The 111,007-nt window shown below is 70.1% G+C and carries 105 protein-coding genes and 1 tRNA gene (2 of these 106 only partly in view); 55 read left to right on the top strand and 51 right to left on the bottom strand.

Features of this window, described 5'->3' with window-relative positions; all coding sequences use genetic code 11:
- Positions 1-195 carry the 5' portion of a peptidase domain-containing ABC transporter gene (locus tag ACYVO7_RS14025; RefSeq protein WP_460450442.1) on the bottom strand. The gene continues 1,956 nt to the left of window position 1, outside the view, so 195 of the gene's 2,151 nt are visible here — the first part of the coding sequence; it begins with the start codon at positions 193-195; the stop codon falls past the left edge of the window.
- A gap of 211 nt (positions 196-406) precedes the next feature.
- Positions 407-1,141 (bottom strand): helix-turn-helix transcriptional regulator, encoded by a 735-nt coding sequence (locus ACYVO7_RS14020; protein ID WP_460450441.1) that lies wholly within the window; start codon positions 1,139-1,141, stop codon positions 407-409.
- Between the two features lie 440 nt (positions 1,142-1,581).
- Between ACYVO7_RS14020 and ACYVO7_RS14015 the strand changes: the two genes are divergently transcribed.
- Complete coding sequence (locus ACYVO7_RS14015; RefSeq protein WP_460450440.1) at positions 1,582-2,208, top strand: acyl-homoserine-lactone synthase; 627 nt, start codon at positions 1,582-1,584, stop codon at positions 2,206-2,208.
- Between the two features lie 2 nt (positions 2,209-2,210).
- Entirely contained in the window at positions 2,211-2,582 is a 372-nt protein-coding gene (locus ACYVO7_RS14010; protein ID WP_460450439.1) for a hypothetical protein, read from the top strand.
- A gap of 257 nt (positions 2,583-2,839) precedes the next feature.
- Here the strand turns inward: ACYVO7_RS14010 and guaA are convergent, their stop codons facing one another.
- From guaA to infA, 10 genes are all read right to left on the bottom strand, one after another.
- Positions 2,840-4,429 (bottom strand): glutamine-hydrolyzing GMP synthase, encoded by a 1,590-nt coding sequence (gene guaA / locus ACYVO7_RS14005; protein ID WP_460450438.1) that lies wholly within the window; start codon positions 4,427-4,429, stop codon positions 2,840-2,842.
- A gap of 38 nt (positions 4,430-4,467) precedes the next feature.
- A complete protein-coding gene (locus ACYVO7_RS14000; RefSeq protein ID WP_460450437.1) occupies positions 4,468-5,769 on the bottom strand; it encodes an RsmB/NOP family class I SAM-dependent RNA methyltransferase in 1,302 nt (433 codons plus the stop codon).
- A 13-nt stretch (positions 5,770-5,782) separates the two neighbouring features.
- On the bottom strand, positions 5,783-6,193 hold the full coding sequence (locus ACYVO7_RS13995) for an MAPEG family protein (protein WP_460450436.1): 411 nt from the start codon (positions 6,191-6,193) through the stop codon (positions 5,783-5,785).
- A gap of 4 nt (positions 6,194-6,197) precedes the next feature.
- Positions 6,198-7,676, bottom strand: coding sequence for an IMP dehydrogenase (gene guaB / locus ACYVO7_RS13990; protein WP_460450435.1), 1,479 nt, complete (start codon positions 7,674-7,676; stop codon positions 6,198-6,200).
- Positions 7,677-7,844: 168 nt separating this feature from the next.
- Positions 7,845-8,645 carry an RlmE family RNA methyltransferase gene (locus ACYVO7_RS13985; RefSeq protein WP_460450434.1) on the bottom strand — a complete coding sequence of 267 codons (801 nt, stop codon included), beginning with the start codon at positions 8,643-8,645 and terminating at the stop codon, positions 7,845-7,847.
- Positions 8,642-9,769 (bottom strand): Ppx/GppA phosphatase family protein, encoded by a 1,128-nt coding sequence (locus ACYVO7_RS13980; protein WP_460450433.1) that lies wholly within the window; start codon positions 9,767-9,769, stop codon positions 8,642-8,644. The genes ACYVO7_RS13985 and ACYVO7_RS13980 overlap by 4 nt, the downstream gene beginning before the upstream one ends.
- Before the next feature lie 209 nt (positions 9,770-9,978).
- Entirely contained in the window at positions 9,979-10,395 is a 417-nt protein-coding gene (locus ACYVO7_RS13975) for a response regulator (protein ID WP_460450432.1), read from the bottom strand.
- Between the two features lie 170 nt (positions 10,396-10,565).
- Positions 10,566-10,994 carry an alternative ribosome rescue aminoacyl-tRNA hydrolase ArfB gene (gene arfB, locus ACYVO7_RS13970; RefSeq protein ID WP_460450431.1) on the bottom strand — a complete coding sequence of 143 codons (429 nt, stop codon included), beginning with the start codon at positions 10,992-10,994 and terminating at the stop codon, positions 10,566-10,568.
- 69 nt (positions 10,995-11,063) lie between these two features.
- Positions 11,064-12,536 carry a DHA2 family efflux MFS transporter permease subunit gene (locus ACYVO7_RS13965; protein WP_460450430.1) on the bottom strand — a complete coding sequence of 491 codons (1,473 nt, stop codon included), beginning with the start codon at positions 12,534-12,536 and terminating at the stop codon, positions 11,064-11,066.
- 135 nt (positions 12,537-12,671) lie between these two features.
- Positions 12,672-12,950 carry a translation initiation factor IF-1 gene (gene infA, locus ACYVO7_RS13960; protein ID WP_460450429.1) on the bottom strand — a complete coding sequence of 93 codons (279 nt, stop codon included), beginning with the start codon at positions 12,948-12,950 and terminating at the stop codon, positions 12,672-12,674.
- A gap of 223 nt (positions 12,951-13,173) precedes the next feature.
- Between infA and ACYVO7_RS13955 the strand changes: the two genes are divergently transcribed.
- Entirely contained in the window at positions 13,174-13,347 is a 174-nt protein-coding gene (locus tag ACYVO7_RS13955) for a DUF1328 domain-containing protein (RefSeq protein WP_406858201.1), read from the top strand.
- A gap of 3 nt (positions 13,348-13,350) precedes the next feature.
- On the opposite strand, the gene ACYVO7_RS13950 is transcribed toward ACYVO7_RS13955, so the two are convergent.
- From ACYVO7_RS13950 to ACYVO7_RS13930, 5 genes are all read right to left on the bottom strand, one after another.
- On the bottom strand, positions 13,351-13,962 hold the full coding sequence (locus ACYVO7_RS13950; protein ID WP_460450428.1) for an MOSC domain-containing protein: 612 nt from the start codon (positions 13,960-13,962) through the stop codon (positions 13,351-13,353).
- Between the two features lie 70 nt (positions 13,963-14,032).
- Entirely contained in the window at positions 14,033-15,175 is a 1,143-nt protein-coding gene (locus tag ACYVO7_RS13945) for a L,D-transpeptidase family protein (RefSeq protein ID WP_460450427.1), read from the bottom strand.
- Positions 15,176-15,258: 83 nt separating this feature from the next.
- A complete protein-coding gene (locus ACYVO7_RS13940; RefSeq protein WP_460450426.1) occupies positions 15,259-16,155 on the bottom strand; it encodes an extensin-like domain-containing protein in 897 nt (298 codons plus the stop codon).
- Between the two features lie 78 nt (positions 16,156-16,233).
- A complete protein-coding gene (locus ACYVO7_RS13935; RefSeq protein WP_460450425.1) occupies positions 16,234-17,367 on the bottom strand; it encodes a transglycosylase SLT domain-containing protein in 1,134 nt (377 codons plus the stop codon).
- A 319-nt stretch (positions 17,368-17,686) separates the two neighbouring features.
- Positions 17,687-18,118: a DUF6496 domain-containing protein gene (locus ACYVO7_RS13930; protein WP_460450424.1), complete on the bottom strand. Its 432-nt coding sequence runs from the start codon at positions 18,116-18,118 to the stop codon at positions 17,687-17,689.
- A gap of 157 nt (positions 18,119-18,275) precedes the next feature.
- Between ACYVO7_RS13930 and gnd the strand changes: the two genes are divergently transcribed.
- Both gnd and ACYVO7_RS13920 read left to right on the top strand, forming a co-directional pair.
- Positions 18,276-19,325 carry a phosphogluconate dehydrogenase (NAD(+)-dependent, decarboxylating) gene (gene gnd / locus ACYVO7_RS13925; RefSeq protein WP_460450423.1) on the top strand — a complete coding sequence of 350 codons (1,050 nt, stop codon included), beginning with the start codon at positions 18,276-18,278 and terminating at the stop codon, positions 19,323-19,325.
- Positions 19,322-19,858 carry a gluconokinase gene (locus ACYVO7_RS13920; protein WP_460450422.1) on the top strand — a complete coding sequence of 179 codons (537 nt, stop codon included), beginning with the start codon at positions 19,322-19,324 and terminating at the stop codon, positions 19,856-19,858. Before gnd ends, ACYVO7_RS13920 begins: the two co-directional genes overlap by 4 nt.
- A 791-nt stretch (positions 19,859-20,649) precedes the next feature.
- Here ACYVO7_RS13920 and ACYVO7_RS13915 read toward each other — a convergent pair.
- The 3 genes from ACYVO7_RS13915 to ACYVO7_RS13905 are packed head-to-tail and all read right to left on the bottom strand — an operon-like array spanning position 20,650 to position 23,068.
- Positions 20,650-21,069: a hypothetical protein gene (locus ACYVO7_RS13915; protein WP_460450421.1), complete on the bottom strand. Its 420-nt coding sequence runs from the start codon at positions 21,067-21,069 to the stop codon at positions 20,650-20,652.
- Positions 21,066-21,533, bottom strand: a complete 468-nt coding sequence (locus tag ACYVO7_RS13910; RefSeq protein WP_460450519.1) for a DNA polymerase III subunit chi — start codon at positions 21,531-21,533, stop codon at positions 21,066-21,068. The genes ACYVO7_RS13915 and ACYVO7_RS13910 overlap by 4 nt, the downstream gene beginning before the upstream one ends.
- A gap of 2 nt (positions 21,534-21,535) precedes the next feature.
- A complete protein-coding gene (locus ACYVO7_RS13905) occupies positions 21,536-23,068 on the bottom strand; it encodes a leucyl aminopeptidase (RefSeq protein ID WP_460450420.1) in 1,533 nt (510 codons plus the stop codon).
- Positions 23,069-23,332: 264 nt separating this feature from the next.
- Here ACYVO7_RS13905 and lptF point away from each other — a divergent pair, with 264 nt between their 5' ends.
- The 6 genes from lptF (at position 23,333) to ACYVO7_RS13875 (ending at position 32,381) form a co-directional block, all read left to right on the top strand.
- Positions 23,333-24,484 carry an LPS export ABC transporter permease LptF gene (gene lptF / locus ACYVO7_RS13900; protein ID WP_460450419.1) on the top strand — a complete coding sequence of 384 codons (1,152 nt, stop codon included), beginning with the start codon at positions 23,333-23,335 and terminating at the stop codon, positions 24,482-24,484.
- Between the two features lie 11 nt (positions 24,485-24,495).
- The gene (gene lptG, locus ACYVO7_RS13895; protein ID WP_460450418.1) at positions 24,496-25,581 is read left to right on the top strand and encodes an LPS export ABC transporter permease LptG; all 1,086 of its coding nucleotides are present in this window, start codon (positions 24,496-24,498) and stop codon (positions 25,579-25,581) included.
- On the top strand, positions 25,581-28,172 hold the full coding sequence (locus tag ACYVO7_RS13890; RefSeq protein ID WP_460450417.1) for an LPS-assembly protein LptD: 2,592 nt from the start codon (positions 25,581-25,583) through the stop codon (positions 28,170-28,172). The genes lptG and ACYVO7_RS13890 overlap by 1 nt, the downstream gene beginning before the upstream one ends.
- 76 nt (positions 28,173-28,248) lie before the next feature.
- Complete coding sequence (gene pdxA, locus ACYVO7_RS13885) at positions 28,249-29,265, top strand: 4-hydroxythreonine-4-phosphate dehydrogenase PdxA (RefSeq protein WP_460450416.1); 1,017 nt, start codon at positions 28,249-28,251, stop codon at positions 29,263-29,265.
- Entirely contained in the window at positions 29,262-30,128 is an 867-nt protein-coding gene (gene rsmA, locus ACYVO7_RS13880; RefSeq protein WP_460450415.1) for a 16S rRNA (adenine(1518)-N(6)/adenine(1519)-N(6))-dimethyltransferase RsmA, read from the top strand. Before pdxA ends, rsmA begins: the two co-directional genes overlap by 4 nt.
- Before the next feature lie 180 nt (positions 30,129-30,308).
- Positions 30,309-32,381, top strand: coding sequence for a methyl-accepting chemotaxis protein (locus ACYVO7_RS13875; protein ID WP_460450414.1), 2,073 nt, complete (start codon positions 30,309-30,311; stop codon positions 32,379-32,381).
- A 31-nt stretch (positions 32,382-32,412) separates the two neighbouring features.
- Here the strand turns inward: ACYVO7_RS13875 and gmk are convergent, their stop codons facing one another.
- The 8 genes from gmk to ACYVO7_RS13835 form a co-directional block, all read right to left on the bottom strand.
- Positions 32,413-33,063 carry a guanylate kinase gene (gene gmk / locus ACYVO7_RS13870; RefSeq protein ID WP_460450413.1) on the bottom strand — a complete coding sequence of 217 codons (651 nt, stop codon included), beginning with the start codon at positions 33,061-33,063 and terminating at the stop codon, positions 32,413-32,415.
- Positions 33,064-33,067: 4 nt separating this feature from the next.
- Positions 33,068-33,955: a YicC/YloC family endoribonuclease gene (locus tag ACYVO7_RS13865; RefSeq protein WP_460450412.1), complete on the bottom strand. Its 888-nt coding sequence runs from the start codon at positions 33,953-33,955 to the stop codon at positions 33,068-33,070.
- A 95-nt stretch (positions 33,956-34,050) separates the two neighbouring features.
- Complete coding sequence (mltG, locus tag ACYVO7_RS13860) at positions 34,051-35,421, bottom strand: endolytic transglycosylase MltG (protein WP_460450411.1); 1,371 nt, start codon at positions 35,419-35,421, stop codon at positions 34,051-34,053.
- Between the two features lie 200 nt (positions 35,422-35,621).
- Positions 35,622-36,887 (bottom strand): beta-ketoacyl-ACP synthase II, encoded by a 1,266-nt coding sequence (gene fabF / locus ACYVO7_RS13855; RefSeq protein ID WP_460450410.1) that lies wholly within the window; start codon positions 36,885-36,887, stop codon positions 35,622-35,624.
- A gap of 35 nt (positions 36,888-36,922) precedes the next feature.
- On the bottom strand, positions 36,923-37,162 hold the full coding sequence (locus ACYVO7_RS13850; protein ID WP_406858221.1) for an acyl carrier protein: 240 nt from the start codon (positions 37,160-37,162) through the stop codon (positions 36,923-36,925).
- Positions 37,163-37,431: 269 nt separating this feature from the next.
- Positions 37,432-38,169 (bottom strand): 3-oxoacyl-[acyl-carrier-protein] reductase, encoded by a 738-nt coding sequence (gene fabG / locus ACYVO7_RS13845; protein ID WP_460450409.1) that lies wholly within the window; start codon positions 38,167-38,169, stop codon positions 37,432-37,434.
- A gap of 50 nt (positions 38,170-38,219) precedes the next feature.
- A complete protein-coding gene (gene fabD, locus ACYVO7_RS13840; RefSeq protein ID WP_460450408.1) occupies positions 38,220-39,167 on the bottom strand; it encodes an ACP S-malonyltransferase in 948 nt (315 codons plus the stop codon).
- 121 nt (positions 39,168-39,288) lie between these two features.
- A complete protein-coding gene (locus tag ACYVO7_RS13835) occupies positions 39,289-39,681 on the bottom strand; it encodes a VOC family protein (protein WP_460450407.1) in 393 nt (130 codons plus the stop codon).
- Between the two features lie 263 nt (positions 39,682-39,944).
- Here ACYVO7_RS13835 and rpsF point away from each other — a divergent pair, with 263 nt between their 5' ends.
- The 10 genes from rpsF to ACYVO7_RS13785 all read left to right on the top strand — a co-directional run bounded on the left by rpsF (position 39,945) and on the right by ACYVO7_RS13785 (position 49,920).
- Positions 39,945-40,436 carry a 30S ribosomal protein S6 gene (gene rpsF, locus ACYVO7_RS13830; RefSeq protein WP_406858597.1) on the top strand — a complete coding sequence of 164 codons (492 nt, stop codon included), beginning with the start codon at positions 39,945-39,947 and terminating at the stop codon, positions 40,434-40,436.
- Positions 40,436-40,675, top strand: coding sequence for a 30S ribosomal protein S18 (rpsR, locus tag ACYVO7_RS13825; RefSeq protein ID WP_406858225.1), 240 nt, complete (start codon positions 40,436-40,438; stop codon positions 40,673-40,675). The genes rpsF and rpsR overlap by 1 nt, the downstream gene beginning before the upstream one ends.
- A gap of 168 nt (positions 40,676-40,843) precedes the next feature.
- Positions 40,844-41,812: a DUF2232 domain-containing protein gene (locus ACYVO7_RS13820; protein ID WP_460450406.1), complete on the top strand. Its 969-nt coding sequence runs from the start codon at positions 40,844-40,846 to the stop codon at positions 41,810-41,812.
- A 31-nt stretch (positions 41,813-41,843) separates the two neighbouring features.
- Complete coding sequence (gene rplI, locus ACYVO7_RS13815; RefSeq protein ID WP_460450405.1) at positions 41,844-42,407, top strand: 50S ribosomal protein L9; 564 nt, start codon at positions 41,844-41,846, stop codon at positions 42,405-42,407.
- A 258-nt stretch (positions 42,408-42,665) separates the two neighbouring features.
- Complete coding sequence (locus tag ACYVO7_RS13810) at positions 42,666-44,159, top strand: replicative DNA helicase (RefSeq protein WP_460450404.1); 1,494 nt, start codon at positions 42,666-42,668, stop codon at positions 44,157-44,159.
- Complete coding sequence (gene alr, locus ACYVO7_RS13805; RefSeq protein ID WP_460450403.1) at positions 44,156-45,286, top strand: alanine racemase; 1,131 nt, start codon at positions 44,156-44,158, stop codon at positions 45,284-45,286. Before ACYVO7_RS13810 ends, alr begins: the two co-directional genes overlap by 4 nt.
- 11 nt (positions 45,287-45,297) lie before the next feature.
- Positions 45,298-46,728, top strand: coding sequence for a DNA repair protein RadA (gene radA, locus ACYVO7_RS13800; RefSeq protein WP_460450402.1), 1,431 nt, complete (start codon positions 45,298-45,300; stop codon positions 46,726-46,728).
- Positions 46,729-46,801: 73 nt separating this feature from the next.
- A complete protein-coding gene (locus tag ACYVO7_RS13795) occupies positions 46,802-47,515 on the top strand; it encodes a CvpA family protein (protein ID WP_460450518.1) in 714 nt (237 codons plus the stop codon).
- 170 nt (positions 47,516-47,685) lie between these two features.
- Positions 47,686-49,173: an amidophosphoribosyltransferase gene (purF, locus tag ACYVO7_RS13790; protein WP_460450401.1), complete on the top strand. Its 1,488-nt coding sequence runs from the start codon at positions 47,686-47,688 to the stop codon at positions 49,171-49,173.
- Between the two features lie 6 nt (positions 49,174-49,179).
- Complete coding sequence (locus tag ACYVO7_RS13785; RefSeq protein ID WP_460450400.1) at positions 49,180-49,920, top strand: SDR family NAD(P)-dependent oxidoreductase; 741 nt, start codon at positions 49,180-49,182, stop codon at positions 49,918-49,920.
- Positions 49,921-49,931: 11 nt separating this feature from the next.
- Here the strand turns inward: ACYVO7_RS13785 and ACYVO7_RS13780 are convergent, their stop codons facing one another.
- Complete coding sequence (locus tag ACYVO7_RS13780) at positions 49,932-50,801, bottom strand: VOC family protein (protein WP_460450399.1); 870 nt, start codon at positions 50,799-50,801, stop codon at positions 49,932-49,934.
- Positions 50,802-50,885: 84 nt separating this feature from the next.
- Between ACYVO7_RS13780 and ACYVO7_RS13775 the strand changes: the two genes are divergently transcribed.
- The 3 genes from ACYVO7_RS13775 to ACYVO7_RS13765 all read left to right on the top strand — a co-directional run bounded on the left by ACYVO7_RS13775 (position 50,886) and on the right by ACYVO7_RS13765 (position 52,466).
- Positions 50,886-51,575 carry a helix-turn-helix transcriptional regulator gene (locus ACYVO7_RS13775; protein ID WP_460450398.1) on the top strand — a complete coding sequence of 230 codons (690 nt, stop codon included), beginning with the start codon at positions 50,886-50,888 and terminating at the stop codon, positions 51,573-51,575.
- 61 nt (positions 51,576-51,636) lie between these two features.
- Complete coding sequence (locus tag ACYVO7_RS13770; RefSeq protein ID WP_460450397.1) at positions 51,637-52,011, top strand: VOC family protein; 375 nt, start codon at positions 51,637-51,639, stop codon at positions 52,009-52,011.
- A complete protein-coding gene (locus ACYVO7_RS13765) occupies positions 52,008-52,466 on the top strand; it encodes an EVE domain-containing protein (protein ID WP_460450396.1) in 459 nt (152 codons plus the stop codon). Before ACYVO7_RS13770 ends, ACYVO7_RS13765 begins: the two co-directional genes overlap by 4 nt.
- Here ACYVO7_RS13765 and ACYVO7_RS13760 read toward each other — a convergent pair.
- From ACYVO7_RS13760 to tpiA, 3 genes are all read right to left on the bottom strand, one after another.
- Positions 52,429-54,057 (bottom strand): CTP synthase, encoded by a 1,629-nt coding sequence (locus ACYVO7_RS13760; protein WP_406858242.1) that lies wholly within the window; start codon positions 54,055-54,057, stop codon positions 52,429-52,431. The genes ACYVO7_RS13765 and ACYVO7_RS13760 overlap by 38 nt on opposite strands.
- A gap of 173 nt (positions 54,058-54,230) precedes the next feature.
- On the bottom strand, positions 54,231-54,638 hold the full coding sequence (gene secG / locus ACYVO7_RS13755) for a preprotein translocase subunit SecG (RefSeq protein ID WP_460450395.1): 408 nt from the start codon (positions 54,636-54,638) through the stop codon (positions 54,231-54,233).
- 194 nt (positions 54,639-54,832) lie between these two features.
- Complete coding sequence (gene tpiA, locus ACYVO7_RS13750) at positions 54,833-55,600, bottom strand: triose-phosphate isomerase (protein WP_460450394.1); 768 nt, start codon at positions 55,598-55,600, stop codon at positions 54,833-54,835.
- Between the two features lie 186 nt (positions 55,601-55,786).
- Between tpiA and ACYVO7_RS13745 the strand changes: the two genes are divergently transcribed.
- The 8 genes from ACYVO7_RS13745 to lexA all read left to right on the top strand — a co-directional run bounded on the left by ACYVO7_RS13745 (position 55,787) and on the right by lexA (position 64,448).
- A complete protein-coding gene (locus ACYVO7_RS13745; RefSeq protein ID WP_460450393.1) occupies positions 55,787-57,685 on the top strand; it encodes a SurA N-terminal domain-containing protein in 1,899 nt (632 codons plus the stop codon).
- A gap of 23 nt (positions 57,686-57,708) precedes the next feature.
- Positions 57,709-59,229 (top strand): anthranilate synthase component I, encoded by a 1,521-nt coding sequence (gene trpE, locus ACYVO7_RS13740; RefSeq protein WP_460450392.1) that lies wholly within the window; start codon positions 57,709-57,711, stop codon positions 59,227-59,229.
- 82 nt (positions 59,230-59,311) lie between these two features.
- Positions 59,312-59,923, top strand: coding sequence for an anthranilate synthase component II (locus ACYVO7_RS13735; protein WP_460450391.1), 612 nt, complete (start codon positions 59,312-59,314; stop codon positions 59,921-59,923).
- A 19-nt stretch (positions 59,924-59,942) separates the two neighbouring features.
- A complete protein-coding gene (trpD, locus tag ACYVO7_RS13730) occupies positions 59,943-60,956 on the top strand; it encodes an anthranilate phosphoribosyltransferase (RefSeq protein ID WP_460450390.1) in 1,014 nt (337 codons plus the stop codon).
- A 5-nt stretch (positions 60,957-60,961) separates the two neighbouring features.
- Positions 60,962-61,777 (top strand): indole-3-glycerol phosphate synthase TrpC, encoded by an 816-nt coding sequence (trpC, locus tag ACYVO7_RS13725; protein ID WP_460450389.1) that lies wholly within the window; start codon positions 60,962-60,964, stop codon positions 61,775-61,777.
- Complete coding sequence (gene moaC / locus ACYVO7_RS13720; RefSeq protein ID WP_460450388.1) at positions 61,774-62,271, top strand: cyclic pyranopterin monophosphate synthase MoaC; 498 nt, start codon at positions 61,774-61,776, stop codon at positions 62,269-62,271. The genes trpC and moaC overlap by 4 nt, the downstream gene beginning before the upstream one ends.
- 31 nt (positions 62,272-62,302) lie before the next feature.
- Positions 62,303-63,523 carry a molybdopterin molybdotransferase MoeA gene (locus ACYVO7_RS13715; protein ID WP_460450387.1) on the top strand — a complete coding sequence of 407 codons (1,221 nt, stop codon included), beginning with the start codon at positions 62,303-62,305 and terminating at the stop codon, positions 63,521-63,523.
- Between the two features lie 226 nt (positions 63,524-63,749).
- Positions 63,750-64,448 (top strand): transcriptional repressor LexA, encoded by a 699-nt coding sequence (gene lexA / locus ACYVO7_RS13710; protein ID WP_460450386.1) that lies wholly within the window; start codon positions 63,750-63,752, stop codon positions 64,446-64,448.
- Between the two features lie 26 nt (positions 64,449-64,474).
- On the opposite strand, the gene ACYVO7_RS13705 is transcribed toward lexA, so the two are convergent.
- A complete protein-coding gene (locus ACYVO7_RS13705) occupies positions 64,475-67,288 on the bottom strand; it encodes a ComEC/Rec2 family competence protein (RefSeq protein ID WP_460450385.1) in 2,814 nt (937 codons plus the stop codon).
- Between the two features lie 126 nt (positions 67,289-67,414).
- Here ACYVO7_RS13705 and gltX point away from each other — a divergent pair, with 126 nt between their 5' ends.
- Together gltX and gltA are read left to right on the top strand one after the other, a co-directional pair.
- Positions 67,415-68,848, top strand: a complete 1,434-nt coding sequence (gene gltX / locus ACYVO7_RS13700; RefSeq protein ID WP_460450384.1) for a glutamate--tRNA ligase — start codon at positions 67,415-67,417, stop codon at positions 68,846-68,848.
- Between the two features lie 238 nt (positions 68,849-69,086).
- On the top strand, positions 69,087-70,373 hold the full coding sequence (gltA, locus tag ACYVO7_RS13695; protein ID WP_460450383.1) for a citrate synthase: 1,287 nt from the start codon (positions 69,087-69,089) through the stop codon (positions 70,371-70,373).
- A gap of 159 nt (positions 70,374-70,532) precedes the next feature.
- Here gltA and ACYVO7_RS13690 read toward each other — a convergent pair whose 3' ends face one another.
- Positions 70,533-70,799 carry a DUF3297 family protein gene (locus tag ACYVO7_RS13690; RefSeq protein WP_406858257.1) on the bottom strand — a complete coding sequence of 89 codons (267 nt, stop codon included), beginning with the start codon at positions 70,797-70,799 and terminating at the stop codon, positions 70,533-70,535.
- Between the two features lie 170 nt (positions 70,800-70,969).
- Here ACYVO7_RS13690 and ACYVO7_RS13685 point away from each other — a divergent pair, with 170 nt between their 5' ends.
- From ACYVO7_RS13685 to ACYVO7_RS13675, 3 genes are all read left to right on the top strand, one after another.
- Positions 70,970-71,293 carry a hypothetical protein gene (locus ACYVO7_RS13685; protein ID WP_460450382.1) on the top strand — a complete coding sequence of 108 codons (324 nt, stop codon included), beginning with the start codon at positions 70,970-70,972 and terminating at the stop codon, positions 71,291-71,293.
- A gap of 37 nt (positions 71,294-71,330) precedes the next feature.
- On the top strand, positions 71,331-72,392 hold the full coding sequence (locus ACYVO7_RS13680; protein ID WP_460450381.1) for an ROK family protein: 1,062 nt from the start codon (positions 71,331-71,333) through the stop codon (positions 72,390-72,392).
- Positions 72,393-72,497: 105 nt separating this feature from the next.
- Entirely contained in the window at positions 72,498-73,028 is a 531-nt protein-coding gene (locus tag ACYVO7_RS13675; protein ID WP_460450380.1) for a GAF domain-containing protein, read from the top strand.
- A gap of 100 nt (positions 73,029-73,128) precedes the next feature.
- Here ACYVO7_RS13675 and ACYVO7_RS13670 read toward each other — a convergent pair whose 3' ends face one another.
- The gene (locus ACYVO7_RS13670; protein ID WP_460450379.1) at positions 73,129-73,383 is read right to left on the bottom strand and encodes a hypothetical protein; all 255 of its coding nucleotides are present in this window, start codon (positions 73,381-73,383) and stop codon (positions 73,129-73,131) included.
- Between the two features lie 180 nt (positions 73,384-73,563).
- On the opposite strand from ACYVO7_RS13670, the gene ACYVO7_RS13665 reads away from it, so the two are divergent.
- Positions 73,564-74,763: an ABC transporter substrate-binding protein gene (locus ACYVO7_RS13665; protein ID WP_460450517.1), complete on the top strand. Its 1,200-nt coding sequence runs from the start codon at positions 73,564-73,566 to the stop codon at positions 74,761-74,763.
- Positions 74,764-74,840: 77 nt separating this feature from the next.
- Here the strand turns inward: ACYVO7_RS13665 and ACYVO7_RS13660 are convergent, their stop codons facing one another.
- Complete coding sequence (locus ACYVO7_RS13660) at positions 74,841-75,605, bottom strand: hypothetical protein (RefSeq protein WP_460450378.1); 765 nt, start codon at positions 75,603-75,605, stop codon at positions 74,841-74,843.
- Positions 75,606-75,618: 13 nt separating this feature from the next.
- Positions 75,619-76,833 (bottom strand): TAXI family TRAP transporter solute-binding subunit, encoded by a 1,215-nt coding sequence (locus ACYVO7_RS13655; RefSeq protein WP_460450377.1) that lies wholly within the window; start codon positions 76,831-76,833, stop codon positions 75,619-75,621.
- Positions 76,834-77,210: 377 nt separating this feature from the next.
- Between ACYVO7_RS13655 and ACYVO7_RS13650 the strand changes: the two genes are divergently transcribed.
- A complete protein-coding gene (locus ACYVO7_RS13650) occupies positions 77,211-77,723 on the top strand; it encodes a DUF4142 domain-containing protein (RefSeq protein ID WP_460450376.1) in 513 nt (170 codons plus the stop codon).
- A gap of 63 nt (positions 77,724-77,786) precedes the next feature.
- On the opposite strand, the gene ACYVO7_RS13645 is transcribed toward ACYVO7_RS13650, so the two are convergent.
- Positions 77,787-78,401 (bottom strand): cysteine hydrolase family protein, encoded by a 615-nt coding sequence (locus ACYVO7_RS13645; RefSeq protein ID WP_460450375.1) that lies wholly within the window; start codon positions 78,399-78,401, stop codon positions 77,787-77,789.
- 6 nt (positions 78,402-78,407) lie between these two features.
- Complete coding sequence (locus ACYVO7_RS13640; RefSeq protein WP_460450374.1) at positions 78,408-80,450, bottom strand: NAD(+) synthase; 2,043 nt, start codon at positions 80,448-80,450, stop codon at positions 78,408-78,410.
- A gap of 230 nt (positions 80,451-80,680) precedes the next feature.
- On the opposite strand from ACYVO7_RS13640, the gene ACYVO7_RS13635 reads away from it, so the two are divergent.
- From ACYVO7_RS13635 to ACYVO7_RS13610, 6 genes are all read left to right on the top strand, one after another.
- Positions 80,681-81,631: an aldo/keto reductase gene (locus ACYVO7_RS13635; RefSeq protein ID WP_460450373.1), complete on the top strand. Its 951-nt coding sequence runs from the start codon at positions 80,681-80,683 to the stop codon at positions 81,629-81,631.
- Positions 81,632-81,656: 25 nt separating this feature from the next.
- A complete protein-coding gene (locus tag ACYVO7_RS13630; RefSeq protein ID WP_460450372.1) occupies positions 81,657-82,220 on the top strand; it encodes a hypothetical protein in 564 nt (187 codons plus the stop codon).
- A gap of 76 nt (positions 82,221-82,296) precedes the next feature.
- Entirely contained in the window at positions 82,297-82,524 is a 228-nt protein-coding gene (locus ACYVO7_RS13625; protein ID WP_460450371.1) for a hypothetical protein, read from the top strand.
- A gap of 69 nt (positions 82,525-82,593) precedes the next feature.
- Positions 82,594-83,829, top strand: a complete 1,236-nt coding sequence (locus tag ACYVO7_RS13620; protein ID WP_460450370.1) for an ABC transporter substrate-binding protein — start codon at positions 82,594-82,596, stop codon at positions 83,827-83,829.
- Between the two features lie 81 nt (positions 83,830-83,910).
- The gene (locus tag ACYVO7_RS13615) at positions 83,911-85,863 is read left to right on the top strand and encodes a heparinase II/III family protein (protein ID WP_460450369.1); all 1,953 of its coding nucleotides are present in this window, start codon (positions 83,911-83,913) and stop codon (positions 85,861-85,863) included.
- Between the two features lie 76 nt (positions 85,864-85,939).
- The gene (locus tag ACYVO7_RS13610; RefSeq protein WP_460450368.1) at positions 85,940-87,238 is read left to right on the top strand and encodes a phenylacetate--CoA ligase family protein; all 1,299 of its coding nucleotides are present in this window, start codon (positions 85,940-85,942) and stop codon (positions 87,236-87,238) included.
- Here the strand turns inward: ACYVO7_RS13610 and ACYVO7_RS13605 are convergent.
- Positions 87,235-87,561 (bottom strand): hypothetical protein, encoded by a 327-nt coding sequence (locus ACYVO7_RS13605; protein ID WP_460450367.1) that lies wholly within the window; start codon positions 87,559-87,561, stop codon positions 87,235-87,237. The genes ACYVO7_RS13610 and ACYVO7_RS13605 overlap by 4 nt on opposite strands.
- Positions 87,562-87,723: 162 nt before the next feature.
- Here ACYVO7_RS13605 and ACYVO7_RS13600 point away from each other — a divergent pair, with 162 nt between their 5' ends.
- Genes ACYVO7_RS13600 through ACYVO7_RS13585 form a run of 4 tightly spaced genes read left to right on the top strand, consistent with a single transcriptional unit; the run spans position 87,724 to position 91,056 of the window.
- A complete protein-coding gene (locus ACYVO7_RS13600) occupies positions 87,724-88,611 on the top strand; it encodes a branched-chain amino acid ABC transporter permease (protein ID WP_460450366.1) in 888 nt (295 codons plus the stop codon).
- On the top strand, positions 88,608-89,612 hold the full coding sequence (locus tag ACYVO7_RS13595) for a branched-chain amino acid ABC transporter permease (protein ID WP_460450365.1): 1,005 nt from the start codon (positions 88,608-88,610) through the stop codon (positions 89,610-89,612). Before ACYVO7_RS13600 ends, ACYVO7_RS13595 begins: the two co-directional genes overlap by 4 nt.
- The gene (locus tag ACYVO7_RS13590; protein WP_460450364.1) at positions 89,609-90,352 is read left to right on the top strand and encodes an ABC transporter ATP-binding protein; all 744 of its coding nucleotides are present in this window, start codon (positions 89,609-89,611) and stop codon (positions 90,350-90,352) included. The genes ACYVO7_RS13595 and ACYVO7_RS13590 overlap by 4 nt, the downstream gene beginning before the upstream one ends.
- Entirely contained in the window at positions 90,352-91,056 is a 705-nt protein-coding gene (locus ACYVO7_RS13585) for an ABC transporter ATP-binding protein (protein ID WP_460450363.1), read from the top strand. Before ACYVO7_RS13590 ends, ACYVO7_RS13585 begins: the two co-directional genes overlap by 1 nt.
- 3 nt (positions 91,057-91,059) lie before the next feature.
- Here the strand turns inward: ACYVO7_RS13585 and minC are convergent, their stop codons facing one another.
- The 6 genes from minC to ACYVO7_RS13555 form a co-directional block, all read right to left on the bottom strand.
- On the bottom strand, positions 91,060-91,821 hold the full coding sequence (gene minC / locus ACYVO7_RS13580; RefSeq protein WP_460450362.1) for a septum site-determining protein MinC: 762 nt from the start codon (positions 91,819-91,821) through the stop codon (positions 91,060-91,062).
- A 102-nt stretch (positions 91,822-91,923) separates the two neighbouring features.
- Complete coding sequence (locus ACYVO7_RS13575) at positions 91,924-92,838, bottom strand: DMT family transporter (RefSeq protein WP_460450361.1); 915 nt, start codon at positions 92,836-92,838, stop codon at positions 91,924-91,926.
- Between the two features lie 167 nt (positions 92,839-93,005).
- Positions 93,006-93,308 (bottom strand): hypothetical protein, encoded by a 303-nt coding sequence (locus tag ACYVO7_RS13570; RefSeq protein WP_460450360.1) that lies wholly within the window; start codon positions 93,306-93,308, stop codon positions 93,006-93,008.
- A gap of 111 nt (positions 93,309-93,419) precedes the next feature.
- Complete coding sequence (locus ACYVO7_RS13565) at positions 93,420-93,815, bottom strand: hypothetical protein (protein WP_460450359.1); 396 nt, start codon at positions 93,813-93,815, stop codon at positions 93,420-93,422.
- Between the two features lie 90 nt (positions 93,816-93,905).
- A tRNA-Asp gene (locus tag ACYVO7_RS13560) sits at positions 93,906-93,982 on the bottom strand.
- 158 nt (positions 93,983-94,140) lie between these two features.
- Positions 94,141-95,970, bottom strand: a complete 1,830-nt coding sequence (locus ACYVO7_RS13555; protein WP_460450358.1) for a heavy metal translocating P-type ATPase — start codon at positions 95,968-95,970, stop codon at positions 94,141-94,143.
- Between the two features lie 222 nt (positions 95,971-96,192).
- Between ACYVO7_RS13555 and ACYVO7_RS13550 the strand changes: the two genes are divergently transcribed.
- The 4 genes from ACYVO7_RS13550 to ACYVO7_RS13535 all read left to right on the top strand — a co-directional run bounded on the left by ACYVO7_RS13550 (position 96,193) and on the right by ACYVO7_RS13535 (position 100,224).
- Positions 96,193-97,197, top strand: a complete 1,005-nt coding sequence (locus ACYVO7_RS13550; RefSeq protein WP_460450357.1) for a hypothetical protein — start codon at positions 96,193-96,195, stop codon at positions 97,195-97,197.
- A gap of 207 nt (positions 97,198-97,404) precedes the next feature.
- Positions 97,405-98,643: a DUF4399 domain-containing protein gene (locus tag ACYVO7_RS13545; protein ID WP_460450356.1), complete on the top strand. Its 1,239-nt coding sequence runs from the start codon at positions 97,405-97,407 to the stop codon at positions 98,641-98,643.
- 29 nt (positions 98,644-98,672) lie between these two features.
- Positions 98,673-99,113 (top strand): DUF4399 domain-containing protein, encoded by a 441-nt coding sequence (locus ACYVO7_RS13540; RefSeq protein WP_460450355.1) that lies wholly within the window; start codon positions 98,673-98,675, stop codon positions 99,111-99,113.
- Between the two features lie 58 nt (positions 99,114-99,171).
- Entirely contained in the window at positions 99,172-100,224 is a 1,053-nt protein-coding gene (locus tag ACYVO7_RS13535) for a formylglycine-generating enzyme family protein (RefSeq protein ID WP_460450354.1), read from the top strand.
- A 2-nt stretch (positions 100,225-100,226) separates the two neighbouring features.
- Here ACYVO7_RS13535 and ACYVO7_RS13530 read toward each other — a convergent pair whose 3' ends face one another.
- The gene (locus tag ACYVO7_RS13530) at positions 100,227-101,981 is read right to left on the bottom strand and encodes a caspase family protein (protein ID WP_460450353.1); all 1,755 of its coding nucleotides are present in this window, start codon (positions 101,979-101,981) and stop codon (positions 100,227-100,229) included.
- A gap of 270 nt (positions 101,982-102,251) precedes the next feature.
- Here ACYVO7_RS13530 and ACYVO7_RS13525 point away from each other — a divergent pair, with 270 nt between their 5' ends.
- Together ACYVO7_RS13525 and ACYVO7_RS13520 are read left to right on the top strand one after the other, a co-directional pair.
- The gene (locus tag ACYVO7_RS13525) at positions 102,252-102,686 is read left to right on the top strand and encodes a FecR family protein (RefSeq protein WP_460450352.1); all 435 of its coding nucleotides are present in this window, start codon (positions 102,252-102,254) and stop codon (positions 102,684-102,686) included.
- 19 nt (positions 102,687-102,705) lie between these two features.
- Entirely contained in the window at positions 102,706-104,715 is a 2,010-nt protein-coding gene (locus ACYVO7_RS13520; RefSeq protein WP_460450351.1) for an adenylate/guanylate cyclase domain-containing protein, read from the top strand.
- Positions 104,716-104,741: 26 nt separating this feature from the next.
- Here ACYVO7_RS13520 and ACYVO7_RS13515 read toward each other — a convergent pair whose 3' ends face one another.
- The 4 genes from ACYVO7_RS13515 to tssF all read right to left on the bottom strand — a co-directional run.
- Positions 104,742-106,415: a hypothetical protein gene (locus ACYVO7_RS13515; RefSeq protein WP_460450350.1), complete on the bottom strand. Its 1,674-nt coding sequence runs from the start codon at positions 106,413-106,415 to the stop codon at positions 104,742-104,744.
- A 132-nt stretch (positions 106,416-106,547) separates the two neighbouring features.
- The gene (gene tssH / locus ACYVO7_RS13510; RefSeq protein WP_460450349.1) at positions 106,548-109,193 is read right to left on the bottom strand and encodes a type VI secretion system ATPase TssH; all 2,646 of its coding nucleotides are present in this window, start codon (positions 109,191-109,193) and stop codon (positions 106,548-106,550) included.
- Between the two features lie 7 nt (positions 109,194-109,200).
- Entirely contained in the window at positions 109,201-110,319 is a 1,119-nt protein-coding gene (gene tssG / locus ACYVO7_RS13505; RefSeq protein WP_460450348.1) for a type VI secretion system baseplate subunit TssG, read from the bottom strand.
- On the bottom strand, positions 110,316-111,007 hold the final stretch of the coding sequence (tssF, locus tag ACYVO7_RS13500) for a type VI secretion system baseplate subunit TssF (RefSeq protein WP_460450347.1). The gene runs 1,270 nt beyond the window's last position; 692 of the gene's 1,962 nt are visible here — the last part of the coding sequence; its start codon lies beyond the right edge, outside the window; the stop codon is at positions 110,316-110,318. Before tssF ends, tssG begins: the two co-directional genes overlap by 4 nt.

Genomic DNA, 111,007 nt, shown 5'->3' with positions numbered 1-111,007 from the left:
GGCGTCGCGGACGATGCGGGCCTTGAGGCCCAGCAGGCCCGCCGCCCGCACGATGTCCGCGGCCTCGGCCGGGCGTTCGCCCAGGGCGAGCTCGCGCGCCAGATGCGCCGGATCCGCCGGGATGCGGAAATAGGCCGCGATCCCCGCCAGGCCCTGCAGGCCGGAGTCGGGCTGCGGCGGAGCTTCGGCAGCCATGCGCAATCCACGTGTGACAACTATCAAGAACCGCCTGATGCAATGCGCCGCACGGCTGAGAAAATCAAGATCAAGCGCCGCGCCTGGCGTCGTGCGCCGGGACGCTCGACAGGGCGGCGGTCATCATGGCCCTGGCCGCGAAGGCGATCGGCGTTCCTAGGCGCGCTTCGCTGACGCCCGCCGGCCGGCGGTGTCAGACGGCCTAGCTTCGCTAGATCGAGATCAGATGCAGTCTCACGGCCCGCGCGACGGCATGCGTGGTGTTCAGGGCGTTCAGCTTCAGTCGGCAGGTCGCCAGATGCGCGCGCACGACGCGCTCGGAAATCTTCATCTCCTCTGCGACTGCGTCCGAGCTCAAGCCTCGAGACGTCAATTCCAGCGCCTCGGTTTCCCGCGGCGAGAGCTTGGCCAACCCTCCATAGATTTTCGAACCGGAGATTTCGAAAAGCCGGCGGTGCAGATAGTAGCCGAGCTCCTGCCAGTGGCTGATCCAACCGGATTTCAGATCGCGCCAGGCTTCGTCGTCGAGATCGGACGTGACGTTGAACAGGGCGAAGTCCCCATAAGGTCCCCGGATGGGGAATGCGACGCCCTGGTGGCCGATCCCGTAGCCCTGCGCCTCCTCCATGATTTTCTGGCTCTGCGGGTGCGCATGCCTCAGATCACGCCAATCGACGGGGAGGATTTCTTTCATGGTGGTCTGGATCACGGGATCGGTGCGGAAATAGTCCTCGTTGGTGTAGTGCCGAACCCAGCTGTCCGGATAGGTGACGAGCACGATCCAGTTCCCGGTGTCGTTCTCCTCCAGCGGAGGCACGCCGCAATAAGCGGCGTGCTTGATGTGCAGGTAGGGGAGAAAATCGACGAGAGCGATTTTGAGCTGGCGCACCGATTTGGCGGCGTCGATGCGTTCGAGTAGCACGTGCGACTGCACTGCGACGGTCATCCGACGTCCTCGAAATTCATCAATTGAATGATGTGAATTTGAGGGCTCTCCGGGTCGATGTCAAACTCCCCAAGACGGCCGTGGCCTGCAGCTGTTTCAAGAGTCTGTGAAGGTCCCGTGCGGCGCTGGGGAACCCCCGTGTGTCGAGCTCGGCCGCGCAAAAGAGCAAGCAGCCGATGACGTGCTGAAATTGGCGTCGTTCGTCGTAGAGGCGATCTGTGGCGGGGCATCCCATGGCTGGCGTACTCCTACAATCAGGCCGAGGCGGCCACCCATTCCTGGCTTAAGCGTGAGCGCAGCGGAATCGTCCGTTGCGCCGTGGCTGTTTGCCCCCGGAGCCTTCGCCGCGTCGCGTTCACCCCGGCGGATCCGCCGATGCACAAGGGTTCGTTTTTCGGTCTCAATCGCCTCCATCGCCGCTGAAGACGAAGGAGCGACACATGATCGTCACCGTTTATGGAAGCCAGCAGTCGTCCTATCCGGAGCTGTTCGAGGAGATGTTCCGGATGCGCGCCCGGGTCTTCAAAGACCGCCTCAATTGGGACGTGGCGGTCGAGAACGGCCGTGAGCGCGACTCTTACGACGACCTGAACCCGGCCTATGTGGTCTCCATCGACGAACCGACGGGCCGTGTCCGCGGCTCGGTCCGGATCCTGCCGACAACCGGCCGGCACATGATGCGGGACATTTTCAACAGTCTGTTCGACGAGCCGCTCGAGATCCAGAGCCCGGTGATCTGGGAATGCACCCGGTTCTGCATCCATCCGGATTTCGACCGGCACGTGACGCCGACCGGCTTGAACGTCGCGACCTGCGAAATCCTGCAGGGCATCTGCGACACGGCTTTACGGGCCGGGGTCAAGCAAATCCTGGGCGTGTCCGAGATCGGAATGCTGCGGATCTATCGGCGGTCGGGCTGGAGCCCCGAAATCGTCGGTCGCGCCGTTCCGCCCTTCACGGCTCCGATTTTCGCGGGACTGTGGGACGTGTCGACCGAAGTCTCTCGCACGATCGCCGCCCGCGCCGGACTGGCCGATCGCGCTCATGTCGAGCCGCTGGCGGCCTGACGATGTCCGCTCCCCACAAGGCAACCCGCGAAAGCCTCTCGGAGCTCGTCGCGAGCGCAGAGGCGCCTTCGCCCTCGCTGTTCTGGCGCGTGGCCCATGTCTGCGCGCGCCTGGACGGCCGGGCTGTCGAACGCCTGTCGGGCTGGGTCGAGCATTGCGCCTGGGTCGAGGCGTCCCACGCGCTCCTGCTTTCGGCCGTGCGTGCGCAGGGCTACATGGCGGGGGTCTTGCCGGATGGTTCGGCGCACGTCCGGGTGATGACGCGGAACAAGGCCGGTTTGATGCAGCCGATCGACGCGTTCCGAGATGACGGGGACCTCTGCCTGGCGACGCTGGAAGCGCTCGCGACGGCGTTCGAGCCTCACTCCCCCTAGCCGCGGGCCAGCGCAGAGGAGCCGGATCGTCGGCTTCCAGCGCTTTCATCCCACGATGCCGCATCCAGGGGCGCCGTGGCGGCCCATGCTCGCGCACGCGCCAGAAAATTCGGCGCACCGGGCGTCCGCGTCAACGGATCGGGTCGCCCGTGTTCATGCCGCGCGCGCTCAACAGGGTCGAGCGGCGCGATGGTTAAGACTTCAGGGAGCTTCGCCGCGCTCTGGCGCAATGTCGGACGCCCCCGGGAGGGCGACGTTCACTCCCACTCGATCGTGCCGGGCGGCTTCGAGGTCACGTCGTAGACGACGCGGTTGATGCCGCGGACTTCGTTGATGATGCGGGTGGCGGCGCGGCCCAGGAAGGTCATGTCGAAGGGGTAGAAGTCGGCCGTCATGCCGTCGACGGAGGTCACGGCGCGCAGCGCGCAGACGCTGTCATAGGTGCGGCCGTCGCCCATCACGCCGACTGTGCGCACCGGCAACAGGACTGCGAAAGCCTGCCAGATGTCGTCGTAGAGGCCGGCGCGGCGGATCTCCTCGAGGTAGATCTCGTCGGCGAGCCGCAGGATGTCGCACTTCTCCTTCGTGACCTCGCCCGGGATGCGGATGGCGAGGCCCGGCCCCGGGAAGGGATGCCGGCCGACGAAGCCCTCGGGCAGGCCGAGCTCGCGGCCGAGCGCCCGCACCTCGTCCTTGAAGAGCTCGCGCAGCGGCTCCACGAGCTTCATGTTCATGCGTTCGGGCAGGCCGCCCACATTGTGGTGCGACTTGATGGTGACGGACGGGCCGCCCGTGAAGGAGACGCTCTCGATGACGTCGGGATAGAGCGTGCCCTGGGCCAGGAAGTCCGCCCCGCCGATCTTTTTGGCCTCGGCCTCGAACGTCTCGATGAAGAGGCGCCCGATGGTCTTGCGCTTGGCCTCCGGGTCGGTGGTCCCGGCGAGCGCGCCCAGGAACGCGTCCTCGGCGTCCACATGCACCAGCGGGATGTTGTAGCTGTCGCGGAACAGGGCGACGACCTTCTCGGCCTCGGCGAGGCGCAGCAGGCCATGGTCGACGAAGACGCAGGTCAGCTGGTCGCCGATCGCCTCGTGGATCAGCACCGCCGCGACGGCGGAATCGACGCCGCCCGACAGGCCGCAGATCACCCGCCCCTGCCCGACCTGGGCGCGGATGCGGGCGATGGCCTCCTCGCGGAACGCCTTCATCGACCAGTCGCCGTCGCAGCCGGCGATCCGGCGGACGAAGTTGCGGATCAGCGCCGCCCCATGCGGGGTGTGGATCACCTCCGGATGGAACATCAGGCCGTAATAGCCGCGCGCGGCGTCGCCGATGACCGCATAGGGCGCGTTCGGCGAGACGCCGAAGCGGGTGAAGCCCGGCGGCAGGCGCGTGATGCGGTCGCCGTGGCTCATCCAGACCGGGTAGCGCTCGCCCTTGCGCCAGACGTCCTGGAACAGCGGCGCCTCGTCCAGCACCTCGACTTCGGCGCGGCCGAATTCGCGGTGATGGCCGCCCTCGACCTCGCCGCCGAGCTGCGCCGCCATGGTCATCTGCCCGTAGCAGATCCCCAGCACCGGCACGCCGCTGTCGAAGATCGCCTGCGGCGCGCGCGGGCTTCCTTCCTCATGCACCGATTCAGGCCCGCCCGACAGGATCACGGCCCTCGGCTTCATGCGCCGGAAGGCCTCCTCGGCCGACTGGAAGGGCACGATCTCCGAATAGACCCCCTCCTCCCGGACCCGGCGCGCGATGAGCTGGGTCACCTGGCTGCCGAAGTCCACGATGAGGATCTTGTCGTGCTGGTTCTCGGTGGCGAGGGGTCCGGATGCTGGGGCTTGGGTCATGGCGCTCGGGTCGGTTCGGGGCTATCGGATGAGGGCGGTCAGTCGCGGCGTCGCAACAGGGAGACGTAGAAGCCGTCCGTGCCGGTGCGCAGCGGGCTCATCTGCACGCCGTGGCCGCCGGCGCTGACGACATCGGCCAGGGGCGCCAGGCCGGCGTCCGCCGCCGCGCGCGCGGGGTCGATGACCTCGAAACGGCCGCTGCGGACCAGGAAGGTCTCCACCGCGCCGTCATTCTCGGCCGGCAGCACCGAGCACGTGACATAGGCGATGCGTCCGCCCGGCTTCACCATGGCGGCGGCGCGGTCGAGCACGGCGGCCTGTTCGGCGATGCGGGTCTCCAGGCTGGTGGGGCGCACACGCCACTTGGCGTCCGGGTTGCGGCGCCAGGTGCCGACGCCCGTGCAGGGCGCGTCGACCATCACGAGGTCGGCGTGGCCGCGCACGTCGGAGAGCGGCTCGAGGTCGTCGCGCCCCTTCTGGGCCTTGACCTGGACGTTGCGCACGCCGGCCCGGGTGAGCCGGTCGAAAATGGGCGCGAGGCGCCGCTTGTCGCTGTCGGTCGCGAAGATCTGCCCGCGATTGTCCATCTGCGCCGCCAAGGCCAGCGTCTTGCCGCCGCCGCCGGCGCACAGGTCGACGACCTGCATGCCGGGATCGGCGGCCGCCATCAGGGCGGCGAGCTGCGATCCTTCGTCCTGGATCTCGATCCAGCCCTTCTGGAAGGCGGGCTCGGCCTGCACGGCCGGGGCGCGCGCATCCTCGCCGAGCGTGATGCGCAGCCCGATCGGCGACAGCGGCGTCGGCTCGGCCCCGAAATGCGCCAGCTCGGCCAAAGCCTTCTCGCGGTCGACCTTGAGCGTGTTGACCCGCATGTCGACGGGCGCCCGGGCGGCCAGGGCCGCCATCTCGGCGGCGCGGCGCTCCCCGAAGGCGTCGGCCAGCGGCCGGTCCAGCCATTCGGGATAGTCGCCCGCCACCCAGGCGGGCGCGCCCTCCAGCGTCCGCGTCTCGAGCGCGGCGCGCTCGTGCTCGGTCAGCGGCTCGGGGGCGAAGCGGTCGCCCGAGCAGAGGGCGGCGATCCGCTCGACGTCCCAGCCGCGCGACAGCTTCAACGCGCCCAAGAGCACGGCGCGCGGCGTCTCCGATTCGACCAGCCAGGCGGACGAAGCCTTCCGGCGCAGCGCGTCATAGACGAGGCTGCCGATGGCGGAGCGGTCGCCCGAGCCGGCGAAGCGGTGAGACAGGCCCCAATCCTTCAGGGCGTCCCCGGCCGGCCGTCGGCGGGCGTCGATGTCGGCCAGGACTTCGATGGCGGCGGAGAGGCGTGCGGCGGGGGTCATGGAACGAACCGGGTCATGGAAACAGCAGCCTCAGGACGATCAACGCCCACATGATGATCAGCACCGCGACGCCGGCCAGGAAGATGCGGAAGCGGGTCGGCACGTCGTTGCCGCCCGTATGCACGACGGCGTGGAGCACGCGCGTGACCACGAACAGCCAGGCCAGCGTCACCATGACGATGTCGGTCGCCCGGATGAAGATGGCGACGCCCGCCAGCGCGTAGAAGAGCACCGGCGTCTCGAACTGGTTCGCGTAGTTGTTGCTGAACTTGCGCACGTCCTCCGGCCACGCCTCGGACGAGACCGCGATCTGCGACATCCGCACCCGCTTGCTCTTGAGGGCCTTGAACCGCGCGCCGCCCGTGGCGAAGAGCATCACGAAGGTGAGGAGGATCTGGGCGAGGACCGGATAGACCAGGGCCATGGGCTCAGGCCCTGCCCGGATAGTTCGGGCTCTCGCGGGTGATCGTCACGTCGTGGACGTGGCTCTCGCGCAGCCCCGCCGAAGTGATGCGCACGAACTGGGCCCGCTCGCGCAGCTGGGCGAGGGACGCCGCGCCCACATAGCCCATGGCGGCGCGCAGGCCGCCGGCGAGCTGGTGCAGCACGCCGCCGACCGGCCCCTTATAGGCGACCTGGCCCTCGATGCCCTCGGGCACCAGCTTCAGGGCGTCCTTGATGTCCTGCTGGAAGTAGCGGTCGGCGGAGCCGCGCGCCATGGCGCCCACCGATCCCATGCCGCGATAGGCCTTGTAGGACCGGCCCTGGTAGAGGAACACCTCGCCGGGGCTCTCGTCCGTGCCGGCCAGCAGCGATCCCACCATGGCGCATTCGGCCCCGGCGGCGAGCGCCTTGGCGAGGTCGCCCGAGAACTTGATGCCGCCGTCGGCGATGATCGGGATGTCGGCCTTCAGGCCGACCTCGCAGGCGTCCATGATGGCGGTGAGCTGCGGCACGCCGACGCCGGCCACGATGCGGGTGGTGCAGATGGAGCCGGGCCCGATGCCGATCTTCACGGCGTCCGCGCCGGCGTCGATCAGGGCCCGCGTCCCGTCGGCGGTGGCGACGTTTCCGGCCATCACCTGCACGGAGTTCGACAGCTTCTTGATCCGGGTCACCGATTCCAGCACGCGCTGGGAATGGCCGTGCGCGGTGTCGACCACGATCACGTCGCAGCCCGCGTCGATGAGCATCTCGGCGCGCAGGAAGCCCGTTTCGCCGACAGTGGTCGCCGCCGCCACCCGCAGGCGCCCGGCCTCGTCCTTGGAGGCGTTCGGGTGCGTGACCTGCTTCTCCATGTCCTTGACGGTGATCAGCCCGATGCAGCGATAGTGGTCGTCCACCACCAGCAGCTTCTCGATGCGGAACTGATGCAGGAGCCGCTTGGCCTCGTCCTGGCCCACGCCCTCGCGCACGGTGATGAGCCGGTCCTTGGTCATCAGCTCGGAGACGGGCTGCTCGGGGCTGGTGGCGAAGCGCACGTCGCGGTTGGTCAGGATGCCGACCAGCATGCCGGGCTTGCCGGCCGGCCCGCGCTCCACGACCGGGATGCCGGAGATGGTGTGGCGGCGCATCAGGTCGAGCGCGTCGGAGAGCGTCTCGTCCGGGTGGATGGTGACGGGGTTCACCACCATGCCGCTCTCGAACTTCTTGACCTTGCGCACTTCGGCGGCCTGCGCGTCGGGATCGAAATTGCGGTGCAGGACGCCCAGGCCGCCCGCCTGCGCCATCGCGATGGCCATGGGGGCCTCGCTCACGGTGTCCATGGCCGAGGAGATGATGGGCAGCGAAAGCCGGATCGTGCGGGTCAGGCGGGTGGAGACGTCCACCTCGCCGGGCATGACTTCGGAGTGTCCGGGCTGCAGGAGCACGTCATCGAATGTGAGCGCTTCGCGGATGATCGCCATGGCCAACTCCTCTGCCCCATCGGATATACGAAAATAGCGCTGCGGGAAGGGGCCCGGCGCTTCTGAACGAGTTGGCGCGTGCAGTTAGCACGCCCCGGCGAGAGTCGAAAGGATTTTGCAGCGCAGCAGAGGCATGACAGGCCTGCGAAGGACCGCGCGGGCCCTCCGCTAGGCCTTGGTCTCGGGCGGCCTCGGCGCCCCGGGATTCCACCCCGTCTCCTCCGGCGTCTCGTCAAAGCCGCGGACGCGCGGGTCGCGATCCGGTCCCGCGGCTCGCCCGCGAAAGCCGGTGGCCAGCACGTAGAGCTCGGCCGAGCCGGCGCGGCTCGCCGCGGGCTTCACGTGCCGGACCGTGGCGAAGTCACGCTTCAGGTTGGCCAGGAGCGTGCTTTCGGTCCCGCCCTGCAGGACCTTCGCCACGAAGGCGCCGCCGGGGGCCAGGATCTCGCGGGCGAACTCGATGGCGAGCTCGGCCAGCGCCACGATCTTCAGATGGTCGGTCTTCTTGTGGCCGGTGGCGTTGGCGGCCATGTCGGACATGACCACGTCGGCCGGGCCGCCCAGCATCGCTTTCAGCCGCTCGGGGGCGTCCGCGTCGAGGAAGTCCATCACGGTGAACTCGACGCCCGGGATGGGATCGATGTCGAGGAGGTCGATGCCGATCACCCTCCCCTTCCCGCCGACGGAGCCCACCTTGCGGGCCGCGATCTGCGACCAGCCGCCGGGCGCCGCGCCGAGGTCGACGACCTTCTGGCCCGGCTTCAGCAGGTGGAACTTCTCGTCCATCTCGATGAGCTTGTAGGCGGCGCGGGAGCGGTAGCCCTCGCGCTTGGCCTGCGCCACATAGGGATCGTTCAGCTGCCGCTCCAGCCACCGCGTCTGCGAGACGGTGCGCTTCTTGGCGGTCTTGACCCTCTGCTTCAGCGACCGGCCGCCCTCGCGGCCCGATCCGGAACCGGGGGCGCTCACGCGTTCGGCCTCCGGCCGGGTCCCCACACGCCGTCCTCGTCCATCAGCTGCATCAGAATTCCTTCGCGCAAGCCGCGATCGGCGATGCGAAGCCGCCGGGACGGAAAGGTCCGGCGGATCGCTTCGAGGATGGCGCAGCCGGCGAGAACGAGGTCGGCGCGCTCGTTGCCGATGCACGGGTTGGCAGCCCTATCCTCGAACGACATGCCGAGCAACTGCTCGATGACGGCCGAGACGTCGTCGTCCTGCATCCAGACGCCGTCCACCTGCCGCCGGTCATAGCGTTTCAGGCCGAGATGCACGCCCGCGATGGTGGTGACCGTGCCCGACGTCCCGAGGAGATGGAACCGGTCGCAACGGCGCGCCGTCGTGAGCTCCGCGGCGAAGCCCGCCATGAGGCCCCTCACTTCGGCGACCATCGCCTCGAATCCCGGCCGGTCCACGACGATGCCGCCATGGCGCTCGGCCAGCGTGACGACCCCGACCGGCAGCGACGTCCAGGCCTTGACCCGCTGGCGCAGGCTTCGCCTGTCCCGGGCGGAGCCGCTCAGCCAGGCGAGTTCGGAAGACCCGCCGCCGATGTCGAACAGCATCGCGCCCTCGGCGTGCGGATCCGCCAGGGCGGCGCATCCGGCGACGGCGAGATGCGCCTCCGTCTCGCGGTCGACGACCTCGAGGTCGAGCAGGGTCTCCTCGCGCACCCGGGCGATGAAATCGGCGCCGTTCTCGGCCGCCCGGCACGCCTCCGTGGCGATCAGGCGGGCGCGCGTGACGCCGCGGGCCTCCATTTTGGTCCGGCAGACATGGAGCGCGTCGATGGTCCGGTCGATCGCGGTCTCGCGCAGGCGGCTGGAGCCGCCGAGCCCCTCCCCGAGCCGGACGATGCGCGAGAAGGCGTCCACGACCCGGAACCCGTCCCCGGAGGGTCGCGCCACCAGCAGCCGGCAATTGTTGGTTCCGAGGTCCAGCGCCGCATAGGTGCGGTGGTCGCGGGCGCGCCCATGGCCGGCGTAACCCTGGGCGGATCTCCCCGGCCCGGGATACGGGTTCGCGATCGGCGCGCCGCCGATCAGGGCGGACGGTCCGACGGTCGATCGGCCCACGGCGACAGGGGGCTGCCGCAAGCCGGCGCTCGCCGCTGCGGAACCCGGATCTGTCTCTGCGAACGCTGCGGCTCCTCCATCTTCGACCGGCGACACCGTCGGCACCTCTCAATCCACTTGGAATCGAGCTTAGCAACGGCGCAGGCTCCATCACAAGGAGCACGGAGACGCAGAGGGCGACCGCAGTCGTTTTCTTTCTTCAGACCGACGAAATCACGGCGCGCGATCGGTCAGCGCCGGCGCGTGAGCTCTTTCATCAGAGGCTCTTCGCTGCGCGACATGTTGATGCGGCCCGATTTGATGATCGACTCCACCCGGCTCCAGATGGCGCTGTGGGTCAGCGGCTTGGAGACGATGTCGCGGATGCCGACGTCGAGCGCGTTGTCGATGAGTTCGGGCGACGGCTGCGACGTCATCAGGAGGACGGGAGACTGGAAATTCGGCACCCGCCGCAGGGCGCGGGCCACGTCGATGCCCCCCACATGGGGGAGCTCGTCCGAGACGATCAGGAGATCGGGATTGGACCGGAGCGTCGTCTTGATCGCGTTGGACCCGTCGGACGCATCCAGGAACCGCTTCACGCCGGAGATGCGCAAGGTGTCGCGCACGATGCGCCGCGTGAATTCGCTGGAGTCGGCGACAAGCACCAAAATGTCCGGAAACCGGGGATTGCCAATCATTGTTCTCGTTCCTTCAACACGGGAACAGCATGGCAGAGAAGTCTTTCGAGACGCTGAATCGCGCAGGTCCAAATGAATTTGAGTCCAACAATCGTAATGATTGTGTCTTGTTCTATTAAACGTGGAAGTTGTAATTCCTAATCTTCGGACGGGCGTCCCGTCCGCATCTTCTTGACCCCGGCCCGTTTCGACTTGGAATCGAGGCGGCGCGTCTTGGAGGCCAGCGTCGGACGGGTCGGCCGGCGCACTTTCGGGGCCACGGCCGCCCGCCTGATCAGTTCGATCAGGCGATCCAGCGCGTCCTGCCGGTTTCGCTCCTGCGTCCGGAAGCGCTGGGCGTTGATGATGAGGATCCCGTCATTGGTCAGCCTGCCGCCTGCGAGCCGGGACAGGCGGGCCCGGACGGGGTCCGGCAGCGACGGCGAGCCCGCCACGTCGAAGCGCAGCTGCACCGCGGTTTCGACCTTGTTGACGTTCTGGCCGCCCGGCCCGGAGGCGCGCACGAAGGTCTCCTGGACCTCGCTCTCGTCCAGCGTGATGTGCGGCGTGATCGGAATGGAGGCCATCGGTCTCGGCTTGGGTCGGAATCATCCCGCCAGGGGAAAGCCGCATCCTAGCCGAATTCCGGCGAGGCTTCAGGGCTTGTCCGCCGGCCCCATCTTGGCGGCGAGCGGCGCGCCGCCGCCGACCGGCCTCGCCACGAGCGACGCGCCGGCGCCGAGCGGCAGCGAGCGCCAGAAGATCGCCGCCGACGACATGGAGATGAGCCCGATCAGGCCGAACACCCAGGGAAAGTGGCTGGGCGAGAGCACGTCGCCGCCCGCCACGCGGCTGACCGCCTCCAGCCCCAGGGCCGCGATCGAGACCCCGATCGAGCCCGAGAGCTCCTGCAGCACCGCCGCGAAGGTCGTCGCCCGCGACAGCTTCGAGGCCGGCATGTCGGCGTAGGCGACCGCGTTGATCGAGGTGAACTGCAGCGAGCGCAGGAAGCCGCCCGTCACCAGCACGGCGAGCATCAGGAGGACCGGCGTGGACGCCCCGAAGGCCGCCGGCGCGGCGACCAGCGCCGAGGACAGCACGGCGTTGACCACCAGCACGCGCCGGAAGCCGAAGCGGCGCAGGATGGGCGAGGCCACGATCTTCATCACAAGCGAACCGACGCCCGCCGCGAAGGTGGTGAGGCCCGAGCGGAACGCGTCATAGCCGAAGCCCGCCTGAAGCAGCAGCGGCAGCAGGAACGGCGTGGCGCCCACGCCCACCCGAAACAGGAACCCGCCGGTCAGGCTCGCCCGGAAGGTCGGAAGCGACAGGAGCCGCAGGTCGATGATGGGCGATTCGGCCCTGAGCGCATGGCGCACATAGAGCGCCAGCAGCAGCGCGCCGCCCGCCACGAGGCCCGCCACCGCCGAACCGGGCAGCAGGTCCAGCCCCGCCAGGGTCGCGCCCGTCAGGAAGGCGGCGAGGCCAGGCCCGACCAGGAGGAAGCCCAGCGTGTCGAACTTCGTCCGCACGTCCTCGCGGATGTCGGGGATGTGGATGGTCGCCAGCACGACGCCCAGCGCCGCGATCGGGATGTTGATCCAGAAGATCCAGCGCCAGTTGAAATAGGTCGTGATGAAGCCGCCGACCGGCGGCCCCAGGATCGGCCCCAGCAGCGCCGGGATGGTCAGCCAGGCGAGCGCGTCGACGATTTGGGATCGATCGATCGTGCGCAGCACGACGAGCCGGCCCACCGGCACCATCATGGCGCCGCCCATGCCCTGGACGACCCTGGCGGCCACCAGCGCGCCGATGTCGGAGGAGAAGCCGCATGCGACGGAGCCCGCGGCGAACACCACCATGGCGAGGCGGAAGATCACCCGCGCCCCGAACCGGTCGGCGAGCCAGCCCGACGCCGGAATGAAGATCGCCAGCGCCAGCAGGTAGGAGGTCAGCGCGAGCTTGAGATGGATCGGGTTGGCCCCGAGATCCGTCGCGATGGCCGGCAGCGAGGTGGCCAGCACCGTCGAATCCAGGTTCTCCATGAACAGCGCCGTCGCGACGATCAGCGGCACCAGCCGCTCGGGCGGCAGCGGAAAACGGGATCGCGGGGCGACGGCGTTCGGCATCGGGCGACGGCTCCGGGCGGGGGGCGAGAGGCCGGACTGGCCCCAATGCCACGATCCCGGGCGCCGTTCCAGCCTCGGCGCCGCCAAAAGCGACAGGGCATGTCTGCCCTGCAGCGCAGTCGGCTTCAGCCCGCGTCAGCGGCGCCGGAACTGGCCTCGCGCCGGCGGCCTGACGCCCGGAGGGCCGGCCCGCTCGTCCTTGTGGCGGAAGATCAGCCGCCCCTTCTCCAGGTCGTAGGGCGACATCTCCACCGTCACCCGGTCGCCGGTCAGCGTCTTGATCCGGTGCTTCTTCATCTTGCCGGCCGTGTAGGCCACGATCTCGTGGCCGCCGTCGAGTTGAACCCGAAAGCGGGCGTCCGGAAGGATCTCGGTGACGAGACCCTCAAACTCCATCAGTTCTTCCTTCGCCATGGCGCGTCCTGCGATGGTGACGACTCGCCGCGGCTCGCAACGGCGCGTCAGATTCCCGTTTTTCGAAGCTCATATGAGATGGACGCGGCCCGATGCAAGCCGCTTTGCGCGCCAGCGGGGCGGCCGTCGGCGGCTTTGGCCGGGCAGGAACCTTCCTGCGTCGCTCGCGGTTAGCGCCGGGACATCCTCACCGGTCGCGCAAGACCCCTTCGGGAGACGAACGATGCTGAAATGGGCCCTCATTTTCCTGGTGATCTCGATCATCGCGGGCGCGCTGGGGTTCACGGGCCTGTCTTCAGCGGCCGGCAGGCTCGCCAAGATCCTCTTCGTGGTGGCGCTGGTGATCTTCGTCGTCCTGCTGGCCCTGGCCATGATGGCGGGCGAGGCGATCTTCTGACGCCTAGGCGTAGATCCATTGCTCGGGGATGCGGACCTCCACCGCGTCTCCGACGCGGATGAGGCCGGGACGCTCCACCCAGGCCACCAAGCCGCGCCGCCGACGCGCGGCCCGCACGAAGGCGAAGGGCGTCCTGGCGTCGCCCCCGCCGCGCCTTGCGACGGCGTGGCCCGACTTGCGGCAGGGCGCGTTCTGCTCCTCCACCGCCAGCGTCGCCGCCTGCGGAAAGACCAGCCGCGAGCCGCGCGGCAGCATGGACAGCGCCGGAACGCCTTCGATGACGAGGTTCGCGCCCAGCCAGCTGGGCTCGATCGCAGAAAGGCCGAGTTCGGCCGCCACGGCGTCGAGCTCGTCCTGGCTGACCAGGGAGAGATGACGGGAATTGCGGATCGGCGTCCCGCGCGGAAACCACGGAACCCGGGCGTCGGCCGGACGGGCGAGGCCGCGGTGGCGCTCGCCCCGCAAGCCGTCGAGCACGACGCCTTCGAAGTCGACCGTGACCTGGTCGACGGGTCGGGTTTCGAACCCCTCCCCGTCCGCCGCCAGGACGGCCGCCGCCCGGGCCCGGATGACGCGGGCCGGATGGATCGCCGTGTCTTCGCGCGCCTGCGACATGGGCCCCCGCTGAATCGCGGGGACCATAGTCAGGCCCGGGCGATCGCGCCAGCTCCGGCCTTCACGCCCGCTATTTGGCGGCCTTCTTGGCCGGGGCCTTCGCGGCGGCCTCGGGCGCAGGCTTGACGTCGGCCGGCGGCGTTGCGGCGATCGCGCCCGTCGTCACATTGGCCGGGCTCGCATCGTCGAACACCACGTCCACGCCCTTCTTCACCATCCCGGCGAGGTCCAGCGCGTCCCAATTCGTCAGGCGAACGCAGCCATGCGAGAAGCTGCGGCCGATGCGGCTCGGCTCCGGGGCGCCGTGAATGCCGTAGGTCGGCTCCGACAGGTCGATCCACACCGCCCCGACCGGGTTGTTGGGGCCCGCCGCGACCGTGAACTTCTCCTTGGTCTTGACGCCCTTGAACGCGAATTTCGGGTCGTAGTGATAGACCGGGTTCTTCGCCACGGCGGTGATCTTGAAGGATCCCGAGGGCGCCGGCTTGTCCTCGCTGCCGATCGACGCCGGGTAGGCGGCCATCAGGGCGCCGCCCTGGTCGAAGGCGCGCAGCAGCCGGGCCTCCTTGTCGATCTCGACCCGGCTCACCTTGGCGTCCGAGCGCGGGCGCTCGACGTCGGGCACGAGGATCTCGTCGCCCGGCTTCTTGAAGGACTCCTTCGGGTTGAGCCGCGCCAGGAAGTCCTCGTCGACATGGAATTTCTCGGCGAACATTTCGCGCGGCGTCTTGTAGCCGAGCTTGTCCAGCTCGGCCTGCTTCTCCAGCTGGGCCGGAATCTTCTTGACGAACGGACCTTTGAGGTCCGCCGCCTTGATCTCGTAGCGCATCATGGCCGGCTTCTGGTCGGCGTTCAGGGCATCCCAGGTGGCCTGGTCGAGATTGCCGGTGACAGGCAGGTTGCGGGCCTGCTGGAAGGCGCTGAGAGCCTTGCGGAAGTTGTCGCCGTCCTTGCCGTCGATGGCGCCCGGCGAGAAACGCTGCCGGTCCAGGAGGACCTGGGCCTTCAGATATCCGGGAACGACCTTCGCCGGCTTCTTGCGGGCGTCGTCCGGCTTGGGCGCGGGCGCCTCGGGCGGCATGGCGGCCGCGTTGATCGTGTCGAGATCGAGCTTCACGGGAGCGGACCTGGCGGCCTTGGCCTCCGCCGCTCCGGTGAGCGCGGCGCCCGCCGCGCCGCTCAGCAAAAGCGCCCAGACAATCTTGTTCATCATTCTCATCCCCGGCCCCGCTGGCGTCGTCCTTCAACAATGCCATGGCAGCGCTTGCGTTCCCGGACGCCGCCCCGCCGACGGTTCTATTCGCAGATGCGATAGCCGCGGTTGCGGGCCCGCAGGTCGAGATGCAGATGGTCGGCGTGCTCGGCGTTGGCGCCGGGACCCAGCACGGTCGTGAAATACCGGCACGCGCCGCTGCGCACCGCGGCCGAGAAGCGCCCCTCCGGGGTGTCCGGCCCGGCCTGGCCGACCGTGACGCTGGCCCGTTTCTCGAAATCGAAGCCCGCCACGTCGACGCCGTTGGCGAAGGCGTGCTCGCTCAGCTTGGCGCCGGTCTGGTGGTTCTGGGAGCGGCACTCGTAGGACGTGCCGATGGCGATGCGCTTGGCCGGGGCGTTGAGTTCGCGCTCGGCCGCGACGCTGACCACGTCGCGCGACCATGTGGCGAGCGCTTCGGCCGCCGGGCATGTGAGGGTGACGGGCGGCGACAGCGCCACCCCGTCGGGAAGCCCGCTGACCTCGTAGGGCCGGGGGGCGCCGCAGGCCCCGTTCTCGATTGGGGGGAGCGGCTTGGCCACGACGCCCAGCCTGGCGAGCCGGTCCGCGCAGCCCTCGTCGTCGGGCCCGGGCGGCGTCTCGTCCTCCTTCGCCACGGGCCGGTTCTGCACCGGGGGCGGAAGGTTCTCCAGATCGCGCGGGCGTTCGGGGGGCAGCGGGGCGACGACGGCCTGGTCGCCGGCCTTGTCGTCGACGGCTGCGCCGGGCGGGGAGCCCGGCCTGGACCTGGCCTGGGGCTGCGCCCCGAACTCGGCGGGCCTGTTGGGCGGCAGCGGCGCGGCGCCTTCGCCGGCCAAACCGGGCGGCGGAGTCTCCGCCGCGATCGAGGGATGCTGCGCCGCGCTGAAGCCGACAGCGGCCAAAGCCGCCGCGGCGAGGAGCGTGGATCGGATCGCGGAAGGGAGGGCTGTTTTGCTCACCCTCCCCCAACGCTCACGCTGCGCGCGGGTTCGTCTGCATTCGCACGCCCGGCGCGACCGCGCCGCGGCGGACCGTCCTCAGTCGTCGGTCCGGACGTCCGCGGCGGACGCGTAGACCGGGGCGCTGAAGCTGCCCACGCTGGTGTAGCGCTCCAGGCGAACCGAGATCATGTCTTCGATGCGGCCATAGACCTCGCCGACGCTGAGCGGCTTGAGGCGCCGGCCCTTGCTGGCGAAGAAGATCGACTTGTTGGCCCGCGCCGCCGACGGGAATTCCTTCGAGGCGGCCTTCTCCGGCTTGGAGCGCTGCAGCTCGAGCAGCGTGGCGGCGTCCTGCGGGCCGAGGAAGTGCGTCAGATAGAGCTCGGCCGGCTTCAGGTCGCGGCCGATGCGGAACGCCACCTGGGCGCGGTCGCGCTTCATCAGCTCGCTCGCCATCACGGCGGCGATGTAGGGGTCGCGGCGCAGGTCGAGGATGCGCTCGCGGTCCGACGGGGACTTCACCATCGGCTTCTCGCCCGAGGTGTCGATCAGCGAAGCCTCCCAGGCGAGGCCATGGCGCGACCCGTAGTCGTGCACGATCTCCAGCCAGGTCGACTCGATGAACTGGAACAGCCCCTGCGCCGAGGAGGTGGACGCCTTCACCTCGGGGCGGAAGCTCGACTCCTTGTCGGCGAGCGCCATGAGATAGACCGGGTCCACCTCGGCCTGCTCGGCCGCGCGCAGCATGGTCATCACCATCTTGCGCGGGATGCCGAGCGAGCCGAAGCGCAGCTTCTCGTCGGGATCGGGCTGCATGACGCCGGCGGCCTTGGGCTGTCCGTCAGCGTCGGCGTCGGCGTCGGCGTCCGTGTCGGCTTCGCCGGGCAGCGAGAACATGCGGCCCTGGATGGCGCGCTCCGCGAATCCGGGAACGCTGTGGGCGATGGCCAGCGCGATGGCCGGCAGCCGGTCCCGATCGAACTCGCGGGCGGGGACGAAGGTCATGGAGGGCGCCGTCGCGACGGCCGGCACGATGCCCGACAGGACGGTCCCGGCCACGATGGCGAAGCACCACCGCATCGCCTTCGCGGCCACCCCGGAACGGACTTTGTGGCTTTCCGGGAACACCGGGCGGGATTCTGCGTTATCGGCGTGATGAATGCCCGATACCGCGTCCCGTGAAGGCGCCGGATGCCGCTCGGCCTGCTGGACGGCTTGCGTTTTCAGCATGATGTCTCCACGTGCGCCGTCGCCACGGGGGCGACAACTCGTTGTTAACCGTCCTTGAAGGTCGGATGTGGCCGGATTGCGGCAGGCCATCACGCGTCCGTGAGACTACAGACGCTTAAACAGGCAATTCCGGCCCTCGTGGGCGGTCAATCACGCAAAGAGCAAGCTTAACCATGCGGTCCAACCGCATGTTGCTATGACGCCGGCCAAGCACAAACGGAACCGTTCAGCACGCGCCGTCAAAAGTGCTGGCGAGGATCGTCGGAAGCGCAACAGGGCTACTTACGTCGCGCCCCGACTCTTGGTCGAGACGTGCGCCTCAGGGCTTCAGCGCACGCTCCAGCTGCTGCTTGCTCATGCGCGACCGGCCCGGCACGTCGCGTCGGCGCGCCTCGGCGTAGAGGTCCGCCTTGGTCCGCCCCTCGCCCGACGGGGCGTTCTTGGGGGCCGACGTCTTGCCCCGGGCGGATGCGCCTGCCGCCTTGGCCATCGTCCGGTCCTGGGCGGCCTTGCCTTCCTTCTCGGCGAGCGCGGTCTCGCCGCGCTTCTCCTTCGCCTTGGTCCGGCGCAGGGCCGCGCGGTTCCTGGCGGGGCTATCGCGGTTGCTTTCGCCGGCCTCGCGCAACGCGATGGCGATCGCCTGCTTGGGGTTCTTCACCTTGCGCCCGCCGGCCTGCTCCAGCTCGCCATGCTTGAACTCGTGCATGACGCGCTCCACGGTCTTCTTCTGCTCGTCCGATGGCCTGGGCATCGCGGACCTCCCATCAATGTCTTGCCTTCCAACGCATTTTCGCGTTTCGGGTTCGATGCGCGCCGCGTCCGGCCTCGGGGGCCGTTGACACCGGGGCGCTTTTCCCTTTCGTGGCGGGTCCGCCAGCGGCGGTTGCAACAACGGTCGGAGAGGGACGATGCAACTCGGAATGATCGGCCTGGGGCGCATGGGCGCCAACATCGTTCGCCGCCTGATGCGCAACGGACATTCCTGCGTCGTCTATGACCGCAACCCTGAGCCGGGGCGCCAGCTGGCCGCGGATGGCGCGACCGCCGTCGCCGACCTCGCCGGCATGGTGGCGGCCCTGCAGGCGCCGCGCCGCATCTGGCTGATGCTGCCCGCCGGCCCCGTCACGGAGGCCACCCTGGGCGAGCTCGCCGCCCTGCTCTCGCCCGGCGACGTGCTCATCGACGGCGGCAACGCCTTCTGGAAGGACGACATCCGCCGCGCCGGCGAACTGAAGGCCAAGGGGATCCACTATCTCGACGTCGGCACCAGCGGCGGCGTCTGGGGCCTTGAGCGCGGCTACTGCCTCATGATCGGCGGCCCCAAGGAGGTCGTCGACGCCATGGACCCGATCTTCGCCGCGCTGGCGCCGGGACTGGGCGACATCCCCCGCACGCCGGGCCGGACGGGCGATCCCCGCGTCGAGCAGGGCTACCTGCACGCCGGGCCGAGCGGCGCCGGGCATTTCGTCAAGATGATCCACAACGGCGTCGAATACGGGATGATGCAGGCCATCGCCGAGGGCTTCGACATCCTGCGCCACGCCGACAGCCCCGAGCTTCCGGCCGAGCATCGCCTGACCCTCGACGTCGCCGAGATCGCCGAAGTCTGGCGCCGGGGCAGCGTGATCACCTCCTGGCTGCTCGACCTCACCTCCTCGGCCCTGGCGTCGGATGGCGACCTGGCCGGCTATTCCGGCTTCGTCTCCGATTCAGGCGAGGGGCGCTGGACCGTGCAGGCCGCCGTCGAGGAGGCCGTGCCGGCCGAGGTGCTGACCGCCGCCCTCTACGCCCGCTTCCGCTCCCGGCAGGAGCACACCTTCGCCGAGAAGGTGCTGTCGGCCATGCGGATGGGCTTCGGCGGCCATGTCGAGCCGCCCGTGGCCAAGTCGGCCCCCGAGGCGACCGGGACCAAGGACGTCGAGATCAAGGGGCCGATCAGCAAGGGACCGGCGGCGTGACGCGTTCCGTTCCGCCGGCCGCTCCGGTCGGCGTCGTCATCATGGGCGTGGCCGGTTCGGGCAAGACCACGACCGCGCGCAATCTCTCCCGGGCGCTGGGCTGGGCCTATCGCGACGCCGACGAGTTCCATCCGCCGGAGAACATCGCCAAGATGAGCCGCGGCGAGCCGCTCACGGACGAGGACCGCTGGCCCTGGCTGCGCGCCATCGCGGCCTGGCTGACGGAGCGCCTCGCCGCGGGCGAGAGCGTCATCGTCACCTGCTCGGCCCTCAAGCGCGCCTACCGGGACATCCTCGCCGGCGGCCGCCCGGACGTGCGCCTCGTGCTGCTGGTCGGCGACCGGGACCTGATCGGCGCCCGCATGAAGGCGCGCAAGCACCACTTCATGCCGACGAGCCTGCTGGACAGCCAGTTCGCCGCGCTCGAGCCGCCCGCGCCGGACGAAGGCGTCGTGACGGTGTCGGTGGTCCAGAGCCCCCGCGCCGTCGTCCGCGACATCGTCGCCCGCCTCGGGCTGGCGCCGACCGCCTGAGGCCGCGCCCACGCCGCGACCCTCCGGAGCGGTTTCACGCGCGCTCCCCCTCATCCTGAGGAGCATCGCCCCTGGGCGATGCGTCTCGAAGGACGAGGGGGGTTGTGGGCTGAACCGTTGGGAAGCGCCGCGGCCGGCCCCCTCGCCCCGGAACGGGGAGAGGGCTGGGGTGAGGGGCGGCGCCTATCCCCTCATCCGGCCTCGCTGCGCTCGGCCACCTTCTCCCCGTGCCGGGGAGAAGGGCGGCTCCGTCATCCGCTTCCTGCGCCTGCGGCGCGCCGGGGATGACGGGGTGGGGGCTGAACCGTTGGGAAGCGCCACAGCCGGCCCCCTCGCCCCGGAACGGGGAGAGGGTTGGGGTGAGGGGTGGTGGGGCTTGCCGCGCATCCCCTCATCCGGCCCTTCGGGCCACCTTCTCCCCGTGCCGGGGAGAAGGGGAAGCGGCGATAACTCCGCGGCTTTTCGGCCCGGAGGTGGAGGGCGGCGCGGAGCGGCGTCGCTGGTTGCCCCACGGCGTGTGGGGTAGTGGGAAAAAGAGCCGGGAGGCCGCCAGGCCCCGCCGCTCCGAGCGCGGCGTTGGAGGATGAAAGGAAGATCCCGGGGCGCTTTCAGCCCCTTCGCGCTTCGCTGGTCGGACCTTGTCTTCCGTCCGCCGCCTCGAACCGGGTGGTGAGCCCGGCCTTCGACGGCCGCCGCCCCTGGTCCACGTCCTCACGCTGCAGACGTCCCTCCGTGGACCAGAGCGTCGCCAACATAGGAATATTTTCTGGATCTGTCAAGCCGCCCCCGCGTCAGCGCACGACCTTGACCAGGCGGTTGTCGGCGAAGAGGTAGAGCGCCTTGCCGGTCGGCTCCATGTAGAGAATCGTGGTCTCGCGCCGGGCGCGCGGGCTGGAGCCCGTCTGGACGCTGAGCGGCTCGCCCTTGACGGCCACCAGCTCGCACTCGGTGAGGCCGATCAGCCCCTCCCCGTCCCGGCCCCGGAACTTCGACGGATCGATCGACAGGTCCGCCGTGCAGCGCCCATCTTCGGCCACGACCGCCTCGGTGGTGGCGACGCGCGCCGTGGCGCTCTTGTCGTTGGCGAAGCCGCTGACCTCGACCGCGCAGCCGCCGAGCGCGGCCGCAAGGGCGGCGACCGCCCCGGCGCGGAGCGCCAGCGCGCCGGCGGTCTCTACGGCGGACCCGATGGCCCGCGCCGCGTGCTTCATGCTTTTCTCTCCCAACGACCCGTGTCGTTTTGCTGCCAGTAGCTCAGTTCGACGGCGGGCGCCGACGGATCGCGTCCCTTGAGGGTCTTCCATGCGACCCTCGCCGCCGCCACCGCCTCGTCGTCCCGGCCGTCGAAGATCAGGACCAGGCGCTGATAAGCGTCCGCGTCGGGCGGAATTGGGGCGCCGTCCACCAGGAAGCGCACCTGCGCCTGGTTCGGGTTGGCCAGTTCGGTGGTGATCACGATGGGCTCGCCGGCCGCGCCCGGATCCCTGTCGGACGCGTGCGGCAGGAAGCTCTCCTCCGAGAAGGTCCAGAGATGGTCGTCCAGCGCCGCGACCCGCTCCGGCGAAGGCGCGTGCACGACGGCGCGCCAGCCGCGGGCGACGCTGCGCTCCAGCAGCTGCGGGAGCACGGCCTCCATGTCCTGCCGGAGCAGGTGGTAGAACAGGATCTCGGCCAGGATCAGCCCTCGTAGTGATCCGCCACCAGGCGATCGAGCAGGCGCACGCCCCAGCCCGACGCCCAGCCGCGGTTGGTGTCGCTCTGCGGCGAGCCCATGCCGGTGCCGGCGATGTCGAGATGCGCCCAGGGCGTGTCGTTGACGAACCGCTTCAGGAACTGCGCCGCCGTGATCGAGCCGGCGTGGCGGCCGCCCGAATTCTTCACGTCGGCGAACTTGCTGTCGATGATCTTGTCATAGGCGGCCGAGAGCGGCAGGCGCCACACCCCCTCCTTCGTCGCCTTGGAGGCGGCCGACAGCTTCTCGCACAAGGCGTCGTCGTTGGAGAACAGCCCGGCGTTCTCCTGGCCGAGCGCGACCAGGACCGCGCCCGTCAGGGTGGCGAGGTCGATCATGAAGGCCGGCTTGAAGCGGTCCTGCACGTACCAGAGCACGTCGGCCAGCACGAGGCGGCCTTCCGCGTCGGTGTTGATGATCTCGATGGTCTGGCCGGACAGCGACCGGACGATGTCGCCGGGACGCTGGGCGTTGCCGTCGGGCATGTTCTCGACGAGGCCGATCACCCCGATGGCGTTCACCTTGGCCTTGCGGGCGGCGAGCGCGTGCATGAGGCCGACCACGCAGGCCGCGCCGGCCATGTCGCCCTTCATGTCCTCCATGCTGCCGGCGGGCTTGATCGAGATGCCGCCGGAATCGAAGCAGACGCCCTTGCCGATGAAGGCGACCGGCTTTGCGGCGTCCCTGGCGCCCTTGCCGGCTTCCTTCCCGCCGCCCTTCGCGCCGTTCCAGCGCATCACGACGACGCGGCTTTCCTTGCGCGAGCCCTGGCCCACGGCCAGCAGCGCCCGCATGCCGACTTTCTCCAGCTTCTTCTCGTCGAGGATCTCGATCTCGACGCCGAGCTTCTCCAGCTGGGCCGCGCGGCGGGCGAACTCCTCCGGGTCGAGCACGTTCGGCGGCTCGTTGACGAGGGTGCGGGCCAGCATCACCCCCTCGCCGATCGCCTCGCGGGCGCGGTGGGCCTTGCCGGCCGCCTTGGGATCGGCCACGGCGACGACGACGTCGACCTCGCCGGCCGCCTCGTCGTCGGGCTTCTTGGTCTTATACTTGTCGAACGCGTAGGCGCGCAGCGTCATGCCGAGCGCGAGGTCGGCCGCCGCCTCCGCGTCGTTGCGCAGGCCGGCGGGTCCCTCGTGGAACAGAACGGCGACGGACTTGCTCTTGCCCACCCGGCCCAGGACGGCGCCGCCGAGGCCGACGAAATCCGTCTCGGCGCGCTCGGACGCCCCGCCGACGCCCACCACGACCAGACGCGACGCCTGGAGCCCGGGGGGAGCGAGGATCGACAGGCCGCTGGACGCCTTGCCCTTGAAGCTCTCCGCCGCAACGGCCCGCGCGATCGCGTCGGCGGCGGGCTTGCCGATCATCTCGTGCACGCTCGCCGGAAGCGTGAGGTCGTCTCCCATGAGGACGACGAGGGCGCCGGACGCGGGCAGGCTCGGGGCCGCAAAGGAGACTTTCAGACGCTCTGACATGCAAACGCTCCGGACGGGTTCGGGAGAAACGATCGGGATGGGCGAACTCGGACCTGACGGGTCATAACGTTTCGTCGGAAGCTGCGCCAGTGCGCCGGAGGGCCGCGTCGGCGCGCCGCGTCCCGCCCGGCGGAACGCCACGCCGGCGCCGCGATCGTGAGCGATTCAAGCCCGCGCCGACGCGTTCCGGGCCGCCCCGATCCTTGCCGCCGCGCGTGGAAGCCTTTACCGCTGTCGCACGATGCACGACGCCGAAGCCCCCTGATGAGCCTGCTGGACCGCTACATCTTCCGGATCGCCGGCGTCGCCTGCCTGGCGACCCTGCTGAGCCTGACCGGCGTGATCTGGATCTCGCAGGCGCTGCGGGAGGTCGATCTCCTGACCGGCAAGGGTCAGACGATCATGATGTTCCTCACCATCACCAGCCTCTCGCTTCCGGCGCTGGTCACCATCATCGCGCCCGTGGCGCTCTTCATCGCGACCATCTACGCGCTGAACAAGCTGAACGGCGATTCCGAGCTGATCGTCATGAGCGCGGCCGGCGTGCCGCCCGGCCGCATCCTGCGCCCGTTCCTCGGCCTCACCCTGATCGTCGCCGTCCTGGTGCTGGCCATGACGACCTGGGCCATGCCGGCGAGCTTTCGCGCCCTGCGCGACCTCATCACCAGCGTGCGCGCCGACTTCGTGTCCAACGTGGTCAAGGAAGGCCAGTTCACCACGCTCGACCTCGGAATCACCTTCCACTACCGCGAGAAGGCCGGGGACGCGCTCCTGGGCATCTTCATGCAGGACCGGCGCGACAAGACCAAGCCCGCCATCTACATCGCCGAGCGCGGCCAGACGGTGGAGATCAACGGCTCGCCCTACCTGGTGCTGGAGAACGGCAGCGTGCAGCGCGAGCAGCCGGGCTCGAGCGACCCGGCCATCGTGGTGTTCCAGCGCTACGCCATCGACCTCAGCCAGTTCGGATCGGACGGCGACACGCCGGTCTACAAGCCGCGCGAGCGCCCGACCGCGATGCTGCTCCACCCGGACGTGAACGAGGTCTACTACAAGATCCCGGGCAACGCCGGCCGCTTCCGCACAGAGCTGCACGACCGCTTCTCCGCGCCTCTCTATTGCTTCGCCATGATGGCGATCGCCTTCGCGGCGCTGGGCACCCCGCGCACCACGCGCCAGGGCCGCGGCGCGGCGATCGGGGCCGCCATCGTGGCCGTCGGCCTGGTGCGGATCGCGGGCTTCGCCATCTCCAGCCTGATCCCGCGCGCCGGCTGGGCCGTGCCCCTCGCCTATCTGGCGCCGCTGCTCGCCTGCGCGGTCGCGCTCGGGATCGCCTTCGCGCCGACCCTGGGCGCGCGCGGCGGGTCGCGCCTGCGCCGCGCTCCGGCCCCCGCCCACGCCGCGGCGGCGGGCTGACGGGGGCCGGCATGGTGATCGGCTTCACCCTCGGGCGATATCTGGCGGCGCGATTCGTGCGCACCATCACGGGCGTCTTCGTCACCGTGTTCGTGCTCATCTACACGCTGGACTTCGTCGAGCTCGTGCGCCGCACAGGCGACGTGGCGGACCTGTCCACCGGGCTGCTGGCCCAGCTGGCCCTGTTCCGCACTCCCGCGGTCGCCGAGCAGATCCTGCCTTTCGCCGTCCTGTTCGGCTCCATGGCGGCGCTGCTGAACCTCTCGCGCAAGCTGGAGCTCGTGGTGATGCGCGCCGCGGGCGTCTCAGTCTGGCAGTTCCTCGCCCCGCCGCTCCTCGTCGCGGTCGGATTCGGCGTGGTCGCCGCCACCATCTACAACCCGCTTTCGGCGAAGCTGAAGGAGCGCGCCATCCAGGTGGAGACCTCCAAGCTCGGCCGCAGCAAGGGCTCGGGCGAGAAGGAGCTCTGGATTCGCCAGCGCAGCCTCGACGGACAGGCGATCATCCGCGCCGACCGCTCGATGGCGGCCGGCACCCAGCTCAGCCGCGTCACCGTGTTCGAGTTCGCCAAGGACGGCTCCTTCATCGACCGTGTGGAGGCCCGCGAAGCGACGCTGCGCGACGGGTTCTGGGAGCTCGCGGAGGCCCGGATCACGGGTGTGGGCGTGGAGCCACAGAGCTTTTCTTCTTACCTCCTGTCGACCAATCTGACCCCCGATCAGGTGCGGAATTCCTTCTCTTCAGCGGAGACCATTCCCTTCTGGGAGCTGCCGGAACTGGCCGCCAGGACCGAATCCGCGGGCCTCGACGCGACCCGTTATCGCTTGCAGTTTCAATCGCTTCTGGCCCGTCCTTTGCTCTTCGTCGCAATGGTCTTCATCGCGGCGTCCGTTTCGTTAAGATTTTTCCGTTTTGGTGGTGTGGCGAAGATGGTTCTCGGTGGCGTGACGGCGGGCTTCGTGCTCTATGTCGTCACCCAGTTGGTGGAGGATCTCGGCGCGGCAGGACTCCTCTCGGCTTCGGTAGCGGCATGGTCGCCGGCGGTGGTCGGGAGTTTGCTCGGAACGCTCGCACTCCTGTATCAAGAGGACGGGTGATGTCGGGCCGTGCGTTCTTCGGCCGTTTTGGTTCGGGCATGGTGAAACGACGCTATATTGCGGCTCTGGCCGTCGGCATCGCGAGCATCGGGCCGGTCACTTGGACCGACGCCCCGGTCGCGCAGACGCTGACGGACAGGCTCGCCAAGAAGACCGAGAAGGCGGGCCAGGGCAAGGACCGCCTGCTCGTGGAATCGCGCGAGCTCGTCTACGACAAGGACAAGAACACCGTCGCGGCCGTCGGCAACGCCCAGCTCTACTACCAGGGCCGCACGCTGGAGGCCGACAAGGTCATCTACGACCGGGCGAACAACCGCGTCTACGCCGAGGGCAACGCCAAGATGACCGAGGCCAACGGCCAGGTCGTCTACGGCAGCAAGTTCGAGCTCACCGACGACTTCAAGGACGGCTTCATCGATTCCCTGCGGGTCGACACGATCGACAAGACGCATTTCGTGGCGCCGCGCGGCGAGCGCACCGGGGGCGAGACGACGGTCTTCGAGCGCGGCACCTACACGGCCTGCGACGCCTGCAAGGACGACCCGACCAAGCCTCCCCTGTGGCAGGTCCGCGCCAAGCGGATCATCCACAAAAACGAGGAGCGCACCGTCTATTACGAGGACGCGACGCTCGAGTTCTACGGCGTGCCGATCGCCTATGTGCCGTTCTTCTCGGCGCCCGATTCGACCGTGAAACGCAAATCGGGCTTCCTGGCCCCCCATTACGTCGCGTCGTCGTCGATCGGCTACGGCGTGGCGGTCCCGTATTTCTGGGCGCTGGCGCCCAATTACGACCTGACGCTGACGCCCACGCTCCTGACCCGCCAGGGCCTGCTGGGCGAGGTGGAATGGCGCCATCGCCTGGTCAACGGCAGCTACAACATCCGTGCGTCCGGCATCTTCCAGCAGGATCCGAACGCCTTCCTGGCGCCGCCCTACGGCGCGCGCGACAAGGATTTCCGCGGCGCGGTCGATACGCGCGGCAAGTTCCTGATCAACGACAAGTGGGTCTGGGGCTGGGACCTCTCAGCCTCCACCGACAAGTGGTACTACCAGAACTACAAGTACCGCGGCTCGATCAACACCAACGCGATCTCGGCCTTCAACGCGCTGGGCTTCCGCGAGAACACGTCGACCATCAACCTCACGGGCCAGGGCCAGCGCAGCTGGTTCGACGCGCGCGCCTATTATTTCCGCGGCCTGTCCTACGCCGACTGGCAGAAGGTGCAGCCGGTCGTGCATCCGGTCGTCGACTATGACCGCCGCTTCACCCCGGCCCTGATCGGCGGCGAGTTCGCGCTCAGCGCCAATCTGACCAGCCTCACCCGCCAGCAGACCGACTATCAGAGCCTGTACCAGGACAATGGGATCATCCCCGGCCGGTACCTGTTCCCGATCGGCTACGACACGCTGGGCAACCCGATCCGGCTCTACGATTCCTGCGCTCCGGGCCAGTTCAACCCGAGCAAGTGCTATGTGCGCGGCGCGGCGGGGACCTACACCCGCCTGACCACGGACCTGTCCTGGCGCCGGACCTTCATCGACCCGCTCGGCCAGAGCTGGACGCCCTTCGTGTCGGCGCGCGGCGAGGTCCTGTTCAAGTCGCCGGACACCGGCGGCCAGTTCAACAAGTACCTGCCGAACTTCTTCGACACGAGCGACGACGTCGTGATGCGCGGCATGCCGGCCGTCGGCGTGACCTATCGTTATCCCTTCGTGGCCGACAGCAGCATCGGCACGCATGTGATCGAGCCGATCGCCCAGATCATCGCCCGGCCGGGCGAGTCGCAGATCAACAAGATCGTCAACGAGGACGCGCAGAGCCTCGTCTTCGACGACACGAACCTGTTCTCGACGACCAAGTTCTCGGGCTATGACCGCACCGAGGGCGGCACGCGCGCCAATATCGGCGCGCAATACACCTTCACGATGCTGAACGGCGGCTATATCAGCACGCTGTTCGGGCAGTCCTACCAGATCGCCGGCCGCAACTCCTATTCCACGCCGGACCTCAGCCGCACGGGCCTCGACTCCGGCCTCGACACGACGCGCTCCGACTATGTCTCGCGCATCCAGATCGCGCCGTCCTCGAACCTCACCTTGACCGCGCGGTCGCGCTTCAACGAGACCGACTTCGCGCTGAAGCGCGTGGAGCTGCAGGCCACCGCGACCTTCGCCAACCTGGCGACGAGCGTGATCTACGCCCGCTACGCGGCGCAGCCGGACCTGGGCATCTACACCAAGCGCGAGGGCGTCTCGACCAACGCCCGCTACGACATCACGCCGAACTGGTACGTGACGGGCAGCGTGCTCGTCGATCTCAGCCGCCACTCGGCGGAGCGCTTCTATGGCGTGCAGGGCTACCAGACGTCGAACCCGGTCGGCATCGGGGCGGTGTCGCTGGGCGCGGGCTATCACGACGAGTGCACGACCTTCTCGGTCGTCTACCAGAACTCGGGCAAGCAGACGCTGGCGGACGGCTCGCGCGAGCGGGTCCAGACGGTGCTTCTGCGCCTCGAGTTGCGGACGCTGGGCTCGGCCAGCTACTCCTACAACCAGACCAGCGTCGTCACGGACGGCATCACCCAGTGACGCCGCCTTGGCGGCGGACAAGGCGAGGCCCCGGCGGTCCGGCGCAGGGGAGTTCGCCGCGCATGGGGCGACAGCCATGACCACGCCAGCGCGCAACCCATTGCCTCTCGTCCTGACGCAAGGCGATCCCGCCGGGATCGGGCCGGAACTCACGGTCCGGGCCTGGCTCGACCGCGACCGGGCGGGCGGGCGCCCGTTCGTGGCGGCGACCGATCCCCGCCTCCTGGCCGCGGCGGCGCAGCGGCTCGGGGTTTCGGCGCCGCTCGCCGTGGTCGAGCCCGAGGAGGCCGGCGCGGCCTTCGCGGCCGCCCTGCCCGTCCTGGCCGGCTGCGCCGCGGCGGAGGCCATGCCGGGGGCTCCCGATCCGGCGACGGCCGCCTCGACCATCGCGTCGATCGACCGGGCGGTCGAACTGGTCCATGCGGGACGGGCGGCCGCCGTGGTCACCAACCCGATCGCCAAGGCGGTGTTGTACCAGGCCGGCTTCCGGCATCCGGGCCACACCGAATATCTCGCGGCGCTCGCGGCCCGGTTCTGGTCCATGCCCGAGCCGCTGCCGGTCATGATGCTCTGGTCGGAGACCCTCGCGGTCGTGCCGGTGACGATCCACATCCCGCTGAGCCGGGTTCCGGCGGCGCTGACGACCGACCTCATCGTCGAAACCGGCCGGATCACGGCGCGCGACCTGATGGCGCGGTTCGGCCTGGACCGGCCGCGGCTGGCCGTCTCGGGCCTGAACCCCCACGCCGGCGAGGGCGGCGCGCTGGGGACGGAGGACGACGCCGTCGTTCGCCCCGCGGTCGAGCGGCTGCGCGCGGAGGGATTCGAGGCCTTCGGCCCTCTGCCGGCGGACACCATGTTCCACGCGCGCGCCAGAGCCGGCTACGACGTCGCGCTGTGCATGTATCACGACCAGGCGCTCATCCCGATCAAGGCCCTGGCCTTCGACGACGGCGTCAACGTCACGCTGGGGCTGCCCTTCGTCAGGACCTCCCCGGATCACGGGACCGCCTTCGACATCGCCGGCCGGGGGATCGCGCGGCCCGACAGCCTGATCGCGGCGCTGCGCCTCGCCGGCCGGCTCGCCCCATGAGCGCGATCGACGGCCTGCCGCCCCTGCGCGACGTCATCCGCGACCACGACCTCGCGGCCAAGCGCTCGCTTGGCCAGAACTTCCTGCTGGACCTGAACCTCACCGCCAAGATCGCGCGCAGCGCGGGGCCGCTGGACGGCGTCACGGTGATCGAAGTCGGGCCCGGCCCGGGCGGCCTCACCCGGGCGCTGCTGTCGCTCGGCGCGGCGCATGTCATCGCCGTCGAACGCGATTCGCGCTGCCTGCCGGCGCTGGCCCAGATCGCGGCGCATTATCCGGGCAGGCTCACGGTCGCGCCGGGCGACGCCCTTGAGGCCGACTGGCCGGCGCTGTTGCGCCAGGTCCATGGCGACGCGCCCGCCCGGGTGCGGATCGTCGCGAACCTCCCCTACAATATCGGCACCGTGCTGCTGACGCGATGGATCGAGACGGAGCCCTGGCCGCCCTTCTTCGAGAGCATGACGCTGATGTTCCAGCGCGAGGTGGCCGAGCGGATCGTGGCGACGCCCGAAGACCCGAAGGATTACGGACGCCTCGGCGTGCTGTGCGGCTGGCGGACCGAGGCCCGCATCCTGTTCGACGTTCCGCCCTCGGCCTTCACCCCGCCGCCGAAGATCATGTCGTCGGTGGTCTCGCTGCTGCCGCGCAGCCGGCCGCTGGCCTGCGACGCCGCGACCCTCTCGGCCGTCACCGCCGCCGCCTTCGGCCAGCGCCGCAAGATGCTGCGGCAGAGCCTCAAGTCCCTTCAGGCCGACCCCGCGCCGCTGATCCAGGCCGCCGGGCTCGACCCCACGGCCCGGGCCGAGACGGTCCCGGTCGAAGGCTTCGTGGCGCTGGCCCAGGCCTGGCGTCCGCAGGGCTGAGCCCGGCGACCGGCGGGATATGCAATTCTAAGTAGCTAAAGCTGGCCCCAGCACTTAACGGTCGTAATTCTTTAACTTGATTGTCGTTAAGTGACGGTCGCGGGTTGCGCGCCGGTCGCCCACGGGCCGCCGTCCATGACGGTCGCCGCTGCATCCTCTGACCCGCGATCGGAGAGACCAATGCTGAGAATTTCACGGGTGTTCGGGTTGCTGATCGCCGCGACCGTCCTCTCATGCGGCGCGCTCATCTACGGCCTTGTGGCTGCGCGAAGCGCGAGCGACGCCATGCGCGAAGCCACCAGCCGCAAGTACCAGTCCTATCTCCTCGCCGACGAACTTCGCCAGAGCTCGGACGACCTCACGCGGCTGGGCCGGACCTACGTGGTCACCGGCGACGCGTCCTTCAAGCAGCAATATCTGGACATCCTGGACATCCGTGACGGCAAGAAGCCGCGGCCCCAAGACTATCATCGCGTGTACTGGGACTTCGTGGCGGCGGGAATGGCCCAGCCGCGCCCGGCCGGCGCCGCAGCGCCCCTTCTCGAGCTGATGAAGCAGGCCGGCTTCACCGAAGCCGAATTCGCCAAGCTGCAGCAGGCCAAGGCCAATTCGGACGGCCTCGTCGGCCTCGAAGTGGAGGCCATGTCCCTGGTGGAAGGCAAGCGCAGCGGCGGAAAGGCCACCCCGGCCGATGAGGCCAAGGCCAGGGAGCTGCTGCATTCGCCTCTGTACCACCAGTACAAGGCGAAGATCATGACTCCGGTGGACGAGTTCTTCGCGCTCCTCGAACACCGCACCCAGTCCGAGGTCGAGGCCGCCGCGGCGGCGAGCGACAGGGCGCAGAACATGGCCCGGCTCTCGGCGGCCGTGCTGGCGCTCCTGGTGCTCGTCAGCGGCGCCTTCGTGGCCGTCAGGGTGCTCGCCGGGCTGGATGGCCTTGCGACGTCCATGAAGGGCATCGTCGAGGGGGATCTCTCCGTCCAGGTGAAGGGCGCGGGCAGAGCCGACGAGATCGGCGACATGGCCGGCCACCTGCAGGTGTTCAAGGAGAACGCCCAGCGCATGCGCAAGCTCGAGGCTGGCGAAAGGGCGGCGCGCGAGCGCCAGGAGGGCGAGATCAAGGCCGCCCGCTCGGCCGCTCTCGGCAAGATCATGCAGGACGTGGGATCGGTGGTGAGGGCGGCGGCGGACGGCGACTTCACCGCCCGCATCGCCGTCAACGAGGTCGACGCCGATCTGCGCGAGCTGGTGCTGGGCATCAACCGGATCAATCAGACGGTCGACGAGGCCACCTCCGATTTCGTCCAGGCCCTGACGGCGATCTCGGCCGGCGACCTGACGCGCTCCGTCGACACCGCCTATCGCGGGCGCTTCGAGGAGCTCAAGGTCGCCGTCAACGCCACGGTCGCGCAGCTCGCCGACACCGTGATGGTCATCCAGCGCTCCGCCTCGGAGGTCACCGCCGCGGCCGGCGAGATCAACAGCGGCGCGAAGGACCTCTCGGCTCGCACGGAGGACCAGGCCTCCAGCCTGGAGGAGACGGCGGCCACGACCGAGCAGCTCGCCGCCTCCGTGAAGGCGAGCGCCGCCTCGGCCCGCAGCGCCGCCGAGATGGCCCGCGAGGCCACCCATGTGGCCAGCACGGGGGGCAAGATCGTGCGCGACGCGGTGGACGCGATGGGCCGGATCGAGGACGCCAGCCGGAAGATCTCGGACATCTCGTCCGTGATCGACGACATCGCCTTCCAGACGAACCTGCTCGCCCTCAACGCCGCCGTCGAGGCGGCGCGCGCCGGCGAGGCCGGCAAGGGCTTCGCCGTCGTGGCGTCCGAGGTCCGCACGCTGGCGCAGCGCTCCAGCGAGGCCGCAAAGGACATCAACGCCCTGATCGCCTCCACCAGCCAGGAGGTGACGCAGGGCGTCGAGATGGTGCGCTCGGCGGGCGCCGCGCTGGACCAGATCGTCGGCGCTTCGGAGAAGGTCTCGGCGACCGTCAACGAGATCTCGGCCGCCACCGCCGAGCAGGCCAACGGCATCGACGAGATGAGCCAGGCGGTCGCCACCCTGGACCAGACGACGCAGCAGAACGCCGCGCTGGCGGAGGAGAGCGCCGCGTCCGCCGACAGCCTGCTGACGGAGATCCGCAACCTGAACGACGTCGTGGCGGTGTTCAGGACGGGCCGGCCCGCCGTCCGATCCGCCGACGATGCGCTCCGGCCGGCCGCCGCAGCCCGCAGGCGGCGGGCGGCCTGACGGCCCTGCCCCCCGCCGCGCGGCCCTCGGCTCAGAGGTCCTTCAGCAGCCCCTGGACGAAGTCAGGGAGCCCGGTCTGGCGCTCCCGCTTCAGCCTCTCGGCGACGAGGATCGCCTGCAGCCGGGGAAAGGTGCGGTTCAGGTCGTCGTTGACCAGCACGTAGTCGTAGTCCCGCCAGCGGTCGATCTCGATCTTGGCGGCGGCCAGGCGCCGGGCGATGACCTCGGGGCTGTCCTCGGCCCGCCGCTCGAGCCGGTGCTTCAGCTCCGGGATCGAGGGCGGCAGGATGAAGACGCTGACGACGTCGGCCGCCGCCTTCTCGCGCACCTGCATCGCGCCCTGGTAGTCGATGTCGAACAGGATGTCCTGGCCGCCGGCCAGCGCCTGGTCGATCTCGCGCCGCGGCGATCCGTAGAAGTTGCCGTGGACCTCGGCCCATTCCAGGAGATCGCCCCGGTCGCGCATGGCGGTGAACTCGTCCACCGCGATGAACCGGTAATGCACGCCGTCGACCTCGCTGGGCCGGCGCGGCCGCGTGGTGACCGAGATGGACAGCGCCAGCGTCGGCTCCTTGTCGCGCAGGAGGCGCGTCAGCGTGGTCTTGCCCGCGCCGGACGGCGAGGACAGGACCAGCAGCAGCCCCCGGCGGCTGACGAGATCATTGGCGAGTTGGGCGGTCATCGTCTCACTCGACATTCTGGACCTGCTCGCGGAACTGCTCCACCTCCGTCTTGAGGTCGAGCCCGATCACCGTCAGGGCCACGTCGTTGGCCTTGGCGCACAGCGTATTGGCCTCGCGGGAGAACTCCTGGGCGAGGAAGTCGAGCCGGCGTCCCACGGGGCCGCCCTTGCCGATGAGTTCGCGCGCCGCGCCCACATGGGCGCGCAGACGGTCGATCTCCTCGCGGATGTCGGCCTTGGCTGCCAGCAGCACGGCTTCCTGGTGGAGGCGGTTGGGGTCGAGCCCCTGCGAGGCGTCGAGCAGCGCCGTGATCTGCTCGGCGAGGCGCGCCTTCACGGCCTCGGCCTTGCGCGCCGGGCAGGCGTCCGCCGCGGCGGCCAGTTCCTCGATCGCGTCGATGCGGCGGTCAAGGAGCCCGCGCAGCGCCTCGCCCTCCTGACGACGGGTGACGACGAGCTCGGACAAAGCCCGGTCGAGGCCCTCCAGCATTCCGGCGGCGCTCTCGGCGGCGGCCGCCTCGTCCTCCTCCGCTTCGGCGATCTCGACCACGCCGCGCACGCCGAGCAGCGCGCCCACGGACGGCGCCCGCAGTCCGAGCCGGCCGTCATAGGGGGCGAGCGCCTCCACCAGCGAATCGAGCAGGGCGGTGTTGACCCGCGCCACGGCCGGCGAGGCCTCGCGCGAAGCCGTCAGGGAGGCGAAGCAGGTGCCGCGCTGCAGCGCCCGGCCGATGCGCGCCCGCGCCTCCTCGCCGAGGGCCTCGAAGCCGGGCGGCGTCTTCAGCCGCACGTCGAGCCCCTTGGCGTTGACGGTCTTCAGTTCCCAGACATACCGCCAGGGTCCGGTCTGCCCGACCTCCCGGGCGAATCCGGTCATGCTTGCAAGCGCCATGGCGTGTTCCGTCGCAAGAAGTTGCGCTGGCGCTGTTTAGGCCGGGACGCCCCGCGCTTCAAGCCGGGCGACGCGGGGCGGCCGGCCGCCCCGCCTCACGGGCGCAGCGCCGGAACGACCTTGGGGGAGTTGAGGTCGAAGCTCTTGTTGTTCAGCGGGTCCTTGGGAGTGCCCGCGACGGCGTCGAGATTGCCGCGCGGCCCGACGGGCCCGGTCGCGGGAGCGCCGGTCTGCAGCGGCGCCACGGGCGCGTAGGCGGCGGCGCCGGGCTTGGCTCCAGGCTTGGCCGCCGTCGGCGCGCCCGACGGGTCCCGCACGACCGCCGCGTCGGCCGGCGCGGCGTCGCGGCGCTCGCCCTCCAGCTGACGCCACCGGGCGACGTTCTTGTTGTGCTGGTCGAGGGTCTCGGCGAAGACGTGGCCGCCCGTGCCGTCGGCGACGAAATAGAGCTCGCGCGTGCGCGACGGATTGGCCACGGCCTCCATGGCGGCGCGGCCCGGATTGGCGATCGGGCCGGGCGGGAGGCCCTGGATCTGGTAGGTGTTGTAGGGCGTCGGCTGGTCGATCTCGCTGCGCATGATGCCGCGCCCGAGCGTGCCCTTGCCCTGCACCAGGCCGTACACGATCGTCGGATCGGACTGAAGCCGCATGTTGCGGTTCAGGCGGTTGATGAAGACGCCGGCGACGCGCGACCGCTCGTCCGCGCGGCCGGTCTCCTTCTCGACGATGGAGGCCAGCACCACGAGCTCCTCGGGCGACTTGACCGGGATCTCGGCGCTGCGGCGGCTCCACACCTCGCGCAGCACCCGCGCCTGCTCCTGCTGCATGCGCTCCACGAGCTGCTGGCGCGTCATGCCGCGCGAGAACTTGTAGGTGTCGGGCAGCAGGCTGCCCTCCTTGGGGACGCTGGTGAGCTCGCCCGTGAGGACGTCGTTCTCGGCCAGCCTGTCGATGATCTGCTGGGAGGTGAGGCCCTCCGGCACCGTCACCGAGTGCAGCACCGACTTGCCCTCGACCAGCGTGTCCATGACGTCGCCGAGGCTGGCGTGCTGGCGGAACATGTATTCGCCCGCCTTCAGCTGCGACGCCTTGCGGGTGAGGTGCAGCCCGGCCAGGAACAGGGTCGGGTGGTCGATCACCCCTTCCTGCTTCAGCTGCTCGGCCACGTCGCCGGAGCTGCCCTTCACGACGACGATCTTGTCGGAGGCGAGCGGGCCTGCGGCGTAGAACTGGGTCTTGCCGAAGAACACGGCGACGCCGGTCAGCAGCGCCAGCACCATGACCAGCGACAGGAACCCGCTCAACATGTTGACGATGGGACGCCGCCGGCGCTCCGAAGGGGGCAGCTGCGGCGGCGCGACGGGCTGGATCGCCTCCGCGGGACTGCGCGGAACGAAACGCCCGGCCGGGCGCGCCTTCGCCGTGTGGGCGTCGGCGGATGCGTGGGGCTCGTTGATGTCGGCCATGGATCCTGTGCAGGCTCTCAAGGATGCTTAGCAGGCCCGCGCCGGCGGACGAGCGCCCCCGGCTCGGCGCGACCTCGCTGGTGGACCGGACCTTAGCCCGGAATGTGGCGAAAGGGCGAGCCTGGCGCAAGCGAGACGGCGGTTCTGGCGCGCCGCCGACGAGGAAGGATGTGGAAACGGCCCGCCGGCCGCAGGCCACGTCAGGCGTCGTAGCGCCTGAACACCACGGACGCGTTGGTGCCGCCGAAGCCGAAGGAGTTGGAGAGCGCCACTTCGACGCTGCGCGACCGCGCCGTGTGCGGGACGAGGTCGATCGGGGTCTCGACGGAGGGATTGTCGAGATTGAGCGTCGGCGGGACGATCTGGTCGCGGATGGCCAGGATCGAGAAGATCGATTCGACCGCCCCGGCGGCCCCCAGAAGGTGTCCGATCGAGGACTTGGTGGAGGACATCACCAGCTCGCTGGCCGCGTTGCCGACCAGCCGCTCCACGGCCCTGAGCTCGATTTCGTCGCCGAGCGGCGTCGAGGTGCCGTGGGCGTTAATGTAGTCGACGTCGGACGGGGTGATCCCCGCCCGCTTCAGCGCCGCCGCCATGCAGCGATAGGCGCCGTCGCCGTCCTCGGACGGGGACGTGATGTGGTAGGCGTCGCCCGAGAGCCCGTAGCCGATGATCTCGGCGTAGATCCTGGCCCCGCGCGCCTTGGCGTGCTCGAGTTCCTCGAGCACGACGACGCCGGCGCCCTCGCCCATGACGAAGCCGTCGCGGTCCTTGTCGTAGGGACGCGACGCGCGGGTCGGGTCGTCGTTGAAGGCGGTGGACAGCGCCCGGCAGGAGACGAAGCCCGCCATCGACAGCCGGTTGATGGGCGACTCGGCGCCCCCGGCCACCATGACGTCGGCGTCCCCGAAGGCGATCAGCCTGGCGGCGTCCCCGATGGCGTGCGCGCCCGTCGAGCAGGCGGTCACGACCGCGTGGTTCGGGCCCTTGAGCCCGTGCTCGATGGACACGTATCCCGACACGAGGTTGATCAGCCGCCCCGGGATGAAGAAGGGCGAAATCCGGCGCGGACCCTTCTCGTAGAGGGTGATGGAAGCGTCGTAGATGCCGCCGATGCCGCCGATGCCCGACCCGATGAGCACGCCCGTCGTGGTCTGCTCCTCGTAGGTCGTCGGCTTCCAGCCGGCGTCCCGCAGCGCCTGGGTGGCCGCGGCGACGCCGAAGACGATGAAGTCGTCGACGCGACGCTGGTCCCTGGGATCCATCCAGTCATCGGCGTTGAACGACACGCCCGAACCGTCGCCGCGCGGGACCTGGCAGGCGATCTTCGCCCCGAGGTCGCTCACGTCGAACGATTCGATGCGGCCTGCGCCGCTCTGGCCCTCGATCAGGCGCTTCCAGGTCGGCTCGACGCCGCACGCCAGCGGCGACACCATCCCGAGTCCCGTAACGACCACACGCCGCATTGCGCCCAATCCGCTTCCGCCCTCGTCGCCCGAGATCAGGCCGCGGCCTTCTTCTCCAGGAACGACACGGCGTCGCCCACGGTGCGGATCGTCTCGGCTGCGTCGTCCGGGATCTCGACGGAGAACTCTTCCTCGAACGCCATGACCAGCTCGACCGTGTCGAGGCTGTCGGCGCCGAGATCGTCGATGAAGTTGGCGCTGTCGATGACCTTCTCGGGCTCCACGCCCAGGTGCTCGATCACGATCTTCTTCACGCGGGCGGCGATGTCGCTCATGGTGTTCCTCGTTTAAGCTGTTCGCGCCGCATGCGGCCGCGCGAACCGGAAAGGGAACCGGTCCGTCTGGACGGTCCGGATGTCGCGGGGGTCGTGCCCGGGCCGCCAACCGTGAACGATCGCCGTAACCCGTCTCATCCCTCAAACGCCGCAGCGGACGGCGCCGTCAAGCCCCCCAATGGACGTGAGGGCTGAGTAACATACTTTATTTTCCTTGGCGAGAGGGCCGGGAACTTCGTCCACAAGGCGAACATAGCCTTGCAATTTATTCAAATCATTGCCATTCCGCCGTTGACGTGGAGCGTCTGCCCCGTCACGTAGGACGCCTCCGGGCTGGCCAGGTACACCACCGCCGCAGCGATCTCCGCGCCCGTCCCGAGGCGGCCCATCGGCACCGTCGAGAGGATCGATTCCTTCTGCTTGTCGGTCAGGACGTCGGTCATCGCCGTCTCGATGAAGCCCGGCGCCACGCAGTTGACGGTGATGTTGCGGCTGGCCACTTCGGCCCCGAGCGACTTGGACAGGCCGACGAGCCCCGCCTTGGAGGCGGCGTAGTTGCCCTGCCCCGGATTGCCGGTCGTGCCCACCACCGAGGTGATCGAGACGATGCGCCCCCAGCGCCGGCGCATCATGCCTTTCACGGCCGCGCGCATGAGCCTGAACGACGCCTCGAGATTGACCCGGATCACCTGGTCCCACTCGTCGTCCTTCATGCGCATGAAGAGATTGTCGCGCGTCACCCCGGCGTTGTTGACCAGGATGTCGAGCTGGCCCATCGCGGCTTCCGCGCCGGGCACCAGGGCCTCGACCGAATCCTTGTCCGACAGGTTGGCGGTGAGGATGTGGACGCGCTCGCCCAGTTCGCCCGCCAGCGCCTCGAGGGCCTCCCTGCGGGTGCCGGAGATCGCGACCGTCGCGCCCTGGGCGTGCAGCGCGCGCGCGACGGCGCCGCCGATTCCTCCCGACGCGCCGGTGACCAGCGCGGACTTGCCGGTGAGATCGAACATGGATCACTCCCCTGTCGGGCCGCGGCCCTTCGTTGTGATGGCGTCGGGGCTCAGCCGCGCGGCCGGGCCTTGAAGGCGGCGACGTCGTCCGGCGTCCCGATCGCGACGCCTTCGGCGCCCTCGGCGATGCGCCGCACGAGGCCCGTCAGCACCTTGCCGGCGCCGACCTCGTAGAACGTCGTGACGCCGTGCGAGGCCATGAAGGCGACGCATTCGCGCCAGCGCACCGTGCCGGTGACCTGCGCCACCAGCGACGCGCGGATCATCTCGGGCTGCTGGATGGCCGCCGCATGCACGTTGGCCACCACGGGCGCGACCGGCGCCTTGATGTCGATGGCGGCCAGGGCCTCCTGCATGGCGTCGGCCGCGGGCTGCATCAGCGCGCAGTGGAAGGGCGCGGACACCGGCAGCATCAGGGCGCGGCGGGCCCCCTTGGCCTTGGCGATCTCGCAGGCGCGCTCGACCGCCGCCCGCGAGCCGGAGACGACCACCTGCCCGCCGCCATTGTCGTTGGCGGCCTGGCAGACCTCGCCCTGAGCGGCTTCCGCGGCCGCCGCCGCGGCGGCCTCGAATTCGAGCCCGAGCAGCGCCGCCATGGCGCCCTCGCCGGCCGGCACGGCCCTCTGCATGGCGTCGCCGCGGATGCGCAGCAGCCGCGCCGCGTCGCCGATCGTGAAGGCCCCGGCGGCGCACAGCGCCGAATACTCGCCGAGCGAATGCCCGGCCACATAGGCGGCGTCGCGGGCGAGATTGAGGCCGGCCTCGGCCTCCAGCACGCGCAAGGCCGCCAGGCTCACCGCCATCAGGGCGGGCTGGGCGTTGGCCGTGAGGGTGAGGTCGGCCTCCGGGCCCTCCCACATCAGGGCGGAGAGGTTCTGCGACAGCGCCGCGTCCACCTCCTCGAACACGGCCCTGGCCTGCGGGAACGCCTCCGCGAGCGCCTTGCCCATGCCGACGGCCTGGCTGCCCTGTCCCGGGAAGGTGAAAGCGGCGGTCATCGATGCGTCTCCTCGGGCGCCTTGAATCGTGGCGCCGAAAGGCACGCGCCGGCGCGGGCTGTCAAGGGCCGCCGCGGCGGCCGGGGGCCCTGCGGCCGAATCCGGGCCGTCCCCGCCGCCTCTAGCCGTCCCGGAGATGGCACACGGCCTCGACGCGGTTGCCGTCGGGATCCATCAGGAACGCGGCGTAGTAGCAGGGATGGTATTGCGTCCGGAACCCGGGCGGGCCGTCGTCGGAGCCGCCCGCGCCGAGGCCGGCCGCCCAGAAGGCGTCGACCGCCGCGCGGCTCGGGGCCTTGAAGCACCAGTGCCGGCCATGAGCCGCCTCGGGGGCCGGGCCGGGCTTGACGGCGAGGTAGGTGAGGTCCGGGCGGTCCGCGTCGCAACGCTGGCCGTAGCCCAGCCAGACGTCTGTGGCGCCGACCTTCGGGACCCCGAGCGCCGCCATCACGGCGTCGTAGAAACGCTCGGCGCGGCGCAGGTCCGAAACGGTGATCGAGACATGGTCGAGCATGGGAGACAGCGTGGGTTGGCGGCGGGACGCCCCAGCATAACGCAACCTTTCGCCGCGGCGCCCCCTTGCTTCCGCCCGGCGCTGCCTGTACACAGCGCGCTTCGCAGCTTCCGGCCGGGGGCTGAACGGAAGGGCTTGCGCGTGCGCGGCCAGGGGTTCGGCCCCGCCTTCCCGTGTTCCCGCCTTCGGTATACCCACTCGGGCCTTTCGTGGCCCGAAGGGCTTCGCGCCGGAAGCGCCCGATGAAGAAAGGCCAAGAGCTTATGCCTCTTTATGAGCATGTGTACCTTGCGCGTCAGGACGTGACCGCGCAGCAGGTCGAGACCATGACGGAACAGTTCAAGTCCGTCCTCGAGGGTCTCGGCGGCACGCTCGACAAGGTCGAGTACTGGGGCGTCAAGTCCCTCGCCTACCGGATCAAGAAGAACCGCAAGGCGCATTTCTCGCTGCTCAACATCAACGCTCCCGCGGCCGCCGTGGCCGAGATGGAGCGTCAGATGAGCATCAACGAGGACATCCTCCGCTTCATGACCATCCGCGTCGAGGAGCTCGAGGAAGGCCCCTCGGCCATGATGCAGAAGCGTGACCGCGACGACCGCGACGACCGTGGCGACCGCGGCTTCGGTGGACGCGGCGGCGGCTTCGGCGGCCGTGGCGGCGACCGCTTCGGCGGTGGCGGCGGACGTCCGGGCGGCCCGCCCCGCGGCGATCGCCCGCGCCGTGAGGATGCCCCTGCGACCGAGGAGACTGTCTGATGTCCGCCGCTGGACCCCGTCGCCCCTTCTTCCGCCGTCGGAAGACCTGCCCGTTCTCCGGCCCGAACGCGCCGAAGATCGACTACAAGGACACGCGTCTGCTGTCGCGCTACATTTCCGAGCGCGGCAAGATCGTTCCGTCCCGCATCACGGCCGTGTCGGCCAAGAAGCAGCGCGAGCTCGCCCAGGCGATCAAGCGCGCCCGCTTCCTGGGCCTGCTGCCCTACGTGATCGCCTGATCGTCCTCGCCTGACGCCCTCCGGCAGGGCGCAGCCAGGATCCGACGCCGACCTTCGGGCCGGCGTCCTTTCGCCTGATCCAGTCGCCCGGCGCGAATCCATCGCGGCGGGTTGGTTGGGGAGCCCTCTCCCCTAACCCGTCCACGAGACGCGGGACAGCTCGACGCCATGAAGACCATCCTCGGCATCGGCGCCGGCGCAGGCCTGGCCTCCGCCCTTCTGTTCGCGGTCATCACGACCGGGAACCCGCTCGCCGTGATCCTCTATTTCGTCTCCCCCTTGCCCGTGCTCCTGGCGGCGCTCGGCTGGAACCACCGCGCCGGCCTCGCCGCCGCGGCCGCCGGCGCATTGCTGGTCGGGCTGCTGTTCTCGCTCAAGGGCGGCGCGGCCTACGCCCTCACGGTGGCGCTTCCGGCCTGGTGGTACGCCTATCTGACGCTCCTCGCCCGCGCCGAGGACGGCCCTCCCGAGTGGTACCCCATCGGCCGCGTGCTGTTCTGGATGGTGCTGGTCTCGACCGCGATCACCCTCGCGGTGTCGATCTCCATCGGCGGGGGCGACTACAAGGCCTTCGGTCACGCCTTCGAGCGCATCATCGGCGTCCTTCGCCAGATCGGCTCGGACATGGACGAGCTGCCGGTCGAGACCCGCGGCATGTCCACTCCCGAGATGGCGCGCCTCATGGCCGTGGTCGCGCCGCCGGTCAGCGCCGCGGTCGGGGTCGGCTCCGCCGCGCTGCTGCTGTGGATCGCGGCCCGCGTCGTGCGCGCCTCCGGCCGGCTGCCGCGACCGTGGCCCTTCATCCCCGCCGTCGCCCTGCCCAACGTCGCCTTGCTGCTGCTCGGGGCCTCGGCGGTCCTGGGCGTCCTGCTGCACGGCTTCGCCGGACTGGGCGCCCGCTCGCTCGCGGCGTCGCTGGCGATGGCCTACTGCATGCAGGGCCTGGCCGTGATCCACGTGCTCACCCAGGGCGTGGCCGGCCGCATCGGCATCCTCAGCGCCGTCTACGCCACCTTCGTCATGCTGCCCGGCTGGCCGGCCCTGCTCTACGCCCTGCTGGGCGTGGCCGACGCCGTGCTGGGCATCCGGGCCCGGCGCTTCGCCAAGAACCCGCCGCCCGCGCCCTCTTCCACCTGATCCCCACGCGAACCTTCAAAGGAGAACCACCATGCAGATCATCCTGCTCGAACGCGTCGCCAAGCTCGGCCAGATGGGCGAAGTCGTCCGCGTCAAGGACGGCTACGCCCGCAACTACCTGCTGCCCCGCGGCAAGGCGCTGCGCGCCACCGCCGGCAACAAGGAGCGCTTCGAGACGCAGCGCGCCCAGCTCGAGGCCCGCAACCTGGAGCTGCGCTCCGAGGCTTCGGCCGTGGGCGAGAAGCTCGACGGCCAGAGCTTCACCATCATCCGCTCGGCGGGCGAGATGGGCCAGCTCTACGGCTCCGTCGCGGCCCGCGACCTCGCCGAGATCCTGACCGCCGGCGGCTTCACGGTGACGAAGCAGCAGATCGCGCTCAATACGCCGATCAAGGCCATCGGCCTGCACAAGGTGCCGGTGCACCTGCATCCGGAGGTCGAGGTGACGGTGTCGATCAACGTCGCCCGCAGCCCCGAGGAAGCCGAGCGCCAGGCGCGCGGCGAGAGCGTCCTGCAGGGCCGCGAGGAGAACAACCTCGACGACCTCGGCCTGGAGATCGGCGCCGCCCTGGCCGAGTCCGGCGAGGACATGTAAGCCTCGGCGCTCCGCGCTCGCGATCAAGGAGCCCGGCCGGCGACGGCCGGGCTTTTTGCGTCCGGGGCCTGGGACGCGACTCACTGAAGCAATCCGGCAACAGCCAAGGCCGGCCCGGCGCGGACGACAACAAACCCGCCGCTCCTGTGAATCGCCGGGCTATGTCTTTTCAGACACTCCACCCGGCCGCGCCGGCGTGCGAAACCAAGCTGCGGCGGGCGGTGGTAAGCTCCCGCCCTCTCGGAACAGCGAATCACCATGGCTTCAGCGTCTCAGCTCGCGGTCCGGCCCCTTCCGGAGCCTGCGGCCCCCTACCGGACTCCGCCCCACAACATCGAGGCCGAGCAGGCTCTCCTCGGCGCCATCCTGGTCAACAACGAGGCCTTTTTCCGCGTCTCGGACTTCCTCGAGGCCGTGCACTTCTCCGAGGAGGTGCACCGGCGCATCTACGAGGTGACGCAGTCGCTGATCCGCTCCGGCAAGGTGGCGACCCCGATCACGCTCAAGACCTTCGTGGGCGACCAGGATCTCGGCGGCATGACGGTGTCGCAATATCTCGGCCGGCTCGCGGCCGAGGCGACGACGGTCATCAACGCCGAGGACTACGGCCGGGCGATCTATGACCTCGCCATGCGGCGCAACCTGATCCTCATCGGCGAGGACATGGTCAACGTCGCCTATGACGCGGCCGTGGACGAGCCGCCGCGCAAGCAGATCGAGGAGGCGGAGCGCCGGCTCTACGAACTCGCCGAATCGGGCCAGACCGAGGGCGGCTTCCAGAACTTCTCCAACTCGCTGCGCAGCGCCATCGACATGGCCGCCGAGGCGTTCAAGCGCGACCGCAAGCTGTCGGGCATCTCGACCGGCATCAGCGACCTCGACCGCATGATGGGCGGCCTGCAGCCGTCGGACCTGATCATCCTCGCCGGCCGCCCGGGCATGGGCAAGACGTCGCTCGCCACCAACATCGCCTTCAACGTGGCCAAGGACTACCGCGGCGAGCGCCAGCCCGACGGGCACATGAAGCGCATCGACGGCGGCATCGTCGGCTTCTTCTCGCTGGAGATGTCGGCCGACCAGCTCGCCACCCGCCTCATCGCCGAAGAATCGGGCGTGGCCTCCTACAAGATCCGCCGCGGCGAGATCTCCGAGCAGGACTTCGCGCGCGTGGCGAACGCGGCGCGCGAGATGGAGCGCTGCCCCTTCTACATCGACGACACCGGCGGCATCTCGATCGCGCAGCTCACGGCGCGCGCACGGCGCCTGAAGCGCCAGAAGGGGCTCGACCTGCTGGTGGTCGACTATCTCCAGCTGCTCTCCGCCTCCGCCAAGAAGGGCGAGAACCGCGTGCAGGAGCTCACCGAGATCACCACCGGCCTCAAGGCGCTCGCCAAGGAGCTCGTGGTCCCGATCATCGCGCTGTCGCAGCTCTCCCGCCAGGTCGAGAACCGCGACGACAAGCGCCCGCAGCTCTCGGACCTCCGCGAATCGGGGTCGATCGAGCAGGACGCGGACGTCGTGATCTTCGTCTATCGTGAGGAGTACTACCTGAAAAACAAGGAGCCCAAGATGGGCACCGAGGAGCACTTCAAGTGGCAGGCCGAGATGGAGCAGGTGCACGGGCGCGCCGAGGTGATCATCGGCAAGCAGCGTCACGGCCCGACCGGCACCGTGCCGGTGCACTTCGAAGCCGAGATCACCCGCTTCTCCAACCTGGCGAGCGAGGATCACCTGCCCGAGCGGATGGAATGACCAGGGACCCGGCCGCGTCCGGCCCGGCGCCGAGCGAAGCCGGCGGCGTGCTCACGATCGATCTCGGCGCGCTGGTCGCCAACTGGCGGCTGCTCGCCGCCCGGGCGCCCGGCGCGGACTGCGCGGCGGTCGTGAAGGCGGACGCCTACGGGACCGGCATCGAGGCCGCCGTCCCGGCGCTGGCGCGGGCCGGATGCCGGACCTTCTTCGTCGCCCACATCGCCGAGGGCCGGCGCGCCCGCGCCGCCGCTCCGCAGGCCGACATCTACGTCCTGAACGGGCTTCCTCCGGGGTCCGGCCCGGCCTTTGCGGCCGAGCGGCTGCGCCCGGTGCTGGGCAGCGCCGAGGAGATCGCCGAATGGGCGGCTTTCACCCGGGCCGAGGGGCTCGACCTGAAGGCGGCGCTTCACGTCGACACCGGCATGAACCGCCTCGGCCTCGCCGTCGCGGACGCCGTCGCGATGGGTGAAAGGGGTCTCGAGGGCTGCCCGGTCGGCCTCGTGATGACGCATCTCGTCAGCGCCGAGGAGCCGGGTAATCCCCTCAATGCGCGCCAGATCGCCGCCTTCGCGGCCGTGCGCGAGGCGTTCCCGTCATTGCCCGGAAGCCTCGCCAATTCGTCCGGCGCGTTCCTGGGCGGGGCCGCCCGGCACGACCTGATTCGCCCCGGCTATGCGCTGTACGGCGGCAACCCGCAGCCGGGACGCCCCAACCCGATGCGGCCCGTGATCGGCCTCGAAGGCCGGATCGTGCAGGTCCGCTGGGTCGAGGCCGGCGACACCGTCGGCTACAACGCCCAATGGACGGCTCGAGGCCGCCGGCGCGTGGCCGTGACGTCGGTGGGCTACGCCGACGGCTTTCCCCGCGCGGCCTCGTCGGCGGACGACCGCGCCGGCGCGGACGCCATCGTGGGAGGCGCGCGCTGCCCCTTCGCCGGTCGCGTGTCCATGGACCTGATCGCCATCGACGTCACGGACGCGCCGCCTGGCGTCGGTCGGGGCGACCCGGTTTCGCTCTTGAACCCCGCGATCACGGTCGACGACGTCGCCGCCCGCGCCGGAGCGAGCGGCTACGAGATCCTGACCTCGCTGGGCCGTCGCTACGCCCGGCGCTATGTGAAAGCCTGATCGCCTCGCCCATGGCCAAACGCACCCTCACCTACGCCTGCCAGTCCTGCGGCGCGGTCTATGGCCGCTGGCAGGGCCGCTGCGACGCCTGCGGCGGATGGAACACCATCGCCGAGGAGGCCGCCGCGGCGCCGTTGCCCGGCGGCGCGCCGGTTCCCCGGGGCCTGCGCGGCAAGGGCCGGGTGTTCCAGCTGGAGGGCCTCACCGGCAGCGAACCGGAGGCGCCGCGCATCGCCTCGGGCATCGCCGAACTCGACAGGGTGACGGGCGGCGGCTTCGTCAAGGGCTCGGTGATCCTGCTCGGCGGCGATCCCGGCATCGGCAAGTCGACATTGCTGATGCAGGCCTGCGCGGCGCTGAGCAACAAGGGCCACCGGGTCGTCTACATCTCGGGCGAGGAGGCGGTCGGCCAGGTCCGGCTGCGGGCCGAGCGGCTCGGGCTCAGCGGCGCGCCCGTGGAGCTCGCCTCGGAGACCAGCGTGGAGGACATCGTCACGACCCTCTCGCAGGGCCAGCCGCCCCGGCTGGTGATCATCGATTCGATCCAGACGATGTGGACGGAGGCGGTGGAGGCCGCGCCCGGCACCGTGACGCAGGTGCGCGGCTCCGCGCAGCTCCTGATCCGCTACGCCAAGACCAGCGGCGCGGCGCTGATCCTGGTCGGCCACGTCACCAAGGACGGCCAGATCGCCGGCCCGCGCGTCGTCGAGCACATGGTGGACGCCGTGGCGTCCTTCGAGGGCGACGGAGCGCATCATTTCCGCATCCTGCGGGCGGTGAAGAACCGCTTCGGCCCCACCGACGAGATCGGCGTCTTCGAGATGACCGGGCTCGGCCTTTCGGAGGTGACCAACCCCTCCGCGCTGTTCCTGGCCGGGCGCGACACGGCTTCGCCCGGCACGGCCGTCTTCGCCGGGATGGAGGGCACCCGGCCGCTGCTCGTGGAGTTCCAGGCGCTGGTGGCGCCCACGTCGCTGGGCACGCCCCGCCGCGCCGTGGTCGGCTGGGACCAGAGCCGCCTGTCGATGGTCATCGCCGTGCTGGAGGCGCATGCCGGCCTGAAGCTCGGCCAGCACGACGTCTATCTGAACGTCGCGGGCGGCATGCGAATCAACGAGCCCGCCGCGGACCTCGCGGCCGCCGCCGCCCTGGTGTCCTCCCTGGCCCAGGCTCCGCTGTCGCCCGAGCGCGTCTATATGGGCGAAATCGGCCTGACGGGCGCGCTGCGCCCCGTGAGCCAGGCCGCCACGCGGCTGAAAGAAGCGGCCAAACTGGGCTTCACCTCCGCGATGATGCCCCGGGCCGGCCTGGAAAGCGCGGGAAAGCCCGCCATCCGCGTCGAATCGGCCGCAGACGTCGCCGATCTGGTGGCCGGCATCGCGGCCCAGGGGGCCGGAAAGCGCGGCGCAAAGCGTCCGGGATACGCGCCGGAAGACGCGTGACGCTGGGAGGCGGTCCCGTTATAAGACCTTCACCGCGTCGGCCCTTGAAAATCCCCGGACTTCCATGAACCAGCTGCCCGTCACCCCGCTCGACCTCGTCGTCTTGGGCGTGGTCATCGTCTCCGCGCTCCTGGCGGCGGTTCGCGGCTTCACCCGGGAAGTCCTGGCGATCGCGTCCTGGATCGCGGCCGCGGCGGCGGCCTATGCGCTGCACCCGCTGGTCCTGCCCTACGCCAAGGAATACATCCCGAACGCCCAGCTCGCGCTGGCGGCCTCGATCGCGTCGGTGTTCCTGTTCACGCTGGTGCTGGTCTCCATCGTCACGGTCAAGATCTCGGACCTGATCCTCGACTCCAAGATCGGCGCGCTCGACCGCACGCTCGGCTTCCTGTTCGGGGCCGGCCGCGGGCTCCTGATCGCCGTGATCGCGTTCGTGTTCTTCGACAAGCTCGTGGGCGACAAGGCGCAGCCGGACTGGATCCGCAACGCCAAGCTGCGCCCCGTCCTCAAGGACTCCGGCGACTACATCGTCAGCCTGCTTCCCGAGGACCCCGAGGGCTATCTGCAGAAGCTGCGCAACAAGAACAAGAACCTGGGCGATCCCAGCGAGCCGCCGGCCGCGCCGGGGCAACCTGCGGCCCCCCCCGCCCCTGCCCCGAGCGCAACGCCGCCCGGACAGAAACGGACGGAGACGGAGACGCAGCCCTCGTATAAGAAGGCGCAGCAGCAAGGGCTGCAGCAGTTGATCGAGACGGCCGCCAATCCGGCGCCGAAGTCGACGCGCTAGATGCATTCCCGGGCGAGGATCACCATCTTCGCCGAGAGCGAATGCCGCAGGGATGCTCGCGGGAGGCGGGCGCGCGACCCGACGGCGTCGGGCCGCATTGTGATTGGGCCATGCATCTCTTCCGCGCTGCGGCCGCCGCATGCGCGGTTCTTGCTTTGACGAGGACAGCGATGACCGACCGCAACGGCATGCACTCCCCAGCTGGCGACCCCATCTTCGATCCCGAGGCCGACCGGCTGCACGAGGAATGCGGCGTCTTCGGAATCTACGGCCATCCCGACGCGGCGGCGATCACGGCGCTGGGGCTCCACGCCCTCCAGCATCGCGGCCAGGAAGCGGCGGGCATCGTCTCCTTCGACGGCCAGCGCTTCCACTCCGAGCGCGCCCTTGGCCTCGTCGGCGACACCTTCTCCGACCTCGCCACCATCGAGCGCCTGCAGGGCGCGAACGCGATCGGCCATGTGCGCTACGCCACCACGGGCGCGACCATCCTGCGCAACGTGCAGCCGCTTTTCGCCGAGCTGGAGAGCGGCGGCTTCGCGGTCGCCCACAACGGCAACCTCACCAACGGCCTGACGCTGCGCCGCCAGCTCGTGCGCGACGGCGCGATCTGCCAGTCGACCTCCGACACCGAGGTGATCCTGCATCTGGTCGCGCGCAGCCGCAAACGCCGCTTCATGGACCGGTTCATCGACGCGCTGGCGCAGATCGAGGGCGCCTATTCGCTCGTCGCCATGACCAACAAGAAGCTGATCGGCGCCCGCGACCCGCTCGGCATCCGCCCCCTGGTGCTGGGCGACCTCGACGGCCGCCCCATCTTCGCGTCCGAGACCTGCGCGCTCGACATCATCGGAGCGAAGTTCGTCCGCGACGTCGAGAACGGCGAGATCATCGTGGCGTCCGAGGACGGCATCGAGTCGATCAAGCCCTTCAAGCCGGTGCCGGCCCGCCCCTGCATCTTCGAGTACATCTACTTCTCGCGGCCGGACTCCATCGTGCACGGCCGGTCCGTCTACGACGTCCGCAAGCGCATGGGCGCGGAGCTCGCCTCCGAGTCGCCCATCGACGCCGACGTGGTGATCCCGGTGCCGGATTCCGGCGTTCCGGCGGCGCTGGGCTTCGCCCAGGCGGCGGGGATCCCGTATGAGCTCGGCATCATCCGCAATCACTATGTGGGCCGCACCTTCATCCAGCCCACGCAGTCCGTCCGCGAACTCGGCGTCCGGCTGAAGCACTCCGCCAACCGCTCGGTGGTGGCCGGCAAGCGCATCGTGCTCATCGACGACAGCATCGTGCGCGGCACCACCTCGGTGAAGATCGTCCAGATGATGCGCGACGCCGGGGCCAAGGAGGTGCATTTCCGCATCTCGAGCCCGCCGATCACCCATCCCGACTATTACGGCATCGACACGCCGGAGCGCGACAAGCTGCTCGCCGCGACGCATACGCTGGAGGAGATGCGGGCCTATATCGGCTGCGACTCGCTGGCCTTCCTGTCGGTGGACGGCATCTATCGCGCCATGGGCGAGGCGCGCCGCAACGACGCCTGCCCGCAATTCACCGATCACTGCTTCACGGGCGAATACCCGACCCCCATCACCGACCTGGTCGGCGAAGGGCCGAAGCAGCAGCTCTCGATGCTCGCCGAAGTCGGATAAGCTTTCATGTCCAAGCCTCTCGCAAACCGCATCGCGCTGGTGACCGGCGCGTCGCGCGGGATCGGCCGCGCCGCCGCGCTGGCCTTCGCCCAGGCCGGCGCCCATGTGGTCGCCGTCGCCCGCACGCAGGGCGCCCTGGAGGAGCTCGACGACGAGATCCGCGGGCTGGGCGCCACGGCCACGCTCGTGCCAATCGACCTCAAGGATTTCGACGCGCTCGACCGGCTCGGCGGAGCGCTGCACGAGCGCTGGGGCAGGCTCGACGTGTTCCTGGGCAACGCCGGCGTGCTCGGTCCGTTGACGCCGCTCGGCCACGTCGCCCCGAAGGACTGGGACAACGTGATGGCCGTGAACGTCACGGCCAACTGGCGCCTTCTGCGCTCCCTGGACCCGCTGCTGCGCGCCTCGGACGCCGGCCGGGCCATGCTGATCTCGTCGGGCGCCTCCTGGAAGCGCACGGCCTATTGGGGGCCATACTCCGTTTCCAAGGCGGCCGTCGACGCGCTGGGCTGCACCTATGCGGCCGAGACGGCGACGACCCCCGTCAAGGTCATGCTGGTCAATCCCGGCCCTCTGCGCACCCGCATGCGCGAGACAGCGATGCCGGGCGAGGACCCGATGTCGCTGAAGACGCCGGACGATCTCGCCCCCCATCTCGTCGCCATCGCGTCCCCGTCCTGGACCGAGACCGGCAAGCTCTTCGATTTCCCGACCGAGTCGGTGAAGGCGTTCCAGTTTCCGGCGTAGGTCGGGGGCGGCTACCCGGTCGCGCGTTCGACGACGCTGAGGATCGACCCGAAGGCCGCCTCGGGCGGCAGCACGATGCGGTCGCCGACGACCACATGCGCCAAACCGGCGGCGCGGACGCGCGTGGCGAAAGCGTCCAGGCTGCGGACCGCCACCGTGAAGCCGACGAGCCGGGCAGGCTCCTCCGCGAGCCGCACGCCGGTGTGGAACGAGAGCGCGTCGCCGGACATCACCTCGATGCAACCGCGGGGCAGGCGCACGACAATGCCGGCCGAGGTCGAGGCGAGGTCATGCTCGCCGGTGAAATGGTGCAGGAACTCGGCGTGAGCCGAGGGATTCTCGGCGATCATCGTCACGGCCTCGACCGCCACGGCGCCGTTTGGGTGAGCCTGGAAGGCCGGGTTCCAGAAATTCTGCGGCTCGTGCTGCTGGCAGACGAAGAAGCCGGCCTCGGGCGCGAGCCTGTCCTGCGCGAAGGCGAGGCTGAAGGCGACCCGGGCGCTCGATCCGTCCGGGCGCTTGGCCTCGCGCTCGAAGAAGAACGGCGCGAAACCGCCGATGCCTGACTGCGCGAAGGCGGCCCGGTCGGCCTCGGCGTCCCGCGCCTCGAGCACCAGCATGGCCAGGCCCTCCCGCCGCGCGAGGCTGTCGCGCACGAAGGCCCCGAAGGAGAACCGCCCCGGCTCATGCGGCGCGATGGCGGCGCCCTCGCCCACCGTGATCAGCTCCAGGAACACGCCGGGAAACTGGACGATCCGGTTCTCCGTGCCCCAGGGGTGGCGGTTGCGGGCCCCGACCGTGAAACCGAGCGCCTCGTAGAAGCGGCCCGCCCGGTCGAGATCGTGGACGGCGAGGACGAGATGATCGAGGCCGCGCGGCATGGAAGGACTTCTCTTGAAGGGCTCGGACGGGCATCTTACCGACCGCGCCGCCCAATCCCAATCCTCCCGTCAGGTCCCGCTGCCGTGTCCCGCGCCGAACGCCTGCTCGACCTGCTCCAGGCGCTCCGCCGGCGTCGCTATCCGGCCGCCGGGGCCGAGCTGGCGACGGAGCTCGGCGTGAGCTTGCGCACGCTGTATCGCGACGTCGCCAGCCTGCGCGCCCAGGGGGCTCCGATCGAGGGCGAGGCGGGCCTTGGCTTCGTCCTGCGCCACGGCTTCCTGCTGCCGCCCTTGATGTTCTCCCCCGAGGAGCTGGAGGCGCTGGCGCTGGGCGCGCGCTGGGCGGCGGACAGGGGCGACCGGCGCCTGCGCGGAGCCGCCCTCGACGCGCTGGCGAAGATCGGGTCCATCTTGCCGCGGGAGCTCGCCGACGAGCTCGACGGCTCGCGCCTGCTGGTCGGACCGTCAGGCGCGGCCGAGCCCAGCGGCTTCGATCCCGCCCTCGTGCGCGACGCCCTGCGTCGCCAGTCCAAGCTGCGCATCGCCTATCGGGACAAGGCCGAGGCCGCGACGAGCCGGACGGTGTGGCCGCTGGCCGTCGGCTATTTCGACAGGGCGCAGGTGCTGGTGGCCTGGTGCGAGCTGCGGGCGGACTTCCGCTGCTTTCGCCTTGACCGCATCGCCGGGGTCGAAGCGCTCACGGAGCGCTATTCCAGCCCCCGAAAGACGCTGCTGCGCCAATGGCGCGAGCGCGAAGGCGTCGCGGAGGCCTGACTGCTGACGGAAACTGTCAGCAGGGCCGGGCAAGACAAGCGGGTCAGCAAGGAGACCCGCCATGACAGCCCCCAACTTCGTCCTCCTCTATGTCGCCGACGTCCCGGCGAGCGCCGCCTTCTACGGCCGGCTGCTCGGGCTTGAGCCCGCCGAGGCGTCTCCATCTTTCGCGATGTTCGCCCTGCCCTCCGGGCTGATGCTGGGCCTGTGGAGCCGGACCGGCGTGGAGCCGCGCCCGATCGGCGCGCCGGGCCAGGCCGAACTCGCCTGCGCGGTCGAGGCCGACGCCGCGGTCCAGCGGATCCACGGAGAGTGGGTCGCCGAGGGCGTCCCGGTGCTGCAGGCGCCGACGCGCATGGATTTCGGCTTCACCTGCGTGGCCGCCGACCCGGACGGGCATCGCTTTCGCGTCTTCGCTCCGGGCGCCGCGTCATGAGCCGGTTCTGGATCGGGGTCGCCTCGGCCGAGCATGTGCGCCGCGGGAGGGCCGGCGGCTTCATGCAGCTTTGCCACGGCAAGGCGGCGCCGCTGCGCCGCATCGCGCCGGGAGACGGCGTCGCCTACTACTCGCCGTCCGAAGCGTTCGGCGCGCGTGACGGGTACAGCGCCTTCACGGCGGTCGGATCCGTCCGCGCCGGCGACGCCTATGGCTTCGACTGTGGAGGCGGCTTCCGCCCTTATCGGAGGGACGTGGACTGGTGGGACGCCCGCGAGACGCCCATCCGGCCCCTGCTCGACGCGCTCGACTTCACCCGCGGCCAGCGAAACTGGGGCTACCAGCTCCGTTTCGGGGTGTTCGAGATCAGCGAGCGCGACTACCGGACCATCGCCGAGGCGATGGGGGCGGCCGCCCTCACACCAGCCGGCTCTGCTCCACCGCCGCCGCGATGAAGCTCTTGAACAGCGGATGAGGCTCGAACGGGCGGGACTTCAGCTCGGGGTGATACTGCACCCCGACGAACCAGGGATGGTCCGGGATCTCGACGGTCTCGGGCAGCAGCCCGTCGGGCGACACGCCCGCGAAGCGCATGCCCTCGCTCTCCAGCCGGTCGCGGTAGCCCATGTTCACTTCGTAGCGGTGGCGGTGCCGCTCGGAGATCTCCGTGTCGCCGTAGATCTCGGCGATGCGGCTGCCCTCCGCCAGGCGCGCCTTGAAGGCGCCGAGCCGCATGGTGCCGCCGAGGTCGCCGCCGGCGGCGCGGATCTCCAGCTCGTTGCCGCGCATCCACTCCGTCATGAGGCCCACGACCGGCTCGGCGCAGGGGCCGAACTCCGTCGAATTGGCGTCCTTGACGCCCGCCAGGGTGCGGGCGGCCTCGATGACGGCCATCTGCATGCCGAAGCAGATGCCGAAATACGGCACCTTGCGCTCGCGCGCGAAGCCGGCCGCGCGGATCTTGCCTTCGGCACCGCGATGGCCGAAGCCGCCCGGCACCAGGATGCCGTGGACATGCTCGAGGAACGGCGTCGGGTCCTCGCTCTCGAACACCTCGGACTCGATCCAGTCGAGCTTCACCTTCACCCGATTGGCGATGCCGCCATGGGCCAGCGCCTCGATGAGCGACTTGTAGGCGTCCTTCATGCCCGTGTACTTGCCCACCACCGCAATGGTGACCTCGCCTTCCGGGTTGGCGATGCTCTCCGTCACGGAGGCCCAGCGGGCCAGATTGGGCTTGGGCGCGGGCTCGATGCCGAACGCGGCCAGCACTTCGGCGTCGAGGCCGGCCTCGTGATAGGCCGCCGGCACGGCGTAGATCGAGGAGACGTCGCGCGCCTCGATCACGGCGCTCTCGCGCACATTGCAGAAGAGGCCGAGCTTGCGGCGCTCCTCGCGCGGGATCTCCCGGTCGGTGCGGCAGAGCAGGATGTCGGGCTGGATGCCGATGGAGCGCAGCTCCTTGACGGAGTGCTGGGTCGGCTTGGTCTTCAGCTCGCCGGCGCTCGGGATGAAGGGCAGCAGCGTCAGATGCACATAGACGGCGTGGCCGCGCGGCAGGTCGTTGCCGAGCTGGCGGATCGCCTCGAAGAAGGGCAGGCCCTCGATGTCGCCCACCGTGCCGCCGATCTCCACGAGCACGAAGTCGACGCCCTCGTTGCCGGTGAGCACGAATTCCTTGATGGCGTTGGTGACGTGCGGGATCACCTGCACGGTGCCGCCCAGATAGTCGCCGCGGCGCTCCTTAGCGATGATGTCCTGGTAGATGCGCCCGGTCGTGATGTTGTCCGCCTTGGAGGCGGGCCGTCCGGTGAAGCGCTCGTAATGGCCGAGGTCGAGGTCGGTCTCGGCCCCGTCGTCGGTGACGAAGACCTCGCCATGCTGGTACGGGCTCATCGTGCCCGGGTCGACGTTGAGATAGGGATCCAGCTTGCGCAGGCGGACGGAGTAGCCGCGAGCCTGCAGGAGAGCGCCCAGGGCTGCGGAGGCCAGGCCCTTCCCCAGGGAAGAAACCACGCCGCCGGTGATGAAGACATAGCGAGCCATGGGGGTTTCCAAATACTCCTTCGCCGCCGATTCGCGAAACACATCGCCGCCTCGGGCAGGCTCTCCACAGGTTTCCGCCCGTCGGCGCCGCCGCGCCGGCCGGTCGTTCGACGGCGCCGATCCGGGCGCCACAAAGAGAGAGGGCCGGTCGCCCGGCCCTCTCGTCGCGTCTCTTACTGGGCGGGCGCCGGGGCCGGCGCCCCGGGGGCCGGAGCCGCAGGCGCCGCCGGAGCCTGCTGGTTCTGCAGGCGGTTGAGCTGGTCGAGGACGCCGCCCGAGGGCGCCTGGGCGGGAGCCGCCGGCGCGCCCGCCGCGGGGGCGTTCTGGTCCAGGATCGATTTGGGAGCGCGGTTCGCGCCGGCCATGATCGCCAGGATCAGGCTGGTGGCGAAGAACACGGCGCCGAGAACGGCCGTGGCGCGGGTGAGCGCGTTGGCCTGTCCGCGGCCGGTCATGAAGCCGGAGACGCCGCCGCCGCCCGAGAGGCCGCCGAGCGCGCCGCCCTCGGAACGCTGAAGAAGGATCACGCCCACGAGAGCGAGCACCACGATCAGGTGGATGACGATCAGAACCTGCTGCATGGGTCCTTCCGGGACTGCCGAGACGGAGGCCGGCGCGTCCCGTCGAAACAGGGCGCGCCAAGCCGAAACGCCGGGGTCATCGACTTCGAGGCGAAGGCGGTCCCGGCTGAACTCACGGGCGGCGTTTAGCACAGCCCCGCCCGGGTGCAAAGATGGGAACGGCGCCGCCGCCCTTCAATCGGCGGCCCGCGTCCTCAGCGATACGCCGCCGCGATGCCCATGAAGTCGGCCGCCTTCAGGCTGGCCCCGCCCACGAGCGCGCCGTCCACCTCGGGCACGGCCATCAGTTCGGCGGCGTTGGAGGGCTTCACCGATCCGCCATACAGGATGCGCACCTGCGGCGCCTGCTCGGCGCCGACGATGTCGCGCAGCTCGGCGCGGATCATGGCGTGGACCTCCTCGACGTCCTTCGCCGTCGGGGTGAGGCCGGTGCCGATCGCCCAGACCGGCTCATAGGCCACCACCAGGTTGGCGGCCGTCGCGCCTTCGGGAATGGAGCCGCGCAGCTGGCGCTTCACGATGGCCAGCGTCTTGCCCGCCTCGCGCTCGTCCCTGGTTTCGCCGACGCACAGGATGGCTGTGAGGCCGGCCCGCCAGGCCGCCTCGGCCTTGGCCCTCACGTCGGCGTCGGTCTCCCGGTGATCGGTGCGGCGCTCGGAATGCCCGACGATGACATGCGTCGCCCCCAGATCCGCCAGCATCTCGGCCGAGACGTCGCCCGTGTGGGCGCCGTTCGGCTTGGCGTGGCAGTCCTGTCCGCCGATTGCGATCTGCGCGCCGCCGCCCGCCGCCACAGCCATGGAGACCAGCGTCGCCGGCGGGCAGACCAGGAGGTCGACCTTGCCCTTCAGGGTCGCGTCATACTGCGCCCCCATGGCCACGAGCTCGCCCAGCGACGCCTTGAGGCCGTTCATCTTCCAATTGCCGGCCACGAGGGGGCGCGGGCGCGCTGAGGCGGTCATTTCCATCTCCCGAACTGATCAGCGCCGGATAGCAGATGCCGGGCGAAGTCGAAAGCGCCTAGAAAGCGCCGGGAAAGCGTGCGACGCCACGTTGCGGCGCGGGGATCGCGTCCATATGATGCGCCGCCTTTCGGCCGGGGCCCGTCCCGGCCCTCCAGTCCGTCACGTTGAAGGAAGTTTCGCCCCATGATGTCAGGAATGCGCAAGGCCGGACAAAGCTGGCTCGGCCGCATCGTGGTGGCCGTCCTGTTCGGCTTCCTCATCCTCAGCTTCGGCATCTGGGGCATCGGCGACATGATCCGCTCGGTGGGCCACACCAATGTGGCCCAGGTCGGCTCCACCGAGATCAGCGCCCTCGCCTATCGCGACGCCTACCAGAACGAGATGCAGCAGCTGTCGCGCCGCATCCGCCGGGCGATCACCAATGACGAGGCGCGGGCGGTGGGGCTGGACCGGCAGGTCCTGTCCAAGATGATGACCGAGGCCACGCTCGACGAGCGGGTGAAGTATTACGGCCTCGCCATCTCGGACGCGACGATCGCCAAGGCGATCTTCGCCGATCCGGCCTTCAAGGGGCCGAGCGGGCAGTTCGACCGCAACGCCTTCAACGAGGCGATCCGCAACCAGGGCTTCACCGAGCAGGGTTTCATCCGCACCCAGCGCGCCGTCTATCTGCGCCAGCAGCTCGCCGACACGGTGGCCGGCGCGCCGCCGGTTCCGGGCGTGCTGCGCGACGCCGTCCACCGCTACCAGAACGAGACGCGCGCCATCAGCTATGTGGCGATCGGCGCCGAGAAGGCCGGCGAAGTCCCCGCGCCCGACGCCGCCGCGTTGCAGACCTTCTTCGACCAGCAGAAGGCGGCCTTCCGCGCGCCGGAGTTCCGCAAGGTGACGCTGCTGCAGCTCAGCCCCGCCGACGTGGCGAAGCCCGACGAGGTGCCGGAGGCGGACGCGAAGGCGTTCTACGAGCGCAACAAGTCCCGCTACGGCGAGGCCGAGAAGCGCTCCGTCCAGCAGATCGTGTTCCCCACCGCCGACGAAGCCAAGGCCGCGGCAGAGCGCATCAAAGGCGGCCTCACCTTCGACGCCCTCGCCGAGGAGCGCAAGATCCCGCCCCAGGATCTGGACCTCGGCGTCGTGTCCAGGGACGGGATCGCCGACCCGAAGGTCGCCGAAGCCGCTTTCTCGACCCCCGCCGGGGCGGTCAGCGAGCCCGTGGCCGGCGCGTTCGGCTTCGTGCTCGTGCGGGTCGCCAGCATCCAGCCCGAGCAGGTGAAGCCCTTCGAGACGGTGGCGGCCGAGATCAGGAACGAAATCGCAAAGGGCAAGGCCCGGGACGCCCTGCAGGACGTCCACGACAAGATCGAGGACCAGCGCGCCTCGGCCAAGCCGCTGGCCGACATCGCCAAGGACCTGAAGCTCGCCGTGAAGCAGGTCGAGGTGGATCGCGCCGGACGCGACAAGAGCGGCAAGCCGATCGCCATCGCCGACCGGGACAGCGTGCTGAAGGCGGCCTTCGCCTCCGACGTCGGAGTGGACAACGAGGCCGTCTCGACCCGCGACGGCGGCTATGTGTGGTTCGAGATCGGCGGCATCGAGGCCTCCCGCGAGCGCAAGCTGGACGAGGTCAAGGCCGAGGTCGAGGCCGCCTGGAAGGCCGACGAGACGGCGAACAGGATCGCCACCATCGCCTCCGACGCGGTCAGGAAGATCAACGCCGGATCGACCCTGGAGGCGGTGGCGGGCGAACTGGGGCTCGAGATCCGCACCGCCAAGGACCTGAAGCGCCAGGGCGCGGCCGGCGGACTGTCGCAGGCCGCCGTCGCCCAGGCGTTCGCCACGCCGGTCGGCAAGGTCGCGACCGCTCTCGGCGCCAGCGCGCAGGAGAGGCTGGTCATGCGCATCGACGGCGCGGAGACGCCGCCCCTGCTCTCCACCCAGCAGGCGGCGCAGCAGCTCGACGAGCAGATCCGCCTCGCCCTCAGCGACGACATGCTGAACGTCTATGTGCAGAAGGTGCAGCAGGAGATCGGGGCCAGCGTCAACGAAGCCGTGCTGCGCCAGGCCATCGGCGGGCAGTTCTGATGGCGACGAGGCGCTGACCCGGCATGGCGATCATCCCGGCCTTCGACGATTTCGCCAGGACCTATGACGCCGGCGCGCCGCAGATCCTGCGCGTCTCGCTGGTGGGCGACCTGGAGACGCCCGTCTCGGCCTTCCTGAAGCTGAGCGAAGCCCGCAAGGGCCCGTGCTTCCTGCTGGAATCGGTGGAAGGCGGCGCGGTGCGCGGCCGCTATTCCATGATCGGCCTCTCGCCGGACCTGATCTGGCGCTGCACGGGCGCGGTGTCGGAGATCAACCGCGTCGCGCTCGAAGAGCCCGAGGCGTTCGAACTCTGCATCGAGCCCCCGCTCGACGCGCTTCGCACCCTCCTGGCCGAGAGCGCCGTGCCTTTCGGCGACGACCTGCCGCCGATGGCGGCCGGCGTGTTCGGCTATCTCGGCTACGACATGGTCCGCCACATGGAGCGGATCGGAGATCCCAACCCGGACGTGCTCGGCGTGCCCGACGCGGTGCTGGTGCGCCCCACCGTGATGGTGGTGTTCGACGCCGTGCGCGACGAGATCGTCGTGCTCAGCCCCGTGCGCCCGCGCGCCGGGCAATCGGCCAGGGCCGCGTATGAAGGCGCGGGCGAGCGCATCGACGCCATCGTGGCGGCGCTCGAAGGCCCCCTCCCGGCGCCCCAGCCCACGGCCCCCGTGCGTCTCCTCTCCGCGTCCGGGACGTCGAACACCAGCCCCGACGACTATAAGGGCATGGTGGAGCGGGCGAAGGAGCACATCCGCGCCGGCGACATCTTCCAGGTGGTGCTGTCGCAGCGCTTCGAGGCGCCGTTCGGGCTGCCGGCGCTGTCGCTCTACCGGGCGTTGCGGCGGGTCAATCCTGCCCCGTTCCTCTGCTATCTCGATTTCGGCGGCTTCCAGATCGTGTGCTCCTCGCCCGAGATCCTGGTGCGGGTGCGCGACGACAAGGTCACGATCCGGCCCATCGCCGGCACCCGCCCCCGCGGCGCCACGCCGGCGCAGGACAAGGCGCTGGGCGAGGAGCTCCTCGCCGACGAGAAGGAGCGCGCCGAGCATCTCATGCTGCTCGACCTCGGCCGCAACGACGTCGGCCGCGTCGCCGAGATCGGGACCGTGACGGTGACCGACAGCTTCTTCCTGGAGCGCTACAGCCAGGTGATGCACATCGTCTCGAACGTGGAAGGCGTGCTCGCCAAGGAGCATGACGCCCTCGACGCGCTCGTGGCGGGGTTCCCGGCCGGCACCGTCTCGGGCGCGCCGAAGGTGCGGGCGATGCAGATCATCGACGAGCTGGAGAAGGAGAAGCGCGGCATCTACGCCGGCTGCATCGGCTATTTCGGCGCCAATGGCGAGATGGACACCTGCATCGTGCTGCGCACCGCGGTGGTCAAGGACGGCCGCATGTATGTCCAGGCCGGCGCCGGCATCGTCTATGACAGCGACCCGGACTCCGAGCAGCAGGAATGCGTCAACAAGGCCAAGGCCCTGTTCCGCGCCGCCGAGGAGGCCGAGCGCTTCGCCAGCGCGGCCCGGCGCGGCCAGTGAGGGCGTCGCGCGCGCCGGCCCGCGGCTTGACGCGCCGCGGCGGGACGCCTCAAAAGGGAGCGGCGCAGCCGGACCTCAGCCGATGACGACCGTCACCCTCATCGACAACTACGACAGCTTCACCTGGAACCTGTACCACGACCTCGGCCGGCTGGGCGCGACCGTGGAGGTGGTCCGCAACGACCGGATCACGACGCGCGAGCTGCTGGACAAGGCTCCCGACGCCGTCCTCCTGTCGCCCGGCCCCGGCACGCCCGACGACGCCGGCGTCTGCCTGGACCTGATCGCCCAGGCGGCCGGCCAGATCCCGATCTTCGGGGTCTGCCTGGGGGTGCAGGCCATGGGCCAGGCCTATGGCGGCTCCGTGCGCCGCGCGCCGCGGCCGATGCACGGCAAGGTCTCCACGATCCATCACCGCGGCCAGACCGTGTTTCGCGGCATCAACGGATCCTTCCGGGCGACCCGCTACCATTCGCTCGTCGTCGACCGGGCGGACTTCCCCGACGCGCTGCAAGTCACCGCGGAAAGCGAGGACGGGCTCGTGATGGGGCTCTCGCACAAGAGCCTGCCGGTGCATGGCGTGCAGTTCCATCCGGAAAGCATCCAGTCCGAGCACGGCTTGACGATCCTTCACAATTTCCTCGACCTCGCATCCGAATGGAATAAGACGAGACGCGGGCGGGCGGTCGCCTGAGCCGCTGCGGAGCCTCGCCATGGACGCTTTCAAGCCCATCCTCGCCAAGGTCGCGACCGGCAGCCCCCTGTCGCGCGAGGAGGCCGAGCACGCCTTCGACACGATCCTGTCGGGCGGATCGACCCTGGCGCAATCGGGCGCCTTCCTGATGGCGCTGCGGGTGCGCGGCGAGACGGTGGACGAGATCGCCGGCGCGGTGGCGACCATGCGGGCCAAGATGCTGCGCGTCGAGGCGCCGGCGGACGCCATCGACATCGTCGGCACCGGCGGCGACAATTCCGGCTCCTACAACGTGTCCACTCTCGCGGCCATGATCGCCGCCGCATGCGGCGTACCCGTGGCCAAGCACGGCAACCGCGCCGCCTCCTCCCGCTCCGGCGCGGCCGACGTGCTCGCCGCCCTCGGCGTCAAGGTGGGGCTCGAACCCGCCCGGGTCACCCACTGCATCGCGGAAGCCGGCGTCGGCTTCATGTTCGCCCCGACCCACCACGCCTCGATGCGCCATGTGGCGCCGGTGCGCGTGGAGCTCGGCACGCGCACCATCTTCAACATCCTCGGCCCCCTCTCGAACCCGGCCGGCGTCAAGCGCCAGGTGCTCGGCGTGTTCTCCGAGAGCTGGCTGCAGCCGATCGCCGACACCCTGAAGGTGCTCGGCTCCGAGCGCGTCTGGGTGGTCTATGGGCGGGACGGCCTGGACGAGATCACCACCACGGGCGAGACCGCCGTCGTGGCGCTGGAGGACGGGCGCACCCGCTCCTTCACGATCACCCCCGAGGAGGCCGGCCTCGAGCGCGCGCGCCCGCAGGACCTCAGGGGCGGCGAAGCGGACCACAACGCCGCGGCGCTGCGCGCCGTGGTGTTCGGCGAGCGCACCCCCTATCGCGACATCGCCGTGCTGAACGCCGCGGCCGGGCTCGTGGTGGCCGGAAAGGCCGCGACGCTGCGCGACGGCGCGTCCATGGCCCAGCAGGCGATCGACAGCGGCGCGGTGCGCTCGGTGCTCGACCGCCTCGTCTCAGCCTCGAACGGGTGAGCCCGGTGTCCGACATCCTCGCCAGGATCGAAGCCTACAAGCGCCGCGAGATCGCGGCCGCCAAGGACATTGCGCCTCCGGCCGAGATGGAGCGCCGGGCGCGCGCCGCCGCCCCTCCCCGCGGCTTCGTGCAGGCCATCGAGGCCCATCTGGCGCAGGGCCGGCCGGCGCTGATCGCCGAGATCAAGAAGGCGAGCCCCTCCAAGGGGCTCATCCGCGCCGACTTCGACCCCGCCTCCCTGGCCCGCGCCTATGCGGAGGGCGGCGCGAGTTGCCTGTCGGTGCTCACGGACGAGCCCTCGTTCCAGGGCCGGGCCGACTATCTCGCCGCGGCGCGCGACGCCTCGGGGCTGCCGGCGCTGCGCAAGGACTTCCTGTTCGAGCCTTACCAGGTCTACGAGGCCCGGGCCTGGGGCGCCGACTGCATCCTCGTCATCATGGCGTCCGTGACCGACGCCGAGGCCCGCGACCTCGCCGCGACGGCGCGCGATTGCGGCATGGACGTGCTGGTCGAGGTTCACGACGCCCCCGAACTGGACCGGGCGCTGCGCCTCGACACCCGCCTGGTCGGCGTCAACAACCGCAACCTGCGCACCTTCGAGGTGAGCCTCTCCGTCTCCGAGGAGCTGGCGGGCCTGATCCCGGCGGACCGCATCATCGTCGGCGAGAGCGGCGTCTTCACCCACGACGACATCCTGCGGCTATCCCGCTCGCGGATCGACACGTTCCTGGTGGGCGAGAGCCTGATGCGGCGGCCGGACGTCGCCGCGGCCACCCGGGAACTGCTGTTCGGCGACGCCGCCAAGGCGGGGGCGGCGTGAGCGGGCTCACCCATATCGACGCCAGCGGCGCCGCCGCCATGGTGGACGTGTCGGAGAAGGACGTGACCTCGCGCACCGCCGTGGCCGAGGGCGCGGTGGTGATGCTGCCCGAAACGCTGGCCCTGATCCGCGCCGGCGACGCCAAGAAGGGCGACGTGCTCGGCGTCGCCCGCGTGGCGGGCATCATGGCGGCCAAGAAGACGCATGAGCTGATCCCCCTCTGCCATCCCCTGATGGTGTCGAAGGTCGCCGTCGACCTCGTTCTCGACGAGGCTTTGCCAGGCGTCCGCGTGACCGCTGTCGTCAAGGTGTCCGGCCAGACCGGCGTGGAGATGGAGGCGCTGACGGCGGTCTCGGTGGCCTGCCTCACCGTCTACGACATGGTGAAGGCGGCCGATCGCGGCATGCGGATCGAGGCGGTGCGCCTGCTCCGGAAGGACGGCGGAAAATCCGGCTCCTGGCGGGCCGAAGAGGCCCCTGCCCGCTCGTCATGACCGCCCCGCGCAAGGCCCGGAAGGATTGACCATGACCGCATCCGAGCCGCTCCTCTCCGTCGACGAAGCCCTTACGCGGGTGCTGGATGCGGCCCGCCCGGTGCTGCCGGCCGAGGACGTCCCCGTCGCGGACGCGCTGGACCGGACCTTGGCGGCGCCGCTCGCGGCGTTGCGGACCCAGCCGCCCTTCGCAGCCTCCGCGATGGACGGCTACGCGGTGCGGGCCGCGGACGCCGCGGCGGGAGCGCGGTTGCGGGTCGTCGGCGAGGCGCCGGCGGGCCGGGCCTTCGGCGGCACCGTCGCGCCCGGCGAGGCGGTGCGGATCTTCACCGGCGCGCCCATTCCCGACGGCGCGGACGCCATCCTGATCCAGGAGAACGCACGCGCGTCGGACGGCGCCGTCACCGTGATGGAGGCGCCGTCGCCTGGCCGCTTCATCCGGCCGGCCGGGTTGGACTTCGCGACGGGCGACGCCCTGCTCGCCGAGGGCCTGCGGCTGACCCCGCGCAGCGTCGCGCTCGCCGCCGCCATGGGCCATCCCATGGTGAGCGTGCGGCGCCGCCCGACCGTCGCGGTGCTGGCCACGGGCGACGAGCTCGTCAGGCCGGGCGAGGCCGCGAGGCCGGACCAGATCGTCGCCTCCAACACCTATGCGATCGCCGGCATGGTCCGCCGGGCCGGAGGAACGCCTGTCGATCTCGGCATCGCGGGCGACAGCTTCCAGGCGCTGGAAGAGGCCATCGAGGCCGCGATGGCGGCGAAAGCGGACGTGCTGGTGACCCTCGGCGGCGCCTCGGTGGGCGACCACGACCTCGTGCAGTCCGCACTGACCCGGCGCGGCATGACGCTGGGCTTCTGGCGCATCGCCATGCGGCCCGGAAAGCCCCTGATCTTCGGCCGCATGCAGGGCATGGCCATCCTGGGCCTGCCGGGCAACCCGGTCTCGTCCATCGTGTGCGGCCGGCTCTTCCTCGCTCCACTGATCCGCGCGCTCCAGGGCGACCCGAAAGCCGGGGCCGACGTCACCGAGACGGCGACGCTCGGCGCCGACGTCGCGGCCAACGACTCGCGCCAGGACTACCTGCGCGCGACGCTGGAGCGCGGACCCGGCGGCGAGCTCCGCGCCACGCCCTTCGGGCGCCAGGATTCATCGATGCTGCGGGTGCTGGCGCAAGCCGACTGCCTCCTGGTGCGCAAGCCCCACGCCCCTCCCGGCAAGGCCGGGGACCCCTGCCGCATCGTGAGGCTCTGAGCAGGCGCGCCCGACGGCCGACGCCAGCGGCATCGGGCCGACCGCTTCCAAGCCCGCCGGCCTGACGCTGCGACGCGCCCCGCGCGGGCGGCGGCCTGACCTCCATGACGGAATCGCGGGGGACGATTGCGGAACACAGGCTGAACATGTATGGTTTGTTCGTGATTTGTTTTGACGAGTCGCCGGGTGGTCCCGGCCGCCGTCGGACAGCGGAGATCCTTGCGCGATGTTGACGCGAAAGCAGCACGAACTCCTGCGCTTCATCCACGATCGCCTGCGCGAGGACGGCGTGCCGCCCTCTTTCGACGAGATGAAGGAGGCGTTGGACCTGAAATCGAAGTCGGGCATCCACCGCCTCATCATGGCGCTGGAGGAGCGCGGCTTCATCCGCCGGCTGCCCAACCGGGCGCGCGCCATCGAGGTGGTGCGGATGCCCGAGCAGTCCGTGCCGGGTCAGGCGCCCCGGGGCCGCTTCAGCCCGAACGTCATCGAGGGCAATCTCGGCAAGCTCCGCCCCAAGGTCCTGGGCGAAGAGGCTAACCAGAACGTGTCCATCCCGGTGATGGGCAGGATCGCGGCGGGCACGCCGATCTCGGCCATCCAGTCGCGCAGCCACACGATCAGCCTGCCGCCGGACATGCTCTCCTCCGGCGAGCACTACGCCCTCGAGGTCCGCGGCGATTCGATGATCGAGGCGGGCATCCTCGACGGCGACACCGTTGTGCTGCGCAAGCAGGACAACGCCGACAATGGCGACATCATCGTCGCCCTGATCGACGATGAGGAGGCGACGCTGAAGCGGCTTCGCCGCCGCGGCTCCTCGATCGCGCTCGAAGCCGCCAACCCGGCCTTCGAAACCCGCGTTCTCGGTCCCGACCGGGTGCGCATCCAGGGCAAGCTGGTGAGCCTGCTGCGCAAATACTGAGCCTCGGTTCGGACGCGTCGCGCCGGTCACCTTCTCCCGTCGAGGGGATCGGGGTCGGGATCGGCGTCATCCTCGGGGCTCAGGGCCGGCTGGACAGGCGCCGCCGGTTCCGTCCGCGGATCGGGCGGCGCGGTGCGGGCCGCACGAGTCGTCCTGGCTCTGGGCGACGGGATCTGCGGACCTTGGCTGGGTTTGGCCTGCGCTGGCGTGACGTCAGCCTGCGCGGCGTCAGCAGGCTCGGCGTCGCCAATAGCGGATCGCGGCTCCGCCGGCGCCAGCGCTGACGGCGCGCTCGTGGCCTTGCTCTTCTTTTTCTTTTTGCGCGAAGGCGGCGACACGGCCGGGCGCGCCTCCTGCGTCTGCGCGCCCCCATCCTCAGCCGCAGGCGCGGCGGCCGGCGGGCTGCGGACGGGCTGGGCGGGAGCGCCGGCCGGAGCCCTCGGGGCCGGCGGTGCGGGAGCAGGAGCCATCGGCGCGCTGACCGCCGCTTCGTCGTCTTCCTCGCCATGGGAGGGCGTCCCGCCCTGCGCGGCGCGGGCGCGGGCGGCGGCCGCGGCCTCCAGCGCCTTGGCGCTGGGCTCGCGCGGCGCCGCGGGCCGCGGGATCCAAGGCCGGTCCCGCTGAGGGCTGCGCTCGCTCTCGATGCGGAAACCCTCTCCCTCGCGGACCAGCGCCACGGCGCCCAGCGCGGCGAGGCGCGTCCGGTCGAGCACCAGCGGACGGTCGCACCAGGCGGGCGCGGCGAGCGGGGTGACGATGACGGCGGCGCGGCCGCAGTCCTCCGCGAAGGCCGCCGCCGAGAGCACCTGCGACAGGGCCTCGCCGTCCGCCATTTTGACCACGCAGCCGAGCGGATCGCAGGACGCGCCGGCGCCGAGGCTGGGGTCGCCGACGCCGCGGACGTCGCCATCGGCCCTGAGCCACTGCTCGGTCACGAAGGATCCGGCCTGCCGGCCGACGATCACCATCCGGCCCTCGGGCCCGCGCACGGCCAAAGCGCGCCCGTCCCGCGCCATGACCACGTCGGGCGCGCGGGACTGAGCCGCCAGAAGCACGCCCGCAAGGCCGAGCGGCACGCCCAGCCACCGCAGCGCGGTCCGCCAGAGCGTCAGCCACAGGAGCGCGGCCGTGAGCAGCAGCACCGCCCCGGCTCCGAAGGCCGTCACCGCCTGGGTCGATCCCGACCAGCCATGGATGCGCGCGGAGATGCGGAGCATGCCCTCCACGCCCAGCCCCATGATCCGCCAGATCGGCCCGTCCAGGCCGAACGGATAGGCGATCGCGCCCAGCAGGGCGGCCGGCATCACGATCAGCGAGACCAGCGGCAGGGTCATGGCGTTGCCGAAAAGCCCGAAGGGCGTGAAGCGCTGGAAGTGGTAGAGGCCGTAGGCGCCGGTCGCCGCCTCGGCCACGAGAGTCGACAGCATGGTCCCGACGAGGTGGTGCTTCGCGCCCGCGACGGCGCGCCCGATCCAGCCGCTCGGGGGCGCCTTGGGGCTCGCCTGCGGCAGGCCCAGGCTCGTGAAGCTGCCCGCCTCCGGGTCGGCGCCGCCATGTCCGGGCCGCTCGAACACCGCGACCAGCGCCGCCACGGCGGCGAAGGACATCTGGAACCCCGGCGCCAGGATGGACTCCGGCTCGATCGCCAGGATCAGAAGCGCCGCCAAAGCGAGGTTGCGCATCGACAGCGCCGGCCGGTCGACCAGCATCGCGCCGAGCAGCACGAGGGTCATGACCAGGGAGCGGACCGTCGCCACGTCGCCGCCGGCGAACACCGTGTAGCCGGCTCCGGCGACCATCGCGCAGGCGGCGGCCCACTTCTTGATCGGCCGCCGCAGCGCGACGGCGGGCCAGAGGGCCAGCCCGGCCCGCACCAGCCAGAACACCATCCCGGCCGCCAGCACGAGATGGAGGCCGGAGATCGAGACGACATGGTAGATGCCGGCCGCCCGCAGATGGTCGTTCACCTCCTCGGGGATGAGCCCGCGCTTGCCGGTGACCAGCGCCGCCGCGACGCCGCCCGCCGCCCCGCCGATGGCGGTCGCGATCCGCTCCGTCATGGCGTTGCGCGCCCGGTCGACGGCGGCGAACAGGCGCCGATCCCAGGGGCCGTCCGGCGGCGCCGGCGCGATCGCGATGGCGCCGGACAGCGAGCCCACGGCCCCGATCGCGCCGAAATAGGCGTCCCGGGCGAAGTTGTACCCTCCGGGCCGCGACGGCTCCGGCGGGGGCAGCAGCCGCGCCGTAGCCGTGACGACGTCGCCGGCCCGGGCGGTCGGCCGGTTGGGCGTCGTCAGCCGCACCCGGTAGGGCATGGCCGAGGCGTCCACGCCTTCGATGCTGGAGGGGCGGATCATCAGGCGGCCGCCCGAGATGCGCGTCTCGACCGCCTCCACCGTTCCGGTGAGCCTGGCCACCCGCACTCTGTCGAGCACCGGCGCGGCCATCGCCAGCGTGCGCAGCGCCGCGGCCAGAAAACCGGCGAAGATCGCCGCGGCCGCCACGCAGGCGATGAAGGCCGGCCGGGAGCGCGGGCGGGCTGCGACGGCGCCGCAGGACGCGACGAGGAGGCCAAGCGCCGGGGCCCACCACGACGGCTCCTGCTCCGCGGCGAAATAGGCCAGCACGCCCGCGCCGGCCGCGACCGGGAGCCACAGGAACAGCCGGCGCTCCTCGATCTCCCGCTGGAAGAGCCTGCGCAGCGCCGCGCCGAAGGACGCGCCCAGCTCCAGGAGCCAGGTCGGCAGGCTCCGCCCATCCGGCCGCAGTCCGGCCAGGACGCCCGCCGCGCCGGCGGCGATCGCCGTCGCCCTGCCGGCTGGCGAACGGCCTCGTTCCATGCCGCGCATCCCGAAAGCGGGCGCCCTTAACCTCGCCCGCCATTGATGCTACACGACGGCCTCCTGCGGACCAGCGACGGGGAGTTGCATCGTCCGCCCCTGTCTTTTCCCGAGACCCTTCGCCCGATGTCCGCACCTGTCGTGACCCGTTTCGCTCCCTCGCCGACCGGCTTCCTGCATATCGGGGGCGGCCGTACGGCGCTGTTCAACTGGCTCTACGCCAAGCGTTTCGGCGGCAAGATGCTGCTGCGCATCGAGGACACGGATCGCGAGCGCTCGACGGAGCCCGCCATCGCGGCCATCCTGGACGGGCTGCAGTGGCTGGGGATCACCTGGGACGGCGACGTCGTCTACCAGTTCGCCCGCGCCGCGCGGCACAAGGAGGTCGCCGAGAAGCTCCTGGCCGAGGGCAAGGCCTATTACTGCTACGCCAGCCCGCAGGAGCTGGAGCAGATGCGCGAGCAGGCCCGCGCCGAAGGCAAGCCGATGCGCTATGACGGCCGCTGGCGCGACCGCGACCCCAGCGAGGCGCCGGCGGGCGTCAAGCCGGTGATCCGGCTGCGCGCCCCGACCGAGGGCGAGACCGTCGTCGACGACCAGGTCCAGGGCCGCGTCGTCTGGCAGAACAAGGACCTGGACGACCTCGTCCTGCTGCGCTCGGACGGCACCCCGACCTATATGCTGGCCGTGGTGGTGGACGACCACGACATGGACGTCACCCATGTGATCCGGGGCGACGACCACCTCACCAACGCGGCGCGCCAGACGCAGATCTACCAGGCCTGCGGCTGGGACGTGCCGAGCATGTCGCATATCCCGCTCATCCACGGGCCGGACGGGGCGAAGCTCTCCAAGCGCCATGGCGCCCTGGGCGTCGACGCCTACCGGGCGCTCGGCTACCTGCCCGCCGCGCTGCGCAACTATCTCGTGCGCCTGGGCTGGAGCCATGGCGACCAGGAGTTCTTCACCACGCAGGAGATGATCGACGCCTTCGATCTCTCCGGCATCGGCCGCTCGCCCGCGCGCTTCGACTTCGCCAAGCTGGAGCACATCAACGGCCACTACATGCGAACGAGCTCCGACGAGGATCTCGTCAAGGCGATCGAGGTCATCCTGCCCGAAGTCGGGCCGGCGCGAGGCGCGCCCGCGTCGCTGTCGCCCGCCCTGCGGGAGAAATTCGTGGCCGCCATGCCGGGCCTGAAGGAGCGGGCCAAGACGCTGATCGAGCTGATCGACAGCGCCTATTATCTCTACGCGTCGCGCCCGCTCGGCCTGGAGCCGAAGGCCGAGCAGCTGCTGGCCGACGGCGGCCGCGGCCGCATCGCGGCGCTGATGCCGGAGCTCGAGGCGCTCGAGGACTGGTCCGCGGCCTCGACCGAAGCCGCCGTCCGCGCCTTCGCCGAGACGACCGGCGCGAAGCTCGGCCAGGTCGCGCAGCCCCTGCGCGCCGCCCTGACCGGGCGAGCCACGTCGCCCGGCCTCTTCGACGTCATGGCCGTTCTGGGCCGCGACGAAAGCCTCGCGCGCCTGAGGGACCAGGCGCAGAAGGTCCCGGCCTGAGGACGGGCAGCCATGCACGGCCGAGCCCGACTTTCGGTGTGGTTGAACGCCCCCGGGAATTGGGCTAGCAAACGCTAGGCCTCAAGCGAACTTTCGGCGGCGGACCCGGTTTTTGCCTCGATTCCAGGCAAACCGAGAGCCCTCGCGAGCCCGCCTGGCCCCGCCGGCAGCGGCGAAGCGTGATGGTGCTGGCTGCTGGTCGCCTGCCTTGATGTCTTGGCCCGAAGGAATACCGCCCATGAGCGAGCCCGCCACCCTTTCGATCGCCGGAAAGACCCTCGAGATGTCCGTCAAGTCCGGTTCGATCGGGCCGAGCGTGGTGGACATCGCGAAGCTCTACGCCCAGACGGGGATGTTCACCTACGATCCGGGCTTCACCTCCACGGCGAGCTGCGAGTCCAAGATCACCTATATCGACGGCGACGAAGGCGTTCTGCTCTATCGCGGATACCCGATCGAGCAGCTGGCCGAGCACGGCGACTTCCTGGAGACCTGCTATCTCCTGCTCTACGGGGAGCTGCCGACCGCCGCCCAGAAGGCGGATTTCGACTATCGCGTCACGCGCCACACGATGGTGCATGAGCAGATGATGCGCTTCTTCCAGGGCTTCCGCCGCGACGCCCACCCCATGGCGGTGCTGGTGGCCAGCGTGGGCGCGCTCTCGGCCTTCTATCACGACTCGACCGACATCTCCGATCCGCAGCAGCGGATGATCGCCTCGATGCGGATGATCGCCAAGATCCCGACGCTCTCGGCCATGGCGTTCAAGTATTCGATCGGCCAGCCCTTCGTCTACCCGCAGAACGATCTCGACTACACGTCCAACTTCCTGCGCATGTGCTTTGCGGTCCCGTGCGAGGAGTACAAGGTCAACCCGGTGCTGTCGCGCGCGCTCGACCGCATCTTCATCCTGCACGCCGACCACGAGCAGAACGCCTCGACCTCGACGGTGCGCCTGGCGGGGTCGTCCGGGGCCAACCCCTTCGCCTGCATCGCGGCGGGCGTGGCCTGCCTGTGGGGACCGGCGCATGGCGGCGCCAACGAGGCGGCGCTGAAGATGCTGCAGGAGATCGGCTCGGTCGACCGCATCCCGCACTATATCGCGCGCGCCAAGGACAAGAACGATCCGTTCCGCCTGATGGGCTTCGGCCATCGCGTGTACAAGAACTACGATCCGCGCGCCAAGATCATGCAGAAGACCACGCATGAAGTGCTCAACGAGCTCGGCATCAAGGACGATCCGCTGCTCGACGTCGCGCTCGAGCTGGAGCGCATCGCGCTGCATGACGAGTACTTCATCGAGAAGAAGCTCTACCCCAACATCGACTTCTACTCGGGCATCACCCTGAAGGCGATGGGCTTCCCCACCTCCATGTTCACGGTGCTGTTCGCGCTCGCCCGCACGGTCGGGTGGATCGCGCAGTGGAAGGAGATGATCGAGGATCCGTCCCAGCGCATCGGACGCCCGCGCCAGCTCTACACGGGCTCGCCCTCGCGCGAATACGTGTCGATCAACCAGCGCTGATCGAAAAGGAAGGCGGGCTTCGGTCCGCCTTTCCTTTTTGTGGCGCGCTCAGGCGCGTGCCAGATCCTCGCGGCGATGACGCAGGGCGAGGTCGGCGGCCCGGCCCATGACGCGCAATGGCCCGAGCGCGCCAAGGCGTCGCTGTGGTGAAGCGGCCTCTCAGGCCTTCGGCTCGGCGTCCGGCGCCAGGGCGGCGTTGAAATAGGGCTCGACGGGCCCCTTGAGCTTCACCGTCATGGGATTGCCGAAGCGATCCTTCGACGCGCCGACGCTCAGCCGCACCCAGCCCTCGCTGACGCAATACTCCTCGACATTCGTCTTTTCGACGCCCTTGAAGCGGATGCCGACGCCGCGGCTCAGGACCGCCTCGTCGTAATAGGGGCTCGAAGGGTTGACGGAGAGGCGGTCGGGCAACGTATCGGACATGGGGTCGCGGTCCTTTCTCGATGAGACTTTCCACGCAGACCTAATGGTTGCGGAGGCCGGCGCCAATCTCCGCCTTCGCTCTGCGGCGCCTGAGACGCCGCCACAGGACCTGGACCTGAACGGAAGGCCGCCTCGCGCGTTGTCGGTGCGGTCCACGGGATGAGGGTCGCATGCGCTTCTACAGCTTCTCCTTCGGCGAGATGACGGTGTCGGAGGGAGATCCCCAACGGCCCCAGACCATCGCCACCCAGGTCAATCTCGGCTTCCGCGAGTCCGAGACGACGCCCGTCCAGACCGTGACGCTGCGGATCCGCGCGCCTCACGACCCTTCCAAGACGTTCCAGGCGACGGAGGACGAGGCCTTCCGCATGGCCGGCGAAGTCCTGCGCGCGGCGGCCGAATATTGCGAGGGGCGGGACTGGCGCCAGCTTGCGGAGGAGACCCGCGCCAACAAATCGGTCGTCCTCACCCCGTCGCATACGCCCTCGAACTGACCGCGGACGCCCAGGGCGCCGGCCGGCGGAGACCCCCATGCCTGAAGACGCGCGCAACGGCCCTCACGGCGCCGACGACCTTCCCGCCGTCGTCATCGACAGCTACAACCTGGAGCTTCGCGGCAAGGAGGGCTTCCTGGGCGACCGCGCCAGCAAGCGCGCCTTCGCCGAGATCCTGGAGGACTGGCGGGAGCGGTTCCGCCAGTACGAGGACGATCCGCTGGGCGACAAGCCGAGCGAGGAGATCGGCAAGAAGAAGCTGGAAGACGTGCTCCTGAACGGCGATCCGGACGGGGCCGGCCTCGTCCATGGCGCCATCGAGGATTTCGCCCAGGAGCTGGCGGCCGTGACGCGCCGGTTCCTGCGGGCGAAAGGCTGGCAGGACACCCAGCGCATCGTCGTGGGCGGCGGCTTCCGGCAGGGCCGCATCGGCGAACTGGTGATCGGACGGACCAACGGCCTGCTGAAGGGATCCGGGCACGAGGTGAAACTCACGCCCATCCGCCACCACCCGGATCACGCCGGGATCATCGGCTCCGTGCAACTCGTGGCGCCTTGGACCCTCTCGGGCTACCAGGCGATCATCGGCGTCGACATCGGAGGCTCCAACATCCGGGCCGGCGTAGTGGAGCTGAACCTCAAATCCGCGCCGGACTTCGCCAAGGCGAAGGTCGTCGAGACCGAGCTGTGGCGCCACGCGGACGAGAGCCCGAAGCGCGACCAGGCCGTCGCGCGCCTCGTCGCCATGCTGGAGGACCTGATCGTCCGGGCGGGCAAGGCGAAGCTTCGCCTGGCGCCCTTCATCGGGGTGGGCTGCCCCGGCGTGATCAACCCGGACGGCTCCATCGACCGGGGCGGCCAGAACCTGCCCGGCGGCAACTGGGAGAGCGGCCGCTTCAACCTCCCCGCCGAAATCGCCGGGGCGATTCCGAAGGTGGGCGGGCACCAGACCGTGGTGGTCATGCACAATGACGCCGTCGTGCAGGGTTTGAGCCAGGTCCCCTTCATGCAGGACGTCGAGCGGTGGGGCGTCCTGACCATCGGAACAGGGCTGGGCAACGCCCGTTTCAGCAATCGTAAGTCGTCCAAAGACAACTAACGACACAACTCTTGGTGGTATTACGTATCGCATTCCACCGAATGGCAGAGCCTCCGCTGGCGTGGCAGGGTGGTTTCAGCCGCCGCTCCGTCCCACGGACCCTTCATGTTCCCAGTTCCGGCCAACGAACAGGCCCGACTCACCGCGTTGGCCGCCCTGGAGATCCTCGACACGGGACCGTCGCCGGCGTTCGACAGGATCTGCCAGATCGCTCAGGAGCACTTTCATGTGCCCATGGTGATCGTCGGGTTCATGGACCGGGACAGGAACTGGATGAAGGCCGCGCGGGGCTTGTCGCCGTCGAGCCTCCCGCGCGGAGATTCGTTCTGCAGCGAGACCATCATGAACGACGAGCCGCTCGTGATCTGCGACACCTTGCGCGACCCGCGCTGGTCGCGCAGCCCCATCGTGCAGAGCCATCCCTACGTCCGGTTCTACGCCGGCGCGCCGATCATCTTCTCCTGCGGGCTCCGGCTCGGCACGGTCTGCCTGCTGGACACCAAGCCGCGCCCTTTCACCAAGCCCGATACGCTGGTGTTGAAGAACCTCGCCGACATCGCCGTGTCCGAACTTCGCCTGCTGAAGGCGGGCCGGGTGGCCCGCGAGATGCTGTCGGAAAAGGCGTTCTGCGCCTAGAGCATGCGGTGTTTCGACAAAAACAGCATGCTCTAGGTCTTATGGCTGTCGCATGCTTTGTGCGAAACGCCGGATTCCACCTTTTCGCAGCATGCTCTGATCAGGCCGCCTTGCTCCGCGCCTGGTCGAGGGCGAGCCTGATGCAGGCCAGGGCTTCCTCGATCCCCTGCGCCTGGCTAGCGTAGGAATAGGTCGGCAGCTCCATCTGCTTCACTTCGCGCAGGATGCGGTCGTTCAGGTCGTCCGCCGACCGGCTCACCGCCGGTTCAGAGGCCGCCTCGAACGCGACCCGCAGGGCCTCCATCATGGCCATGATGGTCACGGCGTCCGCCGCCAGGGTCGTCTCGTTGCGCATCGTCGTCTCCTGATGCTCGCAGGCTGACCCACGTCGGTTAGCCGATGGTTACCGAACCGGCTTTTCCACTGCGTCCTTATGCGGGTCGCGATCTTCACGACGTCGCAGGAAGGCCACTTCCCCACCGGGGCCGCGTTGGCCTAAGCTTCCCATCCCTTTGGGAGGAAACCAAAAATGAAAATGAAAAGCATGATGCTCGGCGTCGCGCTCGCGGCGCTCGCCGCGGGCTTCGCGCAGGCCCAGACATCCGTGAAGATCGGCGTTCTGAACGACCGCTCCGGGCTCTACGCCGACATCACCGGCGAGGGATCGGCCGTCGCGGCCCGCATGGCGATCGAGGACTTCAAGGCCTCCGAGAAGGGCATCAAGGCCGAAGTCGTCGTCGCGGACCATCAGAACAAGCCCGACATCGGAGCCGCCATCGCCCGCCAGTGGTACGACCGCGACGGCGTGGACCTCATCGTCGACGTTCCGACCTCCTCGGTGGCCCTGGCCGTGTCCCAGATCACCAGGGAAAAGAACAAGGCCTACATCAATTCCGGCGGCGGCACGTCCGACCTGACCGGATCGCAGTGCTCCCCCAACACCGTCCACTGGACTTATGACACCTGGGCGCTGGCCAACGGCACCGGCACCGCCATGGTCCAGCGGGGCGGAAACACGTGGTTCTTCATCACGGCCGACTACGCCTTCGGCGCCGCGCTGGAGCGCGACGCGTCGGCGCTCGTCACCAAGGCTGGGGGGAAGATCCTGGGGTCGGTCAAGCACCCCTTCCCGGGCTCGGATTTCTCGTCCTTCCTTCTGCAGGCGCAGGCCTCCGGCGCGAAGGTGGTGGCGCTCGCCAACGCCGGCGGCGACACCATCAACTCCGTCAAGCAGGCGGCCGAGTTCGGCATCGTCAAGGGCGGCCAGAGCATCGCCGGGCTTCTGGTGTTCATCTCCGACGTGCGCTCGCTGGGCCTGAACGTGGCCCAGGGCCTCGTGCTGACCGAATCCTTCTACTGGGACAACAACGACTCCACCCGCGCCTGGTCCAAGCGCTTCGCCGAGAAGGCCGGCGGCAAGATGCCGTCCATGGTCCAGGCCGGCGTCTATGCGGGCGTGCTTCACTACCTGAAGACGGTCGAAGCGCTGAAGAGCAAGGACGACGGCGCCAAGGTCATCGCCAAGATGAAGGAGATCCCCACGGACGACCCGCTGTTCGGCAAGGGCTCGATCCGGCCGGACGGCCGGAAGATCCACGACATGTACCTGTTCGAGGTGAAGAAGCCGTCGGAGTCGAAGGGCGAGTGGGACGTCTACAAGACGCTCGCCACCATCCCGGCCGACAAGGCCTTCCGTCCGATGTCCGAGGGCAACTGCCCGATGATCAAGGGCTGATCCGGGACCAGCGATGCTGAAAGGGCCCCCTCCGGAAACGGCGGGGGCCCTTTTTCATGCAGACTGTCCGGCGCGCGTCAAGGGCCGGCGCGCAGGGTCTTGGCCTTGTCGTACCACGAGGCGGCCGCGGACGCGTCGGGCTCCAGCCCGACGACCGGCAGCTTGGCGAGCACGTCCGGATCATGGGACCGCGCCATGCCGATCGCCCCGCGCGCGTCGCCGGCGAGAGCCACGCGCTCGAAGTAGCGGCGCGCCGATGCGATGTCGCCGGCCTGCAGCTTGCTTTCGCCCCGCTCCAGATCGGACAGGATCTCGTCTGCGCTGAGGTGGAGGCTCCCCGTTTCGAGCGCGCCCACGGCCGCGGCCGCCGACGGACCGGGCGTCGGAGACGCAGCCTGGGCAGGCGCGGGAGCGGGCGCCTGGACGGGAGCCGGCGCGGGCTCGATGGCCGCGCGCATCTCCGGGGCGGGGGCGGCCGGCGCGACGGGCTCAGGCTTCGCCGGGGCGGGCTCCGGCGGCGCGCCCGAGGGCGTCGGCGGCTTGGCGTCGACCACGCGCGGCGCCGGTTCAGGCGTCCGCTCCACGACCGGGGCCTGGGCCAGCGGGCGCGTCTGGCTCGTCGCCGGGATGGGGTCGGACGGGGCCAGCGCGCCGTCGGACGGGGTCAGCACCGAGACGGTCAGCGTGGCCAGGCCCGCCGCGATTACGGCCAGGCCGCCCGCCGCCAGGAACGGCGTCAGCGCACGGGCGCCGGTCGCGCCGGCTCGCCGGCGGAGCGGCGCGGGCTTGACGTCGCGCGCGCCGAGCGGAGCGTCAGGATCGCGGAGATCGGTGTCCAGCATCGTGTTCATCTCCTCAGCGGCCAGCGGAGGCCGAGCGCTCGACCGCCTCCGGACGAACCTTGATCTGCGACTGCACCCAGAGCTGAGCCGTCTTCAACCGGCGCACGCGGTCGACCGCCGCCGCGAGGTTGGTCTCCTTCCATTTCGGATGCCGCCCCTCGCGCAGCAGACCCGGAAAGCGCTCGAAGAGCGTCCTGGCCGCCGCGGTGAGCTCCTTCTGCCGGGGCGAGCTCTCGCGCCACCACGGCGCCACCAGCACCGCGTCGGCGGCCAGCGTCTCGACCCGTTCCCCGGGCCGCACCCAGGCGGGATAGTCGGCGGCCGTGAAGCTCGACGGATCATAGGCCTCGCCGACGCCCCTGTAGGAGATGGCCACGAGGTGCGCGCCGGCTCCGGCGTCGAGTTGCGCCAGCGGAGCGAAGGGCTTGGGCGCGAGCAGCACGAAGGCCGCGGCCCGGCCCTCCCGCAGATCGGCGGACGCGTCTTCCAGCGAGCCGTGCAGGGCGACCACCTCGACGCCGCGCGCCTGCAGCGCCGCCCGGGCGACCGCTTCCGTGTCGCTCCCCGGACGACCCAGATGGACGGGCTTGCCGGCCAGATCCTCGATGCGCGTCACATCGGGTCCGGCGACGACGTGCAGTTCCTCGCCGAAGAGCTTGGCCACCTGCACGAGCTTCTCGGTGTTCGCCGCCGCCAGGACCGGCGCCGAGACCACGGCCATGTCGACGCCCGGAATCGTCAAGAGGTCCTTGAGCGCCGCATTGCGCCCGCTGACCGCGTCGACCTTGGTCTCCGGCCCCAGGACCGCGCCGAGGTCGGCGACGATCGCCTCGCGCCCTGGCCCCGGCCCGGTGAGGATCCTGAGCTTGCCCGGCTCCGCCTGCTCGTCCGGCCCCGGCCGGGTGGCGACGGCGGCCTGGCGCTGCGGGGCGGTCGAGCCCGTCTCGTCGCCGGGCTGAGCCGCGTCGGCGCTCCGTCCGGCCTGCGCGGGAGCCGTGCGGCGACGGCCGGCCTTGTCGGCGGGCTGGTCGCTCGCGGCGGCGCGCGCGGGAGCGGCGCGAGACGCGGCCTGGGACGAGCCCGGCGGATTGCGGTCTCCGCCGAGGCCCTTGAAGAGCTGGCAGAGAGCGTTGCAGGTCTCGGGAGAGGTCGGCTGAGCGGGCGCGGTCTGCGCCGAAGCCGCGGAGGCGGCGCCGACCAGCACGGCGGCGAGCCACGCGCGGGTCATCGATCTCATTCTGGATCCTAAGGGTTGTCGAGGGGGACGGCGTCCGTCCACCTTGATGCCGAGGTCTAACTTGCCGCTGAATTGGGCCAGACTCTGTCCAAATCAGCGATGCTTGATGGCATTCGGCCGTCGTCAGGCGGTTCCGTCGTGAATCGTCCGGCTTCGCCGTCCAGCAATGTCACGCGCCGCGAGCCCGAAGCCTGACACCGAGCGTGACTTCCGCCAGGCGCTGACCTGTGTCCGGACGCGCCTCGACCCCGTGTCGCACCGCGGTTTCTGGAACCACCGCCTCGGCGCTGTCGTTCCACACCATCGATGCTGCCGCCCGCGGCAGAACGCGACGCACACCCCCGACGCGACCTCAGGAGAATGCAACCATGTCTCGGATTTCGATTCTCGGACTCACCGCCTCGCTCGCCCTGGCGCTGTCGGCTCCGGCCGCGCTCGCCAAGGATCCGCCCAGCAAGGCGTTCATCACCAAGGCCATCCAGGGCAACATGGCGGAAGTGTCCATGGGCCAGCTCGCGCAGCAGAACGGCCAGAGCGACGCCGTGAAGAGCTACGGCCAGATGCTGACGACCGACCACGGGAACGCCAACCAGAAGGCGACGGCCGTCGCCCAGCAGTTGGGCGTCACGCCGCCCACCGAGCCGACCAAGCAGCAGAAAGCCGACTACCAGAAGATGTCCAAGATGAACGGGGCGGCCTTCGACAAGGCCTTCGCCAAACACATGGTGGCCGATCACAAGAAGGACATCGCCGAATATCAGAAGGCCTCCAAGATGAAGGGCGACCCGGCCGGCGACTACGCCAGCCAGACCCTGCCGGACCTGCAGAAGCACCTCGAGGCGGCGCAGTCTCTCGACAAGAGCGCCGGCAAGTCGATGTGACCGGCTGAACCCCGAAACTCTGCGCGAAGCCCCGGTCGACGCCGGGGCTTCATGCTGTCGGGGCTACGCCCAGGCGTCCCGGATGGTCTGGACCGTCGCCGTCTCCACCTGCTGGCCGTAGCGCTGGTGGTAGAGCGTCATCATGGCGTCATGCGCCTCGTCCGAGGAGCTGCACAGGGCGTCGGTGGCCACCACGACCCGATAGCCGCGGTCGACGCCGCCCAGGACGGCGGCGAGCACGCAGACATCCGTTTCGCCCCCGCTCACCACGATGGCGTCCGCCCCGCGTAGCTGCAGCCGGCGCTCGAGGTCGCTGTCGATCCACGGCGAATAGACATGCTTGTCCAGGATCTCGCCGGGGGGCGTGAAGGCGCGCAGATCCGGGATCAGGTCGACCATGGCCGGGCCGATGCGGTCCAGCGTCACATCCGCCCAGCGCTCGTAATAGCGCTTCCAGGTCCCCTGCCCGATCCCGGGCCGCTCGGCCGGGATGAACCGGGTGAAGATCGCGGCGTCGGGTTTGTGGGCGGCGAGCTCGACGACCTTCGGCAGGACCCTCGGCATCCAGGGCGTCCGCCAGGGCGTGTCCTCGGCGAAGAGGCGCTGCATGTCGACGCACAGATGCACGGTGGTCCTGGGCGACAGCGGCCCGTAGCTCAGCTCGTCTTTCTTTCCCATGCGGCCTCAGTCTTTCGGAACGTTGCGCTCGAGTTCATCCAGCCACGCCGTGGCGTTGCCGTCCGACGGGGCGCGCCAGTCGCCGCGGGGCGACAGCGAGCCGCCGGCCACCACCTTGGGGCCGTTGGGCATGGCCGAGCGCTTGAACTGGCTGAAGCCGAAGAACCGGCGGATGAACACCTCCAGCCAGCGCCGGATTTCGGGAAGGTCGTGCGCCCGCCGGCGGTCGTCCGGAAATCCCGGCGGCCACGAGCCCGCCGACGCGTCGCGCCAGGCGTGCTGCGCCAGGAAGGCGATCTTCGACGGCCGAAAGCCGTAGCGCAGCGTGTAGAACAGGTTGAAGTCCTGAAGCTCGTAGGGGCCCACCTTGGCCTCGGTGCTCTGCGGCTTCTCGCCCGCCTCGACGGGGACGAGTTCGGGCGAGATCTCCGTCGCCAGGATGGAGTCGAGCACCCGCCCGACGCTGGCGTCGAACTGCTCGGAGGAGATCACCCAGCGGATCAGGTGCTGGATCAGCGTCTTGGGCACCCCGGAATTGACGTTGTAGTGGGACATCTGGTCCCCCACGCCGTAGGTGCACCAGCCGAGGCCGAGTTCGGAGAGGTCGCCCGTGCCGATCACCATGCCGTCATGCTGGTTGGCGAGACGGAAGAGATAGTCGGTCCGCAGGCCCGCCTGCACATTCTCGAACGTGACGTCATAGACCGCCTCGCCCCTGGCGAAGGGATGGTCCATGTCGCTCAGCATCTGGCGGGCGGCCGGACGGATGTCGAGCTCGCTCCAGCTGACCCCGAGCGACGCCATCAGCGCCAGCGCGTTCGCCTTGGTCTCGTCGCCGGTGGCGAAGCCCGGCATCGTGTAGGCGAGGATGTCGGTCCGCGGCCGCTTCAGCAGGTCCATCGCCTTGGCGATCACGATGAGCGCCTGCGTCGAATCGAGGCCTCCCGACACCCCGATCACCGCGCGCTTCACGCCCGTCGCCGAGAGACGCTGCACCAGGCCCGCGACCTGGATGTTGTAGGCCTCGTAGCAATCCTGGGCGAGGCGGGCCGGATCGGCCGGCACGAACGGGAACCGCTCGACGCGCCGCCTCAAGCCGAAATCCTCGCGGCTGGCGCCGAGGTCGAAGGCGACGCGGCGGAACGCCTCGACCTGCGGATGCAGGCGGCGATTGTCGTCGAACGTGCCCTGCCGGGCCCGCTCCTGCCGCAGCAGGTCGAGATCGACGTCCGCCACGACCATCTGGTCGCCGGCCGGGAAGCGTTCGCTTTCGGCCAGCAGGACGCCGTTCTCGTAGATCGAGGTCTGTCCGTCCCAGGCGAGGTCCGTCGTGGACTCGCCCGCGCCGGCCGCCGCGTACAGATAGGCCGCGAGGCACCGGGCCGACTGGGCGCAGGACAATTGGGCGCGCGTCTGCGCCTTCGCGATCGTGATGTTGCTGGCGGAGAGATTGGCCAGCACGGTCGCGCCCGCCAGCGCCCCGAAGCAGCTTGGCGGGGCCGGAACCCAGAGGTCCTCGCAGATCTCCGCATGCACGACGAGCCCCGGCAGGTCCGAGGCCTCGAACACCAGGTCCGGTCCGAACGGCGCCTCCTGGCCGGCGAGCCGAATCGAACCGCCTTCCGTCCCCTGCCCCGACGCGAAATGCCGCTTCTCGTAGAACTCGCGGTAGTTCGGCAGGTGGACCTTCGGCACGACGCCCAGGAGCCTCCCCCGGTGGATCGCCAGCGCCGTGTTGTAGAGCCTGCCGCGCCACCGCAGCGGCGCGCCGACCAGCATCAGAGTCTGCAGGTTGCGGGAGCCGTCGAGGAGGACGGATACGGCCCGCTCCACCGCGTCCAGGAGCGGGTCCTGGAGGAGCAGGTCGTCGATGGCGTAGCCCGACAGCGCGAGCTCCGGAAACACCGCCACCGCCACGGCCTGCGCGTCGCAGTCCTTCAGGGACCTGAGCAGCACGTCGGCGTTGGCGAGCGGATCGGCCAGGCGAACCCGCGTCGTGCAGGCCGCCACGCGGGCGAACCCATGCTGGTAGAGGGACTGAAAGGTCATGCCGCCATCACTCCTGTCCGAAGCGCCAGCCGGCGCGTTCGGTTCCGGACCTCGCGCCAGCGTACGCCGCCCGGCCATCGTCCGGCGCGCCGCGCCCTGGGCCAAGACTCGACTTCTACTCATCTTGAGCAAAAGATTATAGGGCCGGCAGGGGGTGAAGAGAAGCCGCCGATGCGCCATGTTCGCGGACGCGGGCCCTCACGCGCCGCGAACGATCACAAGGATGAACCATGCAGCTGCGCAAGCTCGGACAGTCCGCCCTCGCCGTCCCGCCGCTGTGCCTGGGGGGCAACGTCTTCGGCTGGACGATCGATGAGAAGCGATCCTTCGAGGTGCTCGACGCGGCCTTCGAGGCCGGACTGCGCTTCATCGACACCGCCGACGTCTACTCGCGCTGGGCGCCCGGCCACAGCGGCGGCGAGTCCGAGACCATCATCGGCGCCTGGATGAAGGCGCGCCGCAACCGCGACCAGATCGTGCTGGCCACCAAGGTCGGCATGGACATGGGCGACGGCAAGGCCGGGCTGGCTCCGGCCTATATCCGCTCGGCCGTGGACGCGTCGCTCCGGCGGCTCCAGACCGACCGGATCGATCTCTATCAGGCGCACAAGGACGATCCGGCGACGCCGCAGGCCGAAACGCTGGCCGCCTTCGCCGAACTGGTCGCGGCCGGCAAGGTCCGGGTCATCGGCGCCTCGAACTTCTCGCCGGAGCGCTTCACCGAGGCGCTGGACATCTCCGAGACGCAGGGCCTTCCCCGCTACGAGACGATGCAGCCCGAATACAATCTCTACACGCGCTCGGATTACGAAAGCGGGCTGGAGCCGATCTGCCTCGCCCGCCACGTGGGGGTGATCCCGTTCTTCGGTCTGGCGGCGGGGTTCCTGACCGGCAAGTACCGGTCCGAGGCGGATCTGGGCAAGAGCCCCCGCGGGGAGCGCAGCATCGCCCGCTACCTGAACGAGCGCGGGTTCAGGATCCTGGCCGCGCTGGACAAGGTCGCCGAGCGCCGCGCTGCGACGCCCGCCCGGATCGCCTTGGCCTGGCAGATCGCCCGCCCCAGCATCACGGCCCCCATCGCGAGCGCCACGAGCGTCGAGCAGGTCAGCGAACTCGCCGCTGCCACCGCGCTTCGCCTCGCCGACGAGGACATCCGCGAACTCGACCAGGCGAGCGGCTGAGAGGTCTCATGATCGGGCACGCCGCATGACCATGGGCCAGGAGGATCCGATCCGCCCGGACGAGCCGCCCGCCGAGCCGCCGGCGCCCCGCCGGCCGCTGGCCGTGCGCGTGCTGCTCGACGTTCTGGTCGTGCCCTTCGTCATCTTCGACGAGATCGTCCGGCCGCTCTTCACGCCGCTCATCCGCGCTCTTCAGGCGCTGGCGCTGGTCCAGCGCATGGAGCGGGCCGTCGCGGCGCTGCCGCCCTATGCGATCCTGGCCGTCTTCGTCGTTCCGTTCCTGATCGCCGAGCCGCTCAAGATCCTCGGCCTCTACTGGCTTGGAACCGGGCATGTGCGGGTCGCCATCCCGACCCTGATCCTGGCGCATGGGGCGACGTTCCTGATCGTGGAGCGCATCTTCGACGCCGGGCGGGACAAGCTGATGACCATCGGGTGGTTCGCCCGCATCATCACGGTCGTGTTCCGGGTGCGCGACGCCGCGCTGGCCTGGGTGCGGGCGAGCCGCGCCTGGAAGGCCATCCGCGACTACGGGCGGCGCCTGCGACTCCGGGTCCGGGAGATCGCCGCGCGATTCAGGAGCGCGTGATTCAGCCCTCGCGGTTTGCTCTTTCTTAAGCACGACCCTCGATAGTGTCGGAGACCATCAGCCAGGCTCGCCCCCCATGTCCCTCGCCAAGCAGATCGCCGCAACAGCGCTCCTCGTGGGCCTTGTGTATTGGCTCTCTCCGCTTCGGTTCGGACAGAGCGCGTCGGGCCCCGGCTGCGGCCGCGATCAGATCGGCTGCCTCATCGCGGCGACGGACCCGGACGAGCGCGATCCCGTCACCACGGGCAGCGTGCCGCGCGGCGCCCGGGCGAACGCTCCGAAGCGGGCCTCGGTCTCGCACTGAACGGAGATGCGCTAGCCAAGGGTCGGCGAAAGTGATTTAGGATCCGCCCGAAGTTCGGGAGGATCGACCGTGAGACAGCGCCAGAATTCAGGATTGAACCGACGCCATTTCGTCGCCGCCGCCGCCGCGGCGACGCTGTCTGCTCCGGCGATCGTCCGGGCCCAGGCCCCGGTCCTGAAGGTCGGCGTGATGCTGCCGCGGTCCGGCTTCTTCGCGCAGGCGGGCCAGAGCTGCCACCGCGGCGCGCTCGCCGCCCCCAAGGTGCTCGCCGATCTCGGCTACAAGGTCGAACTCGTCCAGATCGACACGGAATCTTCCGCCGACATCGCCCGCACCCAAGCGGAGCGCGCCGTGAATGACGGGGTCCACTGCCTCGTCGGCGCCTTCGACTCCGGCCACACGCTGGCCATCGCCCAGGTGGCCGAGCAGCGCCAGGTGCCGCTGATCTGCAACATCGCCGCCGCGCCCCAGATCACCGAACAAGGCTACAAATACCTCGTCCGCAACTTCCAGACGGGCGGGGCGCTCGTCACCAACGGGCTGCGGCTGATCAAGACGATCTCCGAGGCCACGAAGGTGGACTTCAAGTCGGCCGTGTTCCTGCACGCGAACGACACCTTCGGCACGGCCCAGCGCCAGGCCATGGACGCCATCTTCCCGAAGCAGAACATGCCCTTCCCGCTGACGGAGAGCATCGCCTACGATCCCAAAGCGCAGGACCTGTCCGTCGAGGTCACCAAGATGCGCTCGCTCAACCCCGACCTCGTGATGGTGGTGAGCCGCGCCGGCGACGCCATCAAGCTCGTGCGCGACATGGTGCGCCAGCGCTTCGAGCCCAAGGCGATCATCTCGCCCGGCTCGCCCGGCCTCTATGACGAGGAGTTCTACCAGGCGCTCGGGCCGCTGGCCGACTACCTGATGTTCAACCTGCCCTGGGCCAACCCGAAGTCGGACATGACCCATGCGCTGGAGGCCTCCTTCAAGCAGGCCAACCCCAACAACCGCTTCGCGGTGGACTGCTTCAACGCCGGCTTCACCTTCGAGGCGATCCTGGTCGCCGCCGACGCCTTCAAGCGCGCCGGCGCGACCGCCGGTCCCGCCCTGATGGACGCCGTCAGGCAGACCAAGATCGAGAAGCACGTGATGATCGGCGGTCCGATCCAGTTCGACGAGAAGGGCAACAACCCCAATATCGGCTCCGCCGCCGTCCAGAACCGCGGGCGCACCCCCACGGTGGTGCTCCCCTCCGAGGTCGCGACCGAAGCGCCCGTGCTGCCGATGCCGAGCTGGCAGGGCCGCAAGTGACGCGTCGCCGCTCGCCATGCGGGCGTTAGGCTGAATTTCACGCAAAGCGAGGATCGTCTCGGCTCGGCCGGAGGATCGCGCGTGAAGTTCAACCGCCTGGGATGGTACGTCCAGCGCCTGCGCGCGATGGGCCCGGCGGAGGTCGCGCACCGGGTCGGCGAGCAGGTGAAGCGGGCGCGCTGGCGCGGCGACCGGCGAGGCTGGGCCGCGTTCGACGTCGGCGACGGCCCCCTGGCGAGCCTCGCCGCCTTCGGCGACCGGCTGAGGGGTCCCTGGCCCGCCGAGGTGGAGGCCGCGACGCGGTCCGCCGCCGCCCGGACCCGCGCGGGGACGCCGGAGCTCCTGGGCGTGACGGTCGCGGCGGGCGCCTACGCTCCGGGCCTCTGGGCGCTGGATCCGGTCTCGGGGCGCCCGTGGTCGAGCCCGGACGTCTACTGCTTCGACGTGCCGTTTCGGAACGGCGAGGGGCGCGGCGACGTCAAGTTCGTCTTCGAGCTGAACCGGCTGCAGATGCTCCACCCGGTGGCGGCTCTCGCCATCCGCGATGGGGATCGCGACGCCGCCCGGTTCTGCCTGGAGGTCGTCCTGTCCTGGATTGAGGCGAACCCGCCCTTCCGGGGCGTCAACTGGCTCTCCGGCATCGAGCTCGCGCTGCGGCTGGCGTCGCTGGGCCTCGTCGTCGCGGCCGCCGCGCCGCATCTCGCGGACGCCGAGCGGCGCCGGCTGCGCAGCGCGGTGGCCGCCCACGGGTTCTGGCTCGCCCGCTACCCGTCCCTGCACTCCTCGGCCAACAACCACCACGTGGCGGAGTCGCTGGGCCTCCTGGTCGCGGGCCTCCTCGCCCCGGATCTGCCCGCCGCGCCCGCGTGGCGCGCCCAGGGCCGGCGCGGCCTCGTCGACGCGGCGAAGGACCAGTTCCACCCGGACGGCTGGGGCGCCGAGCAGACGCCGACCTATACGGCCTTCACGCTGGAGATGCTGGCCCTGGGCGGCCTCCTCCTCAGGGGCGAACGCGACCCCTACCCGGCCGAAACCTGGACCCTCATCGGAAGGGCCGCCGCCGCGCTCCGCAGCGTCACCGACCAGAACGGCCAGGCGCCGCGGATCGGCGACGACGACGAAGGCCGCGTCCTGGCCTGCCCGCCGGATCGCGAGCCGCGCTATCCCGCATCGGTCTCGGCGGCCCTCTCCGGCCTCATGGGCGAGCCCGCCCTCGCGCCGGAAGCCCGGGACCCGCATTGGCGCGACCTTCTCTTCGCCAGCCCTGGCCCAGGCCGCCCCAAGGAGGGTTTGGCCCACTATCCCGACGGCGGGATGACGGTGGTCCACGACCGCATCGCCGGCCGGCGCGCCATGGCGGCCTTCGACCATGGGCCGCTGGGCTTTCTCTCCATCGCGGCGCACGGGCACGCCGACGCGCTGGCGCTCTGGCTGCACCTCGACGGCGAGCCCGTGCTCGTCGACTCGGGGACCTATCTGTATTCCGGCGGCGGCGCGACCCGGGAGGCGCTGCGCGCGACCGCGAGCCACAACGCCCTCACCATCGACGGCGCCTCCCAGAGCGCGACGGCCGGGCCGTTCAACTGGCGGACCAAAGCCCGGACGCGACTCGAGCGCCTGGAGCGCGGCGCTTCATGGTCGATCTCAGCCTCCCACGACGGCTTCGTCGCACGCTTCGGCTTCCGCCACGAACGGTCTCTCGCCCGCACGGCGCAGGGCTTCACGGTGTCGGATCGCCTGATCGGCGACGGCCCTCGCCGCCCCGTCGAGATCCGTTTCCACCTGCGCCCGGACCTCGCCGTCGACATCGACGGGGGCGTCGCGACCGTGAGCGGGTCCGGCGGACCTTTGGCGGCGATCCGCTGCCCCGGCGAGGCGGCCCTCTCCCTGGTCAAGGGCTTGGACGGGACGCCGCCCTTCTGCTCGCCGGCTTTCGGCGTCCTTGGCCCCGGCCAGGCGCTTGTGGCGTCCAGCCACACCGACGCGCTCAAGGCGGGCGTCGTCACAGCCGTCGAGATCCTCCCCGCCGGGTGACCGAACTGTCCCATTCGAGGGCGCCCGCTGCGGCCCGGACCTTGCGATCCGTGTCCGCCGGGAGGCTCCCGTCCTGATGTTGAACATTCTGAAGCGCTCCGCCCTGTTCGATCGATTGGCCCGCCGTCCGCCCGTCCTCTACGGGCGAGCGAGGCGACTGATCGAGGCCTTCGACGCCATGGACGCCGGCCAGCGCGAGGCGGCCCAGGCCGAACTTCTCGAACGCGTGCTGGCCGACGCCGAGCAGACCGGGTTCTACGCCGGCGCGGGCTTGCGCGACCTCTCCTGCGCGCCCCTGCTCCGCAAGGAGGACGTGCGCCAGGCCGAGACGGCCTTCCAACGCGCCATCGCGGTCCCGCGCTCGCCGGCGGCCACCGGCGGCACCACCGGCGCCCCCCTGCGCCTGACCCGCTCGCCCGGACAGGTCGTGTTCGAGCAGGCCCTGGTCGACCATCTGATCGCCCTGGCGGGCGTCGAGCCGACCACGGTCCGCTCCGCCGTGATGCGGGGCGACGCCATCAAGCCCGTGGACGCCATGGGTCCGCCCTACTGGACCATCCTGGGCGTCGACCGGGCGCTCGTGTCGGCGCACCACCTGACTTCCGCGACTTATCCCGACTACGAGCGCTTCCTGGAGACGTTCAGGCCGTCCATCCTGCACGCCTATCCGTCCGCGCTGGAGCAGCTCACGACCTTCGCCGAAGAGCGCGGCGGCGGCCCGCCGCTGCGGCTCGTCTTCACCTCGTCCGAGCAGTTGCCCATGGGGCTGCGGGCGCGCGTGAAGGCCGCCTTCGGGGCCGATCTGCTGGATTTCTACGGCCAGGCGGAACGCGTCTGCGCGGCATGGTCCCTTCGCGACGGCGAGTTCTGGTTCCGGCCCGACTATGGCGCGGTCGAGTTTCGCGGAGGCGCGGCGGGCGTGCGCCTGATCGGCACGGGGCTGCACAACCGCGCGCAGATCCTGCTGCGCTACGACACCGGCGATCTCGCGGCCCTGGGTCCGCACGCCTCGCCCGAGCGCCGCCGCCTGATCGCCCTCGGGCTTGAGCCTTTCGAGGGCGTCTCCGGCCGGCAGAGCGAATATATCGAGCTGCCGGACGGGGCGCGGATCATCGGGCTGAACCACGTGCCGCGCGGCGTCGACGGCGCCAGCAGCATCCAGATCCTGCAGGACGGCCCATCGCGCGTGCGGCTTCGCGTCGTGCCGAACGCGCGCTACGGCGAGGCCACCCGCCAGCGCATCGAAGCCAATCTGCGCCTCAAGGCGCCGCTCAGCGTCGTCGTGGACTACGAGATCGCCGGAGCGCCCTACAGGCTGCCCAACGGCAAGGCGCCGCTATTCGTGGATCTTCGCGGCCGAGGGCCGTCGGCCTAGAAGCCGATCGCCATGCCGCCGCCGCCGGACCCGAGCGTCGGGCGAACCCCGCTCGTGCTCGGCGGCCAGGAAAACTCCTCGCGGCCGGGAAGCGGCTTCGGCAAGGGGGCGTCTTCCCATTTGGGCTGGCGTCCGCCGCCGGCGGTCTGGGCCGGCTGCGGCTTCGCCTTCGCGGCGGTCCTGCTGGCCGGCTGGACCTTCGGCTTGGCGGGCTTCTGAGCCGCGGGCCGCGGATCCGCGGGCGCGCCGAGCTGCTGGGCCGAGAGAGGCGTCGCGACCCACACGGCCATGAGGGCCGCAAGCGTCGGGGCGATGAAGCGCATGATCGTTCTCCTCTTGCGGCTCCCTCATAGCATCGGGAGCGAATTTGGCGAACCCGCGGCGGTTGCGGCTCGCGGGCGACGCCAGCGCTTGCGTTCTCCCGCGCTTCAGCGCATTCAGCAGGCGCGATCCCGCCGCCTCGCCCCTCCTCCCACCGCTCGCCGATGTCCCTCAGCCTCTATCTCGAAGTCCTGGTTCAAGGCGTGCTGACCGGTCTCGTCTACGGTCTGATGGCGCTCGGCCTGTCGGTGATCTTCGGGGTGGTGCGGGTGGTGAACTTCGCCCATGGCGAGTTCGCCGTGCTGGGCATGTATGCGGCCTTTGTGCTGTTCACGGGGCTCGGCCTCGACCCCTTCATCGCCATGGCGCCGATCGCGGCGCTGTTCTTCGTCATCGGCTACGGCCTGCAGCGGGCGTTGATCAATCCCTTCATCACCAGGCCGGAGCATGAGCAGTTCATCCTGCTGGTCGGCCTCGCGATCATCATGGTCAACGGCTTGCTGATGATTTTCGGCCCCGACGCGCGCCACGCCAACCTGCCCTACTCGTTCGACAGCTGGCTCGCGCCGACCGGCTTCTCCGCCGAGATCATCGTCGACAAGGTGCGTGTCTACGCCGCGCTGGCCGCGCTGGTCGTGTGCGGGCTCTTGTTCGCGTTCTTCCGCTTCACGCTGACCGGGACGGCCATCCGGGCCTGCGCCGACAACCTCGTCGGCGCGGCGGTCGTGGGCCTCGACGTGAAGCGCCTCTATGCGCTCACCTTCGCGCTCGGCCTCGCCTGCGTCGGCGCCGCCGGGTCGCTGATGGTGGCGCTGACGGACGTCACCCCGATGCTGGCGCCCTCATTCACGCTGCTCGCCTTCACGATCGTGATCATCGGCGGGCTGGGATCCATGATGGGCGCGCTGGCCGGCGGGCTCTTGATCGGCGTCGCCGAGGCGCTGGCGAGCGTGGTCGCGGCGCCGTCGTTGAAGAGCATGATCTCCTTCGCGCTGCTCGTGATCGTGCTCGCTTTCCGCCCGCAGGGGTTGATGGGGCGCCGCCCCGCATGATCGCCCGGCTCCTTCGCTCCGCCCCGCCGCGGGCCGTCGCCCTCCTGGCGGGGCTGCTCGGCGCGCTGCTTCTCGTCCCGCTGGCGCTCGACCGCTATCTCCTGTCCGTCTTCGTCCTGGTGTTCTGGTTCGCCTATGTGGGCCAGGCCTGGAACGTCATGATGGGCTTCGCCGGCCTGCTGTCGCTGGGCCACGCTCTTTATGTGGGGCTCGGCGCCTATGTGGCGGCCGCGCTCTTCGTGCATTACGGGGTCGGACCCTGGGCCGGACTCTGGCTCTCGGCGCTCCTGTCGGTCGCGGCCGGCGCGGCGATCGGATGGCTCGGCTTCCGGTTCCGGATCGAGGGCGTGTATTTCTCCCTCCTCACCATCGCCTTTGCGGAGGTGGCGCGCGTCGGCTTCGATCACCTGGGCTGGACCGGAGGCGCGGCGGGCCTGTTCCTGCCGGTGAGCGCGGGCGGCGCCGGCGAGTGGTGGAACCTGCGCGGCGGGCCGCTCTTCTTCTACTATGTCGCGCTCGCCATGGCGGCCGGGGCTTTCGTTCTCTGCGCGGCCCTGCGCCATTCCCGGCTGGGCTATCGCTGGCTTGCGGTCCGCGAGGACGCCGAAGCCGCCCGGGCGCTGGGCGTGGACGTGTTCCGGGCCAGGATGGCGGCCGTCGTCGTGTCCGCGGCGCTGACGAGCCTCGGAGGCGTGTTCTACGCGTTCTATTACAATAACCTCTTCCCCGGTCAGGTGTTCGACATGTCCCGCTCGATCGAGATGATCCTCGGACCGATCGTGGGCGGCATCGGCACGCTGTTCGGCCCCGTCCTGGGCGCGTTCATCCTGACGCCGCTGGGCGAGGTCCTGATTGCGGCGACGAACGCCCTGGGGCTGAACGCGCCCGGAACCAAGGCGGTGTTCTACGGCGTCTGCCTGATGGTCATCGTCATCCTGGCCCCGAACGGCCTCTGGCCGGCCCTCAAGAAGCGTCTCGGCATCCCCGAGGCCGACGCATGAGCGCGCTCCTCTCCGTCCAGAGCGCGTCGAAGCGGTTCAGGGGATTGCTGGCCGTCGACTCCGTCTCGTTCGAGGTCGAGCAGGGCGCCATCTTCGCCGTCATCGGCCCGAACGGGGCCGGCAAGACGACGCTGTTCAACCTCATCGCCGGCGTCTACCGGCCGGAACAGGGCGCGATCGCCTTCGACGGACGACGCATCGACGGGCTCAGCCCGGACGCGATCTGCGCGCTGGGGCTCGCCCGCACTTTCCAGATCGTCCGGCCCTTCCCCCATCTCAGCGTGCTGGAGAACGCGCTCGTCGGAGCGCTCCTGCACGAGGCCGACGTCGAAGCCGCCCGCCGGGCGGCGAGCGACGTCCTGCGCCTCCTCGATCTCTGGGACATCCGGGCCCGCAAGGCCGGCTCGCTCACGCTGCCCGACCGCAAGCGCCTGGAGGTCGCCCGCGCGCTGGCCACGCGCCCTCGGCTCCTGCTGCTGGACGAGGTGATGGCCGGGCTGCGTCCGGCGGAGACGGACCGCATGGTGGCCATCCTGAGGGAGCTGAACAGGTCGCAGGGCCTCACCATCCTGATGATCGAGCATGTCATGCGCGCCGTGATGGCGCTCGCGGACCGCATCCACGTGCTCCACCATGGAGCGACGATCGCCGAGGGCGCGCCAGAAGACGTGACCCGCGACCCGGCCGTCATCGAATCCTATCTCGGCCAGGCGGACCATCCGGTCGGAGCGCTCGGCTGATGCTGCAGGTCAGGAACCTGGATCTGAGCTATGGCGACGCGCAGGCGCTGGACGGCGTGTCGCTCGACGTCCCCGCCGGGGCGATCGTCGCCATCGTGGGCGCGAACGGCGCGGGCAAGACGTCCCTGATCCGCGCCATCGCCGGCATGCTGCGGCCGTCGCGGGGCGAGATCCTGTGGAAGGGCCGCGACATCGCCGGACAGCCGAGCCACGTCGTCTGCGATCTCGGCGTCGGGCAGGTCGCCGAGGGCCGGCAGGTGTTCCCCACGCTCAGCGTGCGCGAGAACCTGCTGATGGGCGCCATGCTGGCGCGCGGACGGGCGAGGCGCGCCGCCAATCTGGAGCGCATGTATGCGATGTTTCCGCGCCTCGCCGACCGGCATGCGCAGCTCGCCGGGACTCTGTCGGGCGGCGAGCAGCAGATGCTCGCCATCGCGCGCTGCCTCATGGGCGAGCCCGAGCTGGTGATGTTCGACGAACCCTCCCTCGGCCTCTCGCCCGCGATGGTCCAGCAGGTGCTGGGCGCCGTCGTGGAGCTCAATCGCGCCGGACTGACCTGCGTCCTCGTGGAGCAGAACGTGGCCGTGTCGCTGCGGCTGGCGTCCCGCGCCTATGTGCTGGAGAACGGGCGGGTGACGCTGTCGGGCGCGGGCCAGGACCTCCTCGACGACGACCGCGTCCGGCAGGCCTATCTGGGGCTCTGAGGCTCAGTCCAGCAGCGCCGTGCGCAGCGTGTCGTTCTCCAGCCAGGCCTGCACGGGCTTGCCGATGAAGCCAGGGTCGACGTCGTCGGCGGTGCGGTAGACGCCGTCGATGGCCAGGAGCTCGGCCTCGAACCGCCGGCAGAAGATCCGCGACTTCCCGTTGCCGGACACGCCCGCGATGGCGCGCCCGCGCAGGGCCCCGTGGACCGTGATGGAGCCGCCCGCCACGATCTCTGCCCCGAACTGCACCGCGCCGATGACGGTCACGTCTCCCTTGGGAAAGTAGATCTGCTGCCCGGAGCGGATCGGCTCTGGAATCACCAGCGAGGTGGCCTCGCCCTCCGCGGCGGCCTCGAGGGGCGCCGCCGCCTCTGGGGCCGGAACGGGCGCGGGCGCCGCAGGCGCAACGGCCGCGACCGGCGCGCCTGCGGATCGAAACTCGGGCGAGGGATCGGCCCTGCCGCCGAGAAGCTGCGCCGGCGTGCCGATCCCGAGCCATTCGACGTCGGCCCCGTCGACGCCCATGACGCGCACATTGCGCGCCTGCAGCGCCGCCACCAGCGTGGGAATGTCGCTCTGGTCCATGCGCAGGGCCGAGAGGTCGAGCACCACCGGCCGCCCCTTGAAGAAGGACGGCGCGCGGGTCAGCCAGTCGTCGAGGTCGGCCAGCCACCTGTCCAGCGGCGGATCCGGCGCCACCACGAGGGCGAGGAAGTTTCGTCCGCGAAAGCGGATCGAAGGCCGGGGTTGCGATTCTGTGGTCACGCTGTCTCGTCCGTTTGCCGCTTCATGCTTTGGTCGCGAGGCGAGTCAAGTCAACGGCGCGGGCCGGCTTGTCCACCGGCGACGGCCGCGGCCGCGGGCCCTTCACCGGGCCCTGCCCCGCTCCGCCACCAGGATCCCGCCGATCACCATCGCGAGCGCCAGAGCATCGGAGAGCGAGAACGGCTCGCGCAACAGTGTCGTGGAGAGAAGCGCGCCGAAGACGGGCACGAGGTTGTAGAACGCGCTCGCGCGGCTCGGGCCGATGAGCTCCAGGGCCCGGATATAGCAGATCTGGCACAGCAGCGACGGCAGCCACGCCACGTAGAGCAGGACGGCCCAACCCTTCAGGGTCGGCCATTGCAACTGGCCCGCGACGGCCTCGGCGATCACGAGCGGGATCGACGTGATGCAGGCGGCGAGCGCCAGGGCGGCGAAGAACACCAGGCCGGACGTCGCCGGACGCCTGCGCAGCAGGATCGTATAGGCCGCGTAGAGGACGCTGGCGACCAGCAGCCACAGGTCGCCCCGGTTGAACGACAGCGCCGTCAGCACGCCGACATCGCCGTGCGAGGCCGTCAGCGCCACGCCCAGGATGGTTAGCGCCACCCCGGCGGCCTGCAGCGGCCCCACCGCCCCGCCGAAGAACAGCACCGCCCCGATCAGGATGAAGATCGGCGTCGACCCCTGGATGATCGCGATGTTGACGGCGGTGGTGTAGTGCGCCGCTTCATAGAACAGGGCGTTGAAGGCCGTGAAGCCGATGGCGCCCATCATGAGGACGTAGCGCCAGGAGGGCAGCAGCAGCCGCCATTCCGCCAGGATGGGCCCCCGCGCCACCACCGCCAGCGTCCCGAAGGAGATGAACCAGCGCAGGAAGGTGACCATCATGGGCGAGACCTCGCCGACCGCGAGCTTGCCCGCGACGACGTTGCCGCCCCACATCAAGGTGGTGAAGACCAGGAGAAGATAGGGCTGGTTGAAGAACCAGCCCCTGAGAACGCCGAGCGTCGAACGCACGTATGACCCGTCTTCGTCGACCGGATCGGCGCCGCGCCGGGTCCGTCCGCGTGGAACGCCCCGGAACGGCCCGGCGACGCAGGTGAGCGGTCATCCCATACGCGGGCGCGCCGCGCAATTCCCGAGCGGCGTCGCGCGGCCGTGCAACCGGCCCCGGCCCGAACCGGTCAGTCGCAGACGCGGACGGTGCGGTATCCGGCCACGGCGCCGTACTCGTCGAAGAGCGGCCGGCGCACGCGGCGGCACTCCTCGTAGACCACGGGCGGCGGAGCCTCCACCTCCCGATACACCGGGCCGCGGTTCATGCTGTTGGCGACCACGCCTCCGAGCACCGCCCCGGCGGCCAGCCCGCCGAACAGCGCGCCGTTCTGCCCATCGCGGGCCTGCGCCGGCGCGCCGATGGCGGCGGCGACCAGGGCGGCCGCGGCGGCGGCCAGGATTCGCGAGCGGTTCGTCCTGTGAGAAGTCATCGTGGTCCCCATGTCGTGATGGGGAAAACCTGCCGAATCCCGATTAACGGAGACTTACCAGACCCCGGAAGCCGCGCCGAACGCAGGTCCGTCACGGGGCCTGGACCGGCGTCAGTGAGTCGAGGACGGCCGCTCCAGCGCCGCCGCCCAGGCCTCCTCGGCCTCGTCCACGCTCCTGGCGTCGATTTTGGCGATGTCCAGGATCTCGATGTCCCCGCGCAGCCGATTGGCCCTGATGCTGAGATAGGGCTGCCCCAGGACCGAGATGAGCGCGTTGGCGGCGCGATGCGCCGCGGCCTCGTCGCCGGCGAGATATTTCGCCAGCACCACCTCGGCGAAATGCCCGGCGATCATCTGCGCGGTTTCGGGATCGTCGAGCGCCTTGCGGCTCACCAGATCGTCGACCGCCCGGGAATATTCGTCAGGACCTGTTTGCGGAGCGACGCGCAGGGCCGCCACGCCGGGGTCCCGCCCTCTCTCTTCCACGACGAACGCGACGAGCCCCATGGCGCCCTCCTGGCCAGCCGCGACGGCGGCGCGAACAGCTCGCAAGCCGCCGCAAGAAACGGCTTCAACGGATTGAATGATAACAGGAAATGGCGGGAGTGACGGGACTCGAACCCGCGGCCTCCGGCGTGACAGGCCGGCGCTCTAACCAACTGAGCTACACCCCCGCAGGGCGAACCGTGTGGTCCGCTGCGGTGGGGGTGAATTACGGGACGCCCCCGTCCCTGTCAACCGTCCCCTCGCGAAAAAGGAGCGCCGCCCGCGGCGCGTCTTCTCCTCGCCCCGCATGGCTCCCCGCCGCCTGAGCCCAGGCCGAGGCGGAGCCTCAAATCCTGAGCGCCCGCAGGGCGTTGAGGATGACCGCGACGTCGATCGCCTCCTGGGCGAGCGCCCCCTGCAGCGGCGTCAGCAGGCCGAAGCTGGCCGCGATCATCCCGGCCGTGGACAGGCCGATCCCGACGAGCACGCTCTGGATCGCGATTCTGGTCGCGAGCCGGCCCGTGCGGACCGCTTCGGGAAGCCGGTCGAGGCTGTCGACGAGGATCACCACGTCGGCGGCTTCCGCCGAGGCCGCGGCGCCTTTCGAGCCCATTGCCACCCCGACATCCGCGGCCGCCAGCGCGGGCGCGTCGTTGACGCCGTCGCCGACCATCATGGTCGCGCCCGCGCCCGAGCAGGTTCGCACGGCCTCGACTTTCTGGGCGGGCGCAGCCTGCGCGATGACCTCGTCGATCCCCAGCCCATCGGCGACCGCGTGGGCCACCGCCGCGGAATCGCCCGTCACCAGCACGATGCGCGTGACGCCCTCGCGGCGGAGCGCGGCCAAAGCCTCCCGCGCGTCGGGCCTGACCACGTCGGCCAGCGTGATGGCGCCGGCGAAGCGGCCGCCGACGCCGACGAAAGCCGTCATCCGGCCGGCGGCTTCCGCGCTGGCGCGATGATCGTCGGCCCAGCGGCAGCGCTGGGCCGAGGCCGCAACGTGTTCGAAGGACCCGACGCTGACGGGCGCGCCGTCGACCTCGCCGCTCAGCCCGGCGCCCGGGCTCTCGACCACCTCGAGCGGCGACGAAAGCGCCAGCCCGCTGCGCCGCGCCCCGCCCGCGATCGCCGCCGAGACCACATGCGGGGACGCCTGCGCCAGGGAGCCCGCCGAGCGAAGCACCTCCTCCCGGGAGGCTCGCCCGGCGCTGTGCACCCCGACGACCACCGGCGCGCCACCGGTCAGCGTTCCCGTCTTGTCGAGCAGCAGCGTGCGCACGCGCCCGAGCGCCTCCAGCGCGCCGGCGCTCTTCACCAGCACGCCGCGATGCGCGCAGCGGGACACGCCCGCCACGATGGCGACCGGCACGGCCAGGATCAGCGGGCACGGCGTCGCCACCACCAGCACGGCCAGGGCCCGCGTCGGGTCGCCCGACGCCAGCCAGGCCGCCCCGGCCAGCGCGACGGAGACCGCCAGGAACCCGAGCGCATAGCGGTCGGCGAGCCTCGCCATCGGCGCGCGCGAGGCCTGCGCGGCGGCCACCAGCCGCACGATGCCCGCATAGGTGCTCTCCGCCGCGAGACGCGACGCCACGAGGTCGAACGCGCCTCCGGCGTTGACGGCGCCGCTCATCACCTCGTCCCCGACCGGATGGATCCGCGGGAGCGGCTCTCCGGTCAGCGCCGCTTCGTCCAGGACGGCTTCGCGGCCCGCCACGATCCCGTCGACCGGGGTGGTGTCGCCGGGACGCACCAGCAGCCGGTCGCCTGGCGCGATGGCCTCCAGCGGCGCATCCTCGAGGCGGCCGTCCACGTAGCGCTGCGCCCGCCGCGGGGCCCGGGCCAGGAGGGCGGTCATCTCGCGCCGGGCGCGTCCCTCCGCAAAGGCCTCCAGCAGTTGGCCGCCGGACAGCATGAGGGCGATCACGGCCCCGGCCAGCTCCTCGCCCAGCGCGAGCGATCCCGCCATGGACAGCGCGGCGAGGAGGTCGAGACCGAAGCGGCCCTGGGACAGGGCCCTGACGATGTCGACCAGCAGCGCCGCGAGCACGATCCCGGCCCCGGTCGCCCAGATCCCCCGGGCCGCGCCCGGCATGTCGAGGCCGGCGAGCGCCAGCCCGCCCGCCAGCGCGGCCGCTGCGATCGCAAACTGAATCCGGGATCGAAATCGTTCCACCAGCGCCTCCGCCAGCACCTTACGGCAGCCGACCCGCGGCGCCCTTGTCATGAAGCAAAGCCTTACGGGTTCTTGCTTCAGGCGCTTCGGCCCGAGACGGCGCGAAGGCGACCTCCGCCCGTGTGCTGGCGCACCGCATGAGCGGGTCGTCGGCGGCACCTTCGACGGGCGGCGGACCTGATGAGGCCGCCGCGCCGGAAGCACGAGGCAGGATTCAGCGCCATGGAACCGCTCCCCGACCCGAGATCCCTCGCCTCGCCGATCGTCAACGAACGCCGGCCGGACTACCCGATCCGCTGGGAGCTGCCGAGCGGCGCCTTCCGGTACAAGGTCAAGGATGGCGACACCTGGGAGACGGTGGCCCGGACCTTCCAGGTCAAGAGCGCCCGATACCTGATGTTCTTCAACTTCTACGTGGTCGTCGACCGCAGGAAGCAGCACACCACGAACGAGGTGAACTGGTACCTGCGCAACTATGTGGGATGCAACGTCAGCACCGACGGGCGGCGCAACTGGGCGTTCAGCGACAGCGCGAAGCCCGGCGTCATCTTCATCCCGACGCGCACGATCGACTTCGAGGGAGACGGCCTCGTCATCGTCGGCAGCAAGGGCGTCGGCGACGAGATCTCCGTCCCCCAATATGACGACAGCAACATCCTGGATACGCTCGGAAAGGCCCTCGACGTTTATGGCGCGGTCGATCTGGGGATCGGCGTGTCGGAGCTGGCCCTGCCCGCCCTTCTCGAAGGAGGCCTGATCTTCAGCGGCGCCGCCGCCAGCGTGGTCGGTCCCCTGGTCGCGGTCGGCGGCCCTCACATGGAGGCGCTGCAAAAGCGCAACCGGGACAACTTCTTCGGCGGCTTCGCGGATGGCCTCGTCATGTCGGCCAACGGCGCCTCGAGCAGCTACATCAAGGAGCGCCGCGAATGGCGCTACGCGCCGCACGAGACCCAATATCCGGAAAAGGCCGAGACCTTCCGCAAGCTTCACAACGCCGGACTGGAGCTCGGCATCCGAAAGGGCCGGATGTTCAACACGGTGGATCGCGAGCGTTTCTTCACGTCCCTGCATGCGCAGATGTCCCAGGACGACAAGGACTATTACAGCCCGCGCATTCCGTGGAAGGACTGGAGCGAGGACAAGAAGAAGCAGTATTACGATCTGCTGTCCTCCATGGTGCGGCGGACGATGCTCTCCCATGGATTGAAGTTCAAACTCCACTCCTGAGCCGTTCGAAAACGATGGGCGTCGCGTCGCGCAAGATCTGGCTCTCCGGCCGTGGCCGCCCGGCAGGGGCGGCGCAAGACTTCGAGCGCTTTTTGAATTCCCCGCTTCAACGTCATCCACGGAGGCTTGCCTTGCTCGCGATCGTTCCCTTTGTTAGCTTGAATAAGAAAACGAGCATTTGGAGCCTGCTGAAACCGGGGGTGGACGATGCTCAAGACTTTTCCCGTCCGTGAACTCGTCCTGCTCCTCGGCATCGTGGCGCTTTGCGGCCCAGTCCAGGCGCAGGGACCGTCCGGGCGCAAGACGGCGAGGCCGGACGCCAGGGTCTTCTTCGTCGACCTGAAGGACGGCCAGACCGTCCCGTCGCGCTTTACGGTGAAGTTCGGCGCAGAAAATGTCGACATCGTCGCGGCCGGGGTCGCCAAGCCCAATTCGGGCCATCATCACATCCTCGTCGACGCTCCCCTGCCGCCGCTGGACCAGCCGATCCCGAGCGACCTGAACCATCTGCATTTCGGCCGGGCGCAGACGGAAGCCGAGATCATCCTGCCCGCCGGGGACCACACGCTCCAGCTCATCCTGGGCGACAACGACCACCTGCCGCACAATCCGCCCATCGTTTCGGAGGTCGTGCATGTCCGCGTCGATCAGGCCACCGTGGAGAAGCCCCGCTCGCCCGCGCCGCCCGGGGCGAGCGTCTCCTTCGTGGGCCTGGAGGATGGCGCGACCATCCCCACCAAGGCGACGATCCGGTTCGCGCTCGCCGGCATGAAGCTGTCGCCCGCCGGCGCCAGCGAACCCATGTCGGGCCACCATCACCTGATCGTCGACGCGCCCACCCCGGACCTCGACCGTGAGATCCCGAGCGACCCGAACCACCTGCATTTCGGCCGGGGGCAAACGCAGGTGGACCTCGCCTTGACGCCAGGCCCCCACACGCTGCAGCTCCTGCTGGGCGACCATGAGCACGTCCCGCACGATCCGCCCGTGATGTCCAAGATCATCCACGTCGTGGCGTCCGACGCTCCCGGCGCGCAGAAGCCGGCCCAGGCCTCGGCGGCCCCGGGCAGGACGCCGGCCCCGCCCGACGCGGCCGTCTATTTCATCTACCCGTCGAAGGGCGCGCTGATCTATCCGAACACCACGGTGCGCTTCGGCCTGCGCAACATGGGCGTGGCGCCGGCCGGCGTGACCAAGGAGAACACCGGCCACCATCATCTCCTGGTGGACGTGGAGACGCCCGCCCTGGACGGCCCGATCCCGAGCGATCCCCGTCATTTGCACTTCGGCGCGGGGCAGACTGAGAAGAAGATCACTCTCAAACCCGGCAAACATACGCTTCAATTGATCCTGGGCGACAGCCAGCACGTGCCGTTCGATCCGCCGGTGATGACCGAACGGATCGAGGTCACCGTCATGGGGCCCAAGAAGCGGCGGCGGCGGTGATGAGGCGGACGGTCGGGGAGCCCAAGGCGATGAGCGACGGACACAGGATCGCGACGTGCGTGACCGGCCTGGCGCTCGCCCTGGCCGCGTTGGGATGGGCCGGCCTGAGCGCGGCGGGGACGCCCGCTCCGCCCGGCGCCCTCGTCTACTTCCACTACCCCCTCGACGGGATCCATGTGCCGCAGCGGTTCACCGTGCGCATCGGCCTGAAGGAGATGGGCGTCGCGCCGGCGGGCGTCACCAAGGAGAACACGGGCCATCACCATCTCCTGGTCGACGTCGATCCCGGCGACCTCTCCCGGCCGATCCCCTCGGACTACAACCACATCCATCTCGGCAACGGCCAGACCGAGGTGCTGCTCACGCTGCCGCCGGGGCCGCATACGCTCCAGCTTCTCCTGGGCGACCACGAGCATGTCCCGCACACGCCGCCCGTCATGTCCAAGAAGATCACGGTCTATGTGCGCTGAACCACGAACCGCCGTCCGAACGAGAAGCGCCGAGGCCGCCGCGAAGATCCTGATCGGGTTGACCGTCGTCGTGTGGACGTCGGGCTGGAGCGCCTGCCTGGCGCAGGCCCGCAGGCCCGCCGAGCCCGCCAGACCGGCGCCGCCCGCGGCCCAGGCGGACTCGCTGGAGAGCCGCTTCTGGAACTCGATCCAGGCCGGCGATGTGGCCTCCGATTTCCGGACCTATCTCGACGCCTATCCCAACGGGCAATACGCCGCGCAGGCCCGCGCGCGCCTGCGCGAACTGGAGGCCAAGGCGGGAGGCTCCCCCGGCTCCGGCCGCGTCGTGATCAAGCCCGCGCCCGAGCCCGCCAGGCCGGCCCCGACGCCGCCGCCTGCGACGCAGGCCGGCGCTCCGGCCGGGGTGGTGCGGGACTGCGAGACATGTCCCGCCCTCGTGCCGATCCCCGCCGGGACCTTCATGATGGGCTCGACGGAGTTCTTCCCGTTCGAGGCCCCCGTGCATCAGGTGTCGATCCGCAAGCCCTACTATCTCGGTCAGCGCGAGGTCACCTACGACGAGTGGGACGCCTGCGTGGCCGAGGGGGGCTGCGCCTTCTCGCCCAGTGACCGCGGCGCCGGACGGGGATCGCGGCCGGTCGGCAACGTCGACTGGAACGACGCGCAGCAATTCGTCGGGTGGTTGTCCAAGAAGACCGGCAAGTCCTATCGCCTGCCGACCGAAAGCGAATGGGAGTTCGCCGCCCGGGCCGGGACGACCACCACCTACCCGTGGGGCAAAGCCATGGAGAAGGGCAAGGCCCATTGCATGGGGTGCAACCCGGAGCCGGCCGCCAACGCCGTCGCGACGGGCTCCTTTCCGCCCAATGCGTTCGGCCTCTACGACATGGTGGGCAACGTCGCCGAATGGGTCGAGGACTGCTGGAACGACTCCTTCAAGTCCGCCCCCACGGACGGCTCGGCCTGGACCAGGCCGCGCTGCCAGGAGCGCGTCCTGCGCGGCGGCTCCTTCACCAACGACCAGCGCTATGTGCGCTCCGCCTCACGCTACAAATACGACTACGACGTCCGCTTCTACGCCAACGGCCTGAGGGTCGCGCGCGACCTCTGAGCTCAGCGGACCTGCTCTGTGGCGGCGTTGCGGTCCGGAGCGGCCCGTGACGCCGCCGCCGCTTCGAGGGCCCGGATCGCGGCGTCTAGGCGCTTGGCTTCCTTTCCGCTCGCCAGCTTGCGCTTGGCGCGCAGGCGCTGCAGCTCCCTCTGCTCGGCCGCGGCCGCGTCCTGCTCCCTCCTGTGCTCCGCGGCGATCCGCTCCACCTCGCGGCGTTCCGCGTCCGTCAGGGCGGCTCCGATCTGGCGCGACAGACCCGGGTCGAGCGCGCCCGCCGGGCCGGCGTCGTTGGCCGCGTCCGTGACGCGCGCCAGCCGCTCGCCCTCGGCCCGCCGCCTGGCGGCGAGTTGCTCGACCTCGCGCCGGATCGCCTCGCGCTGCTGCTCGGCGGCCCTCAGGGCGTCCTGGCGCTCCGCTTCGGCGGCGGCTTCGCGCAGCCGGTCCGCCTCGATGCGCTTCTGCGCGGCGATGCGCTCCACCTCGCGCCTGTCCGCCTCGCGCTGCTCGGCCTGGCGGCGCGCGAGCTCTTCGGCCGCAACCCGGTCGGCCTCGCGCCGGGCCGCCGCGGCGCGCTCCGCGTCGATGCGCTTCTGGACGATGATCCGTTCGGATTCCTTGCGCGACGCCTCCCGCTTCTCGGCCTCCACGCGCTCGTTCTCCAGCCGCGCCTCTTCCTGGCGCTCGGCGGCGATCCGGGCCGCTTCCTTGGCCGCCTCGGCTTCGAGCCGCTCGAAGACCTTGCGCTGCGCCTCGAGCCGCGCCCGGTCCTGCTCCAGCGCCTCGCGCTGGAGGCGCTCCCGCTCCCGCGCCTTCTCCTGTTCGCGCGCCACGCGTTCGTCCTCCTCGCGCCGGATGCGGGCGAAGAGGTCGAGCCGGTACTGCGCCTCCCGGGCGAAAGGCGAATTCGGATACTTGGCCATGAAGGCCCGGAAGTCCGCCGGATCGGCCGAATCCCTGATCCGCCCCCAGACCAGCCCGTCGGAATCTCCCAGGTTCAGGAAGTAGTCGCTGAGCAGCGAGATCGAGACCTCCGGGCGCTGGCGCCCGTTGGTGCGTTCATAGACGTCCTGCGTGACGCGCCGGAACAGGGTCGCGATCTCCAGCCCCGGCTCCGCGAGGCGGCGGATCAGCGCTTCGGTGAACGGGCTGTTGCGGCCCGAGCCGTCCTGCGCGACCTGGTCCGGGGCTGTCGCATAGGCGATCACCAGTCCCTCCGTGCGGTCGATCCGGGCCAGTCCGCGCGTGGCCCCATAGGCGCTGCGGGTCGACTGGGAGAGCATCCTGTCCAGCGGATTGTCCCGGCACGCGTCGAGGATGATGATCTTGACGCCCGTCGTGCGTTCGAGCGCCGTCATCACCCGGGTGACGTTCACGGCCTGGAATTCGACGTCGTTGTAGTCCTCCACCTCGATGTCCACGGGCAGGAGGTAGTTCTGCTTCTGGTACTGGATGCCGTGGCCGGCGTAGTAGAACAGCGCCGCGTCCGAACCCGCCGCCTTGCGGGCGAACTCCGAGAGCGCGCGGTCGAATCCGCCCTTGTCCGTGTCGGTCTTGACGATGACTTCGAAACCGACCTTCCGCAGCGCCTCGCTGATGTCGGGCGCGTCGTTGACCGGGTTTTCGAGGCGGTTGATCTTCTTATAGTTCGCATTCCCGATGACGAGCGCCACGCGGCGTTCGGCCAGCGCTGAATCGGAAAGCAACGCCAAGATCAACGCCGCGATGAGGCCGATGCACTGTGATAAAGACCACTTCATCGAACTCACGATCCAGTTCGCAGGTCATGCGGGAGAAAGGTCTCGCTCTGGCCGGACCACTGAAGAATAAGCCCTTTCCGGCCTTGTCGCAATCAGACCCCGTCCCGCCGCGTGCGCTGGATCACATCGCTCCCCGCCCGTCCGGGCCCCGGCGAGCCTGTGACGAAGGCTGCGATGCCCGTGTCTTTCGGCACGTCCGCGGGCTATGATCTGCAATAGTGTCGCCCGACGTCGAGACATCGCGGACCTCGCACTCCGATGGAGGATCACATGGTCCAATCAACGTTGCGTGACATGCGCCTGATTGGGCCGCTGTCGCTGCTTGCGTTCTGCGCCTCCATGGCGGTGTCGCAGAACCTGCCCGCCGCAAACGCCAATGTCGGCTTCGTGTCCGCCGTCCGCGGCAAGCCGCAGGTCCTGGACGCCGACGGCCGGCTCGGGCCGGTGACGCTGATGCAGCCCTTGTCCCCGGGCGCCATGATCGTGCTCCGCAGTAACGAAAGCGTCGCGATCTGCCACGAGGGCGCGAGCCGGACTTTCCGGGTCGACGGCGCCGGAGCGGCCTATGTGGGGCATGTCGGGATCAACAGCGACCCGGGCGGCCCGCGCGTGGCCGCCACGGGCGCGTGCGCCGTCGCGTCGACGCCCAGCGAAACCGGCGGCGTCCTGCTTCGTTCGCTCCGGCCGCCGGCCTCCGCCAAATGAAGGACGCCCCGCGAGCCCGATGACCAGACGCACGGCGCTGCTCGACGTCTTCCGCCAGCGAAAGGCGCTTCCGTCGGCCTTCGCCGTCGCGGCCGTCCTGGTCGCCGCCGCACTGGGCTATTCCAGCACCTTCAATGGCGCCCTCGGCGCCCTCTCGGGCCCCAACGCGCTTCTCTACGACGTGTCGGCGGCGCTCCTGCGCGTCAGGCGCACGCAGGAGGCGTGGCCGACGACCTTCATCCTTCTCATCGACCAGGACACCCTCGACCACGCGCCATGGTCCACCGCGCCCCGCGCGCTGCAGCATCCGCACCTCGCCGAGCTCGGCCGCCGGGCCCTCGACCTCGGCGCGCGAAAGGTGGCCTTCGACCTCGTGCTCGCCTTGGATCCCGCCGACCTCGACATCGGCGGCGCCGACCTGAAGTCCTACGACAAGCCCATGCGCGACCTGCTCGCCGGCGAGGAAGGGCGGGTGATCCTCGGCTCCTATCCCACGGTCAGGCCGGCGGCCGCCTATCGCGACCTGGTGGGGCCGGCCGGGATCGGCGTGGTCGACCTCCAGTCCGAGGAGGACGGCGTGGTGCGCAGCATCGCCACCCGCCTTCGCCTGCCGTCTGGCGAGATCCAGGCCGGCTTCGCCGAACTCGTCGCCATGCGCGACGATGGCGAACTCGCCATCCGGGACGCCAGCCGGTTCCTGCTGTTTCCGCGCGCGCCCTTGCGTTCGGCCCCCCTGCTCACCGTCGCGCGCTTCGAGGCGTGCCGGAGGACGCCCGACGGACCCGCCCGGCTCAAGGAGATCCTGGGCGGGCGCAACGTGCTCGTCGGCACCGGCATCGTCGGCGAGGATCTGCGCCGGGGGCCGGACCGCTTCATGACCCAGGGCGCTCCCCGCCTCTCCCCCGATCCGTGCCGGCCCGGCATGCTCGACGTCGATTTCGGCGACAGGAACCTCGTGCCCGGCGTCCTCCTCCAGGCTGCAGCGGTCGAGAGCGCGGCGGCCCCGGACACGCCGCGGCTGGCGGACGCAAGCACGCGCGCGGCCGCGAGCGCCGTGATGGCCTCGCTGGGCCTGCTGCTGTTCTTCACCCTGACGCGCCGGGTCGTCCGGCTGCCGGCCGAACGCCCGGCGATGTTCTCCACCAGCATCGTGGCCTTCGCGGGCGTCGTCGGGTCGATCGCCGGGCTGGCGCTGGCCTTCGTCGGCGTCGAGGCGGCGGCGATCGAGGCGCTTCAGCTGTGGCTCCCGCTCGGCCACACGCTTCTCTTCGTCAGCGCGCTCGGGCTGCTCGGCACGATGACGCTGGCCGTGCAGCGAGACCTTGCGCTCGCCGACCTGCGCATCTCCTTCGGGCGCTACCTGCCCGCCAAGGTCGTAGCCGCCGCCCTCCAGCGCGACGAGATCGTGGAAGGCGAGGAACGCGCCATCTCGGTGCTGTTCGCGGACCTGCGCAGCTTCATCCAGTTCTGCAACTCCCGGCGCGATGAGCCCACCGCCATCATGCAGGCGCTCAACCGCAAATTCGCGGACGTGCAAAAGATCCTGGACCGGTACGACGCCTGCCTGGACAAGTTCGACGGCGACGCCGTCATCGCGTTCTGGAACGCGGTGGGCGAACAGCCGGACCACGCCGCCCGGGCCATCGCGGCCGCGATCGAGATCTTCGAGACCGACGCCGAACTGGCGGACGAGGCCGGCGACCAGCTGCACTTCAAGGTCGCGGTCGCGACGGGGCTGGCCTTCGTGGGGAACTACGGTTCGAAGCAGAAGATGAATTTCAGCGCGATCGGCGAGCCCATGAACATGGCCGCGCGCCTCGAGGGACTCTGCAACGAGTACGGCGTGGGCATCATCATCGCCCGCGACACGCTCGCGGAGGCGCAATCGACCGGGACCGCCAGTCCCGCCGTCCAGGCCGTCATGGACAAGGCCCGCTTCGTCAGGCTCGGCGGCGCCAGGCTGAAGGGCTTCACCGAGCCCGTCGAGATCATGACGCTCCAGCGCGCCGCCAAGGGCGGCGACCTCTAGCGGGCGGCGAGACGCAGGCCGGAACCTCACCTTGCGCCCGCAGCGGCTGCGCCGGGCCGGGCCGTCGCCACGGGGGTCGGGTCCGGAGCGTCCACCAGGCCGCGGTAGCGCACCGGCTGGTATCCCCGGGCCAGGAGAGAGCCGAGCGGATACACGTTCCTGCAGACCTTTCCGTTGCAGCCGCCCGTGGAGGCCTCGATGACCTCGGCCTTCCGGTCGGGCGTGAAGCGCACGAACAGCATGACATGGGCGCCCGGCTTGTTGAGGGCGTCCCCCGGAAGGAGTTCGAAGGGGTTGGCCACCGGCTTGGTGATGGATGGGATGGCGATCGTCGTGAAATGAGTGGAGAGCCCCCATGACGCGCTGACGAAAGCCGAGCAGTCGACCCCGGTCACGTCCCGGCGAGGGTCGTTGCGGGTGCAGATGTTTCCCGCCTTCACGCCATGCTCGATGTTGCTGGCGATCTGCGGCAGCGATCCCATGCAGCCCCAGCAATAGGGAATGCCCTGGACCTCCTGGTCGGCCTTGCCGTGCAGATAGCCCGGGCGCCGGACGCGGTTGAAGCCGGAGCAGACGCTGTCCGGGTCGCCTCCATAGGCGCCCCGGTTCACGCGCCACCTGATCGCGGCGAAGGCCTGCGCCGTCTCCAGCACCCGCGCGCGGGTCAGGGGCCGGACGGCGGCGTTGGCGCCCCGCCGGCGCGCCAGGTCCGCGAAGGAGAGTTGCGGCCGGGGCGGTCCGGTGTCGATGACGCCCGCGCCCTTGAGCGGCCTGAAGCCGACGCCCAGCACGTCCGTCGCGCCCTTGCGGTTGCGCAGGAAATAGACGTCGCCATTCGGCGTCACCGTGACGAAGCGGCGCGACACCGCGACGGTGCTGTCCAAGGGCAGCTCGTGAACGCCCTCGAGCGCGCCGGACGCCGCGTAGCGCGCCACGAAGGCGGAAGCCTGGTCGCTGAAGTCGGTCGGAATGTTCTCGGCCAGCACATAGGCCCGGCCCTGCCTGTCGACGTCCAGGACCTCGACGGCGCCGAGCCGGCTCCTCACCTGCAGGCGCAGCCTCAGAGCCGCCCCCGCCGACCCCTTCGGACGCAGGTTGATCTCCACGCCGGCTTCATCGGCGACGGGCGAGAAGTCGGCCGTCATGGCCCCGCGCCCGTGCGACGCGATGATCTGCCGGCCGCGCCCCGCGGCCTGGCCGACCCGCCGCGTCAGCCCGTCCTCCGCCTCGATGGGCTGCGACCCCATCTGGGCGAAGGCTGAGCCGATCGCCTCGTCCGGCGGCTCGCCGGACCGGGTGACGCTGAGGCCCCGGGTCGGCGCATCCGCCGGCCCGGTCGCCTGCAGGGCGCGCACCTGGCCGTCCCAGGTGTAGATCGTGTCCGCCGACACCACGATGTCGGTCGGCCGGAGATCCTCGGGCAGCGCCAGCGACTGCGGCGGCCGGGAGGGCTCGCTCGGGTCGAATTGCAGGATGCGCCCGTTGAGCTGGTCGAGAAGGTAGATCTCGCCGCGATCGCCGGCGTAGATCGCCTGCGGACCTTCGGTGTCGGCGTCCTCGCCCGGCTCCACGATGCCGACCGCCCCGGGGCCGCTGCCCGCTGAAAACTCCCGGACCAGCGTGTCGTCGGCGCGGCCGGGGGCCGCCGTCGCGAAGGACAGCAGAAGGACGGCCGAGAGGACAAGATATCGGCGGCTCATGACGGCCCCTGGCGGCTGGCGCTCTTCTCGCGTCCCGATCCTCGATCCTTGCGCATGTCGCGAGCATCGCAGCCTCCTGGATGGTCGAAAGTGCCCTATCGCACCCCGGACCAGGCGGCGGGCCCGCTGGCGTCAGTGCGCCTCCCCGGCCGAGGACCACTCATAGGCGAAATCGCGTCCCGCCATGGCGACGCTGGCGTGCGTCAGCTTCTCCCTGGCGAGAGAGCGCTTCAGGAACTCGCGCGACAGGGCCGGCAGCAGCGTGTTGGTGATGATGTTGTCGATCACGCGGCCGCCGGAATCCGGATCGTTGCAGAGCGAGACGATGTGATCCACGACGGCCCCGTCATAGCTGAACGAGGCGCCGTGGTTCTCCGCGATGCGCTTGCCGATCCGGTCGAGCTGGAGGCGAACGATGCCCGACAGCATGTCCGGCGAGAGCGGGTAATAGGGGATGGTCACGATGCGCCCCAGCAGAGCGGGCGGGAACACCTTGAGAAGCTCCGGCTTCAACGCCGAGGCGAGCGCTTCCGGATCGTGGACGTAGGTTTCGTCCTGCGCCAGGTCCATCAGGAGGTCCGTGCCGACATTCGACGTCAGGATGATGAGCGTGTTCTTGAAGTCGATCCGGCGGCCCGTGCCGTCCTCCATCTGGCCCTTGTCGAACACCTGGAAGAACAGCTCGTGCACGTCGGGATGGGCCTTCTCCACCTCGTCGAGCAGGACGACGCTGTAGGGCTTGCGGCGCACGGCCTCGGTCAGCCGCCCGCCTTCGCCGTAGCCCACATAGCCCGGAGGCGCGCCCTTCAGCGTGGAGACCGTATGGGCCTCCTGGAACTCGGACATGTTGATGGTGATGATGTTCTGCTCGCCCCCGTACAGCGCCTCCGCCAGCGCCAGCGCGGTCTCCGTCTTGCCGACGCCGGAGGGCCCGCACAGCATGAAGACGCCGATCGGCTTGTTGGGGTTGTCGAGCCTGGCCCGGTTCGTCTCGATGCGCTTGGAGATCATCGCCAGCCCGTGCGACTGGCCGACGACCCGGCGGTTGAGGATCTCCGGGAGGCGAAGGACGGTTTCGATCTCGTCCTTCACCATGCGGCCGACCGGGATGCCGGTCCAGTCCGACACGACCGACGCCACCGCGGCCTCGTCCACATGGGCGTAGACCATGCGGTCTTCCGGGCTGATGCCCTCGAGCGCGGCGAACTGGTCCTTCAGCTTCCCGCGCGCGGCCTCGCCGTCCGCCTCCGGATCGGCCAGGATGTCGCGCAGCGACCTCACCTCCTCGACGACCGCCCGCTCCGCCTCCCAGCCGGCCTGGAGCGTCGCGAGCTCCTCCTTCATCCGCGCCGTCGCGCGGTCGATCTCGTCGATCCGCTCGTCGCTTTGCGACCCGAGGTCGCGGTCGGACAGGAGCGCCGCCTTCTCCTGCTCGAGCGCCTCGATCGCCGCCGTGGCGTCCGCGATGGACGCCGGGGTCGTCGACTGGCTGATCGCCACCCGGGCGCAGGACGTGTCGAGCAGGCTCACCGCCTTGTCGGGGAGCTGCCGCGCCGGAATATAGCGGCTGGAGAGCTGCACCGCCGCCACGATGGCGGCGTCCGAAATCCTGACCTTGTGGTGCTTTTCCATCGGCCCGATGAGCCCCCGGAGCATGGTGCAGCAGGTGGCGACGTCGGGCTCCCCGACCTGGATCGGCTGGAAACGGCGCGTCAGGGCCGGGTCTTTTTCGAAATACTGGCGGTATTCGGACCAGGTCGTCGCAGCGATGGTGCGCAGCGTCCCGCGCGCCAGCGCCGGCTTCAGCAGATTGGCCGCGTCTCCCGTTCCGGCCTGCCCGCCGGCGCCGATCAGCGTATGGGCTTCGTCGATGAACAGGATGGTGGGCGTCGGCGACGCCTGGACCTCGTCGATCACCGAGCGCAGGCGCTGCTCGAATTCGCCCTTCATCGACGCCCCCGCCTGCATCAGCCCCACATCGAGCACGCAGAGCCTCACCCCTTGCAGGGCGGGCGGAACGTCGCCGGACGCGATGCGCTGGGCGAAGCCCTCCACGATGGCGGTCTTGCCCACGCCGGCCTCGCCGGTCAGGATCGGATTGTTCTGGCGCCGGCGCATGAGCACGTCGATGACCTGGCGGATCTCGTCGTCGCGCCCGAGCACCGGGTCCATCTCGCCAGCCGCCGCCTTCGCGGTCAGGTCCTGCGAGAAGCGGTCGAGCGCCGTCGTCCCCTTGGGGCCCTCGGCGCCCGGCGCGCCGGCGGCCCGCAGGCCGGAGCCGTCGATCGGCCGCAAATTCTCCTCCTGCGACCCTGACCAGATCGTGCGGTGCTCCGCCGCGAGGACATCGACGTTGATCTTCTCGAACTCGCGCGACAGCGCATGGAAGGCCCGCCGCAGGTCGTTCGACTTCAGCCCTCCGACCAGCATGTGGCCCGTGCGGATCTGGGTCTCGCCGAAGAACAGCGTGGCGTAGTGCCAGCCGCGATCGAGGACATCGATGACCGCGTTGGAGAAGCCCGGCATCTCGGTCTCGTTGCGCCGGAAGCCGTCCGTCACGCGGGCGATGTCGTCCAGGAGCTTCGCCCGGTCCAGTTTGAAGAAATCGGCCGTCAGGCCGAGGTCGAGATCCTCCATCTGGAGCAGGTGCAGGAGCCAGTGGGCGAGTTCGACATTGCGCACCCCCTGGCTCTTGGCCTGGCGGAGCGCCATGAAGAACGCCTCATAGGCGGGGCGATTGAGTTTTCCGGCGACCGATTCAAGGCTGATGTCGACCATGGGGTCCTCACTCGCTTGTGCGCCGGCGCCTCGCCGCCCGTTCGGCCGGGCTGAAGCGTGCGTCGGTCCTGATCTCATCCGGCCCGTAATCCGGGGCCATCCAGGTGGTCCAGCCGAGCGCTCCGGACGCGCCGAGCCTGACCGGCTCGACCCGAGCCGCCGGCAGAGCGAGTTCGACGTCCCACTCCAGTTCGTCCCCGAGATAGAAGAAGACGAAGTCGACCAGCCGCTCGCAGGTCGGCGCGTCCGGCAGGAAGCGCGCATAGGCGTCGAGATCGTCGACGAAGATGCGGATCCGGATCTTGTCCTGCACGCTGAAGGACGACTGGCCCAGCAGCAGGTCGCCGCCGAGGCCGCTGTTGCGGGAGCCGAGGAACGAGCGCTCGCTCTTCTCGAATTCGAGCCATGTCCCGATGAACTCGTCGACTTCCGCCCTGACGCCGAAGAGGCCGGCGATGGCGTTGCGCAGCCGCGACGCCGACTTCGCCTTCGGCCCGAGCAGACCCGCATAGAGCGCCACGCCGTCCGGCTTGTGCGCGCCGTCGCGAAAGGGCGGCGATCCGCTGCCGATGGCGGTCTCGATGTAATCGCGGAAGCGGTCGAAATCCGGCCTGTCGTTGTGCACGATCGGGCGCGCGTCCGCCCAGGCGCGATAGAAGAGTTGCAGGAAGCGGTGATTGAAGAGGTCGAGGAAGCGCGGGAAGGCGTGATCGTTCGCCTGCGCATAGGCGAAGGCCTCCTCGGTCACCGCGAGGGGCAGCGCTCCCTGCGGTCCGAGGAGGCCGAGGAAGCGGGAGAAGATGAGGATGCGCTTGCGGGTGGAGTCCCGCTCGACCTCGACCCGCGACAGGTTGGAGGCCGGGAACTCCAGGTGCGGCTCCTGGCCATAGGACAGGTGGTGCTCGGCTCCATCGAGAACGATGACCTCGTCCCGCCGGGACGCGCTGTCCCCGATCCGGGGCCGGGGCTCGACCACATGCGTCTCAGGCTCGCCGTCCGGGCCCAGTTCCCCCTCCAGGGGTCCCCTGGCGCTCTGCCGAAGCCCGAGGCTGCGCTCGATGCGGCGCATGGAGTCGAGGAAATCGAACCGGTGCGGCTCCTGCTCCATCTCCTCCAGATAGGTCATAGCGGCCGCCTCGAGCCGATGCGGGCCGGCCACCGCATGATTTCGCCGCGCTCGACCGTGCGCAGCACGAGCTGGGTGAAGTGGTTGAAGGCGGCGTAGTCGGAATAGAAGCGCTCGAGGACGCAGCCGAGCAGGAAGGCTCCGCTGCCCTCGAAGGCCTTGTCGTCGATGGTCACGGAGATCTCCGCGCCCCGCGCCGGCCCGATGCCGCCCTTCTGCCGCAGGCGACGGACCACCGGGCGGCTCTCGACCAGCTTGATTCCGCGGATCCGGCGCTCCACGGCGCTGTCCGCGACGTCCGCGAACATCGACAGGATCTCCCGCAGGGCCTGCGCGTTCTTGCCCGCCCCGTGCTCGACGAGGCCCAGATGGTTCAGCGCCAGCATGTTGATCAGGCGCCAGACGACCACGCCGGTGTGCGCGTTCTCGGTCCGGCTGCGCAGATGCGACGCCACCGGCTCGCGCGGCGGCGTCGGCCCGGCGACGCACCTCACCTGCAGGGTGATGTCGTCGGCGAGGTGGAAGTCGGCCTGTCCCTGACTGACCGGCATGTGCTCCGTCAGATGCCGGTTGGAGCACAGGGCCCGCACGCTGAGCTCCGCCACGGAGGCGCGGTCGTGCATTAAGGCCGGCTCGCCGATGGAGATGAACATGTCCGAGCCGACATAGTTGGAAGTCGCGCCATATT

This window comes from Alsobacter sp. SYSU BS001988 (assembly GCF_054796215.1).
Note: the sequence above shows the minus strand (reverse complement) of the source record. Positions and strands in the feature narration are given on the sequence as shown.

Excerpts from the sequence above, each read along its gene's own strand:
- ACYVO7_RS14020 (WP_460450441.1), bottom strand. The coding sequence starts at position 1,141 with ATGACCGTCGCAGTGCAGTCGCACGTGCTACTCGAACGCATCGACGCC.
- ACYVO7_RS14015 (WP_460450440.1), top strand. The coding sequence starts at position 1,582 with ATGATCGTCACCGTTTATGGAAGCCAGCAGTCGTCCTATCCGGAGCTG.
- ACYVO7_RS14010 (WP_460450439.1), top strand. The coding sequence starts at position 2,211 with ATGTCCGCTCCCCACAAGGCAACCCGCGAAAGCCTCTCGGAGCTCGTC.
- guaA (WP_460450438.1), bottom strand. The coding sequence starts at position 4,429 with ATGACCCAAGCCCCAGCATCCGGACCCCTCGCCACCGAGAACCAGCAC.
- ACYVO7_RS14000 (WP_460450437.1), bottom strand. The coding sequence starts at position 5,769 with ATGACCCCCGCCGCACGCCTCTCCGCCGCCATCGAAGTCCTGGCCGAC.
- ACYVO7_RS13995 (WP_460450436.1), bottom strand. The coding sequence starts at position 6,193 with ATGGCCCTGGTCTATCCGGTCCTCGCCCAGATCCTCCTCACCTTCGTG.
- guaB (WP_460450435.1), bottom strand. The coding sequence starts at position 7,676 with ATGGCGATCATCCGCGAAGCGCTCACATTCGATGACGTGCTCCTGCAG.
- arfB (WP_460450431.1), bottom strand. The coding sequence starts at position 10,994 with ATGGCCTCCATTCCGATCACGCCGCACATCACGCTGGACGAGAGCGAG.
- ACYVO7_RS13965 (WP_460450430.1), bottom strand. The coding sequence starts at position 12,536 with ATGCCGAACGCCGTCGCCCCGCGATCCCGTTTTCCGCTGCCGCCCGAG.
- infA (WP_460450429.1), bottom strand. The coding sequence starts at position 12,950 with ATGGCGAAGGAAGAACTGATGGAGTTTGAGGGTCTCGTCACCGAGATC.
- ACYVO7_RS13955 (WP_406858201.1), top strand. The coding sequence starts at position 13,174 with ATGCTGAAATGGGCCCTCATTTTCCTGGTGATCTCGATCATCGCGGGC.
- ACYVO7_RS13950 (WP_460450428.1), bottom strand. The coding sequence starts at position 13,962 with ATGTCGCAGGCGCGCGAAGACACGGCGATCCATCCGGCCCGCGTCATC.
- ACYVO7_RS13945 (WP_460450427.1), bottom strand. The coding sequence starts at position 15,175 with ATGATGAACAAGATTGTCTGGGCGCTTTTGCTGAGCGGCGCGGCGGGC.
- ACYVO7_RS13935 (WP_460450425.1), bottom strand. The coding sequence starts at position 17,367 with ATGCTGAAAACGCAAGCCGTCCAGCAGGCCGAGCGGCATCCGGCGCCT.
- ACYVO7_RS13930 (WP_460450424.1), bottom strand. The coding sequence starts at position 18,118 with ATGCCCAGGCCATCGGACGAGCAGAAGAAGACCGTGGAGCGCGTCATG.
- gnd (WP_460450423.1), top strand. The coding sequence starts at position 18,276 with ATGCAACTCGGAATGATCGGCCTGGGGCGCATGGGCGCCAACATCGTT.
- ACYVO7_RS13915 (WP_460450421.1), bottom strand. The coding sequence starts at position 21,069 with ATGAAGCACGCGGCGCGGGCCATCGGGTCCGCCGTAGAGACCGCCGGC.
- ACYVO7_RS13905 (WP_460450420.1), bottom strand. The coding sequence starts at position 23,068 with ATGTCAGAGCGTCTGAAAGTCTCCTTTGCGGCCCCGAGCCTGCCCGCG.
- lptF (WP_460450419.1), top strand. The coding sequence starts at position 23,333 with ATGAGCCTGCTGGACCGCTACATCTTCCGGATCGCCGGCGTCGCCTGC.
- lptG (WP_460450418.1), top strand. The coding sequence starts at position 24,496 with ATGGTGATCGGCTTCACCCTCGGGCGATATCTGGCGGCGCGATTCGTG.
- ACYVO7_RS13890 (WP_460450417.1), top strand. The coding sequence starts at position 25,581 with ATGTCGGGCCGTGCGTTCTTCGGCCGTTTTGGTTCGGGCATGGTGAAA.
- pdxA (WP_460450416.1), top strand. The coding sequence starts at position 28,249 with ATGACCACGCCAGCGCGCAACCCATTGCCTCTCGTCCTGACGCAAGGC.
- rsmA (WP_460450415.1), top strand. The coding sequence starts at position 29,262 with ATGAGCGCGATCGACGGCCTGCCGCCCCTGCGCGACGTCATCCGCGAC.
- ACYVO7_RS13875 (WP_460450414.1), top strand. The coding sequence starts at position 30,309 with ATGCTGAGAATTTCACGGGTGTTCGGGTTGCTGATCGCCGCGACCGTC.
- gmk (WP_460450413.1), bottom strand. The coding sequence starts at position 33,063 with ATGACCGCCCAACTCGCCAATGATCTCGTCAGCCGCCGGGGGCTGCTG.
- ACYVO7_RS13865 (WP_460450412.1), bottom strand. The coding sequence starts at position 33,955 with ATGGCGCTTGCAAGCATGACCGGATTCGCCCGGGAGGTCGGGCAGACC.
- mltG (WP_460450411.1), bottom strand. The coding sequence starts at position 35,421 with ATGGCCGACATCAACGAGCCCCACGCATCCGCCGACGCCCACACGGCG.
- fabF (WP_460450410.1), bottom strand. The coding sequence starts at position 36,887 with ATGCGGCGTGTGGTCGTTACGGGACTCGGGATGGTGTCGCCGCTGGCG.
- ACYVO7_RS13850 (WP_406858221.1), bottom strand. The coding sequence starts at position 37,162 with ATGAGCGACATCGCCGCCCGCGTGAAGAAGATCGTGATCGAGCACCTG.
- fabG (WP_460450409.1), bottom strand. The coding sequence starts at position 38,169 with ATGTTCGATCTCACCGGCAAGTCCGCGCTGGTCACCGGCGCGTCGGGA.
- fabD (WP_460450408.1), bottom strand. The coding sequence starts at position 39,167 with ATGACCGCCGCTTTCACCTTCCCGGGACAGGGCAGCCAGGCCGTCGGC.
- ACYVO7_RS13835 (WP_460450407.1), bottom strand. The coding sequence starts at position 39,681 with ATGCTCGACCATGTCTCGATCACCGTTTCGGACCTGCGCCGCGCCGAG.
- rpsF (WP_406858597.1), top strand. The coding sequence starts at position 39,945 with ATGCCTCTTTATGAGCATGTGTACCTTGCGCGTCAGGACGTGACCGCG.
- rpsR (WP_406858225.1), top strand. The coding sequence starts at position 40,436 with ATGTCCGCCGCTGGACCCCGTCGCCCCTTCTTCCGCCGTCGGAAGACC.
- ACYVO7_RS13820 (WP_460450406.1), top strand. The coding sequence starts at position 40,844 with ATGAAGACCATCCTCGGCATCGGCGCCGGCGCAGGCCTGGCCTCCGCC.
- rplI (WP_460450405.1), top strand. The coding sequence starts at position 41,844 with ATGCAGATCATCCTGCTCGAACGCGTCGCCAAGCTCGGCCAGATGGGC.
- ACYVO7_RS13810 (WP_460450404.1), top strand. The coding sequence starts at position 42,666 with ATGGCTTCAGCGTCTCAGCTCGCGGTCCGGCCCCTTCCGGAGCCTGCG.
- alr (WP_460450403.1), top strand. The coding sequence starts at position 44,156 with ATGACCAGGGACCCGGCCGCGTCCGGCCCGGCGCCGAGCGAAGCCGGC.
- radA (WP_460450402.1), top strand. The coding sequence starts at position 45,298 with ATGGCCAAACGCACCCTCACCTACGCCTGCCAGTCCTGCGGCGCGGTC.
- purF (WP_460450401.1), top strand. The coding sequence starts at position 47,686 with ATGACCGACCGCAACGGCATGCACTCCCCAGCTGGCGACCCCATCTTC.
- ACYVO7_RS13785 (WP_460450400.1), top strand. The coding sequence starts at position 49,180 with ATGTCCAAGCCTCTCGCAAACCGCATCGCGCTGGTGACCGGCGCGTCG.
- ACYVO7_RS13780 (WP_460450399.1), bottom strand. The coding sequence starts at position 50,801 with ATGCCGCGCGGCCTCGATCATCTCGTCCTCGCCGTCCACGATCTCGAC.
- ACYVO7_RS13770 (WP_460450397.1), top strand. The coding sequence starts at position 51,637 with ATGACAGCCCCCAACTTCGTCCTCCTCTATGTCGCCGACGTCCCGGCG.
- ACYVO7_RS13765 (WP_460450396.1), top strand. The coding sequence starts at position 52,008 with ATGAGCCGGTTCTGGATCGGGGTCGCCTCGGCCGAGCATGTGCGCCGC.
- ACYVO7_RS13760 (WP_406858242.1), bottom strand. The coding sequence starts at position 54,057 with ATGGCTCGCTATGTCTTCATCACCGGCGGCGTGGTTTCTTCCCTGGGG.
- secG (WP_460450395.1), bottom strand. The coding sequence starts at position 54,638 with ATGCAGCAGGTTCTGATCGTCATCCACCTGATCGTGGTGCTCGCTCTC.
- tpiA (WP_460450394.1), bottom strand. The coding sequence starts at position 55,600 with ATGACCGCCTCAGCGCGCCCGCGCCCCCTCGTGGCCGGCAATTGGAAG.
- ACYVO7_RS13745 (WP_460450393.1), top strand. The coding sequence starts at position 55,787 with ATGATGTCAGGAATGCGCAAGGCCGGACAAAGCTGGCTCGGCCGCATC.
- trpE (WP_460450392.1), top strand. The coding sequence starts at position 57,709 with ATGGCGATCATCCCGGCCTTCGACGATTTCGCCAGGACCTATGACGCC.
- ACYVO7_RS13735 (WP_460450391.1), top strand. The coding sequence starts at position 59,312 with ATGACGACCGTCACCCTCATCGACAACTACGACAGCTTCACCTGGAAC.
- trpD (WP_460450390.1), top strand. The coding sequence starts at position 59,943 with ATGGACGCTTTCAAGCCCATCCTCGCCAAGGTCGCGACCGGCAGCCCC.
- ACYVO7_RS13715 (WP_460450387.1), top strand. The coding sequence starts at position 62,303 with ATGACCGCATCCGAGCCGCTCCTCTCCGTCGACGAAGCCCTTACGCGG.
- lexA (WP_460450386.1), top strand. The coding sequence starts at position 63,750 with ATGTTGACGCGAAAGCAGCACGAACTCCTGCGCTTCATCCACGATCGC.
- ACYVO7_RS13705 (WP_460450385.1), bottom strand. The coding sequence starts at position 67,288 with ATGGAACGAGGCCGTTCGCCAGCCGGCAGGGCGACGGCGATCGCCGCC.
- gltX (WP_460450384.1), top strand. The coding sequence starts at position 67,415 with ATGTCCGCACCTGTCGTGACCCGTTTCGCTCCCTCGCCGACCGGCTTC.
- gltA (WP_460450383.1), top strand. The coding sequence starts at position 69,087 with ATGAGCGAGCCCGCCACCCTTTCGATCGCCGGAAAGACCCTCGAGATG.
- ACYVO7_RS13690 (WP_406858257.1), bottom strand. The coding sequence starts at position 70,799 with ATGTCCGATACGTTGCCCGACCGCCTCTCCGTCAACCCTTCGAGCCCC.
- ACYVO7_RS13685 (WP_460450382.1), top strand. The coding sequence starts at position 70,970 with ATGCGCTTCTACAGCTTCTCCTTCGGCGAGATGACGGTGTCGGAGGGA.
- ACYVO7_RS13680 (WP_460450381.1), top strand. The coding sequence starts at position 71,331 with ATGCCTGAAGACGCGCGCAACGGCCCTCACGGCGCCGACGACCTTCCC.
- ACYVO7_RS13675 (WP_460450380.1), top strand. The coding sequence starts at position 72,498 with ATGTTCCCAGTTCCGGCCAACGAACAGGCCCGACTCACCGCGTTGGCC.
- ACYVO7_RS13670 (WP_460450379.1), bottom strand. The coding sequence starts at position 73,383 with ATGCGCAACGAGACGACCCTGGCGGCGGACGCCGTGACCATCATGGCC.
- ACYVO7_RS13665 (WP_460450517.1), top strand. The coding sequence starts at position 73,564 with ATGAAAAGCATGATGCTCGGCGTCGCGCTCGCGGCGCTCGCCGCGGGC.
- ACYVO7_RS13660 (WP_460450378.1), bottom strand. The coding sequence starts at position 75,605 with ATGCTGGACACCGATCTCCGCGATCCTGACGCTCCGCTCGGCGCGCGC.
- ACYVO7_RS13655 (WP_460450377.1), bottom strand. The coding sequence starts at position 76,833 with ATGACCCGCGCGTGGCTCGCCGCCGTGCTGGTCGGCGCCGCCTCCGCG.
- ACYVO7_RS13650 (WP_460450376.1), top strand. The coding sequence starts at position 77,211 with ATGTCTCGGATTTCGATTCTCGGACTCACCGCCTCGCTCGCCCTGGCG.
- ACYVO7_RS13645 (WP_460450375.1), bottom strand. The coding sequence starts at position 78,401 with ATGGGAAAGAAAGACGAGCTGAGCTACGGGCCGCTGTCGCCCAGGACC.
- ACYVO7_RS13640 (WP_460450374.1), bottom strand. The coding sequence starts at position 80,450 with ATGACCTTTCAGTCCCTCTACCAGCATGGGTTCGCCCGCGTGGCGGCC.
- ACYVO7_RS13635 (WP_460450373.1), top strand. The coding sequence starts at position 80,681 with ATGCAGCTGCGCAAGCTCGGACAGTCCGCCCTCGCCGTCCCGCCGCTG.
- ACYVO7_RS13630 (WP_460450372.1), top strand. The coding sequence starts at position 81,657 with ATGACCATGGGCCAGGAGGATCCGATCCGCCCGGACGAGCCGCCCGCC.
- ACYVO7_RS13625 (WP_460450371.1), top strand. The coding sequence starts at position 82,297 with ATGTCCCTCGCCAAGCAGATCGCCGCAACAGCGCTCCTCGTGGGCCTT.
- ACYVO7_RS13610 (WP_460450368.1), top strand. The coding sequence starts at position 85,940 with ATGTTGAACATTCTGAAGCGCTCCGCCCTGTTCGATCGATTGGCCCGC.
- ACYVO7_RS13605 (WP_460450367.1), bottom strand. The coding sequence starts at position 87,561 with ATGCGCTTCATCGCCCCGACGCTTGCGGCCCTCATGGCCGTGTGGGTC.
- ACYVO7_RS13600 (WP_460450366.1), top strand. The coding sequence starts at position 87,724 with ATGTCCCTCAGCCTCTATCTCGAAGTCCTGGTTCAAGGCGTGCTGACC.
- ACYVO7_RS13595 (WP_460450365.1), top strand. The coding sequence starts at position 88,608 with ATGATCGCCCGGCTCCTTCGCTCCGCCCCGCCGCGGGCCGTCGCCCTC.
- ACYVO7_RS13590 (WP_460450364.1), top strand. The coding sequence starts at position 89,609 with ATGAGCGCGCTCCTCTCCGTCCAGAGCGCGTCGAAGCGGTTCAGGGGA.
- ACYVO7_RS13585 (WP_460450363.1), top strand. The coding sequence starts at position 90,352 with ATGCTGCAGGTCAGGAACCTGGATCTGAGCTATGGCGACGCGCAGGCG.
- ACYVO7_RS13570 (WP_460450360.1), bottom strand. The coding sequence starts at position 93,308 with ATGACTTCTCACAGGACGAACCGCTCGCGAATCCTGGCCGCCGCCGCG.
- ACYVO7_RS13565 (WP_460450359.1), bottom strand. The coding sequence starts at position 93,815 with ATGGGGCTCGTCGCGTTCGTCGTGGAAGAGAGAGGGCGGGACCCCGGC.
- ACYVO7_RS13550 (WP_460450357.1), top strand. The coding sequence starts at position 96,193 with ATGGAACCGCTCCCCGACCCGAGATCCCTCGCCTCGCCGATCGTCAAC.
- ACYVO7_RS13545 (WP_460450356.1), top strand. The coding sequence starts at position 97,405 with ATGCTCAAGACTTTTCCCGTCCGTGAACTCGTCCTGCTCCTCGGCATC.
- ACYVO7_RS13540 (WP_460450355.1), top strand. The coding sequence starts at position 98,673 with ATGAGCGACGGACACAGGATCGCGACGTGCGTGACCGGCCTGGCGCTC.
- ACYVO7_RS13530 (WP_460450353.1), bottom strand. The coding sequence starts at position 101,981 with ATGAAGTGGTCTTTATCACAGTGCATCGGCCTCATCGCGGCGTTGATC.
- ACYVO7_RS13525 (WP_460450352.1), top strand. The coding sequence starts at position 102,252 with ATGGTCCAATCAACGTTGCGTGACATGCGCCTGATTGGGCCGCTGTCG.
- ACYVO7_RS13520 (WP_460450351.1), top strand. The coding sequence starts at position 102,706 with ATGACCAGACGCACGGCGCTGCTCGACGTCTTCCGCCAGCGAAAGGCG.
- ACYVO7_RS13515 (WP_460450350.1), bottom strand. The coding sequence starts at position 106,415 with ATGAGCCGCCGATATCTTGTCCTCTCGGCCGTCCTTCTGCTGTCCTTC.
- tssH (WP_460450349.1), bottom strand. The coding sequence starts at position 109,193 with ATGGTCGACATCAGCCTTGAATCGGTCGCCGGAAAACTCAATCGCCCC.
- tssG (WP_460450348.1), bottom strand. The coding sequence starts at position 110,319 with ATGACCTATCTGGAGGAGATGGAGCAGGAGCCGCACCGGTTCGATTTC.